This is a genomic window from Aeromonas sp. Y289-2 (assembly GCF_027705925.1).
Lineage (GTDB): Bacteria > Pseudomonadota > Gammaproteobacteria > Enterobacterales > Aeromonadaceae > Aeromonas > Aeromonas veronii.
The window spans coordinates 1-113928 of the sequence record NZ_JAPDCH010000006.1 but is presented as its reverse complement, the minus strand read 5'-3'; the positions used below and the strand labels follow the sequence as shown (position 1 = coordinate 113928).

At 60.1% G+C, this 113928-nt stretch carries 106 protein-coding genes and 1 tRNA gene (1 of these 107 only partly in view); 58 read left to right on the top strand and 49 right to left on the bottom strand.

Going from position 1 to position 113928, the window contains the following annotated elements; all coding sequences use genetic code 11:
- Positions 1-937 carry the 3' portion of a GGDEF domain-containing protein gene (locus tag OKC43_RS11215; RefSeq protein ID WP_019445736.1) on the top strand. Its footprint begins 86 nt before the window's first position, so the window shows 937 of its 1023 coding nt (coding positions 87-1023); its start codon lies beyond the left edge, outside the window; the stop codon is at positions 935-937.
- 130 nt (positions 938-1067) lie between these two features.
- Here the strand turns inward: OKC43_RS11215 and ompA are convergent, their stop codons facing one another.
- Complete coding sequence (gene ompA / locus OKC43_RS11210; protein WP_005335824.1) at positions 1068-2105, bottom strand: porin OmpA; 1038 nt, start codon at positions 2103-2105, stop codon at positions 1068-1070.
- Between the two features lie 265 nt (positions 2106-2370).
- Positions 2371-3408: an SGNH/GDSL hydrolase family protein gene (locus tag OKC43_RS11205; protein ID WP_047434505.1), complete on the bottom strand. Its 1038-nt coding sequence runs from the start codon at positions 3406-3408 to the stop codon at positions 2371-2373.
- A 254-nt stretch (positions 3409-3662) separates the two neighbouring features.
- Here OKC43_RS11205 and OKC43_RS11200 point away from each other — a divergent pair, with 254 nt between their 5' ends.
- Positions 3663-4049, top strand: a complete 387-nt coding sequence (locus OKC43_RS11200) for a YgiW/YdeI family stress tolerance OB fold protein (RefSeq protein WP_005335826.1) — start codon at positions 3663-3665, stop codon at positions 4047-4049.
- An 85-nt stretch (positions 4050-4134) separates the two neighbouring features.
- Here the strand turns inward: OKC43_RS11200 and mltC are convergent, their stop codons facing one another.
- The 3 genes from mltC to mutY all read right to left on the bottom strand — a co-directional run bounded on the left by mltC (position 4135) and on the right by mutY (position 6689).
- Positions 4135-5238: a membrane-bound lytic murein transglycosylase MltC gene (gene mltC / locus OKC43_RS11195; RefSeq protein WP_005354839.1), complete on the bottom strand. Its 1104-nt coding sequence runs from the start codon at positions 5236-5238 to the stop codon at positions 4135-4137.
- A gap of 117 nt (positions 5239-5355) precedes the next feature.
- Positions 5356-5628, bottom strand: coding sequence for an oxidative damage protection protein (locus OKC43_RS11190; protein ID WP_005335828.1), 273 nt, complete (start codon positions 5626-5628; stop codon positions 5356-5358).
- Between the two features lie 8 nt (positions 5629-5636).
- The gene (mutY, locus tag OKC43_RS11185) at positions 5637-6689 is read right to left on the bottom strand and encodes an A/G-specific adenine glycosylase (protein WP_042052456.1); all 1053 of its coding nucleotides are present in this window, start codon (positions 6687-6689) and stop codon (positions 5637-5639) included.
- A 237-nt stretch (positions 6690-6926) separates the two neighbouring features.
- Between mutY and OKC43_RS11180 the strand changes: the two genes are divergently transcribed.
- Positions 6927-8165 carry a multifunctional CCA addition/repair protein gene (locus OKC43_RS11180; RefSeq protein ID WP_236272599.1) on the top strand — a complete coding sequence of 413 codons (1239 nt, stop codon included), beginning with the start codon at positions 6927-6929 and terminating at the stop codon, positions 8163-8165.
- 118 nt (positions 8166-8283) lie between these two features.
- Here the strand turns inward: OKC43_RS11180 and OKC43_RS11175 are convergent, their stop codons facing one another.
- Together OKC43_RS11175 and OKC43_RS11170 are read right to left on the bottom strand one after the other, a co-directional pair.
- Positions 8284-9882, bottom strand: a complete 1599-nt coding sequence (locus tag OKC43_RS11175; protein WP_236272598.1) for a BCCT family transporter — start codon at positions 9880-9882, stop codon at positions 8284-8286.
- A gap of 9 nt (positions 9883-9891) precedes the next feature.
- On the bottom strand, positions 9892-10419 hold the full coding sequence (locus OKC43_RS11170) for a hypothetical protein (protein ID WP_236272618.1): 528 nt from the start codon (positions 10417-10419) through the stop codon (positions 9892-9894).
- A gap of 163 nt (positions 10420-10582) precedes the next feature.
- On the opposite strand from OKC43_RS11170, the gene OKC43_RS11165 reads away from it, so the two are divergent.
- Positions 10583-11062, top strand: coding sequence for a MarR family winged helix-turn-helix transcriptional regulator (locus OKC43_RS11165; RefSeq protein ID WP_013723454.1), 480 nt, complete (start codon positions 10583-10585; stop codon positions 11060-11062).
- 71 nt (positions 11063-11133) lie between these two features.
- Here OKC43_RS11165 and OKC43_RS11160 read toward each other — a convergent pair whose 3' ends face one another.
- Positions 11134-11715, bottom strand: a complete 582-nt coding sequence (locus OKC43_RS11160; protein WP_021231718.1) for a YjaG family protein — start codon at positions 11713-11715, stop codon at positions 11134-11136.
- 162 nt (positions 11716-11877) lie between these two features.
- Between OKC43_RS11160 and OKC43_RS11155 the strand changes: the two genes are divergently transcribed.
- Positions 11878-12822, top strand: coding sequence for a D-2-hydroxyacid dehydrogenase (locus OKC43_RS11155; RefSeq protein ID WP_005363043.1), 945 nt, complete (start codon positions 11878-11880; stop codon positions 12820-12822).
- Between the two features lie 71 nt (positions 12823-12893).
- Here the strand turns inward: OKC43_RS11155 and mepM are convergent, their stop codons facing one another.
- A complete protein-coding gene (mepM, locus tag OKC43_RS11150) occupies positions 12894-14231 on the bottom strand; it encodes a murein DD-endopeptidase MepM (protein ID WP_042081590.1) in 1338 nt (445 codons plus the stop codon).
- A gap of 260 nt (positions 14232-14491) precedes the next feature.
- Here mepM and OKC43_RS11145 point away from each other — a divergent pair, with 260 nt between their 5' ends.
- Both OKC43_RS11145 and OKC43_RS11140 read left to right on the top strand, forming a co-directional pair.
- A complete protein-coding gene (locus tag OKC43_RS11145) occupies positions 14492-15790 on the top strand; it encodes a LapD/MoxY N-terminal periplasmic domain-containing protein (protein WP_042081591.1) in 1299 nt (432 codons plus the stop codon).
- A complete protein-coding gene (locus tag OKC43_RS11140; RefSeq protein WP_042081593.1) occupies positions 15787-16728 on the top strand; it encodes a TAXI family TRAP transporter solute-binding subunit in 942 nt (313 codons plus the stop codon). The genes OKC43_RS11145 and OKC43_RS11140 overlap by 4 nt, the downstream gene beginning before the upstream one ends.
- Here the strand turns inward: OKC43_RS11140 and OKC43_RS11135 are convergent.
- Both OKC43_RS11135 and znuA read right to left on the bottom strand, forming a co-directional pair.
- Positions 16723-17397, bottom strand: a complete 675-nt coding sequence (locus OKC43_RS11135) for a transglutaminase-like cysteine peptidase (protein ID WP_042052461.1) — start codon at positions 17395-17397, stop codon at positions 16723-16725. The two genes, OKC43_RS11140 and OKC43_RS11135, sit on opposite strands and share 6 nt — an antisense overlap.
- A gap of 67 nt (positions 17398-17464) precedes the next feature.
- A complete protein-coding gene (gene znuA / locus OKC43_RS11130) occupies positions 17465-18397 on the bottom strand; it encodes a zinc ABC transporter substrate-binding protein ZnuA (protein WP_042081595.1) in 933 nt (310 codons plus the stop codon).
- Between the two features lie 93 nt (positions 18398-18490).
- Between znuA and znuC the strand changes: the two genes are divergently transcribed.
- Both znuC and znuB read left to right on the top strand, forming a co-directional pair.
- Complete coding sequence (gene znuC, locus OKC43_RS11125) at positions 18491-19267, top strand: zinc ABC transporter ATP-binding protein ZnuC (RefSeq protein WP_005354861.1); 777 nt, start codon at positions 18491-18493, stop codon at positions 19265-19267.
- 21 nt (positions 19268-19288) lie between these two features.
- Positions 19289-20068: a zinc ABC transporter permease subunit ZnuB gene (znuB, locus tag OKC43_RS11120; protein WP_236272597.1), complete on the top strand. Its 780-nt coding sequence runs from the start codon at positions 19289-19291 to the stop codon at positions 20066-20068.
- Between the two features lie 7 nt (positions 20069-20075).
- Here znuB and OKC43_RS11115 read toward each other — a convergent pair whose 3' ends face one another.
- Positions 20076-20966 (bottom strand): LysR substrate-binding domain-containing protein, encoded by an 891-nt coding sequence (locus OKC43_RS11115; RefSeq protein ID WP_236272596.1) that lies wholly within the window; start codon positions 20964-20966, stop codon positions 20076-20078.
- A 91-nt stretch (positions 20967-21057) separates the two neighbouring features.
- On the opposite strand from OKC43_RS11115, the gene OKC43_RS11110 reads away from it, so the two are divergent.
- The gene (locus tag OKC43_RS11110) at positions 21058-21915 is read left to right on the top strand and encodes a DMT family transporter (protein WP_236272595.1); all 858 of its coding nucleotides are present in this window, start codon (positions 21058-21060) and stop codon (positions 21913-21915) included.
- 3 nt (positions 21916-21918) lie between these two features.
- Here the strand turns inward: OKC43_RS11110 and OKC43_RS11105 are convergent, their stop codons facing one another.
- On the bottom strand, positions 21919-22506 hold the full coding sequence (locus OKC43_RS11105) for a uracil-DNA glycosylase family protein (protein ID WP_236272594.1): 588 nt from the start codon (positions 22504-22506) through the stop codon (positions 21919-21921).
- 99 nt (positions 22507-22605) lie between these two features.
- Here OKC43_RS11105 and rarD point away from each other — a divergent pair, with 99 nt between their 5' ends.
- Positions 22606-23496 carry an EamA family transporter RarD gene (rarD, locus tag OKC43_RS11100; protein ID WP_236272593.1) on the top strand — a complete coding sequence of 297 codons (891 nt, stop codon included), beginning with the start codon at positions 22606-22608 and terminating at the stop codon, positions 23494-23496.
- Here rarD and OKC43_RS11095 read toward each other — a convergent pair.
- Positions 23478-24212: a substrate-binding periplasmic protein gene (locus tag OKC43_RS11095; RefSeq protein ID WP_005354874.1), complete on the bottom strand. Its 735-nt coding sequence runs from the start codon at positions 24210-24212 to the stop codon at positions 23478-23480. The genes rarD and OKC43_RS11095 overlap by 19 nt on opposite strands.
- Before the next feature lie 44 nt (positions 24213-24256).
- Between OKC43_RS11095 and OKC43_RS11090 the strand changes: the two genes are divergently transcribed.
- Positions 24257-24601, top strand: a complete 345-nt coding sequence (locus tag OKC43_RS11090) for a GIY-YIG nuclease family protein (RefSeq protein ID WP_149152158.1) — start codon at positions 24257-24259, stop codon at positions 24599-24601.
- 90 nt (positions 24602-24691) lie between these two features.
- Here the strand turns inward: OKC43_RS11090 and pspG are convergent, their stop codons facing one another.
- From pspG to OKC43_RS11070, 4 genes are all read right to left on the bottom strand, one after another.
- Positions 24692-24910, bottom strand: a complete 219-nt coding sequence (gene pspG / locus OKC43_RS11085; protein WP_005335871.1) for an envelope stress response protein PspG — start codon at positions 24908-24910, stop codon at positions 24692-24694.
- 48 nt (positions 24911-24958) lie between these two features.
- A complete protein-coding gene (locus tag OKC43_RS11080; RefSeq protein ID WP_043826074.1) occupies positions 24959-25165 on the bottom strand; it encodes a PspC domain-containing protein in 207 nt (68 codons plus the stop codon).
- 2 nt (positions 25166-25167) lie between these two features.
- On the bottom strand, positions 25168-25830 hold the full coding sequence (pspA, locus tag OKC43_RS11075) for a phage shock protein PspA (protein ID WP_236272592.1): 663 nt from the start codon (positions 25828-25830) through the stop codon (positions 25168-25170).
- Between the two features lie 210 nt (positions 25831-26040).
- A complete protein-coding gene (locus OKC43_RS11070; RefSeq protein ID WP_019446682.1) occupies positions 26041-26769 on the bottom strand; it encodes a 1-acylglycerol-3-phosphate O-acyltransferase in 729 nt (242 codons plus the stop codon).
- A 185-nt stretch (positions 26770-26954) separates the two neighbouring features.
- Between OKC43_RS11070 and OKC43_RS11065 the strand changes: the two genes are divergently transcribed.
- The 4 genes from OKC43_RS11065 to OKC43_RS11050 are packed head-to-tail and all read left to right on the top strand — an operon-like array spanning position 26955 to position 30700.
- Positions 26955-27332, top strand: coding sequence for a hypothetical protein (locus OKC43_RS11065; protein ID WP_236272591.1), 378 nt, complete (start codon positions 26955-26957; stop codon positions 27330-27332).
- Positions 27333-27385: 53 nt separating this feature from the next.
- Positions 27386-29428, top strand: a complete 2043-nt coding sequence (locus OKC43_RS11060; protein ID WP_270659221.1) for a protein-disulfide reductase DsbD family protein — start codon at positions 27386-27388, stop codon at positions 29426-29428.
- A gap of 9 nt (positions 29429-29437) precedes the next feature.
- Positions 29438-30181 (top strand): DsbA family protein, encoded by a 744-nt coding sequence (locus tag OKC43_RS11055; RefSeq protein WP_270659219.1) that lies wholly within the window; start codon positions 29438-29440, stop codon positions 30179-30181.
- Between the two features lie 3 nt (positions 30182-30184).
- A complete protein-coding gene (locus OKC43_RS11050) occupies positions 30185-30700 on the top strand; it encodes a protein disulfide oxidoreductase (protein ID WP_270659217.1) in 516 nt (171 codons plus the stop codon).
- 76 nt (positions 30701-30776) lie between these two features.
- Here OKC43_RS11050 and OKC43_RS11045 read toward each other — a convergent pair whose 3' ends face one another.
- Entirely contained in the window at positions 30777-31601 is an 825-nt protein-coding gene (locus OKC43_RS11045) for a LysR family transcriptional regulator (RefSeq protein ID WP_270659214.1), read from the bottom strand.
- Between the two features lie 130 nt (positions 31602-31731).
- On the opposite strand from OKC43_RS11045, the gene OKC43_RS11040 reads away from it, so the two are divergent.
- The 8 genes from OKC43_RS11040 to OKC43_RS11005 all read left to right on the top strand — a co-directional run bounded on the left by OKC43_RS11040 (position 31732) and on the right by OKC43_RS11005 (position 41600).
- Positions 31732-32610 (top strand): NAD(P)-dependent oxidoreductase, encoded by an 879-nt coding sequence (locus tag OKC43_RS11040; protein WP_270659213.1) that lies wholly within the window; start codon positions 31732-31734, stop codon positions 32608-32610.
- Entirely contained in the window at positions 32607-33359 is a 753-nt protein-coding gene (locus OKC43_RS11035; protein ID WP_270659212.1) for an SDR family NAD(P)-dependent oxidoreductase, read from the top strand. Before OKC43_RS11040 ends, OKC43_RS11035 begins: the two co-directional genes overlap by 4 nt.
- Positions 33360-33653: 294 nt before the next feature.
- Positions 33654-33938 (top strand): cold adaptation protein ActJcold adaptation protein ActJ, encoded by a 285-nt coding sequence (gene atcJ, locus OKC43_RS11030; protein ID WP_005343121.1) that lies wholly within the window; start codon positions 33654-33656, stop codon positions 33936-33938.
- Between the two features lie 23 nt (positions 33939-33961).
- Positions 33962-34504: a cold adaptation protein AtcA gene (gene atcA, locus OKC43_RS11025; protein ID WP_064335393.1), complete on the top strand. Its 543-nt coding sequence runs from the start codon at positions 33962-33964 to the stop codon at positions 34502-34504.
- 12 nt (positions 34505-34516) lie between these two features.
- Positions 34517-35284 (top strand): cold adaptation protein AtcB, encoded by a 768-nt coding sequence (gene atcB, locus OKC43_RS11020; RefSeq protein ID WP_005335887.1) that lies wholly within the window; start codon positions 34517-34519, stop codon positions 35282-35284.
- 11 nt (positions 35285-35295) lie between these two features.
- Positions 35296-36198 (top strand): cold adaptation protein AtcC, encoded by a 903-nt coding sequence (gene atcC / locus OKC43_RS11015; RefSeq protein ID WP_236272584.1) that lies wholly within the window; start codon positions 35296-35298, stop codon positions 36196-36198.
- Between the two features lie 525 nt (positions 36199-36723).
- Entirely contained in the window at positions 36724-38211 is a 1488-nt protein-coding gene (locus OKC43_RS11010) for a peptide MFS transporter (protein WP_236272583.1), read from the top strand.
- Positions 38212-38864: 653 nt separating this feature from the next.
- Positions 38865-41600: an SIR2 family protein gene (locus tag OKC43_RS11005; protein WP_236272582.1), complete on the top strand. Its 2736-nt coding sequence runs from the start codon at positions 38865-38867 to the stop codon at positions 41598-41600.
- A gap of 48 nt (positions 41601-41648) precedes the next feature.
- Here OKC43_RS11005 and parC read toward each other — a convergent pair whose 3' ends face one another.
- The 6 genes from parC to nudF form a co-directional block, all read right to left on the bottom strand.
- Positions 41649-43943 carry a DNA topoisomerase IV subunit A gene (gene parC, locus OKC43_RS11000; protein WP_270659203.1) on the bottom strand — a complete coding sequence of 765 codons (2295 nt, stop codon included), beginning with the start codon at positions 43941-43943 and terminating at the stop codon, positions 41649-41651.
- Between the two features lie 83 nt (positions 43944-44026).
- The gene (gene parE, locus OKC43_RS10995; RefSeq protein WP_005335894.1) at positions 44027-45937 is read right to left on the bottom strand and encodes a DNA topoisomerase IV subunit B; all 1911 of its coding nucleotides are present in this window, start codon (positions 45935-45937) and stop codon (positions 44027-44029) included.
- 132 nt (positions 45938-46069) lie between these two features.
- Positions 46070-46657: a YqiA/YcfP family alpha/beta fold hydrolase gene (locus OKC43_RS10990; RefSeq protein WP_270659200.1), complete on the bottom strand. Its 588-nt coding sequence runs from the start codon at positions 46655-46657 to the stop codon at positions 46070-46072.
- Positions 46658-46669: 12 nt separating this feature from the next.
- Positions 46670-47488 (bottom strand): 3',5'-cyclic-AMP phosphodiesterase, encoded by an 819-nt coding sequence (gene cpdA, locus OKC43_RS10985; protein ID WP_041202814.1) that lies wholly within the window; start codon positions 47486-47488, stop codon positions 46670-46672.
- A 22-nt stretch (positions 47489-47510) separates the two neighbouring features.
- Positions 47511-47915, bottom strand: a complete 405-nt coding sequence (locus tag OKC43_RS10980) for a DUF1249 domain-containing protein (protein WP_202411252.1) — start codon at positions 47913-47915, stop codon at positions 47511-47513.
- 46 nt (positions 47916-47961) lie between these two features.
- The gene (gene nudF, locus OKC43_RS10975; protein WP_270659198.1) at positions 47962-48603 is read right to left on the bottom strand and encodes an ADP-ribose diphosphatase; all 642 of its coding nucleotides are present in this window, start codon (positions 48601-48603) and stop codon (positions 47962-47964) included.
- Between the two features lie 304 nt (positions 48604-48907).
- On the opposite strand from nudF, the gene tolC reads away from it, so the two are divergent.
- Positions 48908-50230, top strand: a complete 1323-nt coding sequence (tolC, locus tag OKC43_RS10970) for an outer membrane channel protein TolC (protein WP_270659196.1) — start codon at positions 48908-48910, stop codon at positions 50228-50230.
- A 116-nt stretch (positions 50231-50346) separates the two neighbouring features.
- Here tolC and hldE read toward each other — a convergent pair whose 3' ends face one another.
- A complete protein-coding gene (gene hldE / locus OKC43_RS10965) occupies positions 50347-51774 on the bottom strand; it encodes a bifunctional D-glycero-beta-D-manno-heptose-7-phosphate kinase/D-glycero-beta-D-manno-heptose 1-phosphate adenylyltransferase HldE (RefSeq protein ID WP_005335903.1) in 1428 nt (475 codons plus the stop codon).
- 204 nt (positions 51775-51978) lie between these two features.
- Here hldE and lpxL point away from each other — a divergent pair, with 204 nt between their 5' ends.
- From lpxL to OKC43_RS10930, 7 genes are all read left to right on the top strand, one after another.
- Positions 51979-52902, top strand: coding sequence for an LpxL/LpxP family Kdo(2)-lipid IV(A) lauroyl/palmitoleoyl acyltransferase (gene lpxL / locus OKC43_RS10960; RefSeq protein ID WP_270659191.1), 924 nt, complete (start codon positions 51979-51981; stop codon positions 52900-52902).
- A gap of 625 nt (positions 52903-53527) precedes the next feature.
- Positions 53528-55450, top strand: coding sequence for a PTS mannitol transporter subunit IICBA (locus tag OKC43_RS10955; protein ID WP_236272708.1), 1923 nt, complete (start codon positions 53528-53530; stop codon positions 55448-55450).
- A 37-nt stretch (positions 55451-55487) separates the two neighbouring features.
- Positions 55488-56633 (top strand): mannitol-1-phosphate 5-dehydrogenase, encoded by a 1146-nt coding sequence (locus OKC43_RS10950; protein WP_236272706.1) that lies wholly within the window; start codon positions 55488-55490, stop codon positions 56631-56633.
- 133 nt (positions 56634-56766) lie between these two features.
- Positions 56767-57288 (top strand): MltR family transcriptional regulator, encoded by a 522-nt coding sequence (locus OKC43_RS10945; RefSeq protein ID WP_005335907.1) that lies wholly within the window; start codon positions 56767-56769, stop codon positions 57286-57288.
- 190 nt (positions 57289-57478) lie between these two features.
- On the top strand, positions 57479-59266 hold the full coding sequence (locus OKC43_RS10940; RefSeq protein ID WP_236272704.1) for a cation:proton antiporter: 1788 nt from the start codon (positions 57479-57481) through the stop codon (positions 59264-59266).
- A complete protein-coding gene (locus OKC43_RS10935; protein ID WP_236272702.1) occupies positions 59263-59835 on the top strand; it encodes a DNA-J related domain-containing protein in 573 nt (190 codons plus the stop codon). Before OKC43_RS10940 ends, OKC43_RS10935 begins: the two co-directional genes overlap by 4 nt.
- 78 nt (positions 59836-59913) lie before the next feature.
- Positions 59914-60162, top strand: a complete 249-nt coding sequence (locus tag OKC43_RS10930; RefSeq protein ID WP_069526933.1) for a hypothetical protein — start codon at positions 59914-59916, stop codon at positions 60160-60162.
- A gap of 61 nt (positions 60163-60223) precedes the next feature.
- Here the strand turns inward: OKC43_RS10930 and OKC43_RS10925 are convergent, their stop codons facing one another.
- Positions 60224-60736 carry a mechanosensitive ion channel domain-containing protein gene (locus OKC43_RS10925; RefSeq protein WP_005335914.1) on the bottom strand — a complete coding sequence of 171 codons (513 nt, stop codon included), beginning with the start codon at positions 60734-60736 and terminating at the stop codon, positions 60224-60226.
- A gap of 13 nt (positions 60737-60749) precedes the next feature.
- On the bottom strand, positions 60750-61715 hold the full coding sequence (gene zntB, locus OKC43_RS10920; RefSeq protein ID WP_162517595.1) for a zinc transporter ZntB: 966 nt from the start codon (positions 61713-61715) through the stop codon (positions 60750-60752).
- 139 nt (positions 61716-61854) lie between these two features.
- Here zntB and OKC43_RS10915 point away from each other — a divergent pair, with 139 nt between their 5' ends.
- Both OKC43_RS10915 and OKC43_RS10910 read left to right on the top strand, forming a co-directional pair.
- Positions 61855-62304 carry a YaiI/YqxD family protein gene (locus OKC43_RS10915; RefSeq protein WP_236272701.1) on the top strand — a complete coding sequence of 150 codons (450 nt, stop codon included), beginning with the start codon at positions 61855-61857 and terminating at the stop codon, positions 62302-62304.
- 125 nt (positions 62305-62429) lie between these two features.
- Positions 62430-62930: a metal-dependent hydrolase gene (locus tag OKC43_RS10910; RefSeq protein ID WP_201953541.1), complete on the top strand. Its 501-nt coding sequence runs from the start codon at positions 62430-62432 to the stop codon at positions 62928-62930.
- 64 nt (positions 62931-62994) lie between these two features.
- Here OKC43_RS10910 and OKC43_RS10905 read toward each other — a convergent pair whose 3' ends face one another.
- On the bottom strand, positions 62995-64200 hold the full coding sequence (locus tag OKC43_RS10905) for a NupC/NupG family nucleoside CNT transporter (protein ID WP_005363118.1): 1206 nt from the start codon (positions 64198-64200) through the stop codon (positions 62995-62997).
- A gap of 543 nt (positions 64201-64743) precedes the next feature.
- Between OKC43_RS10905 and dbpA the strand changes: the two genes are divergently transcribed.
- Together dbpA and OKC43_RS10895 are read left to right on the top strand one after the other, a co-directional pair.
- Complete coding sequence (gene dbpA, locus OKC43_RS10900) at positions 64744-66123, top strand: ATP-dependent RNA helicase DbpA (RefSeq protein ID WP_236272699.1); 1380 nt, start codon at positions 64744-64746, stop codon at positions 66121-66123.
- An 89-nt stretch (positions 66124-66212) separates the two neighbouring features.
- Positions 66213-66503, top strand: a complete 291-nt coding sequence (locus OKC43_RS10895) for a YkgJ family cysteine cluster protein (protein WP_193861052.1) — start codon at positions 66213-66215, stop codon at positions 66501-66503.
- A 26-nt stretch (positions 66504-66529) separates the two neighbouring features.
- Here OKC43_RS10895 and OKC43_RS10890 read toward each other — a convergent pair whose 3' ends face one another.
- Entirely contained in the window at positions 66530-66937 is a 408-nt protein-coding gene (locus OKC43_RS10890) for a hypothetical protein (protein ID WP_005335923.1), read from the bottom strand.
- A 268-nt stretch (positions 66938-67205) separates the two neighbouring features.
- Between OKC43_RS10890 and OKC43_RS10885 the strand changes: the two genes are divergently transcribed.
- On the top strand, positions 67206-68600 hold the full coding sequence (locus OKC43_RS10885; protein ID WP_236272698.1) for a PepSY-associated TM helix domain-containing protein: 1395 nt from the start codon (positions 67206-67208) through the stop codon (positions 68598-68600).
- A gap of 75 nt (positions 68601-68675) precedes the next feature.
- On the opposite strand, the gene OKC43_RS10880 is transcribed toward OKC43_RS10885, so the two are convergent.
- Positions 68676-69581: a 1,4-dihydroxy-2-naphthoate polyprenyltransferase gene (locus OKC43_RS10880; RefSeq protein WP_236272697.1), complete on the bottom strand. Its 906-nt coding sequence runs from the start codon at positions 69579-69581 to the stop codon at positions 68676-68678.
- Between the two features lie 208 nt (positions 69582-69789).
- On the opposite strand from OKC43_RS10880, the gene OKC43_RS10875 reads away from it, so the two are divergent.
- The 8 genes from OKC43_RS10875 to OKC43_RS10840 all read left to right on the top strand — a co-directional run bounded on the left by OKC43_RS10875 (position 69790) and on the right by OKC43_RS10840 (position 81087).
- Positions 69790-71112, top strand: coding sequence for an isochorismate synthase (locus tag OKC43_RS10875; protein WP_216976056.1), 1323 nt, complete (start codon positions 69790-69792; stop codon positions 71110-71112).
- Positions 71113-71144: 32 nt separating this feature from the next.
- On the top strand, positions 71145-72902 hold the full coding sequence (gene menD, locus OKC43_RS10870; RefSeq protein ID WP_236272696.1) for a 2-succinyl-5-enolpyruvyl-6-hydroxy-3-cyclohexene-1-carboxylic-acid synthase: 1758 nt from the start codon (positions 71145-71147) through the stop codon (positions 72900-72902).
- A complete protein-coding gene (gene menH, locus OKC43_RS10865) occupies positions 72862-73659 on the top strand; it encodes a 2-succinyl-6-hydroxy-2,4-cyclohexadiene-1-carboxylate synthase (RefSeq protein WP_236272695.1) in 798 nt (265 codons plus the stop codon). Before menD ends, menH begins: the two co-directional genes overlap by 41 nt.
- A gap of 110 nt (positions 73660-73769) precedes the next feature.
- Positions 73770-74630 (top strand): 1,4-dihydroxy-2-naphthoyl-CoA synthase, encoded by an 861-nt coding sequence (gene menB, locus OKC43_RS10860; protein ID WP_005354934.1) that lies wholly within the window; start codon positions 73770-73772, stop codon positions 74628-74630.
- The gene (gene menC, locus OKC43_RS10855) at positions 74630-75559 is read left to right on the top strand and encodes an o-succinylbenzoate synthase (protein ID WP_236272694.1); all 930 of its coding nucleotides are present in this window, start codon (positions 74630-74632) and stop codon (positions 75557-75559) included. The genes menB and menC overlap by 1 nt, the downstream gene beginning before the upstream one ends.
- On the top strand, positions 75552-76979 hold the full coding sequence (gene menE / locus OKC43_RS10850) for an o-succinylbenzoate--CoA ligase (protein WP_236272693.1): 1428 nt from the start codon (positions 75552-75554) through the stop codon (positions 76977-76979). The genes menC and menE overlap by 8 nt, the downstream gene beginning before the upstream one ends.
- A 219-nt stretch (positions 76980-77198) precedes the next feature.
- A complete protein-coding gene (locus OKC43_RS10845; protein ID WP_236272691.1) occupies positions 77199-79958 on the top strand; it encodes a collagenase in 2760 nt (919 codons plus the stop codon).
- A gap of 187 nt (positions 79959-80145) precedes the next feature.
- On the top strand, positions 80146-81087 hold the full coding sequence (locus OKC43_RS10840) for a SanA/YdcF family protein (protein WP_236272690.1): 942 nt from the start codon (positions 80146-80148) through the stop codon (positions 81085-81087).
- An 83-nt stretch (positions 81088-81170) separates the two neighbouring features.
- Here the strand turns inward: OKC43_RS10840 and OKC43_RS10835 are convergent, their stop codons facing one another.
- The 3 genes from OKC43_RS10835 to OKC43_RS10825 all read right to left on the bottom strand — a co-directional run bounded on the left by OKC43_RS10835 (position 81171) and on the right by OKC43_RS10825 (position 83473).
- Positions 81171-81785, bottom strand: a complete 615-nt coding sequence (locus tag OKC43_RS10835) for a superoxide dismutase (RefSeq protein WP_236272689.1) — start codon at positions 81783-81785, stop codon at positions 81171-81173.
- Between the two features lie 17 nt (positions 81786-81802).
- On the bottom strand, positions 81803-82282 hold the full coding sequence (locus OKC43_RS10830) for a tetratricopeptide repeat protein (protein WP_236272688.1): 480 nt from the start codon (positions 82280-82282) through the stop codon (positions 81803-81805).
- A 174-nt stretch (positions 82283-82456) separates the two neighbouring features.
- Positions 82457-83473 (bottom strand): chemotaxis protein, encoded by a 1017-nt coding sequence (locus tag OKC43_RS10825; protein WP_005335957.1) that lies wholly within the window; start codon positions 83471-83473, stop codon positions 82457-82459.
- A 201-nt stretch (positions 83474-83674) separates the two neighbouring features.
- Between OKC43_RS10825 and OKC43_RS10820 the strand changes: the two genes are divergently transcribed.
- On the top strand, positions 83675-84394 hold the full coding sequence (locus OKC43_RS10820) for an SDR family NAD(P)-dependent oxidoreductase (RefSeq protein ID WP_236272687.1): 720 nt from the start codon (positions 83675-83677) through the stop codon (positions 84392-84394).
- Here OKC43_RS10820 and OKC43_RS10815 read toward each other — a convergent pair.
- Together OKC43_RS10815 and OKC43_RS10810 are read right to left on the bottom strand one after the other, a co-directional pair.
- Entirely contained in the window at positions 84381-86447 is a 2067-nt protein-coding gene (locus tag OKC43_RS10815) for a tRNA(Met) cytidine acetyltransferase TmcA (RefSeq protein WP_236272686.1), read from the bottom strand. The two genes, OKC43_RS10820 and OKC43_RS10815, sit on opposite strands and share 14 nt — an antisense overlap.
- The gene (locus OKC43_RS10810) at positions 86444-86755 is read right to left on the bottom strand and encodes an HlyU family transcriptional regulator (protein WP_005354958.1); all 312 of its coding nucleotides are present in this window, start codon (positions 86753-86755) and stop codon (positions 86444-86446) included. The genes OKC43_RS10815 and OKC43_RS10810 overlap by 4 nt, the downstream gene beginning before the upstream one ends.
- Before the next feature lie 136 nt (positions 86756-86891).
- On the opposite strand from OKC43_RS10810, the gene OKC43_RS10805 reads away from it, so the two are divergent.
- The 3 genes from OKC43_RS10805 (at position 86892) to OKC43_RS10795 (ending at position 88349) form a co-directional block, all read left to right on the top strand.
- A complete protein-coding gene (locus OKC43_RS10805; protein WP_005335965.1) occupies positions 86892-87098 on the top strand; it encodes a bacterioferritin-associated ferredoxin in 207 nt (68 codons plus the stop codon).
- 144 nt (positions 87099-87242) lie between these two features.
- Positions 87243-87719 carry a bacterioferritin gene (bfr, locus tag OKC43_RS10800; RefSeq protein WP_005354959.1) on the top strand — a complete coding sequence of 159 codons (477 nt, stop codon included), beginning with the start codon at positions 87243-87245 and terminating at the stop codon, positions 87717-87719.
- A gap of 171 nt (positions 87720-87890) precedes the next feature.
- On the top strand, positions 87891-88349 hold the full coding sequence (locus tag OKC43_RS10795) for a methylglyoxal synthase (protein ID WP_005354960.1): 459 nt from the start codon (positions 87891-87893) through the stop codon (positions 88347-88349).
- Between the two features lie 89 nt (positions 88350-88438).
- Here the strand turns inward: OKC43_RS10795 and OKC43_RS10790 are convergent, their stop codons facing one another.
- Both OKC43_RS10790 and OKC43_RS10785 read right to left on the bottom strand, forming a co-directional pair.
- Positions 88439-89590, bottom strand: a complete 1152-nt coding sequence (locus OKC43_RS10790) for an iron-containing alcohol dehydrogenase (RefSeq protein ID WP_236272685.1) — start codon at positions 89588-89590, stop codon at positions 88439-88441.
- 143 nt (positions 89591-89733) lie between these two features.
- Positions 89734-90189, bottom strand: a complete 456-nt coding sequence (locus OKC43_RS10785; protein ID WP_236272683.1) for a hypothetical protein — start codon at positions 90187-90189, stop codon at positions 89734-89736.
- A 474-nt stretch (positions 90190-90663) separates the two neighbouring features.
- Here OKC43_RS10785 and OKC43_RS10780 point away from each other — a divergent pair, with 474 nt between their 5' ends.
- Positions 90664-92136, top strand: coding sequence for a C69 family dipeptidase (locus tag OKC43_RS10780; RefSeq protein WP_236272682.1), 1473 nt, complete (start codon positions 90664-90666; stop codon positions 92134-92136).
- Between the two features lie 61 nt (positions 92137-92197).
- On the opposite strand, the gene OKC43_RS10775 is transcribed toward OKC43_RS10780, so the two are convergent.
- Genes OKC43_RS10775 through OKC43_RS10765 form a run of 3 tightly spaced genes read right to left on the bottom strand, consistent with a single transcriptional unit; the run spans position 92198 to position 93799 of the window.
- A complete protein-coding gene (locus OKC43_RS10775; protein ID WP_236272681.1) occupies positions 92198-92944 on the bottom strand; it encodes an SDR family oxidoreductase in 747 nt (248 codons plus the stop codon).
- Positions 92945-93000: 56 nt separating this feature from the next.
- Entirely contained in the window at positions 93001-93246 is a 246-nt protein-coding gene (locus tag OKC43_RS10770) for a DUF3624 family protein (RefSeq protein ID WP_042053656.1), read from the bottom strand.
- A gap of 31 nt (positions 93247-93277) precedes the next feature.
- Positions 93278-93799: a GNAT family N-acetyltransferase gene (locus OKC43_RS10765; RefSeq protein WP_064341596.1), complete on the bottom strand. Its 522-nt coding sequence runs from the start codon at positions 93797-93799 to the stop codon at positions 93278-93280.
- A 186-nt stretch (positions 93800-93985) separates the two neighbouring features.
- Between OKC43_RS10765 and OKC43_RS10760 the strand changes: the two genes are divergently transcribed.
- Positions 93986-95425, top strand: coding sequence for a RimK family protein (locus OKC43_RS10760; protein WP_069526950.1), 1440 nt, complete (start codon positions 93986-93988; stop codon positions 95423-95425).
- Positions 95426-95509: 84 nt separating this feature from the next.
- Here OKC43_RS10760 and OKC43_RS10755 read toward each other — a convergent pair whose 3' ends face one another.
- Both OKC43_RS10755 and OKC43_RS10750 read right to left on the bottom strand, forming a co-directional pair.
- Entirely contained in the window at positions 95510-97138 is a 1629-nt protein-coding gene (locus tag OKC43_RS10755; protein ID WP_236272680.1) for an alpha-amylase family glycosyl hydrolase, read from the bottom strand.
- Between the two features lie 109 nt (positions 97139-97247).
- Positions 97248-99215, bottom strand: a complete 1968-nt coding sequence (locus tag OKC43_RS10750; protein WP_236272679.1) for a TonB-dependent copper receptor — start codon at positions 99213-99215, stop codon at positions 97248-97250.
- Between OKC43_RS10750 and OKC43_RS10745 the strand changes: the two genes are divergently transcribed.
- Positions 99204-99464, top strand: a complete 261-nt coding sequence (locus tag OKC43_RS10745) for a hypothetical protein (RefSeq protein WP_155737343.1) — start codon at positions 99204-99206, stop codon at positions 99462-99464. The two genes, OKC43_RS10750 and OKC43_RS10745, sit on opposite strands and share 12 nt — an antisense overlap.
- Here OKC43_RS10745 and OKC43_RS10740 read toward each other — a convergent pair.
- Complete coding sequence (locus tag OKC43_RS10740; RefSeq protein WP_005335997.1) at positions 99461-99718, bottom strand: DUF2442 domain-containing protein; 258 nt, start codon at positions 99716-99718, stop codon at positions 99461-99463. The genes OKC43_RS10745 and OKC43_RS10740 overlap by 4 nt on opposite strands.
- 259 nt (positions 99719-99977) lie before the next feature.
- Here OKC43_RS10740 and OKC43_RS10735 point away from each other — a divergent pair, with 259 nt between their 5' ends.
- Entirely contained in the window at positions 99978-101942 is a 1965-nt protein-coding gene (locus OKC43_RS10735; RefSeq protein ID WP_236272675.1) for an LTA synthase family protein, read from the top strand.
- Between the two features lie 91 nt (positions 101943-102033).
- Here the strand turns inward: OKC43_RS10735 and OKC43_RS10730 are convergent, their stop codons facing one another.
- Positions 102034-102504, bottom strand: coding sequence for an Lrp/AsnC family transcriptional regulator (locus OKC43_RS10730; RefSeq protein WP_005336001.1), 471 nt, complete (start codon positions 102502-102504; stop codon positions 102034-102036).
- A gap of 143 nt (positions 102505-102647) precedes the next feature.
- Between OKC43_RS10730 and OKC43_RS10725 the strand changes: the two genes are divergently transcribed.
- Positions 102648-103166, top strand: coding sequence for a cyclin-dependent kinase inhibitor 3 family protein (locus OKC43_RS10725; RefSeq protein WP_167574341.1), 519 nt, complete (start codon positions 102648-102650; stop codon positions 103164-103166).
- Here OKC43_RS10725 and metA read toward each other — a convergent pair whose 3' ends face one another.
- The gene (gene metA, locus OKC43_RS10720; protein WP_128834264.1) at positions 103167-104114 is read right to left on the bottom strand and encodes a homoserine O-acetyltransferase MetA; all 948 of its coding nucleotides are present in this window, start codon (positions 104112-104114) and stop codon (positions 103167-103169) included.
- 144 nt (positions 104115-104258) lie between these two features.
- Between metA and OKC43_RS10715 the strand changes: the two genes are divergently transcribed.
- The 4 genes from OKC43_RS10715 to yidA all read left to right on the top strand — a co-directional run bounded on the left by OKC43_RS10715 (position 104259) and on the right by yidA (position 109553).
- A complete protein-coding gene (locus tag OKC43_RS10715; RefSeq protein WP_042081904.1) occupies positions 104259-105497 on the top strand; it encodes an HD-GYP domain-containing protein in 1239 nt (412 codons plus the stop codon).
- A gap of 53 nt (positions 105498-105550) precedes the next feature.
- Positions 105551-106711 carry a competence/damage-inducible protein A gene (locus OKC43_RS10710; RefSeq protein WP_236272674.1) on the top strand — a complete coding sequence of 387 codons (1161 nt, stop codon included), beginning with the start codon at positions 105551-105553 and terminating at the stop codon, positions 106709-106711.
- Between the two features lie 250 nt (positions 106712-106961).
- The gene (locus OKC43_RS10705; RefSeq protein WP_043826156.1) at positions 106962-108629 is read left to right on the top strand and encodes a DUF342 domain-containing protein; all 1668 of its coding nucleotides are present in this window, start codon (positions 106962-106964) and stop codon (positions 108627-108629) included.
- A gap of 114 nt (positions 108630-108743) precedes the next feature.
- Positions 108744-109553 carry a sugar-phosphatase gene (gene yidA, locus OKC43_RS10700; RefSeq protein ID WP_005363212.1) on the top strand — a complete coding sequence of 270 codons (810 nt, stop codon included), beginning with the start codon at positions 108744-108746 and terminating at the stop codon, positions 109551-109553.
- Between the two features lie 111 nt (positions 109554-109664).
- Here yidA and OKC43_RS10695 read toward each other — a convergent pair whose 3' ends face one another.
- From OKC43_RS10695 to OKC43_RS10685, 3 genes are all read right to left on the bottom strand, one after another.
- The gene (locus OKC43_RS10695) at positions 109665-112748 is read right to left on the bottom strand and encodes a transglycosylase domain-containing protein (protein ID WP_236272824.1); all 3084 of its coding nucleotides are present in this window, start codon (positions 112746-112748) and stop codon (positions 109665-109667) included.
- Between the two features lie 208 nt (positions 112749-112956).
- The gene (gene tmaR, locus OKC43_RS10690; protein WP_005336024.1) at positions 112957-113274 is read right to left on the bottom strand and encodes a PTS system regulator TmaR; all 318 of its coding nucleotides are present in this window, start codon (positions 113272-113274) and stop codon (positions 112957-112959) included.
- A gap of 411 nt (positions 113275-113685) precedes the next feature.
- Positions 113686-113762, bottom strand: a tRNA-Asp gene (locus OKC43_RS10685).
- Between the last annotated feature and the right edge of the window lie 166 nt (positions 113763-113928).

Genomic DNA, 113928 nt, shown 5'->3' with positions numbered 1-113928 from the left:
GGATAATTACCACCTGTGGTACAACTATGTCTCGGCCAGCATGCCCGAGCTCAACCAAGCGATTGATCAGGCTGTCAAAATGCAGGGTACCTGCTCGCTCACCACTTGCGAGCGCCTCTATCACCAGTATCTGGCCGCTCAGGACGAGAAGCAGATGGAGGCGATGAAACTGAGCCTCGCCGCCATGGCCAATGAGCTAGGCCACTCCATGCAGGACGCCATCTCCGATACCGGCATGTTTCAGGAGATGCTCGACAAGAGTTTTGACAAGCTCAGCCGCATTGATGACGAGGGCTTCAGCCTGGAAGACACCATGGGGATCCTGCGGGAGCTGGTGCGCGAATCACGGGACGTGCGCATGTCCACCATGCACTTTCGCAACCAGCTCAGCAATGCGGAGAAAGAGATCAAAGAGCTGCGGGCGGCGCTCAACGAGACGCGCAAGCTGGCCAACGAGGATGCCCTCACCAACCTGCTCAACCGCCGCGCCTTCGATCTGGAGCTGGAGGGGTTGATCCGCAGCCAGCACCCCTTCTCGCTGATCCTCGCCGATATCGATCGCTTCAAGAACTTCAACGACGAATATGGGCACCTGCTCGGCGATCAGGTGCTGCGCGCCTTCAGCAAACGGCTGCGCGATGCCTGCAAGGAGGGGGTCACCGCCTATCGGCTGGGTGGGGAGGAGTTCGCCATGCTGGTCCCCCATCGCTCGCTGGCGTTGGCCAGACAGATGGCGGAGAGCATGCGCCGCGCCATCGAGCGGATGTCGATTCTGGATCGCAAATCGGGCCGCCGCATCGACCACATCACAGCCTCGTTTGGCGTGGGTGAGTTTAACGGTCAGGAGAGTGCAGACTGTCTGGTCGAACGTACCGACAAGCTGCTCTACAAGGCCAAGGAGCTGGGGCGCAACCGGGTGATGCCACTCCCTTCCTGATTTGTCCCCTGCCCGACCGCAATACCAATGTAAAAAGCCAGTCAGATCAACTGACTGGCTTTTTGGTCTCTCTTGCTCCGACAGGGGCTGTTCATTCCAGCCCCAGTGGAACTCTGCTCAGTGTGAAGGATTACTCCTGCACCTCGCTGACACCTTCGACTTTCACATCAACACGGCGATCCGGAGCCAGGCAGACGATCAGCTCACGCTTGGACTTGCTGACGCAGCTGTCGCCGGTAACCGGTGAGGATTTACCACGCCCTTCCACATTGATCTTGGCGGCCGGGATCCCTTTACCAACCAGATAGTTGGCAACGGTCTGGGCACGCTGTTCGGAAAGCTTCTGGTTGTAGGCATCGGAACCGATACGGTCGGTGTGACCAATTACGGTTGCCACGCCATCTTTGGGTCGCGCCTCTTCAATCTGGCTATAGAGGCTATCCAGTGCCTGACTGGCCTCTGGCTTAAGGGTCGCCTTGTTGAAGTCAAACAGCACATCGGAGCTCAGGGTGAACTGCTTCTCAACCATCACAGGTGCAGGAGCAGGTTCCGGAGCCGGAGCGGGCGCCACAGGGGCAACCTGACCAAAGCGATAAACCGCTGCCAGCGAGAGCAGGCCGTTATCCATTCTCAGACCGGTATCATCGCGGCTGCCATACGGGGTGGTGTACTGATACTCCAGGCGAGCAGCCCAGTCGAGGTTGAATGCATACTCGGCACCCAGTGCTCCGACCATGACAAAGCGGCTGTCATCTTTGTAGACATCGCTCTTGGTGTCAGCCCAGCCATAACCGCCACCGACACGACCATACAGATCCAGATTATCGGTAACCGGGAAGCCCAGTTTCAGGGTCAGTTGAGCCAGCTGTGCTTTTACTTCATCACTGAAAGCGCCTGCCGCCGTAGTGGCATCGTATTTGTAATTGCCCAGATAGTCGTAACCCAGCTCCAGTCCCAGATTCTTGTTGATCTGATAACCGCCAAACACGCCTGCTCCCAAGGCATCGTTGGTCTCATTGCCAAGGGTCAGGGCATTGCTTTCATCAATGCCGTAGAAGTTGGACCAGCCCAGTTTGGCACCGCCATACCAGGTGTTGTCTTGACCGGCAGCCTGGGCATTGGCCGCCAGCAAGCCGGTAACCAGCAAGGTAATCAATGATTTTTTCATGTTTGAGCCTCTGCAACTTTATGTAGGAGGAGGTTGATTGATATCACCTCGTCTTATAGGTGCAACCACCCAAAAGCGATCGCAGCATATCAACGTTAGCCTATTTTCAAGTCACTGATATCAATTAACAAAAAACACTCTAACGCAACCACGTTACAAAAACAGCAACAAACGTTTGTTATTTGAACTGAATGTGACGCAAAAAGACGCACAGATGAGGGCTGAAAGGGAAAAAAGGCCAGCAACATGCTGGCCCGAAGCGATATCAGTGACGAACAAACTCGTAGTGCTGATCGATAAAGTCAGCAACACGCTGGCTCAGTACCTTGTGCACCGTCTTGGTCGGATGCACCTGATCCCAGAACATATGCTCATCGCAGTTGAGAGTCGCAGCTCGCCCTTTTGCCTGCCCGCTCACCACCGCCTGCGCCAGGATCGGGTTACCGGCAATAGCCACTCTTTCGGAGACACTCAAAGCCGGGGTCGCAGCCACCTCGGCGGCGCTGCCGGAGAACGGCTTCCACGTATAGCCACCACCGTAGCAGGCGTGTTCTGTGTCACTCAGCCCGAACAGCTGGGGATCGCGCATCATCTCGTCAAACTGCTTGTCCACTTCGAACAGCTTCACGATGCCAAGGGGAGCCAGCTCTCGAGTGAGGTTCTGCAACTTCTGGTTGTGGTAGCTGGCCACATGGCGCACCTTCTCCACCACCTTCATGCTGCGGGCTGACGGGGTCTGCCCCAGATCAGGAATGTTGAACAGCAGGATCTGCTGCGCGCCGTTGAGCACCAACCGGTTGGATGCCAGCCGGATGGTATCGATCACCCTATCCGCATCCCGCTCGGTGTTCCAGCCATAGGCCAGATAGTCGTTGGCACCGACCCAGATCACCACCAGATCATCGGGGCGGAACTTGTCCTTTTTCAGGAACTGATCGATCTCATAATCGAGGTTGTTGATCACCTGATATTTGGGATCCCAGGACCAGAAACCGAGCCAGCCGTTCAGGGCGCCCAGATGGTTATAGGCCACCGCCGTTGCACCGCCTTCCGCCTCGTTGGCCACGACCAGACCGGGGAAGCGCTCGTCACCCAACTGCTCCAGCCACACCGGGCCGTTGCTGAAACGCCCGTTGAAGTAGGGTGGGCTGGAGGGGAGATACCCCCGCATCTTCTTGTACATCTTGCCGGTGTCGGAGAGGCTGTCACCAAACATCACGACCCGGGAAAAAGGTTGGCGTCCCTCTGCCGCTTGCGCGGTCAATGCCATTAACCCCAATAAACAAACAAGCCATTTTTTCATATTGTTATGCTCTTCGATTAAGCAGGTGAGACCTGCGGACTTCTCCTCGAGTGGCGACAGGCATGGGAAGAGTCTGCTGCCACTGACTTCTGGTGAAGGCGACAGATTACAGTTCCAGATGAAATCACACATGTTCCGACACCGATGAAATCGCTTGCGCTCACAAAACAGACAATCACACCAGCCTATTTCTTTCACGCTTGTTTCACGCCCCCCCCGGCACAATGCCCCCATACCAACGACAGGAGTATGAAATGAACAAGGCAAGCGCAAGCGTAATCGGACTGTTGACCCTGATGTCTGTCTCCTCTTTTGCCATGGCGGCCTATACCGGCCCGCAAGAGCAGAACAAGGTTTCCGTTGCTCAACTGAAAGATCTGGCCGATGACAGCTGGGCCACCCTGGAAGGGAAACTGGTCAAGCACCTGGGCGGCGAGAACTATCTGTTCCGCGATGCCAGCGGTGAAGTGGAGGTCGAAGTGGATCAGGATGTGTGGCGTGGCACCGAAGTGGGCCCGGATGATCAGATCCGCATCCGTGGTGAAGTGGACCACAGCTGGAACAAGACCGAAGTGGAAGTGAAAACCCTGGAGAAAGTGGGCGCGGCCCCGCAGACCAAGGGCGGCTTTATCGCCAAATAAGGCCACTTCAACGACGAACTGGCCAGACGTTAAAAGGGCGCTTGATATCAAGCGCCCTTTTGCATGGTTAACCCAGCGTCACCGCTTAACCGGCCCGACTGGCAAAGGCTCTCTTGAACCCCTTCTCGGCCTGATTGACCTTGTAGAGGTAACGGCGTGCCTCCTCTTTGGGATGTTGCTCGGTCAACACCTGATAGACCGCCTCGGGGGAGAGCCGGTTGATCCGGCCCGGCGCCGCCTTGCGATCGCTGGAGAAGGTATTGAGCACCCCGCCAGCGCCACCGTTATAGGCGGAGATCACCGCATAGCGACGGGAGCGCGGATCCTGAATATCCGCCAGATAGACGGTCTGCAACAGGTGCAGATAGGCGGTACCGACATCGATGTTGTAGGCCGGGTTGAACAGCTCCTCCCGCGTCGGCTGGCCGTTCTTGCCCTTGACCCGAACATAGACGTCACGACCGGCGGTAGCCGGGATCACCTGCATCAGGCCATAAGCGTTGGCATGGCTCACCGCATAGGGGTTGAAGCTGCTCTCGGTCTTGATCACCGCATAGATCAGGCTCTCCGGCACGCCGTATTTGCGCGACGCTTCCCGGATGATCCCCGCATACTTGTAGCCCCGTCGATCTTCATGGTTGGCCACCATGGGAATATCGACGAAGAAGATGGTGCGAATACCCAGAGTGCGCTTCTTCATCGCCGTGTTGAGCAGGTAATCGGCATACCGCTCGGCGCGCCAGGAGGCGCGGATTGGCTGGCGCTGATTGTCCAGCACCTGACCGTAGAGGAAGGGCTCGCCGCCGGTCAGAATTTCCCGGTCGGAGTAAAGATCCACTTCGGCCGGATCGTCCGGCGTCAGCAGGGTCTCGATGATGGCGCGACGCAGGTGAGCGCGGGGATCTATGCCCGAGACCGTCTCCACCATGATGTGACCGCTGGAGAAGTCGATGTGGGCCCGGCTCTTGTACTGATCCGTGTATTTGACGTAGTCAAACTTGCCCGCAAACAGCGCCTCCCGCCCCCATATCTCGTTCACGTTATGGGAGAGCGCGCTGATCATGTGTTCAAAACCGCGGATGTCCTTGCCGTTGACCAGATCGTCATCCTCACTCCCGCTGGGCTTGGGGGAAGATGAGCAGGCAGAGAGAAACAGCAGGGTGCACAGCAGCCAAAAAATTCGGCCCATAGGATCCTCAAACCGGGCAGCAGAGCTGCCCATCATTCATTTGCTGCGACTTCAGGAGCGGTCACGCCAGTGTGGCGCCATTCCCGCACCTGTTCACACGTACAACAGCCGGAGAGCTTACTGGGCAGGCGGGGTGTAACCTTCGATCTGCACTTCACCTGCATCAAACAGGTAGCTGACCATCTCTTTTTCCAGTAGCTGGCGATGCTCAAGATTCATCATGTTGAGCTTTTTCTCGTTGATCAGCATCACCTGCTTCTTCTGCCACTCGGCCCAGGCTTCCTTGCTGATGTTGTCAAAAATCCGCTTGCCGAGCTCACCGGGATAGAGTTGGAAATCCAGACCCGGGCCCTCTTTTTTCAGGCGTTGGCAAAATACAGTACGGCTCATGTTGACCTCTATGGTTGTAACTCTGGATAGGCGAGCAGACGGGCCGTGGCGGCCGCCAGCCCCACCTCGGCAGGATGGCGTAAGTTATACCAGAGTCGGTTATCTGCTTCCATGAGCCGCAGCGGCTGCGCCTCATCAATGTCAATCAGCAACGGCTGAATATCGAGATGGAAGTGGCTGAAGGTATGGCGAAAACCGGCCAGTTCCCGATAACCGTGATGGCTCAGGCCAAGGGAAGCCAGCAGACCATCCACCTCCGCCAGCGAGGCCACTTGCGGGAAGCAGTAGAGCCCGCCCCAGATCCCCTGTGGCGGCCGCTTCTCCAGCAGCAGCTCATCGCCGTGACGGATCAGCAGCATGATGCCATCGCGAGCCGGAATGCTCTTCTTGGGCTTGCTGTTGGGATAGGCGGTGGGCTTGCCTTGCGACAGCCCCTGGCAATCGGCCCGCACCGGACAGCGATCACAGGCAGGCTTGCTGCGGGTGCAGATCGTCGCCCCGATATCCATCATCGCCTGATTGTATTGCGCCACGCCCAGTTTGGGAGTCAGCCGGATGGCGATCTCCCACAGCTCGTTCTCCACCTGTTTTTGGCCGGGCCAGCCCGGCAGCGCCAGCCAGCGGGTGAGCACCCGCTTCACGTTGCCATCAAGGATGGCGTGGGGCTGACCCAGAGAGAGCGACAACACGGCCCCGGCGGTTGAACGGCCAATCCCTGGCAGCGCCATCACCTCGTCAAAGCGCTCGGGAAAGAGACCGTGGTGGTGATCGCGGATCTGCTGGGCCGCCTTGTGCAGGTTGCGGGCCCGGGCATAGTAGCCAAGCCCGGTCCAGTGGTGCAGCACCTCGTCGACAGGGGCATCGGCCAGCGCCACCACATCGGGGAAGCGCGCCATAAAACGCTGGTAATAGGGGATGACTGTGGCGACCTGGGTCTGCTGCAGCATGATCTCCGAGACCCAGACCCGGTAAGGGGTCTTCTCCTGCTGCCAGGGCAGGGTTTTGCGGCCATGAAGCTCGTACCACTCCAGAACCCGGCTTGCGAAGGTTGATTGATTCACGTTGTTCTCATGTCGTTGATATAAGGGGAACTCTGCGGTTCCTTCGGCTCATCTGGCCTGAGCGGGCATACAGTCACCCCGCAGCACAGCGCCAGCTGTCTGGTGCGGCAGCGTAAGGCCTCGTCACGCCCAAGTCAAAGCCGCGCTGACTGACGCTGCGGGCAGGTGGTGGCCAGGCAGCAAAGCGGTAACAAAGACGATATACTCGGCCCCACGATTGATGACGGGAGAGACGGTTTGCAGACTTATCTGGTTGGGGGCGCAGTGCGGGATCGCCTGCTGGGGTTGCCGCAGGGCGACAGGGATCATCTGGTGGTCGGCGCCACCGTGGAACAGATGCTGGCGCTGGGTTTTACCCAGGTCGGCCGCGACTTTCCCGTGTTTCTTCACCCCAAAACCCAGCAGGAGTATGCCCTCGCCCGTACCGAACGCAAACAGGGTCAGGGCTACACCGGTTTTGTCTGCCACGCAGCCCCCGATGTGACGCTGGAACAGGATCTGCTGCGCCGGGATCTCACCATCAACGCCATCGCCGAAGATGATCAGGGCCAGCTCCACGATCCCTACGGTGGCATCGAGGATTTGGAAAAACGGCTGCTGCGCCACGTCTCCCCCGCCTTTGCCGAAGACCCATTGCGCATCTTGCGGGTCGCCCGCTTCGCCGCCCGCTTCCACGCTCAGGGCTTTACCATAGCGCCGGAGACCCTCGCCCTGATGAGCGAGATGACGGCCGCTGGCGAGCTGGCCCACCTCACGCCAGAGCGAGTCTGGAAGGAGCTAGAGAAGGTGCTGCTGGGACCAACCCCGCAGATCTTTATCGAGGTGCTGCGCCAGTGTGGTGCCCTCAAGGCGCTCTTCCCCGAAATCGACGCTCTGTTCGGCGTCCCCGCCCCGGCCAAGTGGCACCCGGAGATCGACACCGGCATCCACACCCTGATGGTGCTGGAGCAGGCGTGCCGGATCTCCCCGGAATTGACCGTCCGCTTTGCCGCCCTCTGCCACGACCTTGGCAAGGGAGTGACCCCCAAGGAGTTCTGGCCAAGCCATCACGGTCACGGCCAGAAAGGGCTGCCGCTTATTCGCGCTCTGTGCGAGCGGTTCCGGGTACCCAATGAGTGCCGGGATCTGGCGCTGCTGGTGAGCGATCTGCACACCCACATCCATATCGCCTTTGAGCTCAAGCCCGCCACCCTGCTCAAGGTGTTCGACAAGGCGGATGCCTGGCGCCGCCCCGAGCGCTTTGCCCACTTGCTGGATGCCTGTCGCGCCGACTTCCATGGCCGTACCAGTTTCGAGGAGCGGGTCTACGCCGAGCCGGACTATGTGGCCGAAGCGCTGGCTGCCGCCCAGGCGGTGCCGGTGAAAGAAATAGTGGCGGCCGGTTTCAAAGGGGAAGAGATCAAGGCGCAGCTCGCCAAAAAGCGGACTGATGCCATCAGCCGGGTCAAGGATGAGTGGACTTTTATCGAGGAGTAACCTCGGCCCCATAACAGACGGCCGCCCTGATGATGAGCTCCGCAAGGAGAGCATCGCCAGGGCGGCCGTTTTGCATCCAGATTGATATGTGAGGGGGCGCTAACCCCTGCTGGTGCCGTTATGCCGGACCAATTCGCTCCATCAGGCTCATATGGGATGAACCATCGTGGCGCTTGAGGTTCTGACGATACTCGAACTGGCGCTGGCTCTCCTGCTTGAGCCCCAGCATCAGCGAATAGCACATCGCCAACATGATCACCGAGAAGGGTAGCGCGGCTATGATGCTGGCCGCCTGCAAGGCTGCCAAACCGCCGGAGACCAGCAGGATAGCGGCAACCAGCCCCTGCCCCAGACCCCATACGGCACGGTGCAGAACCGGCGGCTCCTGATCACCGATGGAGAGCAGAGTCGTGATGACCAGCGTACCCGAGTCACTGGAGGTGATGAAGTAGGTGCAGATGAGCAGGGTCAGCACAGCCTTGGCGATCCAGCCGAAGGTATCCCAGTGCAGCAGCTCGACCGTCTTGTAGAGCGCCAGCGTCACATCCTGATTGACCGCAGCGACCACGCCGCCACCGCCAAACAGCTCCAGATTCATCGCCGTACCGCCAAACACGGTGAGCCAGAACATGCCGAGCAGCGAGGGTACCAGCAACACACCGAGCACAAACTCGCGGATAGTACGCCCCTTGGAAATGCGAGCGATAAACATGCCGACAAACGGCGCCCAGGCAATCCACCAACCCCAGTAAAACGCCGTCCAGCTCGACTGCCAGGCCGAGGTGCCGTTGGCCTCGGTGTTGGTCCAGAAGCTCAGTTTGACGATGTTCTGCAGGTAATCACCGATGTTCTGTACATAGGCGTTGAGGATATAGGTGGTCGGCCCCAGCACCAGAAAGAGCGCGAGCACGAAGACACTCAGCCAGATATTGAGCTCGGAGAGGAGCTTCACTCCGCGCCCGACCCCGGAAACCGCCGAGAGGGTGGCGATCAGGCTGATACCGCCAATCAGCCAGAGCTGGTTCGCTTGCGATACGTCCATGCCGAACATCTGGTTGAGGCCGGTATTCATCTGGGAGACCCCCAGACCAAGGGAGGTTGCCACCCCGAACACGGTGCCGAACACCGCCAGCACATCGGCCGCATGGCCCCAGAAGCCGTAAATCCGCTCGCCAAGGATGGGGTAAAGCACGGAGCGGATCGCCAGCGGCAACTTGCGACGATAACTGAAAAAGGCCAGCGATAGGCCAACGATCACATAGATGGCCCAGGGGTGCAGGCCCCAATGGAAAAAGGTGAGGCGCATGGCGATCTGGGCCGCTTCCGGGGTCATCCCTTCGGTAATGAACGGATTGCCCTGCAGATGGTTCATCGGCTCGGCGATGCTCCAGAACACCAGACCGATACCCATGCCCGCGCTAAAGAGCATGGAGAACCAGGCGAAGTAGCCGAACTCCGGTACCTGGTCGTCGTCACCCAGCCGGATGCTGCCAAAACGGCTGAACATCAGGTAGACAGCGAAGAACAGGAACAGGGCGACCACCAGAATGTAGTACCACTTGAACCCGGCAATAATCTGATCCTTGGCACCGACAAACCAGGCGGCCGCGGTATCGGGAACAAATACGCCAAACAGCAAAAACAGGGTGATCACGGTGAGGGCCGTCATGGCCATGGTCGGGTTGAGGCCTTTCAATAGCCCTTTGCTTGCTCGCATCCAGCCTCCTTAGTCGTTGTTGAAAAAGTCTTCGCCCACATGAGCACCGGCACCGCCGATGGCGCGATAGACCAGTTTGCCGGCTGCCTGTTCGCGGTGATCCACCAGCGAAACCGAGGGCTGGCCGTTCACGGCATGACGCTTGCCAAGGAAGATGGCCATGGGGACACCCAGATTGGAGACACCGCTGGTGATCCAGAGCCGGTTGAAGTCGTAAGAGCCGCCGATGAACTCCAGCTGGGCCAGGCCGGTATCGAGGCCGGTCAGATAGAAGTTCATGGCACTTTCGTCAGGAAAGAGGTGCACCAGCACATAGGCGTAGCGTAATTCATTCACCAACTCCTTTAGGTTGAAAGTACCTGTCTCACTGCACGAGAGGGGTAACTCACCATCATAGTGGTGCACCTTGAGGTTGTTCGGGTCTTCATCATAGGCAGGCTGATAGCGCACAAAAGCCGAGGTATCCGGCAGTTCATAGCGCACTCTGACCACACGTAACTCGGCCACCAGAGACTTGATATCCAGCTCGTCATTCATCATTTCGCTCCTCAAATGTCAGGGTGAATTCCGTGAAATGCCCGTCAACCTAACACAAAATTAGTTAGAGCAGAAATTATTACAGCAAAAACCATATTGACCTTGAGACGAATTAGGCGGAAAATTTTGCCCCTCTCCATAGCCCTCCAATGACGCACACCCCATGGAAAAACATGATGAAGTGCTGGTCGCCCTGCGCCAGATTATTCGTGCCATCGACATGCACTCCAGGCGTTTGATCAAAGAAGCCGGGCTCACCTCCCCGCAACTCTTGCTGCTCAAAGGGATCGATGAGTTGGGACAGATCTCCATGCGTCAGCTGGCCGATCACACCAACATGAGCCAGGCCACCGCCACCACCATCATGGACCGATTGGAGAGCCGCCAACTGGTGCAGCGCGTTCGCAGCAATACCGACAAGCGCAAGGTTCACGCGACACTGACTGACGCAGGCCGCGCCCTGCTGGCCCAGGCCCCGACCCCGCTGCAAGAGCGCTTCATCCAGCGTTTTCAGGCACTGGAAGCGTGGGAGCAGACCCTGCTGCTCTCTTCCCTGCAACGCATCTCCTCCATGATGAATGCAGACGAAATCGACGCGGCCCCGGTGCTGAGCGTCAGACCCCTCACCGAAGAGCAGGCATAAGCTGCTGAACAATTTCAGGCATAAAAAAAGCTCCCGAACGGGAGCTTTTTTCGATCAGGGGCCGCAGAGAATTACTCTTCCAGGCTGATCCCGATATTGGAGACGCCATCCTGAGAGGCGAATGCTCTGATGGCCAGGATTCGATCGCTGTCGCGCTCATGGGCAACCCGCTTGAGCAGTTCAACCTGGAACTCCAGCTCGGCTTCCATGTACTCGTGCTCGTAGAGCTCCTCTTCGGTCAGATCCCGCTCTTCCAGCAGCTCGATAAAACCGGCCACGGTACCGACTGACGCATGACTGGCATCGTTGGCCTCTTCGCCGACCCGGCAGATCACCGAGTTGTAGGCGCAGCCCAGCGCAACACAGGCATCCAGCGCGGGATAGGCACCGTAGGATTCAAACTTGCGGGGATCCGGAATGTGAGACTCGAACTCTTCGAGAATGGCACCCAGATTGACCCGGGATCCCTTGACGGTGAGGTAGACCCACATCTGATCCAGCGCATGCCGGAAAGCACCAGCATTGCCAAAGCCGGAGGCCTGACAGAACAGGGCATAGTTGGGGTACATGCGCTCTGCCAGCGCCAGGGTGTAGACGGTCTGTTGCCAAGGCTGTAGCTCGGCCAGTCGCTTATAAAACTTGTCACCAAACACTGGAGTCGGATCCTTTGCAAAATGTGGGGCAGATTGTAGCCCACGAGGCGCGCGGCGAAAACGAAAAAGCGCCCTGGTCGGCTATGTTGCGATATGAAGTCAGGTAAGATGGGTCGAGAGCGGCATCTTGTTGCGCCGCAAATTCTGATAAGGAACAAGAGTATGAGCCAACGTACCCTTCTTTTGCTCAGCCAGGATAATGCTCACTACGAACGGCTGCTCAAGGCCGCCAATCTCCCCCATCTGCGCATTCTGCGAGCCGATAACCAGAGCGATGCCGAGAAGCTGATCGGCGAAGCCCATATTCTGATGGCCGAACCGGCCCGTGCCAAACCGCTGCTGCCCAAAGCCAACAAGCTGAGCTGGTTCCAGTCCACCTATGCGGGAGTCGATGTGCTGCTCGACCCTGACAGTCGCCGCGACTACCAGCTCACCAATGTGCGCGGCATCTTCGGCCCGCTGATGAGCGAGTATGTCTTTGGTCATCTGCTCAGCCTGATGCGCCAAATTCCCCTTTATCGGGAACAGCAGAAACAGCGACTGTGGCAAAGCCACCCCTATCAGGGCCTCAAGGGGCGCACCATGCTGATCCTGGGGACCGGCAGCATTGGTCAGCATATTGCCCACACCGGCAAACATTTTGGCATGAAGGTGCTGGGCATCAGCCGCAGCGGTCGGGAGCGAGCCGGGTTTGATCAGGTTTATCAGCTACCTGCGCTCAACAAGATGCTGGCGCAGGCCGATGTCATCGTCAGCGTGCTGCCAGCCACCCGCGATACCCGTCATCTGTTCAATGCCGCCCGCTTCGAACACTGCAAACCGGGCGCCATCCTGTTCAACGTCGGTCGTGGCAGCGCCGTGCACTCGGGCGATCTGCTCACCGCACTGCGTACCGGCAAGCTGGCGATGGCGGTGCTGGATGTGTTCGAGCAGGAGCCGCTGCCTGCCGACAGTCCACTGTGGGGCCAACCCAACCTCATCGTCACCCCCCACAACAGCGCCTACAGCTTCCCGGATGATGTGGCCCAGATCTTTGTGCGCAACTACATCCGCTTTATCGATGGCCAGCCACTGGATGGCAAGATCGACTTCGACAAGGGTTACTGACCCTCACGGCGCATGTAAAAAGGCCCCGCCAATCTGGCGGGGCCTTTCATTTCAGTCTGTGACGACAGGAATCAACCCGCGGCCAGCTCCTTGCGATAGCTCTTCACCTTGGCAAGGAACTGACGACGCTCCTTGCCGCTGAGCGGTTCAGCCATAGGCAGCTTGGCGGTCATGGCATTGACCGGGCGGTTGTTGATCCGCAGCTCGTAGTGCAGGTGAGCACCGGTCGAGCGACCTGTGTTGCCGGAGAGGCCGATCTTGTCGCCCATCTTCACTCGCTGACCGGTTTTGACCAGCAGCTTGCTCAGGTGCAGATAACGGGTGGAGAGAGTACGGCCATGCTTGATGACGATATAGGTGCCCGCCAGCGGGTGGCTGGTTGCCTTCTGGACGACGCCATCGCCGGTCGCCAGCACTGGCGTACCCACCGGCACTGCGAAGTCGGTGCCCTCATGAGGACGAACCATACCGGTTACCGGATGTTTGCGCGCCGGGTTGAAATTGGAGCTGATCCGATAGCGGCTATGGGTCGGGTAGCGGCGGAATCCGCGCTCCAGACTGTTGCCCTGACCGTCGTAATAGTTGCCGTCATCGGAGAGCCAGGCCGACACCGTCTTGCCCTGGCTGGTCACTTCCACCCCCAGCAGCTGGCTGTTGCCAGTGCTTTTGCCTTCCACCGTCTCCTGGCGTACCAGCACTTTGAACTTGTCGCCCTTCTGCAGATCCTTGGCGAAATTCATTCGCCACTGGAACAGGTTGGCAATTTTCTGGATATGGTTGGCCGGAATCCCCGCATTGCGGGCACTGACATAGAAGCTGCCGTTGATCACGCCGTTGTAACGCTGCGGTTGCCACTCGACCTTCTCATTAATCATGGAGGCGGTATAGGCATCGTCGCTGCGTGCCATCACCAGCGTCTGCTTGATGTTCAGGCGGATTTTGAGTTGCTGCAGGATGTTGTCCTGATCGATCAGCAGCTCGATATTCTGGCCCGGCTTGAGGCGCGCCAGATAGTTCTTGTTGTCCGCGTCCAGCACCTTGTAGAGAGTGGTGGTGGAGAGACCGAGATTGTTAAAAATGGCGGTCAGGTTTTCGCCGTTGCGGACCCGGTAATCCTGCCACTGGGGGGTGGTGTCGACCGGGATGTCGTCATCCGGCGCACTCTGATCAACCAGTTCGTGATCGGGGATTTCGTTAAAGTCGGTGTTGTTTTCGTTGGTTGCCGTACCTGCGGTATCAATGGGCAACTCAAGACGCAGCGGCCGCTCGAGGATGTCACCCGGAGCTGGCAATAATGCCACTGCTGACAGGGTCATGGCCGTCAGCATCAGCATGGCGTAAAAGTGTTTGCGGGGAACCGGTGGTTCCCAATTGGCAGCCTGTACTACCAAGGGACGGAGACGTTTCATCCGCTATCCTGTATTTAGATCTAAAGAGTGTGAGTTGCGATGTCAGTTGTGACAAAACCGTATAAAACTGTTTGTTGGACACAAATAGTTACAAAAAGTTCATCACAATCTGCATGAACCTCACATTTTATGCATAACCCGCCCGGATGGGCAGAAATGATCGTCTTTTTTAACCATTTTTTCCTATTTTTAAGAACCGGGTCGGATTCGATACTGAATAGAAACCCAAAATGTTGCGATAACTTTTCCATGGAGTGGATATGTCGTTAGCAAAACTGTTAATCAGAATAATTGTCGTCCTGTTCCTGATCGGCGCAGCGCTGCTGTTTGCACTGGAAGTCACGACAGTCCGCCAATCCATCCTCGACCAGATGTCAGCCAACCTGGAAACCGCCATCACCGCTCTCGGGCTGGTGCTGCAAGGAACCCTGCTCAATGACGACAATGTGCTGGCCGAAACCATCGTCAATGCCATGTTCGACGGCGGCTTCGTCAGCTCGGTCATTCTGGTGGATCCTGATGGCCAGGTGCTGTTTCAGAAGGTATTCCACTCTACCCAGCAAAATGTCCCCGGCTGGCTTCCCTCGGTTATCGGCATGCCGCCCGTCAAAATTGAGCAAGAGTTGACCGATGGCTGGCGCATGCTGGGCACTCTGACCCTTGAGGGGCATAGCGGCTACGCCTATCAGCATCTGTGGAATGCCATCAGTCGCACCGGTCTGGCGCTGCTGGCGGGCCTCGTCGTATTTACCCTGATCATCTCCCTGGTGTGCAAACGCCTGCTGCAGCCCCTGGAGCAGATCAACCTGCAGCTGATCCGTATCCGCAAACACCAGTTCAACAGCACCCTGCCCACTCCCTGGTTGCAAGACCTCAAAGAAGTGGCACTTTCCATCAACCAATTGGTTTCCGAACGCAAACGGGATCTGCTGCAACAACGACTCAAAATCACCCAGCTGGGAAAACAGCTGCCACTGACGCCCCCACAGCCGCTGCAAGGAGTGAGCCCGCTGCCGGAAGGCGGGCAACTGCAAAAATTTGTCTCCACACAAGGGGAGATCGCGCTCTATCAGCGTTTCTTGCCCAGTCAGCCCCTCGGTGCCGACAGCGATCTCGCAACCATCCAGAGCGCCCTGCAACAGTGGCAGCACTCTCATATAGAAGGGATCTTGCTGCCCCTCTCCCTGCTCAATCACCCGCAATGGTCCGAGATCGCCCCTCTGCTAAGCCAGGGCCACGGCAAAACACTGGATTGGCGCTGGGATGTGGTCACCTTTCCCGCCCACGGCCAAGCCACATTGGCTGCGTTGCAGGAACAGGGGTGTGAGCTCGCCTTCAGCGCCATTCCCCTCAATGCGGATACTTTCAATCAACTTGACCCGCTCAATCCCATCTTTATCAGCTGTCAGCTGACCGATGCGCCGCTCTACTGGAATCTGCTCTCCCAAACCATGCATGCCGCCGGTTATACCCTGCTGGCAGAATCGGGAGAGTGTCGCGACATCGACAAACTGCGGACCTGGGGTATCGATGGTTATGCCAAGGAGGCACAATCATGAAAAAGCTCGCCATGCTGTTACCCCTGCTGTGGCAACCCGGCCTGATGGCTGAAACCGTCACTATCACCACCGGGGGTGAGCAGGGGATTTATCACCAGATAACCCAAGAGTTTTGCCGTCTGGCCCATGAGGTCGATGAGCAACTTGCGTGCACATTGCAGAGCTCATCGGGTTCAATAGAAAACCTGAAGCGGCTGAAGAGTGGCGAGACCTCCTACGCCATGGTGCAGTCAGACTGGCTATATCAGGCAAGCCAGGGCTTGGGCCCTTTTGCCACACAGCCGCAACCTGAGCTGCGCGCCCTGTTTGCCACCCATGCCGAGCCCTTCACCATAGTGATCCGTGCCGATGGCGATATCAATTCACTGGAACAGCTCAAGCTCGCCCCCATCGACATGGGGTTGAAGAGCTCGGGAACCCGCCAGACGGCGCTGACCCTGTTCAACATCTTGGGAGCGAAAGAGCAGGATCTCGATCTGAAGAGCATGGCCAACCTGCCGGATGCGCTCTGCAGCAAGCAGATCGACGCATTTGCACTGGTGATGGGACACCCTAACCGGATTGTGCTCGACACCGCCAAACGTTGCGCAGTCAGTTTCCTCCCCATCGATGGGGCCACCCGTGATCAGCTACTCAAGGGGGTCAAATATTACCAACGCAGTCAGGTGCCCGCCCGCATCTACCCCGGCAATCTGAAGGCGACCCCCACCTTTGCCATAGCCGCCACCCTGGTCACCAATGCCACCATGCCGGAAGAGTCTGTCTATCGTCTGACCAAGGCAATGCTGACACAGCAGACCAAGTTCAATGAGCAGACTTATGGCTACGCCAATATGTTTCACCGGGCACGCAATAAAACCGGCCCGGTGCTGAGTGTTGAACAGCATCCGGGCGCGGCGAAATATTTCGAGGAGCTGAAAGCGGCGGGCAAGCTATAACTGACGACGGGGAGAGCGCAGTTGCTCGCTGGAGAAACGGGTCTTCATCGATGTCCACTGCGCCAACCGATCGGCACTCCCCGCCAGCGTCCCTTCCCGCCGTGACTTCATGATCCAGATGCTTTTGGCATCGAAACTGTAAACGGGAATGAGATCGGTACGCTTGCTGCCCGGCAGGATCCGGCTGTTGATGTTGTCGAGCACCAGTGGGTCAGCCTTGGGTGTCGGGAAGTAGAGCGTCACCATGTGGAACTGGTTGTAACGCACCGCCTTGACGTAGGCCAGTCGCAGTTTCTTCTCATCAACCCCCAGCTCCATCAGGGTGTAGTACTTGGAGATGCTGTAATCCTCGCAATCCCCACCCCGGGCACCGATGAACTCCAGCGGATTGGCCCAGTAATCCTCATCTCCCCACAGCTTGGGGTCTTCACTGTAGGTGAGATTGTTGAAGTAGTTGTTCACCAGCTCTATCTTCTGCTGGTCGGTTGTACCCGCTCTGGGGGTGAGCAGGCGAGAGAATGCCTCGGCCCGCTGGATGGCCCGGCCACCATACACTTCCTGCAGCTTGGCCCGCAGATCCGGACTGGCAATATATTCGGAAAGACGCGAAGCCTGCACGCTGGCGCAACATAGCGCCAGAGTACAGGCCGGGATCAACAACCATTTCATACCGGACACTCCATGTCAGATGCTGGAGGTCAGTATAGCCCCTCCGGATGAGAGGCTCAGCCGCTGATCAGCGACATTGGGCAAATGCATCTGCCAGTTGCTGCATGAATTGGGGATAACCATCCGGGCCGAGCGGTACCTGTTCACCCACCTCATCAAGCAACAGCACCTTGGCGCCGGTATTGCGTGCCACCGATTCGATCACAGCCGGTGAGAATTGCGGCTCGGCATAAATGCAGCTCGCCTGCTTCTCTTCCAGTGCCTTGCGGATATCCACCAGGGTCTTGGCGCCCGGGCGACGCTCAGGGCTCACGGTAAAGTGACCCTTTGAACTCATGCCGTAGTGGCGCTCCCAGTAGCCATACGCCTCGTGGAATACAAAGTACCCCTTCTCATTCACCGCCTTCATCTGGCCAGCAATCACCTTGTCTTTGGCATCCACCTTGGTATCAAATGCCGCGAGGTTGGCGTCATAGCGAGCCTGATTGGCCGGATCCAGCTTGCCCAATTCACTTGCGATCGCCTTGGCAATCACCTTGGCCTGCGTCGGGCCAAGCCAGATATGGGGATCGACCCCTTCGTGATGATGTCCTTCATGCCCTTCATCATGGTCACCGTGCTCGTGGGCAGCATGATCGTGATCATCATGGTCATGGGAGTCATGACTATCCTGAGTCGCGTAGTTGAACAGCGGCATTCCCTCAACCTGAGTCAGGGCCAAAGCATGGGGATGATTGGCCAGCGGCTTGGCCATAAACCCTTCCAGCTCGGGGCCAACCCACACCACCAGCCCAGCACTGTTGATGCTGCGAATATCGGACGGGCGCAGGGAGAAATCGTGGGGAGAGGCGCCGGTCGGCAACAATACCTTGGGCTCACTCACCCCGTCAGTGATCGCCGCAGCGATGAAGCCAAGGGGCTTGATGGTGGTCAGTACCTCAATGGCACGAACAGGCAAACTCACCGCCAGCAGGGCAGTGAAAAGCGCAATAATTCTCATTGGTGAATCTCGTCAGGGGGTGAGTATGTGATAATATAACAGCCGCTTTTTGTTATATTATAACTCTCACTGGCTGTAAACCCCGGAGTTGTCATGAGCCAACTGGTAGAGCTGAAAGAGGTCTCTCTCTCGTTTGATGGACGCTCTGTGCTCGACAAGGTCTCCTTTACCCTCAATAAAGGCAAAATCACCACGCTCGTCGGCCCCAACGGGGCGGGCAAGAGCACCCTGAGCAAGCTGGTGCTGGGTCTGCTCACCCCAGATTCGGGCAAGATCACCCGCAGCCGCGATCTGAGAGTCGGCTATGTGCCCCAGCGCCTCTATCTGGATCCCACCCTGCCGCTGACAGTGCGTCGCTTCCTGCAACTGGGCAAAAACAGCCGCCTCTCCATCGAGGAAGCGCTAGCCCGGGTTGGCGCAGAAGGGTTGCTGGAAAACCGGATGCAGAAGCTCTCCGGTGGTGAGATGCAGCGCGTGCTGCTGGCCCGCGCCCTGCTGGTCAAGCCCGAGCTGCTGGTGCTGGACGAGCCGGTGCAAGGGGTCGATATCACCGGCCAGATCGAGCTCTACGCCCTGATCGGTCAGCTCGCCGCCGAGTTCAATTGCGCCGTGCTGATGGTCTCCCACGACCTGCATCTGGTGATGGCCAGCACCCACGAGGTGATCTGCCTCAATCGCCATGTCTGCTGTCATGGCGAGCCGGAAAGCGTGGCGCGCCACCCCGAATTTGCCCGCCTGTTCGGGCGACCGGAGCAGGAGGTGCTGGCGGTCTATACCCACCATCACCACTGCGACGGCGAACACCACCATCATGAACCGCAGGCTCCCGTCATCCGCCTGCCCTCTCGCAACAACGCTCACAGCAAATAGCGCAAGCAACAGGACATTCAAGTGGACAGCTTTCTGTTATACGCCCTCGCGGCCGGTCTCGGCATCGCCCTGCTGGCCGGTCCCCTAGGTAGCTTCGTGGTATGGCGCAAGATGGCCTACTTTGGCGACACCCTCTCCCACGCCTGCCTGTTCGGCATCGCGCTGGGCATCCTGCTGCAGGTCGATCTCACCCTGGCGGTGGTGGTCTGCTGCCTCGCCATGGCGATGCTGCTGGTGATCATGAGTCGCAACCAGCAGGTGGCCACCGATACCCTGCTCGGCATTCTGGCCCACAGCGCCCTGTCCCTCGGTCTGGTTACCTTGAGTTTTATGGATAACGTGCGGGTGGATCTGATGGCCTACCTGTTCGGCGACCTGCTCTCGGTACAACCGATGGATCTGCTCTGGATCTACGGCGGTGGCGCGCTGGTACTGCTCACCCTGTGGCGACTGTGGGATCCCCTGCTCTCCATGACCATCTCGGAAGAGCTGGCATGGGTAGAGGGGATCCGGGTCGATGTGCTGCGCTGCGTATTGATGCTGCTGATCGGGCTGGTGATCGCCGTGGCGATGAAGTTTGTCGGGGCGCTGATCATCACCTCCCTGCTGATCATTCCCGCCGCCACCGCCCGCCGCTTTAGCCAGACGCCGGAGCAGATGGCCGGTTTTGCAGCGCTGATCGGCTGCCTCGCCGTGCTGGGTGGATTGACCCTCTCCTGGTATCAGGACACTCCGGCAGGCCCCTCGGTCGTCGTCTGCGCCACCAGCCTGTTTGTCCTAAGCCAGTTCAAGAAGGCTTGATACCACGCTAGAGCGGCATGCTCTGGCGTGTCTCCATCATCAGCCACTGGCGTAACCGGCTGATGGCGGGCTCATGGGCCCGCGAGCGCTTGCAGGTAAAGTAGAAGGCATCCCCCGTCTCCAGCTGGTGTACCGGTAAGGCCACCAGCTGGGGATCATCGGGACGCAGCATGTAGTCATTCACGAACGCCACCCCCTGCTCCCAGGCCGCCGCCTCCATCGCCAGCAGCACATGGCTGAAATGGTGCATCTGCGCCTCGTCCGGAATCACCAGCCCACCCGCTTTGGCCCAGCGCTGCCAATCCTCCCCCCGCGCCTTGTAAATGGACTGCACCGACAGCAGCGGCAACTGCCAGATTGCCTCGGGCCACTCCCCGCTGATCTGCTGCAACAGACGGCGACTACAGACCGGAAAGAGCCGCTCCTGATAGATAAGGTCGTGGCAGTAGCCCCGCCCGTGGGGTGAGACGGTGATAAAACAGTCGGCCACCCGATCGGAGAGCTCGGGATCCTCCGCCACCATCTCCAGACTCAGATCAAGCTCGGGATAGAGCTGGCGCAATCCGGCCAACCGCGGGATCAACCACTTCACCGCAAACGAGCTGTAGACCGCGAGGCGCAACCGCATCTCGCCGCCCCCGCGCAGCTGCTCGCTGCTCTGGGCAATCTGGCCGAGCCCGGCAGCAATCCCCTCGAAATAGCTCTCCCCCTGCGTCGTCAACGAGAGCAGCCGCCCCTGACGCAGCAGCAACCGCTCACCCAGAAAATCTTCCAGCAGGCGGATCTGGTGGCTGACCGCACTCTGGCTGACGTTCAGTTCAAGGGCGGCGCGGGAGAAGCTGAGCAGCCGGGCCACCACCTCGAAATATTGCACCGCACGCAGGGGAGGAAGCTTCATTATCTAAATATCTCATGAGTGGTCATTTTTTATCATTTTACTGGATATCAACCGGCACGCTACCCTCCGCTCATCTGAAGTGGGAGGTGGTATGAATGCAGTAGGGATCGGCATCCTTTATCTGGTGCTGGGCAATATGGTGGCGGTCTTTTCCGATGCGCTGGTCAAGGTGCTGGAGCCAGATCAGCCCATCTTCCAGTTTGTCTTTTTCCGCCAGCTCTCGGCCGCCATTCTGCTGATGCCGTGGCTGCTCTGGTCATGGCGCCGCAATCCACCGGTGGCCATCAAGTGGCACCTGCTGCGGGCCCATATCTGGGCGGTCGGCGTCTGCCTGATGGTAGTGGCCCTCACCCGCTTGCCGCTCGCTACCGCCAATGCCCTCTTCTATGCCGCCCCCCTGATGATGGTGCCGCTGGCGGTGTGGATGGCGGGGGAAGCGATCTCGCGCCAGAAGGTGCTGACCGCAGTCATCGGATTTATCGGGGTTTTGATCGTGCTGCGCCCGACTGAAGTGAACTGGGCCGCACTGGCGGCGCTCGGGGTGGCGTTGTCGATGGCGCTCAACAATCTGCTGATCAAGCGGATCCCGCTCAAGCAGCCCATCGCCCAGACCCTGTTTTTCACCAACGTGCTGAGCATGCCCTTCATTCTGGCGCTGGCATTATGGGAAGGAGGCGACTGGCAGTGGCAGATGTGGTGGCCCGCTTTCGGCTCCTCGGCGCTGATCATGGTCTATGCGGGATTGTGCGTGGTGGCCTATCGCAAAGCGGAGGCGAGCAAGATCGCCTCGGCGGAGTACACCGGTCTGCTGATGGCGGTGGCCATCGGGGTATGGTTGTTTGACGAGCAGCCGGGCCTGCCGCTGCTGCTGGGCTGTATCTGCATCCTCCTGCCACTTATCGCCATGGCGCGCAGCAAGCCAAAACCGCTGGCCGAGCCAGCGCTCTAATACTCAGGGTCTCCCCAGAAGCGGGGCGACCCTTTGCTGCAGATGGGGGACGATCTCCTCCTCGAACCAGGGATTCTTCCTGAGCCAGAGGGTGTTACGTGGGGAGGGATGCGGCAACGGCAGCCAGCCGGGGCCATAGTCGGCCCAGCTGCGCACCGTGTCGGTGAGCGACCCCTTGGCCGCCCCCCGCAGGTAATGGGCTTGCGCATACTGGCCGATCAGCAGGGTCAGCTCGACATTGGGTAGCAGCATCAATACCTTGTCGTGCCAGTTAGGCGCGCACTCGGGTCTGGGCGGCAGATCACCCGACTTGCCCTTGCCGGGATAGCAGAGACCCATCGGCATGATGGCGATGCGGGATTCGTCGTAGAAGGTGGTTTTATCGACCCCGAGCCACTGGCGCAGCCTGTCACCGGAGGGGTCATCCCACGGGATACCGCTGGCATGCACCCGGGTGCCGGGCGCCTGACCGATGATCAGCAAGCGGGCACTCTCGGCCCCGCGGATCACCGGACGAGGCCCCAGCGGCAGATGAGCCTCACACAGACGGCAGGCCCTGATTTGCTCAAACAACTTATCGATTCGCTGCATGACGTTGATAGTACCAGCATTTCCCTGTTTTCCCTCTTGTGGAAACAGGGCGCGCCCCCTACTATCGCCATGGATGTTTAATTTAATAAACGGACAATAATGAAAAACTGGCTAGGTACCGGCACCGCGACCCTCTCCTTCATCCTGTGGGGGATGCTGCCGCTCTATTATCAATTCATGCCCGAGGTCAACATGTGGGAGCTGATCTCCCACCGGGTGCTCTGGTCTGTGGTTCTGCTGGGTGTCCTGTTTTTGCTGCTTGGCCACCAGATACCTTGGGCACAACTGCGCAGCGAGCCGCGCCAGCTCGGCCTCATTCTGTTGGCGGGCCCCGTCATGTCCATCAGCTGGTGCATGTTCACCTGGTGCCTCACCACCGGGCAGGTGCTGACCACCAGCCTCGCCTTCTTTATGACCCCGCTGTTCAATATCGTATTCGCCGTCATCTTTCTCAAAGAGCGGCTCACCCCGCAAAAGCATCTGGCAGTCGCTCTGGCACTGGCGGGTCTCGCCTACATGCTGTTCTGCTACGGCCAGCTCCCCTGGTTCTCCCTCATCATGGGGGCCAACTTCGCCTGCTATGGCCTTATCAAGAAGAAGATCCACTACGACACCGGCACCAGCCTCTATCTGGAAGCCATGGTGCAACTGCCCGTCGCGCTGATCATCATCGGCACGCTGGCATGGCACGGGGAAGGGGCATTCGTGAACGGGGATCTGGCCGACAAGCTGCTGCTGATGGGCAGTGCGCCCGCTACTCTGCTGCCGGTGGGGCTGTTCTGCTATGCAGTGGCGAGAACCCGGATGAGCACGGTGGGACTGCTGCAATATATCGAGCCCAGCCTCGCCTTCCTGCTCGCCATCTACTGGTTTGGTGAGGCGCCGGACCCCATCAAGGCAGTCGGTTTCACCTTTGTCTGGGCAGGTCTGCTGGTGAGCCTGTTACCGCTGCACCGGCTCAAGCGCCGCCCTCAGGGCGTACCGCGATAGGACTCCAGCACCTTGTGCCAGCGGGGATCTCTGTCCATCTGCTCGGCGATGTCGTTGAGGGTGGCATGCAGCTCGGGACGGGATTTGGGCAGCAGGATATGGCGGGTATAGCTGGATTGGGGGAAGGGTGAGATAAACAGCTTGCCCTGATAGTGCTGTGCGTCGATGAAAAAGCCCAGCGATGAACCACTCACCAGCGTCACATCAATGCGGCCGCGCACCAGCAGCTCGAGGTTGGTCTTCACCTTCTTGGCATCCTGACGTACCAGCTCGCCGCGGCTGGCCGCATCATCGATCCCCTGATAGCGGTAGCCCTCCACCCCACCAAACACCAGCCCCTTGAGGGAGTCAGGCCCGCGATAGGTGACCGGGTTGTCGATGTTCGAGACCAGCTCGTTGGTGTCGCGCATCACCGGAAAGGTCCAGAGATAGCGCTCGCGATGGGGATCCCCCACCCAGGCCGGATTGACCCAGACCACCAGACCATCGAAGTCGGGATCCGCCATCTCCAGCGCCAGCCGGGCGCGATTGACCAGCCAGAGCTCGATTCTGGGTTCACCCCCCAGCTTTTCATTGAGATACTTGACCAGCTCGCGGCTCAGCCCTGCATCCACTCCGGTGTTGAAGGGGGGATGCTGATGGTAATCGTAGAGACGGATCGTCTCCCCCAGAGCCGGGACCGACAACAGTAACCACAACCAAAACCAGACTCTCATCGCACCTCCTTGAGCTGCCTCTGAGTTTGGCACAGAGAATTTGAATGAGAGAACCCGCGACCACCACACCGGCACAGCAACCATCCACCCCTTCCCGCTGGTCTGTCTACATGGTGCGTACTGCCACCGGCCTGCTCTATACCGGGATTAGCACGGATCCGCTGCGCCGTCTGGGCCAGCACCAGAGTGGCAAGGGCGCTCGCGCCCTGCGCGGCAAGGGACCACTGACGCTGGCGTGGCAACAGGAAGTCGGCGAGAAGGGGGCGGCCCTGCGCATCGAATATCGCCTCAAGCAGCAGCCAAAATCCTTCAAGGAGCAGCTGATCCACAGCCCGGCACTCTGGCAGAGCTGGAGCCCCCAGTGGTTACCCGAAACGACCCGACCTTAAGGGGTGCAGGCAAAAAAAGGCCACTCGATGAGTGGCCGGAAAGGGGAAATCAGGGAGCATCACACAACGTCTTGCACAACCTCAGGCGGGTTAGAGGTAGGTATTGGAACGCTTGCTGCGGTTGCTGATCAGCCAGCAAACCGCCAGCACCAGCAGCAACCAGGGGGCCAGCTTGATGATCAGAGCAAGCATGCCGCCCAGTGCCCCAAGCAGCACGAACAGGCCGCTCACCAGCAACATGGCTACCAGGGTAAAACCGGTCAGTGCCATGACCAGCAGCACCACCAGCAAGATGAAAAATTCCAGCATAACTTGCTCCTTATCAGTACCTTGTCTGCCGGCTGATCAACCCTTTGGTCAATCCAGCCAGCGCTTCAATTCATAACGGGGCGGCATCATCAGCACCGCCAGCAGATAGGCGGCCAGTGCCAGCGGCGGCATCAGGATCAGGGCGAGCAGTGCCACCACCCGCACCGTGACTCTGGAGACCCCCAACCGCCTGGCAATACCGGCGCAGACCCCGGTCAGCTTGCGATGCACCAGATCCTTGGGCCAGGGGCTCATGATTACACCTCCGCCTTCTGGCCTTTGAGGCGAGCCAGCTCGCGCTCGATCTCGTCATTGAGCTCCAGCTCGCGGAACTGGGCCTCCAGCGAGGGATTCTGCCCCAAGGTGGCCGCCTCCAGCTGGGCTTCCAGCTGATCGACCCGGCCCTGAAAACCGTCAAAGCGCGCCATCAGCTCATGCATCCGCTGGTTGTCCACCTGGGCGCGGGCACGAATGCGGCTGTGGGCGGTCTGCTCGCGCAGGGTCAGCAGTTTCTGCTTCTCGCGCGCCTCGGTCAGCTTGGCAGCCAGCCGCTCGCTGTCGGCGGTGAGCTGGGCCAGCACCTCGGCCACACGTGCCTTGTCCTGCTCCAGCTGTTCACATTTTTTGACCTCCGCCAGCTTCTCGGTGAGGGCGGCGCGGGCCAGATCCTCACGTCCCTTCTGGATGGCGAGCTCGGCCTTGGCCGACCACTCCAGGATCTGCGCCTGCAACCCCTGCTGGTGACGCTCCAGCTGCTTCTGTTCGGCAATCACGCGGGCGGACTGGGTACGCATCTCGACCTGCACCTGCTCCATCTCTTCGATCATCAGTCGCAGCATCTTCTCCGGCTCTTCACTCTTGTCGAGCAGGCTGTGCAGGTTGGCATTTATCACGTCGGTCAGGCGGCTGAATACGCTCATGGTCTGGCTCCTTGTTGATGGGATGGCTATCTCTTCCCATAGCATTACAAGAGCCGTGCCAAGAAAAATTATTGTTGTTTTACATATAGATGGGAATTTACTGAGGAAATTCAAGAAGGGCTTGTTGGTGAAAATAGCCAACCTGGTGGTGATTTTTACCAACAAAAAAGGGAGCCTCTGGCTCCCTTGTCGATTCTTCTGCGCTATCCATCAGGCGGCGTGGCTGTGGCCCAGCTTGCTGTCCAGTTCGGCCAGCTTGGCCTCCATCCGGGCGCGGCAGGTGTCGGAGAGATCGCGAATGCCGCTGGCACCGTGCTCCTTGCTGCAGACCGGCGCCATCACTTCCACCAGCACTTCGCCGTTGTCCCAGCGATTCAAGTCGACCTGACCGAAGTAGCTGGAGCAGACGATGGGCACCACGGGCACTTCAGCCTGTACCGCAGTGTGGAAAGCGCCCGCCTTGAATGGCAGCAGGCCACGCCCCTGGGAGCGGGTCCCTTCCGGGAACATCCAGATGGAGGTGCCACGGTTCTTGATGCGATCCACCACCTGACCTATGGTGCCGATGGCACGGGAGCGGTTGGAGCGGTCGATCAGCACGTTGCCGGAGAGCCAGAAGATAAGGCCGAACAGCGGCAGCCAGAGCAGGCTCTTCTTGCCTACCGCCACCACGCCGGGCTGCACCGCACCGGTCACGGTGAAGATGTCGAAGTTGCTCTGGTGGTTGCAGACGTAGACCGCCGGGCCGACCGATTTGACCTCGTCGGCCACCGTGACCTTGACTCGCAGCCCGATCAGCGGGCAGACCGCGTGATACATGCGGGCGAAGACATAGACGTTGTTGGGATGGCGCGGACGAACCAGACAGAGCAGCAGGCCGAACAGGAACCAGAAAATGAGCAGCAGACCAAGCAGCAGCACACGGGCAATTTTGAGCATCGAACACCTCGAGTTTTAACTCGGCGCAGTATACTGATCCCCCTTTTAGCGAACAAGCGTTCGCCAAACAGAACCGACCACCCTCCCCGTCGCGCCACCCACAGTACTGCTCATCAATACATCGCCGACTTGCCCCACCCGCCATTGGTCGTTAGGATCGCCCCATCTTGATGGACGGGGCGAACATGATGTTGCAACAACGGGTAGCGAAACATCTCCTGCTGCTGGTCTGCCTGCTGGTGCTCAATTGTGCGGCCCAGCCGCTGGCCCGGCTTGCCCTGCTCGATCACGCCCTCAGCTGTCAGGCACTGCCCGTTCCAGGCTCGGCAACGGATCAAGAGGATGCCAAACCGGCCAGCCCGCAGCCCACCAGCTGCCAGCTCAACGGCAAGTGGCTAAGCGCCGCCACCCTGCTCTGCGTCGAACAGCTCTTCTTTGCCGTGGCCGTGCTGATCGCCCTGCTGGCTCCCCTTTGGCGCTACACACCGCCACTGCCCCCTCTCAGAGTCATCTCGCCGCCCGAGCGGCGTCTGCACCTCACCCTGTGCGTCTGGCGGGAATGAGTTCGGCTGCGTTCTTTCGTTAGCTGTCACTCAATTTTTGCGAGACCAAAAAGATGTCGAATCTCTTCAAGGCGGCCCTGCTACTGGGCGGTCTGCTGTGGCAATCCATGGGATTGGCCAGCGACACGGGCTGGCTCACCAGCCCACAGAATGATCACGCCCGGGTACGGCTGCAGGCCGACCGCAGCACGGCAGATCAGACCCGCATCCTGCTCGATGTCGAGCTGGAGTCGGGCTGGAAGACCTACTGGCACAGTCCGGGAGAAGGGGGGATTGCCCCCCAGATCCTGTGGGATGAGCCGGTCGGTGCCTTTCAGTGGCGCTGGCCGGTGCCACGCCACTTCGAGGTAGCCGGGCTCAGCACCCAGGGTTATCAGGGTGATGCGACCTTCCCTCTGAGCCTCAACTACCCCGCTGGGCAACCGCTCAAGGGAACTCTTCGCCTCTCCACCTGCAGCAATGTCTGCATCCTGACCGACTTCCCCTTCACCCTCGCGGTGGATGGCGCCGCCCCGGCCGACTTCGATTTTGCCTGGGCGAAGGCGATGAGTACCCTGCCCCAGCAATTGCCTGCCGAAACCCGGGTCGAGCTGGGTTATCAGCACAACCAGCTGCAACTGCGCGCCGAGCGGGCAGAGGGCTGGCAATCACCAGCGCTCTTCATCGACGCTCTGGAGGGGGCCGAGTTTGGCAAACCGGCGCTTGAGGTCGAGGGCAACGCCCTGATCGCCCGGGTACCGGTGAGCGACGGCTGGCAGGGAGATGCGCCGGATCTGCGCGGTCAATCCCTCGGCCTGCTGCTCACCAGTGGCGAGCAGGCATGGCAGGGCAAGGGGACGATCGGCGCGCCACTCGCACTGCCCAACCAGAGCCATTCGCTGTTCTGGTTGCTGGGGGCGGCGCTGCTCGGCGGCCTGATCCTCAACCTGATGCCCTGCGTGCTGCCGGTGCTGGCGCTCAAGCTGGGCTCAGTGTTGCAACATCAGGATTGTGAACAGGGAGCGGTGCGCAAGCAGTTCCTCGCCGCCAGCGCCGGGATCATCGCCTCCTTCTGGGTGCTGGCGGCCATGAGCAGCCTGCTACGCGCCACGCAAGGGGCCGTCGGCTGGGGCATCCAGTTCCAGAGCTCCGGTTTTATCGGCTTGATGGTGCTGGTCACCCTGCTGTTTTGCGCCAACCTGCTGGGGCTGTTCGAGATCCGCCTGCCCAGCGCCCTCAGCACCCGCCTCGCCACCAGCGGCGGCAACGGCCTCGGCGGTCACTTCCTGCAGGGGAGCTTCGCCACTCTGCTGGCGACCCCCTGCTCGGCCCCCTTCCTCGGCACTGCGGTGGCCTTTGCGCTGGCCGCCCCCCTTGATCAGCTCTGGCTCATCTTCACAGCGTTGGGGATTGGTATGAGCCTGCCCTGGCTGCTGGTGGCGGCCCTGCCACGGCTCGCCCTCTGGCTGCCGAAACCAGGGCGCTGGATGAACCATCTGCGCATCCTGCTCGGCCTGATGATGCTGGGCTCCAGCCTCTGGCTCACCAGCTTGCTCGACAACCATCTCGGCAGCTATGCCACCGGCTGGTTGATGGTTGCCATGCTGCTGGCACTGCTGGCTGGCATCATCTGGCGTTACGGCATCCGCGGGTTCACGCTGGCGATCGCCCTTACCGCCCTGATTGGCAGCCCCCTGCTGCTGAGTGGCGCCTTTAGCGCGCAGGGCTCGGCCAGCGTTGACAAGGTGGTCTGGCAGCCGCTCTCTGAGCGCGCCATCACTGATGCGCTGGCCCAGAACAAGCGGGTCTTTATCGATGTCACCGCCGACTGGTGCGTTACCTGCAAGGCCAACAAATACAACGTGTTGCTGCGCGATGAGGTGCAACAGGCCCTCTCTGCCCCCGATGTGGTGGCCCTGCGCGGCGACTGGAGCAAACCGAACGACACCATCGCCGCCTTCCTGCGTAAGCGGGGCGCGGCGGCCGTCCCCTTCAACCAGATTTACGGCCCGGAATTGCCGCAAGGGGCCACACTGTCACCCCTGCTCGACAAGGACGATCTGCTGACCACATTGCACAAGGCTGGCCTGCTTCAGGCTGACACCACCCGATTTTAAGGAGCAACCATGAAACCGACTCTGAGCGCCCTGACCCTGCTGGCCTCCCTTTCCGCAGCCCTGCTGGCTCCGGCCCTGCACGCGGGCCCCTTCACCCCGGAGCAAGAGGCACGTATCAAGGAGCTGATCCGCGAGACCCTGATCGCCAACCCCAAGATCCTCGACGAGGCCGCCGAATCCTGGGAGAAGCAGAACGCGGCAGCCCAGGAGGCGCAGCTTGGCAACTTCATCAAGGGCAACAAGGATGTGCTGTTCAACAGCGCCACCAGCCCGCGTCTGGGAGCCAAAAACCCCAAGCTGACGCTGGTGCTGTTCACCGACTACAACTGCCCCTACTGCAAGCAGTTCGATCCCCAGCTGACCAAGCTGCTCAAGGCCTATCCGGACGATCTGGGGCTGGTGATCAAGCTGCTGCCGTTCAAGGGGCAGACCTCCGCCAAGGCGGCCCAATACAGCCTGACCCTGTGGCAACAGGATCCCGCCCGCTTCCTCACCCTGCACGACAAGCTGATGAGCAAGCAGGGGATGCTGACCGAGGCGGACATCAACAAGGCACTGGCCGCCACCGGCAACACCGCGCTCAAACCGGCCGCCAAGGCGACCGAAGAGCTGCGCAACAGCCTGCGCATCGGCACCATTCTGGGGGTACAGGGCACTCCGGCGACCCTGATTGGCAACCAGCTGGTGCCGGGCGCCATCCCCTATGAGGAGCTGGAGCAGCTGGTGAAGGCCGAACTGGTCAAGCAGGGGTAAGGGATGACCACCAATCCTCAACCCCGCTGGCGCCGCTGGGGCAAGGAGGCGCTCTGGCTGCTGCTGATGGCGCTGATCATCTCGACCCTGCTGGATCTGTGGCGCAGCCCAACCCTGCCAGAGGGGGCGATGAGCGCCCCCGTCACTCTGCAGGATGGCACCAGTACGGATCTCGCCACCCTGAGCCAGGGCAAGCCGCTGCTGGTCTACTACTGGGCCAGCTGGTGCGGGGTGTGCCGTTTCACCACCCCGGCGGTACAGCAGCTCTGGCAAGAGGGGGAAAACGTGCTGACGGTGGCGCTGCGCTCCGGCAATTCGGAGCAGTTAGCCAAGGGGATGAGCAAGAAGAGGCTCACCTTCCCGACCCACAACGACGAGTCGGGAGCGCTGGCCGCCAAGTGGCAGGTAGGGGTCACCCCGACGTTCCTCGTCATCAGGGATGGGACGCTTGTGAGCAGCACCACCGGCTGGAGCTCGAAGTGGGGCTTGCAGCTGCGGCTCTGGTGGGCGTCGCGCTAGCCACGCAACAACATTGCCTTCAACAGGGCCATCCCACCGGATGGCCCTTTTTTATGCCGACATTTTTATCCCGACATCAGACGGGGAGCTGCATCCCGCGCACCTGAGCCAGCAGGGCGGTCACCGCCGCCGAGCGCAACGCATCCGGGGCGTAGCAGAGCCCCACCCGCCGCTTGAAGGAAGAGGCCGCCAGCTCGGCGACTGTACAACCGGGCAGACAGAGGGAACGGGGCAACCAGCCGATCCCCGCCCTGGCGGCCACCATAGTCGCCGCCAGTCGCAGCGACCCCGCCCGCCGTGGATAGAGGGGCGCCTGATTGCCGAGAATGGCGATAAGCCGCAGGTGGGATTCGTGGCGCGGGCAAGTGACCCAGGGCTCGTCCGCCAGCTCAGCCGGCGTTAGCGCCCCCTTGCCCGCCAGCGGATGATCCGGCGGCAGCACCAGCACAAACTCCTCCTCCAGCAGGGGGATAAAGAGCTCGTCACCGCAACGCAGGGATTCACAGCCCAGCCGCACATCGCCACAACAGCCCTCCTCCAGAGTCAGCAGGATCTCCTCGTGGGCGAGTACCCCGTTGACCAGCGTCCCCACCACGCCATCGCCAAGGTCTGCCTCAATCCCCACCGTCAGCTCGAGGCAGGGGGAGGTTTCACGAAACTCGCGGGCGAGGGAGTCGGTGTCGGCGATCAGCCGCTTGGCACGGGGATAGAGCCGGTGCGCCGCTTCGGTCCCCTCCACCCCGCGCGCCTGCCGCACAAACAGGGTCACCCCCAGCTCATCCTCCAGCGTTTTGATGGTGGTGGAGAGGGTGGGCTGGGTAATGAAGAGGCGGGTGGCCGCCGCCGTGATGTTGCGCTCCTCGAAGACAGCCACAAACGCACGCAGGGTTCGCACATCCATAGATTTCACCTATACCATATAGTCATAAAAGCCATTTTTCACGGCGACACTGGGCAAATATAGTGGCTTACCTGCCACAAGGCATCCCAATTCCCTATATCAGCGTCTATCAACACCGTCAGGAGCCATCATGCACCATCTCTCTGTCATTGGCCTCGGGGCCATGGGCTCCGCCCTCGCCACCACCTTGCTCAAGGCGGGCCATCCGGTCACCGTCTGGAATCGCAGCACCGCCAAGGCGGCCCCGCTGCAGGCACTGGGTGCAACACTCGCCCCCTCGGTTGGCGCGGCCATAGCTGCAAGCGATATCACCCTTGTCTGCGTCGATAACTACGCCGTCAGCCAGCAGTTGCTGGATGAGGCGAGCGATGCGGTGGCGGGCAAGCTGCTGGTGCAGCTCTCCACCGGCAGCCCGCAGGGGGCCAGAGCGCTGGAGAGCTGGAGTCACGCCCGCGGCGCCCGCTATCTCGATGGCGCCATCCTCTGCTTCCCGGATCAGATCGGCACCACTGATGCCAGCATCATCTGCTCCGGTGCCAGCACCGCCTTTAGCGACGCCGAGCCGGTGCTGCGCCTGCTCGCCCCCACCCTCGACCATGTGGCCGAGGCGGTGGGCGCCGCCGCGGCGCAAGATTGTGCCGTCGCCGCCTACTTTGCCGGTGGTCTGCTCGGTGCTCTGCACGGCGCGCTGATCTGCGAGGCGGAAGGGTTGCCGGTGGCCAAGGTGTGCGCCCAGTTCAGCGAGCTCTCGCCCATTCTCGGTGGCGATGTGGCCCATCTGGGCAAGACGCTGGCGAGCGGCGATTTCGATCACCCCTACGCCAGCCTGAAAACCTGGAGCGCCGCCATCAGCCGCCTCGCCGGTCATGCCACCGATGCCGGGATAGACAGCCGCTTCCCGCGCTTTGCCGCCGATCTGTTTGAGGAAGGGGTGGCGCAAGGGTTTGGTCAGCAGGAGGTGTCGGCCCTGATCAAGGTGCTGCGGGCACGCAATGGAGCGGCACAATGAACGAGCTGACCAACCAACCCCAAATTGCACTGGTCACCGGCGCCGCTGGCGGGATTGGCCGCCAGCTCTGCATCGGGCTGGCCGAGGCGGGTTATCGGGTGATCGCAACCGATCTGGCCCCTCACGCTTTCGACCATCCTGAGATCCACTTTCACCCCCTCGATCTGCGGGACGAGCAGGCCATCGTGCGGCTCTTTGCCGAGGTGCGCGCACAACATGGCGGCATCCACCTGCTGATCAACAACGGCGCCATCAGCAAGTTCCACACCCGCTTCGAAGAGCTGAGCGCAGCCCAGTTCGATCAGGTGATGACGGTCAATGTGCGCGGTGCCATGCTCTGCGCCCGCGCCTTTGTGCAGGCCAACCGCGGGTTGTCCTATGGCCGCATCATCAATATTGCCTCCACCCGCTGGCAGCAGAACGAACCGGGTTGGGATGCCTACGGCGCCTCCAAGGGGGCACTGGTCGCCCTCACCCAGTCCCTCGCCAACTCGCTGGCCGACCATCCCATCACGGTCAATGCCATCAGTCCGGGCTGGATCCAGGCGGAGGATTACCACACCCTGACCGAGGCGGATCATCGCCAGCACCCGAGCGGCCGGGCCGGGCGCCCCGACGACATCACACGGGCCTGCCTCTTTCTGGCGGATCCTCGCAACGACTTTATCAACGGTGCCAATCTGGTGGTCGATGGCGGGATGAGCAAGAAGATGATCTACCACACCTCCGCCTCCTTCTGGGAGGAGTAACCCCTTGCGGCGGCAGCCCGATTTGCGCTGCCGCCGCCATCTCACCCCACACTCGCCCCTGACCATTTTTTCATCGCCTTCCCGTGCCCGCCCCTTGCACTGGCCAGACCGACTGGCAACAATAGACGCTCAACTGACACCTCTTCATCTCGCCCGTTAATTGATCGCCCAACTCATCGCGTTGGCGGGCTGTTTCCGTTAAAATGACGGGTTTTTGCCGTGCCTGGTTTACCAATCCCCACCATCAGGCACTCGCAGCGTGAATCCTATGATGCCAGTGATGCAGGATCTGCCATGAACAACTACTTTCGGGTGCTGGGCGTCAAGTCCAACGCCAGCGAAAACGACATCAAGAAAGCCTATCGTCGGCTGTCGAACCAGTACCACCCCGACAAGCTGCACGGGGCCAGTGAAGAAGAGAAAGAGCAGGCAGCCATCAAGCTGCACCAGGTAAAGCAGGCCTATGAAGTGCTGTCCGATCCGAAACAGCGGGCCGCCTTTATCAAGGATTTCAACAACGTCATCGTGACCGACCCCGCCTCCGCCATGCAGGAGATGTGGGATCAGTTCTACCCCTGAAACAGCAGGCAGAAAGAGCAACTATGCAAAAGAGATGGGACCAGGCGCGGCTCAAGTCGCTGCAAAGCGATGCCAGCGAAAACATCGAATCCTACCGGGATCAGGACGACCCCAAGGGGCTGGAACAGTTCACCGACCAGATGAAGAGCCTGCTGCTGGCCGATATGAGCATGCTGGAGTTTATGCCCGAGTATCTGCCGCTGGCCCTCTATGGCCGGGTGCAGTTCCCGGCCAAGGCCAAGTCGCAGTGGAACAAGTGGCTCGCCAGCGGCGAGCAGCCCTCCTGGGACGAGTTCAAGGTGAGCGTCGGCTTCAACAACGCCGCCCTGCCGCTGGTCAAGGCGGTGCGGGCCCAGAGCGAAGATCAGCTGATGGAAGCCTGCGCCGTGCTGTTCCTGCTCGACAACCCGCTGCCGCGCGGTAGCCACCGCAGCGATGACGACTATGAGCTGCGCGACGAAGAAGATGAAGACGGGGAAGATGCCGACGCCGACTACCACGGCGGCAGTGACCGCTATGGTGATGACGACGGCGATCAGGATATGTACGACGAAGTCCGTTTCTAATTGGGGCAAGGCATGAGCAACAGTCTGATAGAAATTACCGCCATCGAGATCAAAGAGCTGGCCGTTATCGAGCCGAAGCAGGCCAGCGAGAAGTTCGAGCTGATCGCCAAGACCATGTCTGACGACCAGCTGGCAGAAGTGATTGAAAACATTGATATCGTTACCCTGACCCAGATTAACGGCCAGCACGATATCTCCTTCCCCTCCATCATCTCCGAGCTGATGACGCCGGAGCGGATCCGCGACATCGTCTGCCAGCAGCCGCTCTATTGGGAAGAGGCGATCAAGAACAACGCCGACGAGCTGCAACAGCACACCTTCGACTTCCTCAACTACCTGATCCGCACCCAGGATAGCGAAGCCAAGCAGCGCGAGATCCTCGAGTGCGTGGCCGAAGATCCGGCCGGTCTCTTCTACCTCGCCATCCCCTTTATCGAGTTCTATCGCGGCGATCGCTATGAAGAGGACGAAGGCTATCGCGACGTGCTGCACGCCGAAGAGGAAGATCTCGAAGAGTCCCTGCGCTACAGCGAGCGTCAGCAGAGCGAGGATGTCCACGACTACGCGCTGGATGACCCGCGCAGCCTCTTGATGCTCATTCGCGAGCTGGCCCCCGAGGTGGAGAAAGCCATCAAGGCGCTGCTGCGCAACGAGCACTCCACCTGGGACGGCATCATCAACAAGTTTGCCGCCGAACTGGTGATGCAGGCCAAAGAGAAGAACAAGGTCGAGGAAGACGAGTACGGCGACGTCGACGACATGTTCAGCTTTCTGGATTAAGGAGCCCATTCATGCAGTTAGTCATTCGCGATGCCAACCAGGGCCCCTTTCTGACCCAGGTGCTGCGCTTTGGCCGCGACAACGAACTCTTGAGTCAGCAGCAGCTCGCCGCCATCAAGGGCAAGGCGGTGCTGATGAGCCTCAAATTCGCCGACAAGTACTACAACAAGTACAAGATGCACCTGCTGGAGCAGGCGGCCCACGACGTCATCGGCGTGGTGAGCCTCGGCCTGCAGGAGCTCTCGGCGCGGGATCCGGCCAAGGCGCTGGCGCTGCTGCAGGCGCCGGAAGGCCCCATCAAGCCGTTCCAGAAGGGCTGGTCGATGCTCATTACCGTCAGCCCCAAGCAGGCTGGCAACAGCCTCTACGGTGACGTGGATGCCCGCCTGCTGGACAAGATCTCGAGCCCGCCCGATGTGGAGGAGTGGCAAGGGTGGCAGGAGTACGAGAAGGCGCTGACCGAGCACAACAAGAGCCGCCTGATGGAACTCATCGACCAGCACTTCTTCGCCTGCGAGAGCGACCACCCCACCATGGAGGACAAGCTGGCCGAGGCCCTGCTCTACCGCATTCTCTGCGGCAAGGGCAGTGGCGCCGCCCCGCTCAAGGTGAAGCAGGATCTCAAGCGCAAACTGGCGCGGGAGATTGAGCTCGATGAGGGCTGGTATGACACCGACTACCTCGCCGCCCAGCTCGCCCTGATGCTGAACGCGCTGCCTGCCGACATGGCCGCCGCCCTGCGGCAGGAGTTGAGCCCGGGCTTTGTGCCGAACCTGCTGCACACCCTCGGCTTTGTGCGCCAGTACCAGCTGCTGCAAAAAGAGAACGCCTCACCGGAGAAGCTCGACAACATGGAGATGCGCGCCGGTCTCAAGCACCCGCTGCTCGGCTGGCCGCTCTACCACGACTTTTAAGGCCGCTTTCGCCGCCCATCAGTCGCACCACAACGCCCGGCCCGCCGGGCGTTGTTCTATCCTCCCCTCACTCTCTCCCAAGCAGAGAGGGAACACACGCAAGTCACCCTGAGGCAACCCCTTCTCCTCCCGATATTTATTCACTCAATGCCCAAGGATGAATAAACAACCTGCAATACAACAACTTGGCGCCAGCTGCGTTTCGGGACAACAAAGCGGGACACAGATCCCGCTATAGCGCCATAATCGGCACAAAATAGCCGACTGAATCACATCAACCATGCCGCAATCGCGTGGTAAGCCGAGCTACAACCACGGCTCAATCGCGCATAAAAAGGCGGAATAGATCAATAAAAAGCAATTAATCGCGCCGGATTAAATTTCAGGTATGGCTATTTGCACCGCTTGGCCGCTAAATGACAGACCGGCCTTCAGACCAGCATGGAAGCGCACAAGGCTAGCCGGCAGCAGACCGGTACGCTCTCAGGACGAGTAATGACTTTCTTCTCTCACAGGAGACAGACCGTGAGCGCTTCGAATCAACACCCCACCATTCCCCCCGGCTCCGGGGCGCTGTTCTTTATCCAGACCTTCTCGACCCTGGGGTTTGCCGTGCTCTACTCCACCCTGGTGCTCTACGCCACCAAGCGGCTCGGCTTCAGTGAATCCCAGGCCAACGCCATGATGGGGGTCTTCGGGGCCTTCAACTATGGCCTGCACCTGTTTGGCGGTTATCTCGGCGGGCGCTACCTCAGCAACCGCAACCTGTTCGTGATGGGGATGGTGTTGCAGGTGATCGGCTGCTACTTCATCGCCGAGATGGGGATCACCGGCCTCTACTGGGGGCTCGCCATGTTCCTCACCGGCAGCGGCCTCAACGTTACCTGCCTCAACATGATGCTGACCCAGCGCTTCGCCCCGGATGATCACCGCCGCGAGAGCGCCTTCCTGTGGAACTACGCCGGGATGAATCTGGGCTTCTTTATCGGCTTCACGGTAGCGGGCTACTTCCAGCTCACCGAGGATTACCGCACCCTGTTCCTGTTTGCGACGCTGGGCAATATCATCGCTATCATCGCTACCTTCGCCTGCTGGCCGATTCTGGCGGATATCAGCACCCCGTTGCGCCATGTCAAAGGGAGCGGCTTCTACCGCCGCATGCTGGCAGGTATCGCCATTCTGGCCATGCTGGTGCCGGCGCTGCGTCTGCTGCTGACCCACGCCAGCTTCAGCGGCAGTTTCGTGCTGATCCTGGGGGCCGTGGTGCTGGTGCTGCTCTGTGTGATGACCGCCCGCCATCCGGACGCCGCCGAGCGCAGCCGCATGGTGGCCTACCTGATCCTCGCCCTCGGCTCCCTCATCTTCTGGTCACTCTATCAGCTGGCGCCCATGGGGCTGATGCTCTTCTCCGAGCACAACATCAACCTCAACGTGTTCGGGCTGCGGGTCGCCCCCCAGTGGATCCAGAACATCAACACCCTCGTCATCGTTATCGGTGGCCCGCTGATGGCGCTGCTGTTCAAGCGACTACGCGAACAGGGGTGGAATATCGACATCCCCTCCCAGTTTGCCGCCTCCCTGTTCTGCATGGGATTGGGGATGCTGGTACTGCCGATCGGCATCCATCTGGCGGGGGCCGACGGGCTGGTCGCCTTCAAGTGGATCGCCATCAGCTATGTGCTGCAGAGTTTTGGCGAGCTGCTGATCTCCCCCATCGGTTACGCCATGATTGGCAAGCTGGCCCCCGCCAGCCTGCAAGGCTTGATGATGGGTTGCTGGATGATGGTGACTGGCGTCGCCTCGGTACTGGCAGGCTATGTCTCCGGCGCCATGCCGCAGAATATCGGCAGCACCCCGGTCGCCACCAACCCGGGTTACAGCTCGGTGTTCAATATGCTGGGCTGGGGCTCGCTGGCGGGCGGCTTGGTGTTGCTACTGCTGGTGCCCCGCCTGCGCCAGCTGATCGCCTCGAAAATCACCCCGCAACCGGCGGCGACAGCTATCCCTGTCTGACCGGGCTCGGGCCAGCCATTTCAGTGGCCCCTGCCAGCGCGAACGGTTGAATCCGCGACACAGCTGATAATGCAAGGGGCCCCGCCATCATGGATGGCGGGGTCCTCTTTTTTGGCGGGATGTGTGGCTCTTTTCAGGTTGGCAACCTGGTGCCTGTTGCGGCGTTTGCCCCTATCGTCAGCTTTCCCTCACCCTAACCCTCTCCCAAGGGGAGAGGGAACCAGCGCCTGCCAACCTGTAGCCATAGCTGTCACCCTTAGCTATCACGCTATACCACGGTCACTATCAATGGCTGCGATCTCTGCTCCCTTCTCCCACTCTTTGCCATAGATAAGGGGAGAAAGGTCGGTGAGGAGGGGGAGCAAACCACCGACAAGCAGCAGAGCGTGAAATCAAGCAGGAACGCGTAGGGTCGATTAGCGAAGCGTAATCGTCCGCACCGCAATCTCGGGGGCGATGGACATAGAGAAGAGATCTGCTGGAGCACCAGCAGAATTGGGGTAACTGTTTTCGCGAGCGTCTGATTACGATTTGCTGCAGAGATATGGCCCTCTCACGTGCGGATATGGACCTATACGATTTCGTTTTATAAATGAGTTAATTATCTATAGAATCTCTATAAATTTCACTGATCTGCCAACAATAAGGTCATCATGGAAGCGATAAATAAAGAGAACATAAAAACAATTCGAAGAGCAATAGACAACAATAAACTTGTTATTTTCGTAGGCTCTGCAGTTTCTTATGACTCAAAACTACCATCATGGAAGAAATTAATTGACTCCATGAAGGCTGCTCTAGATAAACCTCGAACAGATGATTATTTGAAAATTGCGGAACATTACCATTTACAGTATGGAAGGAATACATACTACAATAAAATTAATGAATTTTTCCCAAAGGAAAGCACACCAAACAAGTTACATGATCTAATTATTTCATTAAGGCCTCAGCATATAGTAACTACAAATTGGGATGACCTTCTAGAAAAAACTATACATACAAAAAACGAACTGTATTTTAAAGTTGCCAATGATCATGAGCTTGCATCATCACCAAGCTCCAAGTTATTAATAAAAATGCATGGCGACTTATCTCTTAGAAACATTGTATTTAAGGAGTCCGATTACCATGCATATTCTGACAATTTTCCACTAATTGAAAACTTTATAAAAAGTTTATTCTCAACTCATGTCGTTTTATTTATAGGATATAGCATTAGTGATTACAACTTAAACCAAATATTAACTTGGGTTAGAAATAGAACCACTGACGCACCACCAGCATTTACTCTACTTACTGAAAGTTCTTTGTCCTTATCTGAAGATAATTACCTTAAAGAGAAAGGAATTTACCCATTATTGAATGACAATACATTTAACACTCTTTCTTATCATGACTTATCTAGAAAAAGCTCTGGAGTCGCGAGAGTATTAGAGGAAATTGCGAATCCGAGTACTACAGTAGCTATTTACGACATTCTATCAGAGGCTTCTTCATATACTTCTGATTGGAGCAATATATATCCGACCAATTTAATCAGACTGCTGAGAGATAAATTAGACTCTACAGAGATCAATAAAATATATTATGATGCCAGCAATGACTCCATTGAATACCAAGTGGATGATGGGGTTTATTATTCTAGATCTGATGTACGAGAAATAAGAAAGAGTATAATAAAACTACTCAGAACAGTATCGGTTTCTGAGGTCAGGCTGCATATCGACAGAAGAAACAGAAAATTCTACAGAATAAAAAACCCACATAAAATAAATTTTATTGATGAGTATACAACCTTCGACTTCATGAAGATAAGTCAGCGCAGCTCATCTATTAACTTCAACCTTAGTTTGGATGAAACTTATGATTTAGCCTTTGATTACTATTTTCTCAAGAAGTTAGAGTTATCAAGAGATACATTTTCTCACCTTGCTAATTTGTTTTTTTCAAAATCATATTTTGTTAAATCATTGCTCGCTTCATACAATAAAAAACATCTATGCTTTGGTGAAATTCCACTTGAGAGCGCAATGTCATTCTATGATATATCTATGGGCGAGCAACTATCTAAAAACGATAATATATCAGAGATGATAGACCGCTTTCCTAAGCAGGTTTTATATCAGCAAAAAGCACTGCTTAATGGTTTGGATGCAAATAACTCTTTCATATTGGAAAGATTTAAAACAATCTCTCATAAAAGTAGAGAGTTAGATGATGAAATACACCAAATTAATAATGGCAGTATGGTTTTCAGCAATAAATCCATTGCTTTATATAATTACTCGTATTGTACCGTACTCTTTGTCATAAAAAACAAATTAGCTATTCTTTACTCATCAGACTTTAAATACATAGCAAGAACCACTTTTGAATTCATATCCAAGCGGATGGTTCTAGATAATAAAACATTTGTCGATCAGTTTTTATCCTATACAGCTATTATTTCATTTAACAGAAATGAACTATCAGACTTCTTGTCATCACTATTGAAAGATAAGCAATCATTAGATGCAGATGATGAAACTACTGAGTATCTATTGACGATATTAAAGAATTGTATACATGCAATAAAAACAAGTGACAACAGCTCGATAATTAATTACTCCATCAAGGTATGGAACAATACTCTTGCTCTGCTATCTTTTATTTCTCATAATAACGACATGATGTCGAAAATAACTTCCATATTATCTGAAATATTTGAAACCACAAGATGGACAGAGCTAACAGAGTCAACAAATAAATTTCTTGTCTTTCAAATTAACAAATATGAGTTTAACTTCACACCTGAAACCCTGGAAGCAATCCTTAACAAGCAAATTGATAAACTCTCTAATTTAGACTGGCATCCACTAAGAGAAGACGGCTTACTATTTTCTAATCTCCTTTATATTTTGAATAAAAATAATCAAGTTAATGAGATCATTAGCAACAATAAAAAGTTATACGCATTTATCAATAATATTATGACGTATGACATTTTCCCTCGCCTAGCAATTATAGAAAGGTTTGTTTTTTCTATTTACACTCTATCATCTGGTAAACTTCATGATAATGTAGCCCACCTTTTGAAGACCACTTATGTTGAGCTTAAGGGTATAACCATTGATGAGAAAACAATAATCTATGGACTTAATCTTATTCTTGCAAAAGTTCATGACTACGATGAGCTTGAGTATATTATGGAACATTTAAAGGGTCTCGCTCAAACTCATATTGACAACAGAAGTTTTAGCACTCATTACTCTTTTATTAAAAAGCAACTATCAAGCATTGAAATTGAGCACTTAAATAAATACCGAGATGTCGTTGAGATGGTAAATAAACTTAGCGATCAAATTGAAAGTGACCCATTTATATCTAGGAAAAAGCCAACCACATAATAAATTAATTATGCAAAAAGGGAGCGACTAATCGCTCCCTTTTAATTATTACCCTTCCTGATTTTCCCCGGCTACCGGTTCGGCACCGGCGGCGGGTTCAATTTCGATGCGATCAACCCGCTGCAAACCGCGGGGCAGCTTGGCACCGCGGCGGCCGCGCTCGCCACGGTAGTAGTCGAGATCGGACGGTTTGAGGGTCAGCTTGCGCTTGCCGGCAAACAGGGTGACCGACTGGCCCTGCGGGATCACGGCAGCCATCACCACAAACTCCTCCCGCGCCTTGACGCGAGCAGACGGAATGCTGATGAGCTTGTTGCCCTTGCCCTTGCCGAGCACCGGCAGGGTGTTGAGCGGGAACAGCAGCATGCGCCCTTCGTTGGAGATGGCCATGCAGAGATCGGTCTCTGGCGAGCCGATCTTCTGGGGTGCCATCACCTGACCCCCTTCCGGCACGGTGAGCAGCGCCTTGCCGTTCTTGTTCTTGCCGATCAGGTCGTCATAGGTGCAGACAAAGCCGTAACCGGCGTCGCTGGCGATCAGATACGGCTCACCCTCGTTGCCCATCACCAGATGACGCACCTCTTCCCCTGCCCCCAGTGCAAAGCGGCCGGTGAGCGGCTCGCCCTGACTGCGCGCGGATGGCAAGGTGTGAGATTCAAGGGCGTAGGTGCGGCCCAGCGTGGAGAGGAACACCGCCTGCTGGTTGCTGCGGCCACAGGCGTGGGCCAGATAGCTGTCCCCCGCCTTGTAGGAGAGCCCCGCCACATCCACGTCGTGACCCTTGGCGGCACGCACCCACCCCTTGTCGGAGAGGATGACGGTGACCGGTTCGCTGGGAATAAGCTCTTTCTCGGTCAGCGCCACGGCGGTGGCACGCTCCACCAGCGGGGTGCGGCGATCGTCGCCGTACTTCTCGGCATCGGCCAGCAGCTCTTTCTTGAGCAGGGTGTTGAGGCGACGCTCGGAGCCCAGAATGAGCTCCAGCTTGTCGCGCTCTTCGGCCAGTTCGTTCTGTTCGGCGCGCAGCTTGAACTCTTCGAGCTTGGCCAGATGGCGCAGTTTCAGCTCGAGGATCGCTTCGGCCTGGGTCTCGGTAATGTTGAAACGCTCCACCATCACCTTGCCCGGCTCATCCTCGGTGCGGATGATCTCGATCACCTCGTCGATGTTGAGGTAGGCGATCAGCAAGCCTTCGAGGATATGCAGGCGAGCCAGCACCTTGTCGAGGCGGAACTGCAGACGGCGACGCACGGTCTCGCGGCGGAACTGGATCCACTCGCTGAGGATGGTCTTGAGGCACTTCACCTGCGGCCGGTTGTCGAGGCCGAGGATGTTGAGGTTGACCCGGTAGTTCTTCTCCAGATCCGTGGTGGCGAACAGGTGGGCCATCAGCCCCTCTACATCCACCCGGTTGGAGCGCGGCACGATCACCAGACGGGTCGGGTTCTCGTGGTCCGATTCATCGCGCAGATCGGTGACCATCGGCAGCTTTTTCGCCACCATCTGGGCGGCGATCTGCTCCATGATCTTGGCGCCGGAGGCCTGATGGGGCAGCGCGGTGATGACGATGTCGCCATCCTCCTCGCTCCAGACCGCCCGCTGCTTGATGGAGCCCTTGCCGGTCTCGTAGATTTTGCGGATATCGTCGCGCGGGGTGATGATCTCGGCGTTGGTCGGGTAGTCCGGCCCCTGAATGTGCTGCATCAATGCATCCAGCCCAGCATTGGGGTTGTCGAGCAGCTCGGCACAGGCGTAGGCCACTTCCCGCGCGTTGTGGGGCGGGATGTCGGTCGCCATCCCCACCGCGATACCGGTCACCCCGTTGAGCAGGATGTGCGGCAGACGGGCAGGCAGCACCACCGGCTCCTTCATGGTGCCGTCGAAGTTCGGCGTCCACTCCACAGTGCCTTGGCCCAATTCAGAGAGCAGCAGCTCGGAGAAGCGCGACAAGCGCGCTTCGGTATAACGCATGGCGGCGAAGGATTTGGGATCGTCCGGCGCACCCCAGTTACCCTGACCGTCCACCAGCGGGTAACGGTAGGAGAAGGGCTGGGCCATCAGCACCATGGCTTCATAACAGGCGATGTCGCCGTGGGGGTGGTACTTACCCAGCACATCACCCACGGTACGGGCGGATTTCTTGTGCTTGGAGAGCGCCGACAGACCCAGCTCGCTCATGGCGTAGATGATACGCCGCTGCACCGGTTTGAGGCCGTCGCCGATATGCGGCAAGGCCCGATCCATGATGACGTACATGGAGTAGTTCAAGTAAGCCTGTTCGGTAAAGGTGCGCATTGGCTGGCGCTCTACCCCGTCCAGACTGAGCTCGATAGCATCACTCATGTGATTTTCTCTTTCGGTTCGGGAGCCGCCACAGGGCGACTCCGGCTAAATGCTTGCCGGCCCCGACAGGGCCGGCCGACGGCTTAGATGATGGCGAGGTTGCCCTTCTCTTCAAGCCACTCACGGCGATCGCTCGCCCGCTTCTTGGCCAGCAGCATGTCCATCAGCTGCAGGGTCTCGTCAGCCGCATCCCCTTCGCTCTCTCCTGCCGGTTCCATGGTGAGCTGCACCAGACGGCGGGTGTTGGGATCCATGGTGGTTTCCCGCAGCTGTTTCGGGTTCATCTCACCCAGACCCTTGAATCGGGTCACCATCACCTTGCCCTTTTTCTTCTCGGCTTCGACCCGTTGCAGCACGCCGTTCTTCTCGTCCTCGTCGAGGGCGTAGTAGACCTCTTTACCGATATCGATCCGGTAAAGCGGCGGCATGGCGACATAGACGTGGCCCTTCTCCACCAGCGTGCGGAAGTGCTTCACAAACAGGGCGCAGAGCAGAGTGGCGATGTGCAGACCGTCCGAGTCCGCATCCGCGAGGATGCACACCTTGCCGTAGCGCAGGCCGCTGAGATCCTCGGAGTCGGGGTCGAGCCCGATAGCGACCGAGATATCGTGAACTTCTTGCGAGGCGAGCACCTGACCGGCCTCCACCTCCCAGGTGTTCAGGATCTTGCCGCGCAGCGGCATGATGGCCTGAAACTCGCGATCCCGCGCCTGCTTGGCACTGCCGCCCGCAGAGTCACCCTCCACCAGGAACAATTCGCCCTGCATGGGGTCGGCGCAGTTACAGTCGGTCAGCTTGCCGGGCAGCGCCGGGCCCTGGGTAATCTTCTTGCGCACCACTGTCTTGGCGGCACGCATCCGGCGCTGGGCGCTGGAGATACAGATCTCGGCGATCTGCTCCGCCAGCTCGGTGTTGCTGTTCAGGTAGAGGCTGAAGGCATCCTTCACCACGCCGGAGACAAACGCCGAGCTCTGGCGGGAGGAGAGGCGCTCCTTGGTCTGACCGGCGAACTGCGGATCCTGCATCTTGATGGAGAGGATGTAGGCGCAGCGATCCCAGATATCTTCCGGGGTCAGCTTGACCCCGCGCGGCAGCAGGTTGCGGAACTCGCAGAACTCGCGCATGGCGTCGAGCAGCCCCTGACGCAGACCGTTGACGTGAGTACCACCCTGCGCGGTGGGAATGAGGTTCACATAGGATTCGGCGAGGCATTCGCCCCCTTCCGGCAACCAGCAGAGCGCCCAGTCCACCGCCGACTGTTCGGAGCTGAACGAGCCGATAAAAGGCTGCTCCGGCAGGCAGGTGAACTGCTTGACCGCATCGACCAGATAATCCTTGAGGCCATCTTCGTAGCACCACTCCAGCTTGATGCCGGTGTTCTTGTCGAGGAACTTGATGGTGAGGCCAGGGCAGAGTACGGCCTTGGCTTTGAGCAGGTGCTCCAGCTTGGTGACCGAGAATTTGGGCGAATCGAAGTAGCTCGCCTGCGGCCAGAAGCGCACCCGGGTGCCGGTGTTGCGACGGCCGCAGGTGCCGGTGATGGTCAGCTCCTGTACCTTCTCGCCGCGCTCGAAGGCGATGTCATAGACCTGACCGTCGCGACGCACCGTCACCTCGACCCGATCGGAAAGGGCATTCACCACCGAAATACCCACCCCGTGCAGACCGCCGGAGAACTGGTAGTTCTTGTTGGAGAATTTGCCGCCCGCGTGCAGCTTGCAGAGGATCAGCTCCACCCCGCTGACCCCCTCTTCCGGGTGGATATCGACCGGCATGCCGCGGCCGTCGTCGATCACTTCGAGAGACTGGTCTTCATGCAGGATCACCTCCAGATTGCGGGCGTGACCTGCCAGCGCTTCATCGACGCTGTTGTCGATGACCTCCTGGCCGAGGTGATTGGGCCGGGTGGTGTCGGTATACATGCCGGGGCGGCGACGCACCGGTTCAAGGCCATTGAGGACCTCAATGGCATCCGCATTGTATTGAGTAGACATGGAGGGCCTTGCGAATTGACGTTTGGAGGGAATCTTAACTGCTAGGCGGGGGTAGAACAAACTCCCCGCACCGAAAGCTTGATCTGGAGAAGAACAAGCAGGGCGAGACCGTCCTTATTGACTCAAACCTGACTATAACCCGAGGAAACGGATGATCTGGGCGGGGTAACGCTCGAACGCGACAAAGGCGTGGTTGCCGCCACACTCCAGCGAGAGGCGGGCAAAGCGGTATTCATCCAGCGCCTTGCGATAGTCGAGCACCTCATCCCCCTGCTGTTGCAGCACCCAGAGTCGCTCCGGCGCCGCCACCGGTACCGCCAGTGCCCGCAGCTCGTCCATATGTTGAGGCAGCAGTACATACTGCTCCCCGGTATAGGGATTGGTCTGGGGGCCGAGGTAGTCACAGAGCAGCTCGTGCGGGCGCACCGCCGGATTGATCAGTGCCGCGCGGCAACCGTACTGCTCGCTCACCCGGGTCGCCATAAAGCCACCGAGGGAGCTGCCCACGGCGCCGAGTTTGAATTCACTACCATAACGACCCTGCAGATAGGCGATGGTCTGCTCGATAGCCGCCCAGGCCGCCGCTGGCGTATTGGGCTGGGCCGGAATGATCACTTCGATGTCGGGCCGGTTGGCGGCCACCCAGGCAGCCATCTGCTGGGCCTTGGCGGAACCGGGTGAGGAATTGAAACCGTGCAGATAAAGGAGAACCGACCTCATGAAATGCTCTCCTCAATAACCGGTGGCGTTGGGGTCGGGCACAAACTGCCCCACCGGCAGGCGCCACACCTCACTGGCCACCCGCCCATCCGGATAGAGGGTGAGATAGCGCCAGCCCGGTCCGGATTCATCCAGCGCGAAGCCATCAGAGAGCGGTTTGAACTGAATGCAGGTGGAGGGGCTGGCAATCAGCCGCACCCCGCGGTGCACCTCGTCAAACTCCTGATGGACGTGGCCAAACAGGATGGTCTTCTGCTGCGGATGACGAGCCAGCACGGCGAACAGGTCATCGGCATTCTTGAGATTGTGCTGATCCAGCCAGGCGCAACCCACCGGCACCGCCTGATGGTGCAGGGTGATAAGAGCGTGGCGATCAGGATATTGGCGCAGGGCGCGGTCGAGGGCGGCCAGCTGGTGATCGCCAATCATGCCGTGGGGTTTGCCGCGCACCTGGGTGTCGAGCAGGATCACCTGCCAGTGGTCGCCCACCAGCTGCTTGGATTCGCTGATCCCGGCGGCATGGAGATATTCGGTCATCAGCGGGCTGTCATCGTGATTGCCAGGCAGCCAGTAGATGGGGCGGCCAAGGGGCGCCATCATGGAGGCGAAACGCTGATAGGATTCCGGGCTGTGATCCTGCGACAGATCGCCGGTCGCCAGAATCACCTCGTAGGGGTGTTCATTGGCCTGCACCTGTTCCAGCACGGCGGCCAGACTCTCTGCGGTGCGCACAGCCAACAGCCGCCCTTCGGCACTCGCGAAGAGGTGGGTGTCGGTAATTTGCAACAGGCGCACACTGCCGTCCTGCGCCTGGGGGAGCTCTGTTTCCAAAATCACGCTTCTTTTTATTTGTTCAACTGGAGATATTGATCGGGCTGGTACCATGTCTGAGACAAAATTTTAGCCATTCGGCCAGAAACAGATTTACCTGCTCCTTTTCGTCCCGCTGGTGCATCTTTTTATTGGGATAATCATAACGTGGTTGCAAACGGGAAATCTGTTGCGCTGCACACACTTCCGCCATCCGCACATCATGATACAAACGAATCTCTATCTGAGCTTGTAAATATTCGGGCAATTCGGGGTTGTGCTGGCTCAGGATCACCTGATTGGTGAAGCGACTCTCGCCAATGATGGTGAGCTGGAACTGCAGATCGTTGCCGACCCGATAGCGGCGCTCGGCTCCCACCTCCCCATCTGGCGGCAGCAGTTTCATCAACGCCATGTAATTGACCTCGCAGGTACGCTGCAAGGACATCAGATCAGGCACATAGCGCCTGCTCTGTTGCAGGGTCAGCGCCACCTCAGCGAGCCGCCAGCCAGCGGGCACGCAGCTCGCCGTGGTTGAGGGCCAGCCACTGCAGGGCGATGACCGAGGCCGCATTGTCGATGCGTCCCTCTTTGAGCCAGGCGTAGGCCTGTTCGCGGCTCACCACGTGCACCCGGATATCCTCGCCTTCATCCGCCAGCCCGTGCAGCCCCTCGGCCTTGCTGGCATCCACCTCGCCCACAAAGACCTCGATCCGCTCGGTGCTGCCGCCCGGGCTCACCAGATAGCTGATGGCATGCTCGCAGCGGGCCACCTCGATACCGGCCTCTTCCACCGCTTCGCGACGCACCACCGCCTCGGCGGTCTCACCTTCGTCGATAATGCCGGCCACCAGCTCCAGCAGCCAGGGGGTCGGGCTGGTCTCCATGGCGCCGATGCGGAACTGCTCCACCAGCACTATCTGGTCGCGCTCCGGATCGTAGGGAAGCAGCGCGGCAGCATGGCCCCGCTCGAACAGCTCGCGCACGATGGGCTGATTCCAGCCACCAGCAAATAACCGATGCTGCAAACGATAGACATTCACCTTGAAGAAGCCGTTATATACAGCTGATTTTTCAATGATTTTCACATCATCGGCGGCGTAATGCCGATCTTGCGGCAAGGGTTGCTGCGACATCCGGGGCTCCCGTCAGCTTGACTTGTATCAGTTTGACCATAAAATCCGAGGAACATGAATGAACGTTCATTCACTCGGCGTGCCATGGTAATGAGGGGTGGATTTTAGCAGCCACAGACCATTTGGCTAGGCGCGCGGGGAGAAAACTGCGTCCGGTTCTTGACGTTCCCGTCACCGGACCTGAGACTCTTAGCATTAAATTTTGCTTATAGTAGAGTGATTAAGCTGCAATCAAGCTTGGTCGGTGACAATATTTGCCTCTCCAGCAACCAGTTTGGGTTACTACATAAGGTTAAAACGATCTATGAAAAGAACACTTTTGTCAGTCATGGTGTTGCTGGGCGTCAGTGCCGGTGCCCATGCCGAAAACCTGCTCGACATCTACCAGCAAGCCCAGATCAAAGACCCGCAGTTGCTGCAGTCCAAAGCCGTTCGCGATAAAGCCTTCGAGCAGATCAATGAATCCCGTGCAGCCCTGCTGCCCCAGATCAATCTGGGTGCTGACCTGAAGTACCTGCAAAACGAAAACGATACCCAGACCAACAACAGAGCCTCCGGTTCACTTTCACTGGATCAATCCATCTATCGTCGCAGTAACTGGGTCAATCTGGATATCTCCGAGAAGAGTGCAACCCAGAATGACGTAGCCTACAACCTCGAAATCCAGAACCTGATGGTGCGCACCGCCAAAGCCTACTTTGATGTGCTCAAGGCGATGGATACCCTGGAGTTCGTCCGTGCCAACAAGGTTGCGGTAGAACGTCAGCTGGAGCAAACCCAGCAGCGTTTCGAAGTGGGCCTGACCGCCATCACCGACGTCCATGAAGCGGAAGCCTCCCGTGACCAAGCGCTGGCTGACGAGATCAATGCCGAGAACGAGCTGGACAACAGCTATGAGACCCTGCGCGAGCTGACCGGTATCGATCACCGCAATCTGGACGTGCTGAACACCGATCGTTTCAGCCCGCAGAAGACCGCTTTCGGCTCCGACAAGTGGCTGGAGCTGGCGCTGGACAAAAACCTGCAACTGCACAGTGCCCGCATCAGTAAGGACATTGCCAAGGAGCAGATCGATCTGGCCAAAACCGGTCATGAGCCGACGCTGGATCTGGATGCCGGACTGCAGACCAGCAATACCGATTACAAGCTTGATAGCATTCAGAGCGGTGGCAATGACAATCAGGCCAATATCGGCCTGACCTTCAAGCTGCCGATTTACAGTGGTGGCGCCACCAGCTCCAAGGTGAAGCAGGCTCAGTACGACTACGTGGCGGCCAGCGAACTGCTGGAGAAGAACTTCCGCTCGGTGCAGAGCACAGTGCGCTCCTCCTACAACAACGTGAACGCCAGCATCGGCTCGGTACGTGCCTACAGCCAGTCTGTGGTTTCCGCCGACAGCGCCCTGAAGGCGACCGAAGCCGGTTACGAAGTGGGTACCCGTACCATCGTCGACGTACTGGACTCAACCAAAAAGCTATATAGCGCCAAGCAAAAGCTCTCCGAAGCCCGTTACAACTATATCCTCAATATCCTGAGCCTGAAGCAGGCTGCCGGTGTGCTGGAAGCGCAGGATCTGGTGGAAGTGAACCAGGGTCTGATGCCTGCCACGGCAAAAGCCAAAGGCTGATAGCCGCTATCGTGCATGAAAAAGGCGACCGCAAGGTCGCCTTTTTGTTATCCGTATTTCGGTCGGCTTGCAGCCGCCGATAGTGAGCCCCGCCAGATTGCGGGGCCAGCAGAACGTTAGCCGCGCTCGCGGATCGTCTTGATGATGTCGGTGGTGGAGCAGCCATCCTCGAAGTTGAGAACGCGCACCTCACCGCCATTGGCAGTCACTTCGGCGTAACCGGCGATATCTTCCGGCTTGTAGTCACCGCCCTTCACCAGCAGATCGGGCAGGATCTCGGCGATCAGGCGCTGCGGGGTATCTTCACCAAACGGCACTACCCAGTCCACCGCGCCCAGCGCAGCCAGCACCGCCATGCGGCGCTCGGTCGGGTTGACCGGACGACCCGGCCCTTTCAGACGGCGAACCGACTCGTCGGTATTGACCGCCACGATCAGACGATCCCCCAGCTTGCCGGCGTTGGCCAGATAGGAGACGTGACCGGCATGCAGGATGTCGAAGCAACCGTTGGTCATCACCACCTTCTCGCCACGCAGACGGGCGGCACGAACCGCCACTTTCAGCTGGGCTTCAGACATGACGCCGAAGCCGGTCTCCTGCTCGGTATAGAGGGCGTTGGCCAGCTCGACCGGACTCACGGTAGAGGTACCCAGCTTGCCGACCACGATACCGGCAGCGGTATTGGCCAGTGCGCAGGCTTCGTCCAGGCTCTTGCCTGCCGCCAGCGAGGTGGCCAGAGTGGAGATGACGGTATCACCGGCACCGGTCACATCATAAACCTCGTGGGCCTGAGCCGGCAGATGCAGCTCCGGCTGACCTTCGCGGATCAGGGTCATGCCGTTCTCGGAACGGGTGACCAGCAGGGCATCCAGCTCGAAACGCTTGACCAGATCCAGCCCCTTGGCGACCAGCTCCTCTTCGCTCTTCACCTTGCCTACCACAGCCTCGAACTCGGACATGTTGGGGGTCAGCAGAGTGGCACCGCGATACTTCTCGAAGTCGGTCCCCTTGGGGTCGACCAGCACCGGAATACCCGCGGCTCGGGCGCGCTGGATCATGCCGGGCACGTCGTTGAGAGCCCCCTTGCCGTAGTCGGAGAGGATCATCACGTCGCTATTAGGCAGCGCCTGCTCGACCTTGCTCATCAGCAGGGTGGCATCGACGGAGTGGAAGGGCTCTTCAAAGTCCAGACGCAGCAGCTGCTGGTTGCGTGACAGCACCCGCAGCTTGGTGATAGTCGGGAAGTCGGCCAGACGAACGAAATCACAGGCAACCTTGACGCCAGCCATCTGGCCAGCCAAAGCATCGGCAGCCTCGTCCTGACCGGTCAGGCCAAGCAGCACAGCGTGAGCGCCAAGGGCGGCGGAGTTGAGGGCCACGTTGGCCGCGCCACCGGGACGCTCCTCAATGTGTTCAACCTTGACCACGGGCACCGGCGCCTCGGGGGAGATCCGACCGGTAGGGCCATGCCAGTAACGGTCCAACATGACATCGCCAACGACCAGAACGCGGGCTTTTTCAAAATCGGGCAGGGTGATCTTCATCTGTATCGACTCTCAAAACCTGAAAAATCAGCGGGCGATTTTATCACACTCTTTTATCCGGTGTAGAAAAAGCCGACCGCGGTTGCCGCCGCTGTCACGCTAACCGGACGCAGGCTACCCCTCTGACCAGCACACAGCCATTCGCCCCCGCCCCCCCTTTTCGGCTAGAATCCCCCGATTGTGTTTGCGAACAAGAGATTAGCCATGGCCCACGACAACGCTCCTCGCCTGGAGCCCCGCCTGTTTCATCCCCGTTACTGGGCCAGCTGGTTCGGCCTCGGCCTGCTCTGGCTGCTGACCCTGCTGCCGTGGCGCAGCCAGATGTGGCTGGGTCGTCAGCTCGGTCAGCTTGCCGCCAAAGTGCTCAAGTCACGGGTGAAGATTGCCCGTCGCAATCTGGAGCTGGCGATGCCGGAGCTGACTCTGGCCGAGCGCGAGAAGCTGCTCAAGCAAAACTTCGAGAGCGTGGGCTGCGCCGTATTCGAGGTGGGTATCGCCTGGTTCTGGCCGGACTGGCGGATGCGCAACCTGATGAAGGTGGAAGGGGAAGAGCATGTCATTGCCGCCATGGAAAAAGGTCAGGGCATGCTGCTGCTCTCCTGCCACTTCCTGACGCTGGAACTCAACGCCCGCTGTTTCGGTCTGGTACGGCCAGGGGTCGGCGTCTATCGCCCCAACACCAACCCGGTGCTGGAGTATGCCCAGTATCACGGTCGCTGCGCCTCCAACAAATATCTGGTAGACCGGATGGACGTGAAGGGGATGATCAAGGCGCTGCGCAACGGTGACGCCCTCTGGTACGCGCCGGATCACGACTATGGCTCCCACGCCAGCGTGTTCGTGCCCTACTTCGCGGTGGAGCAGGCGGCCACCATCACCGGCACCGCCACTCTGGCGCGGGTGAAGAACACCGTCACCCTGCCCTGCTACAACATCCGCACCAGCGAGGGTTACACCCTCCATATCGGGGCGCCCCTCGCCGACTACCCGAGTGGGGATGACATGGTCGATGCGGCTCGCGCCAACCGCGAGATTGAAGCCGCGGTGCGCAAGGCGCCGGAGCAGTACATGTGGCTCCATCGCCGCTTCAAGACCCGCCCCTCCCCCGAGGATGCAAGCTTCTACTAAGCCGCAGCCCCGACAGGGCTCAGATCGCAAAAACCGACAAACCGCCTGCTGGCGGTTTGTTTTTATCTGCAATCTGGCCTGCGCGGAAAACAAGCGCCCCGAACACTGCCGCTCGATAGCATCCTGCATGTTGGCGCCCATTCCCATCAATCAGCCGCAAAAGAGCCCTCATCACCAACCGTAAAAACTGAAAGCGGGTTACAAATTTATTGATTCATTGATAATCAATGGAGTGTTGCGATAGATCCATCGTCAATACCCGCTGATGAGTAATTGAGTGATTTGTCCCATTCGAATACAAAAACTAAATTTGTGATGCTAATCACTTTTTCGCGAAGGAGCGGCAAAGCTGAACTGGTGATCTAAATCACAAAAAATGGTCATTCAAAACAGAAAAGATCGAAATGTAGTCGAATTACAGCTCTCGAACGTGATCAGGATCACTGGTTTGGGAGGGGGTATCGCTGGGTATCTGAGAGCTGGATCACAAGACACCCCGTTTTCAGCCTAATTTGATATCAAGCTGGTAGATTGAAGTTGCTTAGACGACCGGGATGGAGGTTCGGCAAAACCGGCCATCCCGACTACCACTTTTAATCAAACAGGCTTAAAACGGGGTCCCGACATGTTATCACCGGATACCAAAGTCAAGATACAGAATTTTGGACGCTTCCTGTCCAATATGGTCATGCCCAACATAGGCGCCTTTATCGCCTGGGGCTTTATTACCGCCCTCTTCATCCCCACCGGCTGGCTGCCCAATGAAACCTTGGCCAAGCTGGTCGGCCCCATGATCACCTACCTGCTGCCGCTGCTGATTGGCTACACCGGCGGCAAACTGATGGGCGGTGAGCGCGGCGGCGTGGTCGGTGCCATCACCACCATGGGTGTCATCGTGGGAACCGATATCCCCATGTTCATGGGTGCCATGATGGTCGGCCCGCTCGGTGGCTGGGCCATCAAGCGCTTCGACAAGGCGATGGACGGTCGCGTCAAGAGCGGCTTCGAGATGCTGGTCAACAACTTCTCCGCTGGCCTTATCGGCATGCTGCTGGCCATCCTTGCCTTCTTCGTGATTGGCCCCTTCGTCAAGGTGCTCTCCGGCCTGCTGGCCGGTGGCGTCGGCTTCCTGGTGGAAAACCACATGCTGCCGCTCACCTCCATCTTCGTCGAACCGGCCAAGATCCTGTTCCTCAACAACGCCATCAACCACGGCATCTTCTCGCCGCTGGGGATTCAGCAGGCGACCGAGCACGGCAGCTCCATCTTCTTCCTGATTGAAGCGAACCCGGGCCCGGGCATGGGTGTGCTGCTGGCCTACATGGTGTTCGGTCGTGGTGCGGCCAAGCAGTCCGCGGCTGGCGCCTCCATCATTCACTTCTTCGGCGGCATCCACGAGATCTACTTCCCGTACGTGCTGATGAATCCGCGCCTCATTCTGGCGGTGATCGCCGGTGGCATGACCGGGGTCTTTACCCTGACCCTGTTCAACGCTGGTCTGGTCTCCCCCGCGTCGCCGGGCTCCATCTTCGCCGTGCTGTTGATGACGCCGAAAGCTTCCCTGATCGGGGTCGCCCTCTCCATCATCAGCGCCACTCTGGTCTCCTTCCTGGTCGCCGCCGTATTCGTTCGCGCCCAGCAGCCGGAAGCGGACGAGGCCGATGCCCTCGGTGAAGCCACTCGCAAGATGAAAGCCATGAAGGGAGGCAAACCCGAAACCGCATCGGCCAAGAAGCCGGGCGGCGAACTGATGGCGGTACGCAATATCGTGGTCGCCTGCGATGCGGGCATGGGCTCCAGCGCCATGGGCGCCGGCATGCTGCGCAAGCGGGTGCAGGCCGCAGGGCTCGATATCAGCGTCACCAACCGCGCCATCGATCAGCTCGATGATCAGGTGGACTGGGTCATCACTCACAAGGATCTAACCGAGCGGGCCCGTCGCCATGCGCCGAACGCTCACCATATCTCGCTCACCAACTTCCTCGACAACAGCCTCTATCAGGAGCTGGTACAGAGCCTGAGCAGCGCCGCCAACGATGATGTAGCCAACCCGCAACTGTTGGTGGCCGCCAACGACGACAGCTACGAACCGCAAGCGGCCGAGGTCTTTACCCTGAGCCGTCATGACGTGCATCTGGGACTGAAAGCGGACAACAAGGAGGCCGCCATCCTGACCGCAGGCCGACTGCTGGCCGAGCGCGGCTACGTGGCGCCCGACTACGTCAACGCCATGCTGGAGCGGGAACAGCTGGTCTCCACCTACCTCGGCGAGTCCATCGCCGTGCCGCACGGCACCATCGCCGCCAAGGAGTTTGTGAAGCGTACCGGCATCGTCATCTGCCAGTACCCGGCCGGGGTCGCCTTTGGCGAGGCTGCCGATGAGGTAGCACGGCTGGTGATCGGTATCGCCGCCCGCAACGACGAACATATGCAGGTGATAACCCGCCTGACCAATGCACTGGATGAACCCGGTCTCATCGACCGGCTGGCCAGCACCACGGATCCCCAGGCCTTCCTGGATCTGCTGGGTGCCGAACAGGCTGCGTAATCATCTTTCATCGTCTTTGGTTCAAGAGGTTAATATCATGAAAACATTGCATTTTGGTGCTGGTAACATCGGTCGCGGTTTTATCGGCAAAGTGCTGGCGGATGCCAGCCATCAGGTCACCTTCGCCGACGTCAACGACACCCTGATCGACCAGCTCAACCACCGTCAGGAGTACAAGGTCCATGTGGTGGGTGCGGATCAGAAGCTGGACGTGGTGCGCAACGTGGCGGCGGTCAGTTCCGCCGGTCACGAGGTGATCGCCCGTATCATCACCGCCGATCTGGTCACCACGGCAGTGGGCCCCAACATTCTGGACAAGATTGCCAGCACTCTGGCCAAGGGGCTGCAAGCCCGCTTCGATGCCGGCAACTTGACTCCGCTCAACGTCATCGCCTGTGAAAACATGGTGCGCGGCACCAGCCACCTCAAGCGGGAGGTACTCAAGTACCTGCCGGTCGCGTATCATGCCACGCTCGAATCCTATATCGGCTTCGTCGACTCGGCGGTGGATCGCATCGTGCCGCCCGCCGCGGCTGCCAACGATGATCCGCTGGAAGTGACGGTCGAGAGCTTCAGCGAGTGGATCGTCGACCAGACCCAGTTCAAGGGAGAGCTGCCACAGGTGGCGGGCATGGAACCCACCGACAACCTGATGGCCTTCGTCGAGCGCAAGCTGTTCACCCTCAACACCGGCCACATCGTCACCGCCTATCTCGGCAAACTGCGGGGCTACCGCACAGTGCGCGAGGCGATCGAAGATCCGGTGATCCGCAGCAAGGTGCGCCGCGCCATGGAGGAGAGCGGTGCCGTACTGGTGAAACGCTACGGCTTCGACCCGCGTCTGCACGCCGCCTACATCGAGAAGATCCTGGCCCGCTTCGCCAACCCCTATCTGGTGGACGAGATTGACCGGGTCGGTCGTCAGCCGCTGCGCAAGCTGGCGGCGGGGGATCGACTGGTGAAACCGCTGCTCGGCACCCTGGAGTACGGCCTGCCGAGCGATCAGTTGCAGGAGGGGATCGCCGCGGCGCTCCATTATCGCAATGCCGATGATCCGCAGGCAGTCGAGCTGCAACAGCTGCTGGCGGAGCTGGGCCCGGCCAAAGCGCTGGCCCGCGTCACCGGACTGGATGAAGAGAGCGAAGTGGTTCGCGCCATCGTCGCCCGTTACGAAACCCTGTAATAACCCTGCTTGCGGCGCATTCAGCCACCACTGATAGCGCGCCAAGCGCTTGAATGGCAAGGGAATGTGCCCCATATGATAAAAACCGGGAGAGAGGCCCACTCTCTCCCTGTCAGCTGGACCCAATGCACTTATGACCACACACCAGGAAGATGAAGTACTGGAACGACTGAACGAGCAGGATGGCCCCCGCGGCTTCTTTCTCGAAGCCGTGACCATCCTGGAAGAGGCGGTCGACTCCCTGATGCGACGCGCGTTCCGTCAGGAGGAGTATGCCGTCAAATACGCCATCGAACCCCTGCTCAACCAGAGCGGCCCCCTCGGCCAGCTGGAGGTGCGCCTCAAGCTCATCTTCGCCCTCGGCCTCATCTCCCTCGAGCGCTATCAGGATATCGAAGCCTATATCAAGATCCGCGACTTTCTGGTGCGCGACCCCAAGGATTACCGCTTCAGCGACAAGCCGATCCGCGATCTGCTCGACCGCCTGCACGGGGTCAATCAGGGCGGCATGATGAAGCTGGAGCCCCCCGCCAGCGAAGAGGATTGGGCCTTCTACCAGATGCAGCTCAACCGGCTCGATCAGATGGTGCGCTCCGCACTGGTACTGGCGCTGGCCGACTGTGTCGGCGAGCTCCACAAGGAGAGCCCCATCTAATCCGGCCCCAAGGCCACACCATCACCACGGTTGGCGTCTGGCTGGCGCCCTTCACATCACCGCCAGCCACCATGACGCCGACTGTCGCACATCTCCCCATCCCGGCCATGACGCCCGCACCTTCGGGTGTCAATCTGACCAACTTAGCCACTACACTAGCTCCATACTCACTGCCTGAATCGAGGTCTGCATGATTGCCCTCTCTCTGGCCGGGATCGCCCTGGTCTCCGTGCTGGCCCAATGGCTTGCCTGGTCGCTGCGGGTACCCGCCATCCTGTTTCTGCTGCTCACCGGCCTGACTCTGGGCCCGGTCAGCGGCCTGCTCGACCCCGATGCCCTGCTCGGGGATCTGCTGTTTCCGCTGGTCTCCCTGTCGGTGGCCATCATCCTGTTCGAGGGGGCACTGACCCTCCATCTGGCCGAGCTCAAGGGGATCGGCAAGGTGGTGCGCAATCTCTGCTCCACCGGCATGCTGGTCAGTTTCGCCGTCATCGGCAGCGCCGGTTACTTCCTGCTGGGGCTGGACTGGCGGGTTGCCACCATGCTCGGCGCTGTGCTGGTGGTAACGGGCCCGACGGTGATCGCCCCCATGCTCAACGTGATCCGCCCCACCCGGGAGGTGGACCGCATCCTGCGCTGGGAGGGGATCGTCATCGACCCCATCGGCGCCCTGTTTGCGGTGCTGGTGTTCGAGGCGGTGCGCCTCGGCAGTCAGGGGGATCTCATCAGCCATACCCTGCTGGCGCTGGGCAAGACAGTGCTGGTCGGTTCCCTGATCGGGGTGGTGGCAGGCTGGCTCACCACCCTGCTCATTCGCAAGGACTGGCTACCGGTCAGCCTGCACAAATTCGGCGTGCTGGCGCTGGTGCTGGTCACCTTCAGCCTCTCCAACTGGCTGAGCCACGAATCGGGCCTGCTGGCGGTGACCGTGTTCGGCATCTGGCTCGCCAATCAGGAGGGGCTGGATCTGGAGGAGGTGCTGGCGTTCAAGGAGGATCTCGCGGTCATCCTTATATCCAGCCTGTTTATCCTGCTGGCGGCCCGCCTCGATCTGGCACAGCTCTGGCAGCTCGGCCCCATGGTGCTGGCGCTGCTGTGCGTGGTGCAGTTTGTGGCGCGCCCGCTCTGTATTCTGGTCTCGACCTGGGGCTCGGATCTCTCCTGGCGAGCTCGCGCCCTGCTGAGCTGGATCGCCCCGCGCGGCATAGTCGCGGCGGCAGTCAGCGCCTCGTTCGCCATCAGCCTGCATCAGGCCGAGATCCCCGACGCCGACAAGCTGGTGCCGCTGGTATTTGCGGTGATCATCTCCACCGTGGTGTTGCAGAGCCTCACCTCGGCACCGCTGGCCAGCCTGCTCAAGATGCGCCAGAGCGCCCCCAACACCTGGCTCATCATAGGGGCCAACTCGGTGGCGCGGGCCATAGGCCGGGCGCTGGCGGATCAGGGGGTGCCGGTACAGCTCTGCGATCCCGCCTGGGAGTTCTGCAAACAGGCGCGGATGAGCAACCTCCCCTGCTATTTCGGCAACCCCCAGTCGGAACATGCCGAGCTGCACCTGCCGCTTACCAGCATCAGTACCGTGCTGGCACTCTCCCCCAACCGCCACAACAACGCCCTCGGGGTGCTGTACTTCGCCCACCTCTACGGCGAGGAGCAGGTCTACTCCCTGCGCTCCAGCGAGCAGCACGGCAAGGCCAACCGGGAGAGCGCCACCTTTCGCGCTCGCCAGAACCTGTTCGGCCCCGACATCAACTATGCCAAGCTGAGCGGCCTGCTGAGCCGGGATGGCCAGATCAAGGCGACCCGCCTGAGCGAGGCGTTCGACTGGGCCCAGTATCAGACCGCCAATCCCGGCGCCATCCCGCTCTTCATCATGGATGGCAAGGGCAAGCCCCAGATCGTCACCGGCCCCGTCACCCCGCAGGCGGGTGAGCTGCTGATCGCCCTGCAACCGCCCAGAGAGCAGGGTGCCGAATGAGCGAAGCCAGCCACAATCCGCTGGTCGCCCCTCTGCTGGTGCTGCTGCAACAGGCGGCGGGCAGTTACAAGGTGCATGAGCTGATGGCCGCTCTGCGCCAGCAGGGAGCAATCCCCCGACTGGCTGACGATGAGCAGCTGCAGCTGTTTCGGGTCAACTTCCTGATCATGAACGCCCTCTACCAGTTGCAGGCCGAGCTTTATGAAGAGGGTTGGTGGCTGGTGATCAGCACCCTGGATATCCGGCTCGAACCGCTGGCCGGGAACCAGGAGGCCAACCACGGCTTTGCCCTTGGCGAAAATCTGCGTAGCTACTATCTCGACTGGCAGGTGTTCTGGCAGACCGACCGTGCCGAAGTGGAGGCCCTGCTCAACCGCTTCTGGCGCGCTTATGACGGTGAGGGACACAAAGCTGAGGCGCTGGCCCTGTTCGAGTTGAATGAAGGGGCGAGTCAGGAGGCGATCCGCCGCCGCTGGCGGGAGCTGGCACTGCAGCACCATCCGGATCGGGGCGGCAACGCCGAGACCTTTATCCGCATCCGCTGGGCATGGGAGGTTCTGCGGGGATGATCCCGTTGCCGCACCACTGTTGCCGCACATAAAGGGCAGGCATAGACTGAAGCTGGATATTCCCCACAGGAGAGCATCATGACAGTCAGTGAACTTCGTAAGCTCTATCAGCAACAGATCCTGCACGAGGCCGAAATCCTCCACGACGTGGCCATTCCCGGCTGGCTCATCGAATTCAGAGGCAAGGATGGCGCCCTCTACGAGCTGACCGACACCCTCGGCTGCCCGGTCAGTTTCGGCACCGTCGAGCAGGCCCGCGAACATCTGCATCAGGTGGCCGACTGCCCGGTTCAGGTGGAGCACCTCTACCGCTTCTTCGAACGCTAGCGCCAACCACCGCACAGTAAAAAGGCTCCCGAGGGAGCCTTTTTGTTATTCCGGTTGCTTTCTATTCCGGTTGCAGTGGTTCCACCACCTTGCCCTCCAGCTTTCTGACCGGCTTTTGCAGGATCAGGTTGGCCGGATAGGTGACCAGATCGCCGTTGTCATCACGCACCCGCACATAGAAGAGGCCGATCTCGGTGATGACGCCGGTGACCGAATCATCTTTGTCGAGGATGCGGATCCGGTCGCCAATCTTGTAGGGGAAAGCGAAGAAGATGGTGATGCTGGCGGTGATGTTAGAGAGGATCGACCACTGGGCCACCATGGCGACCCCCAGTACCGCAAAGAAGGAGGAGGCGAGCACCACCAGTCGGGAGAAGTCGAGCCCCCATACCCCGGCCAGCACCAGCAAGGTGGCGCAACCGAGCAGGAAGTGGAACACATGGGCCACGTAGAGCACCCGGTTCTCGCTCACCTGCCTGCTCTGACCGAGCGCCAGCAGGCTCTTGTGAATCAGCCGCCGGATCAGGGTATGACCCAGCAACAGCAGCAGGGTCAGGCCAATTGATTGCCACATGGGTTATCCCTCCTTACCACCAGCGCCGATGTTTGAGCCAGATAGCCAGCCCGCTTGCCAGCGCCACCAGCGAACCACAGAAGACCCAGAAGGCGGTCGGATTCTCGGCCCCGGGGATACCGCCGAGGTTGATGCCAAACAGGCCAGTCAGGAAACTGGCGGGCAAAAAGAGCAGCGCCATCACCGACATCTGGTAGGCGCGGCGGTTGGTCGCCTCCGCCATCAGATTGTTGATCTCGTCTGCCAGCACGGCGGTGCGTGCCACTCCGGCATCGAGGTCATCGAGCCAGCGCCGCAGCCGATCGGCGATATCGAGCAGACGACGGCGGTCATCCTCATCCAGCCAGCTGATCTTCTCGTTGGCCAGCCGCGCCACCAGATCCCGCTGGGGGGAGAGGTAGCGGCGGATCATGATGAGCTGCTTGCGGATCAGCGCCAGTCGGCCATTAGCGGGCATGTCGCGCATCAGCACCATCTCCTCCAGATCGAGGATCTTGTCGTGCAGCTCCTCGACAAACTCCCCCGCCCGGTCGGTCAGGGCATCGCAGATCTCCACCAGCCAGTCGGCCGGGGTATCGGCGCCGCCCCCCAGCTTGAGCTGGTTGAAGACATCCTGTTCGGAGAGCAGCGGACGACGACGGCTGCTGATGATGAGATCCGGGGTGATGAAGATGCGCAGCGCCACCATCTCTTCGGGCCTGTGATCCTTGTTGTGGTTAATGCCGCGCAGGATCAGCAGCACCGTCTCCCCCATCCGCACCAGCTTGGGACGATTGCTCTGGCCGAGCAGCGACTCCCTGGCCGCCTCGCTGAGCAAGGGGGTCTGCAACAGCCAGCGCGCCGAATCGGGATTGCCGTAATCCATATGCAGCCAGCCGGGATGTCCCGCCGGGACTTCGCTTCCCGCCGTCAGCGGCGCCATGCCACCCTTGCCATCAAGGGTCAGGGCATAAATCACTTCACCGGGCACCCGATCCATCTCGTCTCCTTCTCGTTTCATATGCTGGCCCCAGCTTACACCAAAGGCGGGGCCGACTCAGCCCCGCGCCGGGAAGGGAGGCTTGTGTTAACATGCCCGCTCTCGTTTTCCATCCGCTTTAACTACAGGAAACCATGCCATGCCCATCTGGGTTGATGCCGATGCCTGCCCCATTCCGGTCAAGGAGATCCTCTACCGCGCCGCCCACCGCGCCCAGGTCGTCACCACCATGGTGGCCAATCAGGGGTTACGGGTGCCCCCCTCGCCTTTCATCAAAACCCAGCAGGTGGAGAAGGGATTCGATGTGGCAGATCATGTCATCGCCCAGCAGGTTCAACCCGGCGATCTGGTGATCACCGGCGACATCCCTCTCGCCTCCTGGGTGATCGATGCCGGTGGCGAGGCGCTCAATCCCCGCGGCGAGATCTACACCCGCGAGACCATCAAGGCGCGGCTCGGCATGCGCAACTTTATGGAAGAGCTGCGCTCGGCTGGCGTGCAGACCGGCGGCCCGGCCCCCTTCAATGCTGCCGACAAACAGCGCTTCGCCAACGCCCTCGACAAGTGGCTGGTCAAAGGCAAGCTGTAAAGAGACCCTAAAGGCGCCCAACATGGGCGCTTTTTCGCCGTAACATCCTGATTTTTAAAATAAGAGCTGACCACAACTATCAGGCTGGTAAGATGCGCCGCCATCTTGTCCACGCCGTAATCATCATGACCGCCCAAGGGCACCTGCTCTTCTCCGTTACCTGCACCCTGATCGCCCATAAACTGCAGCTAACTCCGGCACTGGCCGATGCCAGCCTGTGGCAGACCATCCCTGCCGCGCTGTCCAGCGCCCTGTTGCCCGACCTCGACCACCCCAAATCGGTGCTGGGGCAGCGCCTGCCGTGGATCTCGAAACCTCTGTCGCGGCTGTTCGGCCATCGCGGCTTCACCCACAGTCTGCTGGCGGTCGCCGCTGCCGTCTGGGGGCTGAACCAGAGCCTGCCGCCGGACACCCTGCCCATGGGAGTCAAGGATGCACTTATCGTCGGCTACCTCAGCCATCTGCTGGGGGACTGGCTCACCCCGGCAGGCATTCCGCTCTTCTGGCCCATCAAGCGCCGTTACCGCCTGCCGGGCTGGCCGCTGCGCAGCGGCGGCGCCATCGAAACCGGCTTTTGCACCCTCACTCTGCTGGTCGCCGGCTGGTGGTGCGGCTGGCGGCTATGAGCCAGAAACAAAAAAGCCCCTGACAAAGTCAGGGGCCCAAGCAGTAGCGGATGCCACTAGAGGATCAGATCATGATGCCTGCGATAACAGCAGAGAGCAGGCTGACCAGGGTGGAACCGTAGACCAGCTTCAGACCGAAGCGGGAAACCATGTTGCCCTTCTCTTCGTTCAGCGCTTTTACCGCACCGGCGATGATGCCGATGGAGCTGAAGTTGGCGAAAGAGACCATGAAGATGGAGAGGATGCCGACGGTGCGCGGAGAGAGCTCGGCAGCCACCTTGCCCAGATCCATCATCGCCACGAACTCGTTGGTTACCAGCTTGGTCGCCATGATGGAGCCCGCTTGCAGCGCTTCACCACTCGGGATACCCAGGATCCAGGCGATCGGGTAGAAGAGGTAACCCATGACGAACTGGAAGTTCACGCCAAATGCCATCTCGAACAGGTAGTTGATGAGGGCGATCAGGGCGATAAAGCCCACCAGCATGGCACCCACGATCACGGCAACGGTGAAACCGGCCATGATGTACTCGCCCAGCATCTCGAAGAAGTTCTCTTTCTTCGGCGTGTGGTGCTCGTCACCTTCGGCAATGGCCTTGATGTCGGTCACGGAGTTATCCGGCTCGTAGGGGTTAATCAGCGAGAGCACCACGAAGGTACTGAACATGTTGAGCACCAGCGCGGCAACCACGTAGCGCGGCTCGATCAGCTGCATGTAGGCACCGACGATGGACATGGAGACGGTAGACATCGCCGTCGCCGCCAGGGTGTACATCTGCTTCTCGTTCAGGTGCGGCAGGATGTTCTTGAGGGCAATGAAGTTCTCGGACTGACCGACGATCATCGAGCTGATGGCGTTGAAAGACTCCAGCTTGCCCATGCCATTGATCTTGGCCAGCACGGTACCGATACCGCGGATCACCAGCGGCAGCAGGCGGATGTACTGCAGAATACCGATCAGCACGGAGATGAAGACGATGGGCATCAGCACCATCAGGAAGAAGGAGAAGGCCCCTTCGTTGACCAGACCACCGAACACGAAGTCGGTACCCTGTTTGGCAAACTCCATCAGCTTGGTGAAGCCGGCGGCAAAGCCCCCCACCACCGCCAGACCCACTTCGGAGTTCAGCATGAACCAGGCCAGCGCCAGTTCGACCACCAGCAGTTGGCCGATATAACGCAGCTTGATCTGTTTCCAGTTGTGGCGGTTAGCCAGCAGAGAGAGAGCGAGGACCATCACCAGTCCGAGCACAAAGTGAACGTATTCCATACCTGTAGCACCTGAGTAAATTGTAATTTTTGACCGGCGCCATCATAGACATTTGCACATTTAAAAATCAGATAGCCATCACAATCCCGCGCAATATTATGGAGGCAGGATAATACAAACGTTTTTAAATTAATTGTGCAATGAACTGATATTAATCGCGCAACATGGAAAATATAAATTCCTTTAAAAACATCATGTTGAGCAAGGTTTGCGCCGTTTTCATGTTCTTTGAAAATATTTCATCAGCATTTTCGCAACATTTCCTGTGGCGCAGTAACTGCTCGTGAAATATTTTCCAGTCATTATATTAAAATAATGAAAATAGAAAACGTTTATCCGCGATAAATAATTAGATGAGTGTTTGAAAAATAGTCCTTATTGCTATGTCGGTGATCGCCCGCGATCGATTTGGCAACAAATGAACCTTTCATGGCCCCTCGTGACCAGCCGTTCAAAAATCCGCCACATCCGGTGCCACATTCTGGTATGATGCGCGGCCTTAGCGCTCGCGCATCCCCGTTTTCTCCGAAATAGAGTCCTTTTGTGAACAACAGCGAATTTAGCAGCCTCAATCTCTCCCCCGCCCTGCAAGAGAACCTCACCAGCCTGGGTTACCTGCAGATGACCCCGATCCAGGCCCAGAGCCTGCCCCTGGTGCTCGATGGCAAAGACCTGATCGCCAAGGCAAAAACCGGCAGCGGCAAGACCGCCGCCTTCGGCCTCGGCCTGCTGGCCAAGCTCAACGTCAACCGCCTCGAAGTGCAGGCGCTGGTGCTCTGCCCGACCCGCGAACTGGCGGATCAGGTGGCCACCGAGATCCGTCGTCTGGCGCGCGCCCTGCCCAACGTCAAGCTGGTCACCCTGTGCGGCGGCACCCCGACCGCACCGCAGTCCGCCACCCTGAGCTTTGGTGCCCACATCGCCGTCGGCACCCCGGGTCGTATTCTCAAGCATCTGGAGCAAGGCACGCTGGAGCTCTCCGGCCTCAAGACGCTGGTGCTGGATGAAGCGGATCGCATGCTGGACATGGGCTTTGGCGAAGATATCAACCGGGTCATCAGCTATGCCCCCCAGCAGCGCCAGACCCTGCTCTTCTCCGCGACCTATCCGGAAGGGATCGCCCAGATGAGCCGCGGCGTGCAGCGCAATCCGGTCGAGGTGAGCGTGGAGTCCCTGCACGAGGGGAGCGCCATCGAACAGAAGCTCTATGAAGTGCCTGCCGGTCAGCGCCTCGACGCCCTCACCTGGCTGCTGAGTCACTACCAGCCAAGCTCCTGCGTGGTGTTCTGCAACACCAAGCGCGCCTGTAACGACGTGGCCGACCATCTGGCCGCCAAGGGCTTCTCGGCGCTGGCGCTGAATGGCGATCTGGAACAGCGCGAGCGGGATCAGGTGCTGGTGCGCTTTGCCAACGGCAGCGCCACCATTCTGGTGGCCACCGACGTGGCGGCCCGTGGTCTCGACATCAAGGAGCTGGGCGCCGTCATCAACTACGAGCTGACCTATGATCCGGAAGTGCACGTGCACCGCATCGGTCGTACCGGTCGTGCCGGCCAACAGGGTCTGGCCCTGAGTCTCTATCAGCCGAACGAGGCCCAGCGCGTCAACTTTATCGAAGAGTACCAGCAGGCTCCGATGCCGCTGGGTGATCTCGACAGCATCGGCCGCGACATCAAGCCGATCGCCCCGCAGATGGTGACCCTCTCCATCGATGCAGGCCGCAAGACCAAGGTACGGGCCGGTGACATTCTGGGCGCCCTGACCGGAGAAGGCGGCATTGCCGGTGCCGATGTGGGCAAGATCCAGATCTCCGAGCAGTACTCCTACGTCGCCGTGAAGCGCAGCGTGGCGAGCACCGCCCTCAAGCGGTTGCAGGAAGGCAAGATCAAGGGTCGCAGCTACCGCGCCCGCAAACTGGGCTAAGGTTCTTTGCAAGCCGTTAGCCAAACCACAGGCGCCTGACAGGCGCCTGTTTCATATCTCCGATGCCGCCATGCGGCAAGACAGGCACCATGACCCAAGCAATCCAAACCGATGTGAGCTGCCAGAACTGCGAAGCCTGCTGCTGCCGCCTCGAAGTGATGCTCTTTACCGATACCGGCGTGCCGGACCGTTATGTACTGGAACGGGATGGCGAGATACCGGTCATGCGCCGGCTGGACGACGGCTGGTGCGCCGCCCTCGACCGCAACACCATGATGTGCCGTATCTACGAGGTGCGGCCGCTGATCTGCCGTGAATTCGAAATGGGTGAGCCCGACTGCGTTGACGAGCGGGACAAGTGGTTTATCACGCTGGATTGAGCCAAGGCCAGTCAGGATACGGGTGGTCAAGCGCTCGCAGGTTCACAGGGAGCGGTGTTGAGCTGCTCCCCCAGCCACTGGATGGCCGCAGCCTCCTGCTCAAAGTAACGTACCGCCCGAAAGGGCAATCCCTTGAAGATGTTATCCGCCAGATAGCGCTTGAAGCCCCCCACGAAGACCACCGCCAGAAACTGACAGCCACTCTCGGCACACCAGCCAAACTGGCGACGAAAACGGGCCAGCACCTCGGGCCCGGCCGCTTCAAACTCGGTCGCGACCTCGACAATCCCCCAGGGGCCATCCATCAATCCGGCCAGTTCGTGACGAAAACGCGCCTCATAGGCCATGGCACCAGCCAGATTGAAAGGGCCACTCGGGCGGCAGATCAGCATCTGGCCCCTGCGCTCCATGTCAAATTGCCCATGTGGCTGCATGACTGCTCCCATTCCGTTATCACCACCATCGCCTGCAAATTGTTACCACAAGGTAATAATTTATAAGGAAAAGTCCAGCAGCAAACAGGCTTTTCCCAAAGCGTGCTCATCCTATCCAGCAAACCGTCGGCACCTTATGTTACCGGCATCCCGCACTGAATCGATCTCGAGATGTGTGATTGCAGTTAACGAAACGTTACTGCTATTATCCGCGCCGCCACAAACATTCCACCAACCGAAAGGTTTAGCGCCCCAACAAGGATGTGCAATGAAAAACAGGGACTCGAGTCATTACCAACGGATCTGGCGCTGGCACTTCTACGCCGGTCTCTTTGTCGCCCCTTTCCTGATCCTGCTGTCACTGACCGGGATCGTCTATCTGTTCAAACCCCAGCTCGACAACCTGATGTACCCCGAGCTGATGAAGGTCGCCCCCGCCAGCCAGACCCTGAGTGCCGACCAGCTGCTGGCCAAGGCGATGATGACCATGCCCGATGCCAGCCTGCGTAAATACCTGCCGCCTGTCGCACCCGATCAGAGCGCCCAGTTCATCGTCAATCAGGGGGATCGCGAACTGACCCTGTTCCTCGATCCCGCCAGCGGCGCCCTGCTTGGCACCATGGACAACAAGTGGAATCTGCAAGCGGTGGCTCGCTCCCTGCACGCCGACCTGCTGCTCGGCACCACGGGGGACAGGCTGATCGAACTGGCGGCAGGCTGGGGGCTGGTACTGCTGCTGAGCGGCCTCTACCTCTGGTGGCCACGCAAGGGGCCCGGGGTAGGCGGCATCCTCTGGCCCAGAGTGAGCCAGCGCGGCCGCCTCTGGTGGCGCGATCTGCACGCCGTTATCGGCTTCTGGGGCGCAGGTTTCCTGTTGCTGCTGCTCTTGAGTGGCATGACCTGGACCGGTTTCTGGGGCGATCAGTTCGCCGCGGTCTGGAACCGCTTCCCGGCCGCCATGTGGAACGAGGTGCCCAAATCGGCACCGCTGGCCCGCACCCTGAATCAGGCCCATGAGCAGACCGTCCCCTGGGCGGTGGAGAATACCCCCATGCCCAGCTCGCAGCCTGTTGATGAGGGGCACGATCACGGTGCCATGAACCATGGCGAGCACGAGGGAGTGGTGATGGCACGCCAGCGCATTGCGCTGCAACAGGTGGTCGAGATCGCCCATGAGCGCGGAGTCCAACCGGGTTACAGCATCACCCCGCCGGTCGGCGACACCGGCGTCTACACCATCGCCCTGTTTGCCGACGATCCACGCAACGATGCCACCCTGCATATCGATCAATACAGCGGCAAGGTGCTGGCCGATGTGCGCTGGCAGGATTACGGCCCGGTCGCCAAGACGGTGGAGAGTGGCGTCATGCTGCACATGGGCAAGCTCTACGGCTGGCCCCACCAGCTCGCCATGCTGCTTATCTGCCTGATGGTGCTGGCCAGCGCCATGAGTGGTCTGTGGATCTGGTGGTGCCGTCGTCCGCAGGGCCGTCTCGCCGCACCGCCGCTGCCTGCCAAACTCCCGTCAATGCGCGGTGCCATCGCCCTGCTGATCCTGCTGGGGATCGCCATCCCGCTGGTGGGCACCTCCATGGTCGCCATCTGGCTGCTGGATACCCTGATTTTCTCCCGCCGCACGCTCAAAGTGGCTCGAGCCAGCTAAACCGGCCAAAACCAAAAAGGGCTCCCATCTCGGGAGCCCTTTTTATTGTTCGCCTTGGCGAGCTGCGACCAGCTGTCAGGAGAGCGCCACCCCGATGGAGAGCAGCAGGCTGAACAGAAACGCGCTGATGGCGGTCTTCTTGAGGGAACCGGTCAGCACCTCGCCATCGTAGCTTTCGCGAAGAGTCTTGGCCGCATCGCTGAGGGGCTTCATGGCGGGCAAGAAGATCCACGGCCAGAAGCTGGCGGGCTGGATCAGGATAAAGGCGATGGTTGCCAGCAACGCCGCCCCCAACAGTACCCAGTGATAAGCGATGGCGCGGTTGCGGCCAAGGCGCACTGCCAGGGTGATCTTGCCGCTGGCGGCGTCGGTCTCGATATCGCGCACATTGTTGATATTGAGCACGGCGGTGGCCAGCAGACCACAAGCGGTGGCAGGCAGCAGCAGATCCCACTCCAGCGTCTTGGTGAAGAGGTAGTAGGAGCCGAGCACCCCCAGCAGACCGAAGAAGAGGAACACCGAGATATCGCCAAACCCGCGATAGCCGTAGGGAGTCTTGCCGACCGTGTAGGTCACCGCCGCGACAATCGCTGCGCCACCCAGCACCACAAACGCCAAAATCTGCAGCCACTGGCCACCGAAGGCACAGCCCAGCAGCAGCAGGCCACTGGCCACCGCCGCCAGTGCTGTCAGCCCCATCGCCACGCACATCTGCTTTTTGGTGATAAGGCCGGAGACCACTGCCCGCTGCGGGCCGATCCGCTCACCGTTGTCAGCGCCGGAGACCGCATCGCCGTAATCGTTGGCCAGATTGGAGAGGATCTGCAGCAGGATGGCGGTCAGCAGGGAGAGCGCCATGATGGTGCCATCGAAGGCGCCACGACTGGCAGCCAGCCCCGAGCCCAGCAGGATGGAAGAGCAGGCGAGCGGCAGTGTTCGCAAACGCGCCGCCAGCAACCAAACAGAGAAGGTATTTGTCATTTTGTGATGGCCAAACAATCGGATATTGATCGTGTTAAGGGTTATCGAACCGGATTTGGGTATACTTGGCCCCGGAGAGTGAAGCTCCCGCGGGCGATTTACATGGACGAATGGGCAGATAATATATAGGAAATCATCGCCCTTTGGCATAAACCTACGGCATCCAGCTACCGGATCGCTCGTTACTACCCGGCTCAGACAAGAATCCATGTTGGCTCAGACCCATATCAAGCAACAACTGGACGCCCTGCGTCACAGCAACGTCAGCGGCTTCGTACGGTTGCGAGTGGCGATCGAAATCCGCTCCTTTCTGGGCTGGCTCGCGGCGCAAACCCTCTATCCCCGCATCTACTGGCAGGCCCGTGGAGAGGCTCGTCCCGAGTATGTCGCGCTGGGCGCCATCCATGAACTGACCGAACCGCACGCCATCAAGCAGGTGTGCACTAACACAGCCAACCAGCATCATGACGACAGCCCTCGCTACTATGGCGGACTGGCGTTCGATCCGGCCCAGTCCGGCTGGCAAGGGTTTGGCCCCTGCCGTTTCGTGCTGCCCCGCATCGAGCTGGTGCGCCGTGGCGAGTGCGTCAGTCTCTGCCTCAACCTCTGGCTGGATGAAAACAATCTCGAGGCCGAACTGCAGGCGGCCGACGCCGCCCTCGATGCCCTGCGCCCGGAAGCCCCGCTGCCCGCCCTGCAAAAGCAGCCTTGGCAGCGACAGGATTGCCCCGGCCACGCCCAGTGGCAGACACTGGTGGAGCGCGTCACCGCCCCCGATTTTCAGGCGCACACTCCCAAGGTGGTGCTATCGCGGGAGAGCGTGCTGACCAGTCCGAACCATGATGCGGATATCAATCCCTGGGCCATGCTCGACCAGTGGGCCCGCCACGCCCAGGACTGCTTCCACTTCGGTTTTCAATTCTCCCCCGAGCAGGCCTTTATCGCCTGTTCTCCCGAGCGGCTCTACCGCCGGGAAGATCGCCACCTCTTTACCGAGGCGCTGGCGGGCACCATTCGCCGCTCCGGTGATGAAGAGGTCGATGCCCAACTTGCCGCCGAGCTGCTGGCCGACAGCAAGAACCGGCTGGAGAACCGGCTGGTACACGCCGACATCCTGAGCCGACTGGCGCCACTGACCCACGATGCCACCCTGACCGAGCCGCGCATTCTGAAACTGCGGCTGCTGCAACACCTCAAGTGCGATATCGAAGCCGAGCTCAAGCCCGGGGTCTGCGACTGGCAGCTGCTCGACGCCCTCCACCCGACTCCCGCTGTGGGCGGCGCTCCGCGCGAGGCAGCGCTCGCCTTTATCCGCGAGTTCGAACCCTACGATCGGGGCTGGTACGCCGGAGCCTGCGGCATGCTGAGTCGGGAGACGTCCGAGTTCTCGGTCGCCATTCGCAGCGCCCGCATTCAGCCGGGCAGCGTCACCCTGTTTGCCGGTGCCGGCATTGTCGCCGGTTCCGAGCCTGTCGCCGAGTGGGCCGAACTCGACAACAAGATCGCCAATGTGCTCTCCCTGCTGGGATAGTCATTCACCCTTTTCACGCTACGAGAGCCCCTATGCCCACCCGTAAAGAGCCTGCCAGCGAAGAGTTTGCCTGCACACCGTTTTCGAGCCAGCACGCCACCTTCAATCACGTCTGGTCCTCCCTCTTGCTGGAGGAGCTCTTTCGCCTCGGGGTGCGCGACATCGCGCTGGCCCCCGGCTCCCGCTCTGCGCCGCTGACCATGGCCGCCGCGGCCCATTCGGGCTTTCGTCGTCACCTGCACTTTGACGAGCGCGGTCTCGGCTTTATGGCGCTGGGGCTGGCCAAGGGGAGCAACCGGCCGGTGGCGGTGATCATGACCTCGGGTACCGCGGTAGCCAACCTCTGGCCCGCGGTGGCTGAGGCCCAGCTCACCGGCGTGCCACTGATTATTCTCTCCGCCGATCGCCCTCACGAGCTTATCGACAACGGCGCCAATCAGGCGATCGACCAGCAGGGGATCTTCGGCCGCTACCCCGTCTATCAGCAGAACCTGCCGAGCCCCACCCCGACCATTCCGGCGGCGTTTGTGCTGAGCTCGGTGGACCAAGCCTTGGCCAAACAGGCGCTCACCCCCGGGGTGGTGCACTTCAACTGCATGTACCCCGAGCCCCTCTACCCGGGCGAGCACTATCAGGATTTCTCCGACTATCTGGCCCCTCTCGGCGACTGGCTCGGCTCGCACAAGCCATGGAGCCCGTGGCAACAGAGCGCGGCAAGCTGCCCCCCTCAGGCGGAGTGGGAAACCTTTCGCCAACAGCGCGGCATTATTGTCGCCGGCAGGATCACTGACCCCGAACAGGCACAGGTGGTCGCCGAACTGGCAGAGCAACTTGGCTGGCCGTTGCTGGCGGATCTGCAGAGCCAGATCCGCTTCGATTGCCGTAACCTCATCCACATGGATATGGCGCTCAACGACCTTGAATTCGTCGCCGAGCTGGGCCGCGCCGAGGTGCTGCTGCAATTTGGCGCGCGGCTTGTCTCCAAGCGGCTCGGCCAGTTCATAAAACACCATTCATGGCAGGATTACTGGCTGGTGGATCCGCAACCGGCGCGGCTCGATCCCGACTACCGGCTGCGCAACCGGCTGCTCTGCAGTGCCAGCGCCTTTGCTGCGGCCCATCCGGTCACCACACAAGCCCCTTGGCACACATTGGCCGAGCTGCAACATAACGCCAGCCAGCAGATCGCCGCTGCCTGCGAGCACTTCTCCGAGCTTGGGGTCTGCCATCGCCTCAACCGCCTGATCGAAGGCCAACTGTTTGTCGGCAACAGCATGCCAGCCCGACTGATGGATATGCTCGGCGAAACGGGCAAGGGGCCGAGCCGGGTGATGACCAACCGTGGCGCCTCCGGCATCGATGGCCTGATCGCCACCGCCTACGGGTTTGCCCAATCAATCGAGCAGGACAGTGATGAGCCCACCACCCTGCTGCTTGGCGATCTCAGCGCCCTGCACGATCTCAATAGCCTAGCCCTGCTCAGCAAGGCGAGCCGACCGCTGGTGGTGATCCTGCTCAACAACGATGGCGGCAGCATCTTTCGTATGTTGCCGGTGCCCACCGAAGGGGAGCTGCTGGAGAGCTACTACCGGCTGCCCCACGGTCTCAGCTTTGAACATGCCGCAGCCATGTTTGGTCTCGCCTATCGGGCGCCGACCACCCTGCTCGAGTTCGAACGCGATTACAGCGCCGCCCTCAAACATGGCGTTACCTTGATCGAGATCCGGGTACCGAGCGAGCAGGTGGCCGATGATCTCAAGGCGCTGGGGGCCGCCATCCGTGGTAAATAAAGATGCCAATGTGCCGCTGGTGCTGCTGCACGGCCTGCTGGGGGATAGCGGCGACTGGCAACCGGTGATCGACCGGCTGCCCGCCATCCGCTGCATCGCCCTCGATCTGCCGGGTCACGGCCAGTATCGCGATCTCAACGTCAGCGACTTTGAGCAGAGCCACCAGTGGCTGGTCGCCGAGCTGACCAGCCGCAACATTGAACGCTATCTGCTGGCGGGTTATTCGCTGGGTGGGCGACTGGCCCTCTATCACGCCAGCCGCGAGCCCGCCGGGCTGCGGGGGCTGCTGCTGGAGAACTGCCACCCGGGGCTACCGGCCAGTGAACGGGCCGCCCGCATCCAGCACGATGAACGGTGGGCGCAGCGCTTTGAGCGTGAGCCCCTGGCTGATGTGCTGGCAGACTGGTACCGGCAAGGGGTGTTTGCCGATCTTGACGATGCGGCCCGGGCCCGCCAGATCGCCCGCCGCCTTGGCAACGACGGTCAGGGCATCGCCACCATGCTGCGCGCCACTTCGCTAGGCAAGCAGCCGGATCTCGCCCCCTGGCTCATGGCGAGCCAGCTGCCGGTCACCTGGGTGAGTGGCAAGCGGGATCACAAATTCCATCAGCTGGCTTGCCAGCTGGCGAACCAGGATCGCAGAATCAACCACTTGGTGCTGGATGGCGGCCATAATCTGCACGCCCATCAGCCTGATAACTTTGCCCGACTCCTCGCGGAGTGGGTCAACCAACAAGAAGAGACGAGTCATGATTGAAGCAATGACGGAAGCTGAACTGTATGCACCTGTTCAACATGCCAGGATTGCTCAACTCAGAGTTCAACTCGGTGCTCAACTGCACTCTCCCAGATCAGAAGGAAAAAACCATGATTGAAGCAATGACGGAAGCGGAACTGTACGCTCCGGTTGAGTGGCAGGATTGCTCCGCCGGTTACGAGGACATCCTCTATCACAAGTCCAACGATGGCATTGCCAAGATCACCATCAACCGTCCCCAGGTGCGCAACGCCTTCCGCCCCCGCACCGTCAAAGAGATGCTGCAGGCGCTGGCCGATGCCCGTTATGACGATCAGATCGGCACCATCATCCTGACCGGTTTTGGCGAGAAAGCCTTCTGTGCAGGTGGCGACCAGAAGATCCGTGGCGACTACGGTGGATACCGTGATGACGAGGGGACTCACCACCTCAACGTGCTCGACTTCCAGCGCGACATCCGCACCTGCCCGAAACCTGTGGTTGCCATGGTGGCCGGTTACGCGGTCGGTGGCGGTCATGTGCTGCACATGATGTGTGACCTGACCATCGCCGCTGACAACGCCCAGTTTGGCCAGACCGGCCCGAAAGTGGGCTCCTTCGACGGCGGTTGGGGTGCTTCCTACATGGCTCGTATCGTCGGCCAGAAGAAGGCCCGCGAAATCTGGTTCCTTTGCCGCATGTACGATGCCCAGCAAGCCCTCGACATGGGTCTGGTCAACACCGTCGTGCCGCTGGCGGAACTGGAGCGTGAAACCGTGCGCTGGTGCCGTGAAATGCTGCAAAACAGCCCGATGGCGCTGCGTTGCCTGAAAGCCGCCCTCAACGCTGACTGTGATGGGCAGGCGGGCTTGCAGGAGCTGGCGGGCAATGCCACCATGCTCTTCTACATGACCGAAGAGGGTCAGGAAGGCCGCAACGCCTTCAACGAAAAGCGTCGCCCCGACTTCTCCAAATACAAGCGGAACCCCTGATGACACTAGCCCTGTATCGCTATCAACTGCCTTTTACCCAGCCACTGACCTTTCACGGCAAGGTGGAGGTGGCGCGAGAGGGGCTGTTGGTGCGCATCAACGACGGCTGGGGGGAAATCGCCCCCCTGCCCGGCTTCTCGAAAGAGAGCCTGCAACAGGCAGAGGCAGAAGCCCTTGCCACGCTGGCGGCCCTGGCCGCCGGCGATACCCCGACCCCCGTGCTGCCGTCGGTGCAATTTGGCCTCGACTGCGCACGCCGGACATGGCCGGAGCAGCGCAACCCGCTGCCGGAACCCTATCCCCTCATTCAAGGCTCCCCCCAGGAGCTGCTGCGCAACTGGAAAGAGTGGCTGCACCGCACGCCTGGCAAGGCCAAGCTGAAGGTGGCGCGCTACCCGATGCGTGACGAGCTGGCGCTGATCCGCCTGCTGTGCGACCGCCTCCCCTCCCTCAAGCTGGTGCTGGATGCCAACCAGGGCTGGACTCGCGAGGAGGCGTGGACCTTCTGCGGCCACCTCGACCCGAATCGCATCGAGTATCTGGAAGACCCTTGCGCCGACTTTGCCGACATCGCCTTTGTCGCCAACCGCACCGGCATGCCGGTGGCGCTGGACGAACTGCTGGCACAAGGCAAGCCGTGGGAACCGATCCCGCAACTGCGCGCGCTGGTGCTCAAGCCTACCCTGCTCGGTTCACTCGCCAACTGCGAAGCCCTGATCGCCCGCGCCCGCGAACTGCGGCTCAAGGTGATCATCTCCTCCTGCTTCGAATCGGATCTGGGCCTGAACCAGCTCTTTCATCTGGCGAGCGAATGGGCTCCCGAACAGGCGCCGGGTCTGGATACCCGCCGCTGGATGGCGGGCAACCTGCTGGGGGAAGATGGCAAACCGGACCTGAGCCGACTGGAGCAACTGTATTACCGTGATTGAACCCACACGTTCACCCAAACAGACACCTTGCCCGGTACGCCACCGGGCAATCACAGCCCCGAACCGCATTGCCATCCACGCCGCCTCGCCCCTCAGTTACCGCCAGCTCGATGCCCGCCTCAACAGCCTGTGCCAACAGCTGAAACAAGCCGGAGTGCGCCGTGGCGAACATCTGGCTGCGGTGGTGCGCGGTGCGCTGGAAGATGTGCTGCTGGCGTGGGCCTGCGTACGCAGCGGCGTGGTGTTCTGCCCGTTCAACCCCGCCTTTCCTCTCGAAAAGCAGAGCGAGCTGGCGGTGCAACTCGATGCCGATGCCTTCTGGTCGGCAGGGGAGATCCCGGCAGGCAACTGGCAGCCCTTGCCGCTCGACTTCACGCGCGAACTGCCAGCAAGAGAGGAAGCGTGGCCGCTGGAATCGACCCAACTCAACAATATGATCCTCACCTCCGGCTCCAGCGGTACGCCGAAAGCGGTGGTGCACCGACTCTGCAACCACCTTGCCTCGGCGCGCGGCTCTGCCACCCTCATTCCCCTTGATGAGGCCTGCGGCTGGCTGCTCTCCCTGCCGCTGTTCCATGTGGGCGGCTACGCCATCCTGTTTCGGGTCTTTCTGGCGGGTGCAACTCTGGTACTGGATCAACGTGAACGCTCCCTCAAGGAGCGGCTGGAGTGCCAGCCCATCACTCACCTCTCGTTGGTGCCAACCCAGCTCTGGCGCCTGCTGGCAGAGGGCTTTGACCCCACCCGCACCCGCCTGCGCGAGCTGCTGCTCGGTGGCGCCGCCATCCCACAGCCGCTGGTGAGCCGCCTCTGCGCCATGGGGCTCGAACCCAAGGTGAGTTATGGTCTCTCCGAGATGGGGAGCCAGGTCTGCACCGCTATCCCCGGCGATGCAGGCATAGTTGGCAAACCGCTACCGGGACGGGAGGTGTGCATCCGGGAGCAGGAGATCTGCGTGCGCGGCGCCACCCTGTTTGCCGGTTACTACCGAGATGGCGAGCTGGAACTGCCCCTCGATGACGAAGGCTGGTTTCATACCCGCGACAAGGGGAGGTTCACTGCGGCAGGGGAACTGCTGGTAGAGGGACGGCTCGATAACCTCTTTATCTCGGGCGGGGAGAATATCCAGCCAGAAACCATAGAGCAGCGACTGGTGGATCATCCCGCCGTCGCCCAGGCGCTGGTGGTGCCGGTGCCGAGCGACGAGTGGGGGCAACGCCCCGCCGCCTTTATCGACTGGCACGGCGAGCCGGTTCCCGACTCCGAACTGGCTGCCTGGATCCGCAGCACCCTGCCCGGCTTTATGGTCCCCGACCACTGGCTCCCCTGGCCCGATCTTGGCGGCAATCTCAAACCCTCCCGCCAACAGCTGGGCAAGGTAGCCCGACAACAGACCACTCGGGCACGACAAGCTGAATGAGATCGGACTCACATTTTACCGATCTTCTTTGAAAACAAAAAAAGAAACATGTGAGTCCTTACTGCGGCGCCAACCCACGATAATTCGATCAGACTCAAAAAGCTACCATCTTATTGATTTATCTGATTTTTAATTGGCAATTGATATCCCTTTGGAACTGTTTAAATTGCCTTGCGATTACTCGCAAGACAATACACAAACAAGAACAAAGGGATAAAAATGAACCGTTCAGGTACCGGGTGGCTGCGGCTGGCAGGCCCCCTGCTTTTGGCGACATCCTCGGCGCAAGCCAACTACTCCCCCAATGACTGGCGACAGTATCAGCTGACTAGCGAATCGAGCCGGCAACTGGCCGCGCGCATCACCGAGATCACCTACGAGCTCAAGGCGCGCAGCAGCAACGCCCCCTATCAGCAGCTCAGGGTCTACCGTCGCTTCGACTGGCAGAGCAGCGCTCTCGCGGCCCTTGCCGAACAGCAGTGTGGCGAGCCGCAGCTCAAGGTAGATGCGGGCTGGCAGATCCGCTTCATGCGCTGTGAAGATCGGGTTCCGGCGGGCAAGCTCATTCCCGCCAGCAGTTATGACTTTGGTTATGGCCTCAAGCAGGGTCGCTGGGAGCAGCTGGCGGGCACGCCGACCGCCCAGCGGCAGGATCGTCTGCCGCTGCCGCAAGCCATCATCCTGGGTCAGAGCGAAAGGGAGCTGGATCGCTGCGAACTCAACGCGCAGGGCCGCTGCACCGAGTCGGAGTGGCACTATCAGCCGCAGGATTGGCAGCAGTTGCAGGTACTTGAAGAGACCCCGAGTGAGCGGGATGGCCGGTTGGAGCAGATCTTCTTCCGCCTGCAACCGGTGGCAGGCAGTCAGGCGGCCGCTCAGGTCAGCGAGATCCACGTCTGGCGCCGCTATCAGTGGCAGCTGGATCAGCTCACGCCTCAGCAGGAGTGTGATGAGCCGCAGGAGCGCAAGGAGGGGAGCAACACAATCCGCTATCGCATCTGCCGTCAGGTGATCCCCGCAGGCAGCGAGGTTCAGGTAACGCTGCAAGATAGCGGCTACCAATACCCGGTCGCTGGCGGCGAGTGGCAGCCCCTGCCAGAGAGCAAAGAGTGGCAGGAGAGTCGGGTGCTCAATCGCCCCATCGTGCTGGCCAGCAAGGAGGAACAGCTGGAGTGCCGCCGCGCCAACGGTCGTCTCTGCTCCGAGCCCGAGCAGCCCGATGTGGATCTGCTCGACAGCGATGCCGCCAAACTGGTAGCCGACGTGAGCGGCCAGAACAGTCCTGCCTGGCAGGCGGATTACGGCCACGATGACGCCAAGCTGATGGCGGTGGTGCGCGGCATGCGTGCTCTGCTGGCGGCCAACCAGCCGACCCATCCGGCAATGGACAAGCTGCTCTACTATGTGCGCGCCCACAACTACCACGGCGGCGTTGGCAAAGAGAGTGATCAGGCCGCCCGGGCTCTAGCCGGGGTAATGATTGATCTGCTCAACCACCCATTGCTGCTGGGAGCTGAACCACAGGAGCAGGCTGGCACAGTGCTGGAAGCCTGGAGCGTAGCGGCGCAAGGACAACTTGGGCAAGCCGCCTTCCGCCAGAATGCCGCCCCCATGCTGGCCCAGCTCAACCAGACGCTCGCCTATGCGGTGCAACATGCGGCACAGATCAATGGCCACAAACCCTGGGCCGATGGCCTGTTCGAGCTGCTCAATCTGGTCGATCAGAGCGCCTCTTACGGTCAGCAGGCAGACTTCAGCGCAGCTGTGCTGCAACAGGAGGCGGCATTGCGCCAGAGCCTGCTGCAACTGGGCCTGAGCGAACTGGCCCTCTGGAAACAGCGCGATGGCTCACGGGATCTGTTTATCTTCAACAACATCCTCGATGCCCATAGCCGTCTCTACCAGATGATGCGCTACCTCCATCACACCAGCCCGGATAAGGCGATTGCCTATCGCCAACAGCTGGATCGCGATGTCATCGCCATCATGCGCCAGCAGGGGCTGATCCCGGGTGGACAGCATCCGGCTGCCATGCTGGAAGAGGTCTCTCTGACCCTCTCCAGCTACTACCTCACCTACACGGATCGCACCAGCGAAGCCTGTGTCAGCGGCGAGTTCGCCGGGCTTTGTACCCCGATCCGCATGGAAGATATTCTGCCGTTCGAGCACACCTGCTCACCCACCCTGCGTCTGCGCGCCCAGGATCTGACTCAGGCTCAGGCCGAAGGGATCTGCCGCGAGCTGGGTGATGAAGAGCAGCGCTTCCACCAGCAGATGGAGACTGGCTGGCAACCGGTGGCCGATGATCACAACGAGGCGCTGGAGCTGGTGATCTTCAACTCCTCCGCCGACTGGGGCCGCTACGGCAGCGCGCTGTTTGGCGTCTCTACCGACAATGGCGGCATCTATATCGAGGGGGATCCGGCTCGCCCCGGCAATCAGGCCCGCTTCTTCGCCTATGAGGCGGAGTGGAAACGCCCCGCCTTCCAGGTGTGGAACCTGCGCCACGAGTACGTTCACTATCTGGATGGTCGCTTCAACCAGTACGGCAGCTTCGGCCACTATCCGCTCAACCGCACCACCTGGTGGGCAGAGGGAATTGCAGAGTACATTGCCCACGGCCAGTGCTTTGCCCGAGGTCTGGATAACGTGGCAAACCGCCCCGCCAACCTGCGTCCGACACTGGCGGCGATCCTCCACCTTGACTACGACCAGGGTGGCGAGATGGTCTACTCCTGGTCCTATACCGTGCACCGTTTCCTCAACGATACCGGTCGCGGCGCCAGCTGGCTGGCGCTGGCACAGGCGCTGCGCAATCCGGATCGACAGCAGGCGATGAGCGACTTCGAAGGGGAGCTGGACCGCCTGATCGCCAACGACAGCGACGCCTATCAGGCGTGGCTCGCCCGGGATCTGCTGCCCTGGTGGCAAGCAAACAAGGAGTCAGACGCCTGCAAGGGCAATGACTCCGCCCACTGATAAACCTTCACCGACCAGAGGGGCTGCCACCGCAGCCCCTCGCTTTATCCTCCCGCGCTCCCGGCCTCTGCTGCGACAACCTCTGCCCGAATGAGGTGCCCGCCCGTTATCAAGCCTGACGCCAGCGGCCGAGTTGTAATAGAATGCCGATAGCCACTCCCAACTTCAGACCCTGACCGCACCGCGCATGAAGAAGTTTGCCAAGATCCTCCTCGCCTGCCTCGTTTTGCTGCTGGCCCTGATTGCCATGCTGCTGGGCTACAGCGAGTGGATCGTCTCGGATGCCCGTCACTACACCTACGATCAGGTAGACAAGGTGCCCTACAACCGAGTTGCGGTGGTGCTGGGGACCTCCAAATATCTCTCCGGTGGCGGCCCCAACCACTACTTCAAATACCGCATCAAGGCGGCGGCCGAGCTCTACAACAATGCCAAGGTGGACTTCATCATCGTCTCCGGTGACAACGCTACCGTGCAGTACAACGAGCCACGCCAGATGCGCCGCGCCCTGATCAAGGCGGGCATCCCCGCCTCCGCCATCTATATGGATTTCGCCGGATTCCGCACCCTCGACTCAGTGGTTCGCGCCAAGGAGGTGTTCGGCCAGGAGCGCTTTACCGTGGTCTCCCAGGGCTTTCATAACGAGCGGGCCATTTTCATCGCCCGCCATTTTGGTATCGATGCGGTCGGCTTCAATGCCGAGGATCCCAGCGCCTATCAGGGGATCCGCACCCGGGTGCGGGAAGTCTTTGCCCGCCTGATGGGGTTGCTCGACCTCTATGTACTGGACAAGGGGCCCAAGTTCCTCGGCGCTCCTGTGCCCATCGGTCTGCCTGTGCCTTGCCAGTCACTGAGCACCATCGGCAGCCTGCAACCCTGCCTCAAACAGCCCAAACCGGCGGTGGATGAGGCCAAGCCAGCGGCAGTATCTGCCGCGGTTGCCACCGAGTCGGCTACTCCATCAGCCTCGGCCGCGACTGAACAAGTCACTCCTGCTTTATCCGCAGCGGCAGCCACTGAGCCGGTCACTCCCGCCAAATCCGCTGCAGAAACCGCCGCCGAGATGCCCAGCGCGGCCTTGCCCACATTGCCGATGACCCCTTCAGCCGTCAGCACAGCCGCACCATAAACAGATGACCCGCCAACTGGCGGGTCCTGTTATTGCAGCGCAGGTTGTGGCGGTGAGCCTGCCCCCCCATACCCAGCGACAGGTCAGCCTCGCGCCGCCTGATAACGGCGGGCCACTTCGGCCCAATCCACCACCTGATAGAAGGCTGCGATATAGTCAGGACGCTTGTTCTGGTACTTGAGATAGTAGGCGTGCTCCCACACATCCAGCCCCAGGATCGGGGTATGGCCATGCATCAGGGGACTATCCTGATTGGCACTGCTCTCCACCTGCAATCTGCCCGCCTTGTCCACCACCAGCCAGGCCCAGCCGCTACCAAAGCGGCTCAGGGCAGCCTGAGTGAAGGCCTGCTTGAAGGCATCGAATCCCCCCAATTCCCGCTCGATGGCCAAAGCCAGTTCACCACCCGGCTCACCGCCCCCCTGCGGGCTCATCACCAGCCAGAACAGGGAGTGGTTGGCATGGCCGCCGCCATGGTTGCGGACCGCCCCCTGCAAGGTGGCGGGCAAAGTATCGAAGCGGCGCAGCAGAGCCTCTACCGGCATTGCGGCCAGCTCGGGCGCCGTTTCCAGTGCGGCGTTGAGGTTGTTGATATAGGTCTGGTGATGACGGCTATGGTGGATCTCCATGGTCAGTGCATCGATATGGGGTTCCAGTGCGTCGTAGGCATAGTTGAGGGCTGGCAGGGTATGGCTCATGATGACCTCTGTTCGGATTAATGGAGCCGGGATGAGGGCTCGCTCTGACACAGGCAGTGACCGAGCGAGCGCATGATCCCGGCGTGGCTGCCGTGGCGCTGTACGAACGTCAGCAACTCGGCACGGGTTGTGCGGGTATGGCGCAAAGCCGCCTCTCGCAGGCGAGAGGAGCAAGCGGGGGAGTGACAGGTCGCCAGCAAGCAGTCGTGCACATAGCAGAGCAGGTCGGCGGCGCGATCGGGCAGTGTCATGGCCACCAGCAGATCCGCCAGATTGTGGTGAGCCATAACCAGCGCAGCCACCGCCTCATCGGCGTCATGCCACTGCACCAATTGCTGACGAGCCAGCCAGAGCGCCTGCTGATAATGAGCCAGCGCCTGATGATACTCGCCGCAGTCAAACAGCCGGTTGCCCTCTCTGGTCTGCTGTTTCCAGTGACTCATGCTGCTGCCGCCTTCGGTCGACTCGACCCACCCCTTCACCCAGGTTGCTGTCATATGCTTCACACCAACAAATGATAATAATTATCATTACACAAATAATATCCGGGAGGCAAGGGGCGTCGGGATCGCAGCAAACAGCCAAAACAGCGCGGCCACCCCTTGGCGAGGAGTGGCCGCTTGAGGCTCCGGTCAGTGGATTCGACAGGCTAATTGGAAGTTAACGGCAGGTCAGATGTTGTTGGCTGGCGAAGGCGGGGCGATCCCCAGCAGCATATGGTCCATCATCCCCACCATGCGCCCTATCTCGGGCTTGGTGATGGTATCGTTGGCCCCCAGTTGTAGCGCTTTCTGGCGGTTGTCATCGCTCATCAGGGAGGAGAACATCACTATGGGCATCTCCTTGTAGGAGGGGGTATCCCGCAGTCGCTTGAGCAGGTGCATGCCATCCATGCGCGGCATCTCCACATCGGTGATCACCGCGTTGACAAAGCCGGTCACCGGCATTCTCTCCTCCTGGGCCAGGCGATCGAAATCCGTCATCATCTCCAGTCCCTCGCCCCCATCCTTGGCCGTAATCACGTTGTAGCCAGCGGTGCGCAGGGTGGTTTCGATCATCTTGCGGATAAAGGCCGAGTCGTCCACCACCAGAATTGTTTTGCCCTGGCGCAGCGCCATCATGCGATCGTCGATGAGCACCTTGCGATCCTGGGTGACGTCGTATTTCTCCATGCTGAGCTCGGGGTTGATATCAGCGATGATCTTCTCGAAATCGAGGATCATGATGAGGTTGCCATCGCGCCTGACCACGGCCACCACGCAGTCGTTCTCCCCCGCCTCCAGAAACTGGCTGGGTGACTCCACATCCTCCCAGGAGACCCGGTGGATCCTGCTGACACTGTCGATCAGAAAACCGTTGGCCATCTTGTTGAAGTCGGTGACAATCACCACCTTGTGGCTGGGGTCAGGGTTGGTTTTGATGCCGAGCCAGCCCGCCAGATCCACCAGCGGGATGAGCCGATCCCGCAGGGAGAAGACCCCCACCATATGACGCTGGGCGTTGGGGTAATCTGTGGTCTCCGGCACCCGGATCACCTCGCGTACCTTGGCGACGTTGATCCCGTAATAAGCGGTTTTTTCACGGCCGTCCGGTAGCTGCTTCTTGAGGTGAAACTCGATGATCTCAAGCTCGTTGGTGCCACTTTCGGTCAGGATAGATTTACGCTCTTCCCCATCTTTGGACATCATGGTGACTCTCATTCTGGTTGCGCGGGCAGCAGACCGCTGCGGTTTTCCCTCAGTATAGGAATGGAATTCACCCAACGGCTCGGATCTCGGCAAGATTGCAGCGTTAACCGCTTGATCCCGCTGGCTGGCACGATCGTATCTGCCAATCAGGACAACATTGGCAGATGGAGAAATCCATCATGTACTCACAAGGAGCCTGAGATGAGTGAAGGTATCGTCGTGATTGGCGCTTCTGGCGGGATCGGGGCGGCTCTGGTGACACACTGGTTGGCGGTGGGTGTCGGGCCAGTGCTTGCCATCAGTCGTCAGCCCGCACCAGCAGGGGCCTCTTCGCCGGCCCTGCACTGGCTATGTTGTGACTACAGCGATGAGCAGATGACAGAAGTGGTGGCCCGCATCGCGGAGTTGGCGCCGAAACCGCACAGGGTGGTGATCTGCAACGGCATCCTGCATCAGGGGGAGATTCAGCCAGAGAAGCGACTCGAAGCAATAAATCTCGATGCCATGACCCGCGTCTACCAGACCAATGCCTTGCTGCCGCTGCGCTGGATCAGCCAGTTGTTACCGCTGTTTGGCCGCGAGCCTTGCACTCTGGCCGTTCTCAGCGCTCGGGTCGGCAGCATTGGCGACAACCGAGCGGGCGGCTGGTATGGCTATCGCGCATCCAAGGCCGCCCTCAACATGCTGCTCAAGTGTGCCGCCATCGAGCTGGCCCGGCGGGCCCCAGGCGTCAAATTGCTGGCTTTCCACCCCGGCACAGTGGATACCCAACTCTCTCGCCCGTTTCACGCCAATGTACCGCCAGGAAATGTGCAGAGTCCCGAGCTGGTAGCCGACCATCTGATTAACCAGATGAACCGGCTGCAACCGGATGGCGAACTTAGCTTTCTCGACTGGCAGGGCAAACCTATCGAGTGGTAGAGGAACTCAAGAGACGCGCCAGCAGCGCCCGCAACCTCTTGATCACGGCGGGCTTGCCCGCCAGTTGCAACCTCGCAGCCAGTCTTCCCCAGTCGGCATATTGCCAGATGGCTGCGATCAGCAGATAACGCTCGTCAGGAGTCAGCGAAGCCAGCACAGCCAGATGGCGTGCCAGCCACAGCTGCAAGCTGGATTGGCTCAGTTCGAACGGCTTGTGATGCAGGGCAAAGCACTCAACCTCATCGCGCTCGAACTCGCCAAGCTCAGCCGCGGTGACGGTGCTGCCTTGCAGACATTGCCATACTAGCTCGGGCTCCAATCCTTTCAACTCACCCGCCAGCAGGGTCGGCAGCTGGCGTACAAAACGCTGCTGCCATTGATTCAACTCGATCTCATGCTCGGGTTTCAGCGCTTTGAGCAGCAGGGCTGCGTGGCAGCCGCTGGCGGCATCCCGCTGCAGGCCGATGCGCAGCACCGTCAATCCAGCCTTGCGCCAGAAAGGGAGCAGGTCGGCGCTGGCCGAAAAGGCAGAACCGAGGTAATCGATCCCCGCCTGACGATAATGTTCTTCAAGCCTGCCAAGCAGTAGCGATCCCAGTCCGTGCCGGTGCAGCTCGGGATGGATGGCGATACGCATCACCCGGGCGTAGCTGCGCCCCCCCGCCGTTTTAAAACCGGCGTGGGCCAGCAGCGACTGGGGCAGCAGATGGCCGCGCGGACGGCGGCGACCGGCCCAGATCGCCTCGGCCAGCTCGGGCTCTATCTCCCCTTCCCGCGCCACCAGCGCTACTCCCAGCAGGCTCGCATCCTGCTCCAGCAGATGGATGTCGAGATCCGGGCTCTCCAGCAGGGATCTGAGATCACTCGGCGTTGTCTGGTAGTGAGCCAGCACCAGCAGGCCAAAGAGCTGGTTGAGCAGCGCCTCGTCGCTCGCCAGCGCCTCTTGACTGACCAGACGCCAGCTCGGGCTGGTAGGCGGCAAGAGCGTTGCCACTTCGGCATCAAGCCCCAGCAGGCGGAAAATCAGCGGCTCCAGCGGATCGCGCTTACTCCAGCGAATAGGCTCAGAGAGGTGGATCTCCTGCCACTCCGGGGTCTGGCTATCGAGCACCCGCTTGAAGCGCAGGTGAAAACCGCGCCCCGTCCCCTCGTAACCGTGCTCGGTGGTGGCAAACACGATGCGGCTGTGGCGGGCCAGCATGGCCTCGAGCAGCGGGGTCGGAATGGCAGCCGCTTCATCCACCAGCAGCAGATCGGGATTCATCGCCTCGTGCACCAGCCGATCCGGCGAGCAGTAGCTCAGCCCTGCCAGCTGGTCAGGAGTAGTATCTAGCCCGCGAGCGGCGTGGGCAAACAGGGTCGCTACCGTTGCCTGCGAGGGGGCCGTCACCACTATGTTCAGCGCGGGCTGCTGGCGCAGCAGCTCGGCGGCAGCCAGCCCCAGCAGCGCACTCTTGCCACGACCGCGGTCGGCGCTCAGCACCAGCGGACGGCGGCGATGGCCCTGCAACACCTTGTGGATAGCGGGCAGTGCCCGTGTCTGATCGCAGCTCAGCCTGCGCTCCGGCCCAATCGGTTGCCACGGCTGCGAGCAAACCGGCGGATCCAGAGAGAGGGCAGGATCACCTTCCAGCAACCGCACCAGCCGGGCGATAAAGCCGTGCCCGGCCCGACCCGCCTCCTCCGGCTGGGCCACCAGCCGGATCCGGTCGGGATCCGGCCATGAAGGCCACTGCGCTCTGGGCGGCGTCAGCAACAACAGCAAGCCACCGGCGCGCAGAGTGCCCGCCAGCGCCCCGAAGGCGTCGGGATGAAAGCCGCTGAAGGCGTTGAATACCAGCGTGTCGCACTCCTGACCGAGCCGCTGCAGCGCCTTGGCGGCGGGTTGCGGGGCATAACTCTCGGGCCCGGCACCCAGCCAGAAGACTGTCTCGCCGAGCAGGGATTGGGCGCGGGCAATGCAGTCGGTCTCCTCCCCCTCCAGCCAGATAAGACGCCGCTCACCGGCGCGGGCCAGCACCTCGCGCAACAGGGTGACCTCTTGCTGTGTCATGAAGCTTGGCTGTCAGCCGGTTTGCGGGGCTCGAACATGCGATCTCCCATCTGATCGATAAAGGTGTGAGCCTTTTGCACCATGAAACGCTCGGCATCAGCCGGATTGGCAAACAGATCGGAGCGGATGAAACGGTGAGTTTGCAGCACGCCGTCCAGCTCCTTGGTGATCCGCCCTGCCAGTCGGTACTGGCCACCTTCGGCCATGGGTTCCGGATAGATGAGATAGCCGGCATATTCAGTGGGAGTGACTTCCGGCGCCTTGGTCGGCTCGCCCCCGAACAGGGCGCTGAACAGTTTCTTGAGCATGGTGATCTCCTCTGGTTGCCAGCATTGTCCCCAAGGGGTTGCACAGTGGCAAGCAGGGGATCTTATTACCAATGGTTATTTGCACTACGAACCATTCTCATTTAGATTTCATCTCATTCCACAAGAGGTGACCATCATGTACGTCTGTTTGTGCCGCGGCATCACAGATACCCAGATCCGCAAAGCGGTGCAGTCAGGTAAAAGCGAATTCCGCCAGCTCAAGCAGTCGCTCGAGGTGGGCGCCCAATGTGGCAAATGCGTGCGCATGACCATGGAGATCATCGCTGCCGAACTCGACAAGATGGAGCAGGAGCAACCCGTGCTCTACTACGAAGTGGCCTGATCCGGATACCTCTTTTCTGATGCGACCCGCCAACAGGGTCACCCCTTTTCTCAGGCGAGCTGGCTCGCCAGACCTCTTGTTGTCACTTTTCTGGACTAAGCTCTAACGATCGGAGCCTCAGGCACGAACCAAGGAGCACTGTCGATGAAAGGAGATCCCAAGATCATTGCCCACCTCAACAAGGTGCTGGCCAATGAGCTGATTGCCATCAACCAATACTTCCTGCACGCCCGCATCTACGATGACTGGGGCCTCAAGGCGCTCGGGCACAAGGAGTATCACGAGTCCATCGATGAGATGAAACACGCCGACGAGCTGGTCAAACGCGTGCTGTTTCTCGAAGGGCTGCCCAATTTGCAGGATCTGGGCAAGCTGCGTATCGGTGAAACGGTAGAAGAGATGTTGCGCTGCGACCTGTCGCTGGAGATGGATGCCATCCCCGACCTCAAGGTAGCCATCGCCTACGCCGAGTCGGTGCAGGACTACATCAGCCGCGACCTGTTCCAGGAGATCCTGGAGGATGAGGAGGAGCATGTGGACTGGCTGGAGACCCAGCTAGACCTTATCGATCGCATCGGGCTGGAGAACTATCAGCAGTCGCAACTGCACCACGGCTCCTGAGCCCGCAGGCCAGCAAGCAAAGAGACCCGCCAGCGCGGGTCTCTTCATTTGAGCAGCCATGACCCGAAAACTTTTCGACAGGATCACAGTTAATACGCCCGACACAGCATCTGTCATGGCTTTCGATTAGGATACGGCTCTCTTCCAATAACAATGCTACGGACGATTTCCATGGAACAGATTGCACGCGAGATGGCGCCCCACAAACGGGTGGCTCTGGTGGCTCACGACAACATGAAGACCCCTCTGCTGAACTGGGTGATGCGCCGCAAGGAGGAGCTCAAGCTCCACCATCTTTACGCCACCGGCACCACCGGCACCATGCTCGGCAAGCAGGCGCAACTGCCCATCACCTGCCTCTTCTCCGGCCCCATGGGGGGCGACCAGCAGCTCGGCGCCCTGATCGCCGAAGGGAAGATCGACGTGCTGATCTTCTTCTGGGATCCCCTCAATGCGGTGCCGCACGATCCGGACGTGAAGGCGCTGCTGCGGCTGGCAGCGGTCTGGAACATCCCGGTCGCCACCAACGAGGCGACCGCCGATTTCATTATGGACAGCCCCCATATGCGGCAAGCATTCAGCGTGCAGATCCCGGATTACGCCGGTTATCTCAAGGCGCGTACCGAGTGATCGGCTAACCCGTCATGCAAGAGGGCCGCAACAAGCGGCCCTCTTTAATTGGGAAAATGAATCAGCCAGGGAAACAAACCGGCGCCGGCTTATAGCGCGCGGGCGAGAATGCGCGCCACCCGATCCGGGTCGATATCCTGCTGCTCCCCAAGTGCGGTGCGCCCCACCCGCTTGAGGTTGGAGCAGACCGCCGGAATGCAACTTTCGCTGAGGCCATAGTCGGCCAGCCGGGTACCCAATCCCATCTTCTGAAAGAACTGCTCGGTGCGGATGATCACCTCCTCGATGCGCAGGGCCTTGTCCTCGCGGGTCGAATGCCACACCCGTTCGGCAAACTGGGCCAGCTTGTCCTGCTTCTGGCTCGCCCGCTCACGCAGCAGTGAGGGGAGCACCACCGCCAAGCTCTGGCCGTGATCCAGCCCATAGAGCGCCGTCAGCTGATGGCCGATGGCGTGAGAGGCCCAATCCTGCGGCACTCCGCAACCGATAAGGCCGTTGAGCGCCAGACTGGCGGCCCACATCAGATTGGCCCGTACCTGATAGTTGGTCGGCTCCGCCAGCGCCCTGGGGCCGTTCTCCACCAGCACCTGCAGCAAACCTTCCGCCAGCCGATCCTGTACCTCGCCTCCCACCGGAAAGGTGAGGTACTGCTCGGCAATATGGACGAAGGCATCCACCACTCCATTGCCGGTCTGGCGAGGTGGCAGACTGTAGGTGGTCGCCGGATCGAGCACCGCAAATTGCGGTTGCACCAGCGGGCTTCTGAAGGAGATCTTCACATCCCCCCGGCTCACCACCGAGGTGGGATTGCTCTCGGAGCCGGTGGCTGGCAGGGTCAGCACACAGCCCATCGGCAGCGCCTTGTGCACACTCGCCTGCTTGCCGCAGATATCCCAGGGCTCATCCCCCTCGTAGCAGGCGGCGGCTGCAACAAACTTGGTGCCATCGACTACCGAGCCGCCACCGACCGCCAGCAGGAAGTCGATGCGCTCACGCTTCACCAGCGCCACCGCCTCCATCAACAGCTCGTACCTGGGGTTGGCGCCGATGCCGGAGAACTCCTGCCACGTCACCCCTTCCAGGGCCCGGGTCAGCTGCTCATAGACGCCGTTTTGCTTGATGCTGCCTCCGCCATAGAGCACCAGCAGCCGGCTGCCGGGCGGGATCAGTTCGGGCAGGCTGGCGATCTGCCCCTCGCCGAAACAGATACGGGTCGGATTGGCATATTGGAAGTTGTACACGGCGGACTCCTCGACTGGCTCAATGCGCGGACATTGTGCGCCTGTGGGGAGGTGAGGTCAAAAGAGGTGGCAGAAGCTTGCCCATCGGCGGTCGACACTGGCCCATCGGTGCCGACCGGGTAGATCTCAGAACAGCGGCAGGATCAGGCAGTTTTGGCCTCATCTTTGGATGAGCTCTTCTTGCCGGTCAGGCGATCCATCGCCTCCTTGAGCATCGCCTCTCGCTGCTCGTTGAGCGGCTTGCTCTGCTCCGCCCGCTCTTCCGGCGTCAGCTTCTTGTTGTCGGCGATGGTCTTGAGCTTCTCTTCGAGCTCGTTGAACTTCTTGCGATCGAAACCGAGCGCCTTGTCCACCAGCTGCTGCACTACGCCCCCCTTGTCGGATCTCATATCCAGCGCCGGTGGCAACTTGTTGTTCTTGGCCAGATGTTCGTAGGTCAGCACCTGCTGGGCCTGGCCGGTCATGCGCTGGGTGGAGAGGCTGACCATCTCCTCCCAGCCACCACCCTGACCGCCGCTACTGGCACTGTTGAGGGTAGCGAGGGCACGGTTGTTGGATGCGCTCTGGGCAAGCTGCTGGCTGTAAGGTTTGATATCCATGGGGGCTCCAATTCGGTGCGCATCTGCGGCAATGGGCACAGGCTGATCCGGTCACATGGGGCGTCATGCCCCACCATTATCAATTAAACCAGCAAGTTACAGGCCAACTTGTCAGATGGTGCAAGATCCCGCGCTATGGCGGATCTCACCACGTCCCCCACGCAAGGCTGGCGTCAGAATCATGACTCATCTGCTGCCGGTTCTCGCTGTTTTGGCACATTTTGCCGTCCACGTGCCACGATGCCAGAGAAAAGTCAGGAACCACAGATCGATCACAAAATAAACAACCACTCAGGAATACAATTTTGGCACACATCACAACCAGCCAGCCGTGTCATGGATGATCTGTTCGTCAAACCAATAACAGGCAGACCAATCTGCCGTGCTCACTCCGCTGCCAGTTCGGAGTTGCAGCCTCCCCACACCTCATCCCCTCGTCTGACTCTCACTCACCGCAACCCTTCGGGTAAACCTATGAAAAAACACACCTTGAGTCTTCTCTCCGCCACCCTGCTCACCCTGGTTGGCACCAGTGCCGACGCCTGTACCGGCCTTATTGTCGGCAAGGGAGCCAGCTTGGACGGCAGCGTAATGATCGCCAGAAACGAGGATTTTGGCGTCAACAACTGGAACAAGTACCTCGCCTTCCGGCCCGCGCAGCAGAACGAGGGCAAAGTCTGGAAACTGGGCAACGGGCTGGAAGTGCCGATGCCCAAAGCGTTTTTCGCCTACTCCGCCATCCACGACTGGGATGCCACCACCAGCGACCCGGCAGGCAAATATTATGAAGAGCGCGGCATCAACGAGTTCAACGTCGCCATCTCGGCCACCACCAGTGCCGAGGTCAACGACAAGGCCCAGAAAGCCGATCCGCTGATCGAGAAGGGAGTGATTGAAGCCATCATCCCCACCCTGATCCTGCCGCAGGCCAGGACGGCCAAAGAGGGGGTCGAGCTGCTTGGCCGCTATGTGGAGCAATATGGCGCCGGTGAGGGCAACAGCCTCTATCTGGCGGATGTGAACGAGGCCTGGCTGATGGAGATTGGCTCCGGCCACCACTGGATCGCGGTGCGGGTGCCGGACGACAGCTACGCCATGGTGGCCAACGGCCTGCGCATTCACGGCGTCAATCTCGACAGCGTCGATGTGCTGCACTCGCCCAAGTTGCTGGAGTTCGTGCGCGAGCACAAACTGCTGGATAACGTCGACCCGAAAGATTTCAACTTCGCCAAGGCGTTCGGGGTGATTGCCGATCCCTACAACGTGGATCGAGAGTGGCTCGGCCAAAAAATGCTGACCGCCTCCCACAAACAGGCGACCCGGCAGGCGCAATATCCGCTCTTTATGAAGCCGGATGTCCCCATCGCCGTGCCGGACGTGGCCAGGCTGCTGAGCGCTACCTATGAGGGCACGCCGCTCGCGGGCAAGGCGGAGCGGCCGATCCGGGTCGATCGCCAGCTGGAATCCCACGTCATCCAGCTGCGCAAGGAGATGCCCAAAGAGCTGCAGGGGCTCATCTGGCAGAGCTACGGCGTGCTGGCCGAATCCGTGATGGTGCCGCTCTACAACACCCTGGAGTCCTATCCCCTGCCCTACCGCACCGGCAGCGACAGCTACTCCGATGATTCCGCCTACTGGCAGTTCCGCAGCCTGACCGCGCTGGCCAGCGCCGATCCGGACAAGTACCTGCCGCTGCTGCGAAACGTCTGGAGCAAGCAGAGCGCCAAGCTCTACAAGGAGGTCGCCGTGCTCGACAAGAGCCTGAAGCAGGCCTACGCCAGCGACAAGGCTACCGCCATAGGGCTGGCCGCCGACTACTCCTATGGCCAGTTGGAGCAGACCTATCAGATGGCCAAAACGCTGCGCTACAAGCTGATGACGGATCTCACCAAGCGCAGCGAGAAGAAGTATTCGCCGGAGGAGTTCAAGAAGATCATGAGCCTGTAATCGGCTCGCCAACGCAAAGAGGCTCCCAAGGGAGCCTCTTTTGTTTCAGCCAATCCAGCGATCAGCGACGGCTGATATTGAGCGGGCCGAAGCTCTGCGCCACCGGCATGATCTCGATGCTGTTGATGTTGACGTGGGGCGGTTGCTGGCTCACCCAGAGCACGGTATTGGCGATATCTTCCGGCTGGATCGCCTCCACCCCCTGATAGACGGAAGCCGCCTTGGCATCGTCACCGTGGAAGCGCACGTTGGAGAACTCGGTGCCGCCGCACAGGCCCGGTTCCACGTTGGTGACGCGGATGGCGGTGCCAGCCAGATCGGCGCGCAGGTTGAGGCTGAACTGCTTCACGAATGCCTTGGTGGCGCCGTAGACGTTGCCGCCCGGATAGGGGTAAGTGCCCGCGATGGAGCCGATGTTGATGACATGGCCGCGATTGCGCGCCACCATGCCCGGCAGCAGCAAGCGGGTGAGCAGGGTCAGGCCGCTGATGTTGGTGGCAATCATCTGCTCCCAATCATCCAGATCCGCCTTGTGGGCCGGCTCCAGCCCCAGCGCCAGACCGGCATTGTTGACCAGCAGATCCACCTCGCTCCACTCGGCTGGCAGAGCAGCGATGGCAGCGCGGGTGGCCGCCTTGTCCTGCAAGTCGAACGCCAGCGGCAGGAACTGCGCGCCCAGCTCGTCAGCCAGCGCGGCCAGCCGCTCGGCGCGGCGACCGGTACCGATCACCTTGTAGCCTGCCTGCACCAGCTGGCGGCTGATGGCTTCACCAAAACCGGACGAGGCGCCCGTTACCATTGCAATCATCTGAACCTCCATATCTACACCGATATTGTTATTTATCTGTTTGAATCTATTAAGATTCACTCATCGCTCAATTCACGTCCGGTCGCCTTGCGCCAGACAAATACCACCAGATGGAGCAGCAACAGGCCCGAGCCACCCAGCGCAAACAGCAGGCCGGTGAGGGCGTTGACCGAGGTGTCGGCACCACACCACCACCAGACCAGCCAGCCACTCAGACCAATGATGAAGGTCTGGATGGCGCAGACCGGACAGCGCCCCAGCTTGGCCCTGATAGCGGTGGCAAGACAGTTGTCGCAGCTCATCCTGCTCCTCGATTCTGCTCGTGCAACATGATCAGTTGGCCTGTGAAGATGGCTTGCGCGCCTGAAAGCGAGCCACTCTGCGCCGCTCACGCTCCTCGTCGCTCACCAGCGGCAGCACCAGCCGGTGGGCATGCTGGTCGCGGCCATAGTAGTCCGCCAGCCGCTGCTGGGGACGAAATCCCAATCCCTGATAGAGCGCCAGCGCCTCTTCGTTGGCGTCCCCCACTTCGAGGCGAATCGCCCCCCAGCCAGCGGCCTTGCCCTCGCGGATCACCTGCTCCAGCAGGCGCCGCGCCCAGCCCAGACGGCGCACCGTCCAGCGGATGGCCAGCGCCTGAATGACCAGCCGATCCCAGCCTCTGTGCTCCAGCAGGCAGAGATAGCCCATCAGCTGATGTTTCTCGTCCAGCAGCAACAGGGTGCGCCCCTTGGCGTGGGCCAGCAGATAGTGCCAGCGGCTGCGGCCAAAGGCGACTTCGGGAGGAAAACAGTAGCGTTCCAGATTAACGATGGCGCCCAGATCATCGGTTCGGGCCGCACGTACGGTCAACACGGGGAGTCCTTGTTCGGTTATTTATCCTCAGCACCAAAAATGCGACTTGTATCACAAGTTACCAAGGCGTCATATTAGGCACTGTAACCTCTTGTTTCCCCTCGCGCCATTGTCGTGCTTGTCGGTGCATCGAAGCCCACTGGGGAGCCTGCCTGTTCAGGCAGTCTGATCTGTGGAGCCGAAAATATGAGTACCTATGTCATCGTCGAAGAGCTGGGCGACTGGCCTTGCCATGCCGATTATCTGCTGACCGCCCGCACCTATCTGCAACATGGCGTGCCGACCACCGGCGGCCGACCCCGCATCATCAACCTCTGCCGCAATCTGGAACACCTGAGCGCAGGCTACTACTGCTCGCTGCTGGCCCAGGCCCGCGGCCACCACTGCCTGCCGGGTCTGCAAGCCATCAGCCGACTGCAACCCCAGCAGCCACCGGCCAAGCTGTGGCGCAAGGCGCAGGGATGGCTGGCCCAGCAGAGCGAGGATCGGATTCGAGTGCGCGCCATCTTCGGCCAGTGTGAACAGAGCGAGCTCGCGGGGCTGGCTCGCTACTACTATGGCCTGAGCCAGCTACCGCTGCAGGAGCTGACCCTCAAGCGCGGCCGCCACGGCTGGTCCGTGCGCCAGCAGCAGAGCCTGTCACCGCTGGAGCTGAGCCCAAGCGAGAAAGAGTTGATGCTGCACCACGCTCAGGCACTGGTGGGGACCGGTGATGAGGAGCAGGCGGCGCCGCTCTACCAGCTCGCCATTCTGGTCGACCCCGATGATGGCCGTGCCAGCAGTGACGGGCTGGCGCTGGAGCGCTTTATCCGGGCTGCCGCCGCCCAGGGCATTCGGGCCGAGATCCTGCCACCGTCGGCCATCGAACGGCTGCCGGAGTTCGACACCCTCTGGCTGCGTGCCGAAACCGCGGTCGGCCACTACACCTTCGAATTTGCCCATCGCGCCGAACAGCTCAAGATGCCGGTGATCGACAGCTCCCGCGCCATCCTCGCCTGCAGCAACAAACTCTATCTCTACGAGCTGATGGTGCGCAGCGGCGTGCCCATGCCGCCCACCATGGTGGTCACCCGCCGCGGCCGCCACCATGTGGACGAGCTGGTACAGCGGCTCGGCCTGCCGCTGATGGTGAAGGTGCCCGACGGGGCGCAGGGGCGCGATCTCGCCTTGGCCAGCGACGAGCAGCAGCTGGCCCGGCTGCTGGACGAGGGGCTGGGCCGCTCCGCCCTGCTGCTGGTGCAGAGCCGGATCCCCGCCGAGTTTGACTGGCGCATCGGCTTTCTCGACGGCTCGCCGCTGTTCGCCTGTCGCCGCTACCGGCCCGAACCCGGCAACCGCATCCGCCGCCGCAAGCACCCTCTCGACATGAGCCGCATCGAGGCGCTGCCGCTTAACGAGGTGCCGGAGCGGGTACTGCAGACCGCTCGCCGCGCCGTGCATCAGCTCGGCAATGGCCTCTATGGCCTCGACTTGCGCCAGCAGGGGCGCGACTGCGTGCTGCTGGAGATCGTCGACAACCCCTGGATCCGCGGCGATATCGAAGACAAGGAGGCGCAAGATCTCTACGAGCGACTGGCCCGCGCCTTTCGCCAGCGGCTGGAAAACCGGGGCCAGACCACCGCATAACCCCGCCATGACTTTGTCGCCCACTATGACAGAGAGGGCCCCGCGACGGGGCCCTCTCTCATATCAAAGCGTGCTGCGGCTGACTTATTGCAGACGCAGGAAACGCCCGCTCAAGGGCGGAAGCTCCACCGTCACGCTGCTGCCGCCGATGGCCAGACTCTCGCCGCTTTGCAGATCCACCAGCGCGCTGCCGCTGCGCAGTTTGCCCGTCGGCAGGTTGTAGCTGAGCGCCGTGGTGGAGAGGTTGAGCAGGTAGACTATCTGCTCCCCCGCCGTCTGCTTGATGTCACCATAGAGACTGCCCTCGGCCACCAGTTTGACTCGCTCTCCCTGATAGAGAGCGGGGTGCGCGGCACGCATCTCCAGTAGCTGGGCGAGCCACTCTTTCAGCTCGGCTTGTTCGCTACTTGGCACAAAGCCGGTGACAGCGGGCACCTTGCCGTCGCTGCGGGCCACATGGTCGTCGCACAAGCCCTGCGCCGCACAGTCACCGCCGACCTTGGCAGCAAAGCCCGGCACCTCGTCGCCAAACTCCTCGCCATAGTAGAAGGTGATGGGGCCGGAGCGGGCAGCGAGGAAGCTGAAGGCCGCCTTGTGGCGCTGCCAGTACTCGGTCGACTTGAAGTTGCCACGCTCCAGCAGATCACCAAAACGCACCAGATCGTGGTTGCCCAGCATCAGGTTTGGCATGGCGTGATTCGGGTAGTTCTCCACCTTGTTCCAGCTGGCATCGAGCACGCTGGCCCCCTGCCCGCCCTTGCCGGACTCCTCCACCGCCAGCGCCTGCACGATGCCGTAGCGTAGCGGGAAGTCGAACGCAGATGAAAGTGCCGGATTGTCGCTGCTGCCATAAGCCTGAGCGCGAATATCGTCAGCCCCCTTCCACACCTCGCCCACCATGTAGCCGAGGGTGCCCCACTGCTGCCCTGCCGCTTTGCGCGCTGCGCTGGCCTGCTCCACCTCGCTGCGAATGGCGCGCCAATCATCCAGCCCAAGCTGATAGGCCTGATCGAGGCGCCAGCCGTCGATACCGTACTGCTCGACCCAGTAGCGGGCCACCTCCTTGAAGTAGGCGAGGCTTTCCGGCTTGCTGTAATCCACCAGCTGGCCGGGATAACCCGCACCGCCGCTGGTGAGGGCGGGCAGACGCCCCTCTGGCGAGGGCTTGCTCACCCCCACCTTGTTGACGTGGCCAAACACCCCGTCGAGGAAGACATAGAGGCCGCGCTGATGCGCTGCATCCACCAGCTGTTTGAGCTTGGCATTGCTGCCAAAGTTGGGATCCACGGTAAAAAAGTCGCAGGCGAAGTAGCCGGTGGCATCGAGCTTGTTATCGCCGCCGTGCCCCGCGCAGGAGTCGAACACCGGGGTGAGCCAGATAGCGTTGACGTTGAGACTCTTGATGTGGTCGAGACTGTCGATGATCCCCTGCAGATCGCCGTTGTGCTGGGAGGGGCCATAGCCGACGCCGTAGTTGGCACTGCCGTCACCATCGGCAAACGACTCCACCATTACCTGATAGATGCGCAGGTTGCAGGCGGGTTGATCGTCGCCATAGCAGGCACGACTGGCCGTGGCGACCGGAGGGTGGGTGACCGGCGGATTGACGACGGGGGGAGAACTCTCCCCACCTGAACTCCCGCTGCCGCCGCAAGCCGCAAGTAACAGGGCGGCCCCGAGCAGGCCGCCATAGCGTAACGTTCCCTGTTTCATTGTTATGTTCCCGCTGTGAGAGCAGGCGTCTGATACGCCTGTTTTTCACCATGATAGCGATGCTCACACAGCAGTGTCTGTGACTGAAAACGTTATCTGACTCAACTGGTTAGAGCACCCCTGCCGAGGCAAAGCGGTAGTTGAGCGAGAGCCAGTAGGAACGGCCCGGCTCGGGGATGCGACCGCTCTGCTCATAGCCCAGCCCGGCCTGACTGCTGTGCACCGACTTGGAGAGGTGCTCGTAGTAGAAGGTGTCGAACAGGTTGTCCACCCCAGCCGAGAGCTGCCACCCCTTGGCAAACTGCCAGGCGCCGCTCAGGTTCATGGTGAAGAAGCCCGGGGTCTCGCCCTGATCCTGACCGGCGACCGTGCCGGACCAGAGATCTACCCGATCCTGCGCCGCCACCGCGCGTCCCAGCAGGGTGAAACTCAGCGCTTCGTCCGGCTGCCAGCCCAGCGCCAGTTTGCCATCGAGTGGTGGCATCTGGGCCAGCGGTTTGTTGTCGCTCTGGTTTTCGCCGTAGACCACCGCCAGACCACCATCGAGACGCCACTGCTCGGCAAACTGCCAGCGCCCCTCCAGCTCGCCACCCCGGGTCTGGGCATCGATATTGCGCACCTTGTTCGACTTGCTGTTGTAGAGCAGGTAGTCCTTGATGTCGGCGCTAAAGAGGGAGAGGGTCAGGTCCAGCTCGCGACTGCGCAAAGCCAGCCCCGCATCCCACTGGCGACTGCGCTCCGGGTTGAGGGTGAACGGGGTACTGTCCTTGCTGCGCTCCCAGTAGTCCGGCGCCCGCTCTGCCTGCCCCCAGGCCAGATAGCTGGACCAGCGGGGTGACCACTGATATTCGTAGCGGCCAAACCCGCTGTTAAGACTCAGGGTATCGCTGTAGAGGGTCTGTTCACCAGCGCCATAGCGGGTGGTCTCTACCCTATCCTGACGGTAACCGCCCTTGTAGCTGTGAGCCCCCTGCTGACGACCCAGTTCGGCGAAGCCGCCCTGCTGCTCGAAACGCAGGGTACGCTGGCGATCCTTGGTGGCATAGTCGACCCCACTCCGACTGCGGTGCTGATCCCGGTTGCTGTCGAGCCCGGCGGTCAGCAGCCAGTCTGCTGGCAAGGCGATGTCGTTGGCCCAGCGACCGCCGGTATTGCGGCGATCCGGGTTGGAGAGCATCTTCATGCCGCTGTTTTGCCGCAGGCTGAAGTTGTCCATAATGTGGTCGATGTAGTTGTCCCACAGGGTCAGCTCGCTGCGCTGCCAGTGAGTGGTGATCTGCTCTTGCTTGAGCTTCAGCCCGAAGGATTCGCGATCAAACATGGGGCCATCCATGGTGCGATCCGCATAGGCGGCACGGGCATTGCTGCGCTCGGCGGTGAGCTCCAGCCAGGTGTGCTCCCCCGGCGTCCAGCCCAGCTGGGCGGTGCCGTTCTCGCGGCGATAGAAAGATCGCACCTTGTTACCGTGACCATCGCGGTAATCGTCGCTGTCGGAGTGGGTGAACTGACCGCGCAGATAGCCATCAGTCGAACCCGCCGTCATATCCACCATCTGGTCATCGCGGCCGAAGCTGCCAAAGAGGGCCGAGGCATCGGCCTTGAGGCCCGGTGCGGTGAACTCGGGTCTGTCCCGCTCGAACAGCACGGTTCCCGCCAGAGTGGCACCCTGCTCGAGGGATTGCGGCCCCTTCAGCACCCGGATCCGGTCAAAGGATTGGGGGAACACATAGGCGGTGGGCGGGTCCATCCGGCCGCCACAACCACCGGCCAGCATGCCGCCATCCATCTGCACGTTGAGGCGGGACATCCCCATCCCCCGCAGTACAGGGTCGCCACCGAGCCCCCCTTTGCGCACCATGCTCATCCCGGTGACATTCTTCAGATAACCGGCGCCGTCGGCAGCGGGCATGGGGGAACCGGGCTTCTTGGGATCCAGCGTCACTTCAAGTGTGCTGGCCGGGCGAGTTGCCACCACCACCATGGGATCCAGCTGTTGCACCGGTTCCTGACCGGCAGCGCCGTGACAGGCGAGCCCACCAACCAGCAGGGCAAGGGGTGTGCGCATATGACAAGCCATACATTTTCCTTATGTATTTGTTTGTTTTGTTATTTTCATTCAACCAACCAAACCTTTCAGCAAGGGAAAGGTTTGCCGTCAGGCCGCAAAAAAGGCCTGCGGCGCGAAAGCGGCAAGCCTATGTCAGGTGAAGCGAAGGCAAGTTGGCAAAATGTTGCGCAGGTTTTACCCAAGTTGGCTCAGAAAGGCAAACGGGCAAACATTCCAGCAACAGGAATCTGGCGTTGGCTCACAAAAAATGGGGATTAGCTGAAGGCTTCCCGCTCATCGATGGGAGAGATGAGGTGATAGACCTCATGGGCTGACAAGGTACATCCAACGGGCCACTCCAGCTGGTGGTGACGGTTGATGAAGACCCGGGCGCAGTGACGCTCGCTCTCCAGCTTTGCAAACAGCGGCTGGGTTCGCCAGGGGGTCAGATCCAGCACCCCCGTGGTGCCATCCGATAACACCAGAAACAGGCGCCATCCCCGCACATACTCGACATCGATAAAGACCGGCATCCCTTCGGCTCCGATTGAGATAATTCGCGGCAATTATAAACACCAGCGCTCCATCCATACACGCTGTGGCTCACATTTTACCCAGCAGATTATGCTGTGCTCATTAGTGGCGCGACATCACATTTTTAGATGATAAATGTGTTAATGCCGACTTTTAACAAACTTGAATGCAACCTTAACCAATTCGATCTGTCATAACCTCACAACAACTAAAAAAACGTCTGTGGACAGACGTTTACAGTCTCATTCAGGAACAAACATGACAGATCTAAAACAGCGACTCGGCCCGTTTTGGCCCTTCGCCGTCTTCTGCGCGCTCGCGCTTTTCTCTCTCTCTTTCAGCCGAATCGCCCTCGGTCTCTGGCAACTGGAACGGGTGGATGCCATGGCCGGCTGGCAGGAGATGCTGCTGCAAGGGATCCGGGTCGACTTTGCGACCCTCTGCTGGGTCTGGGGTGTCCCCGCCATGCTCACTCTGCTGCTGGCAGGCCCCCATGCCATCGGCCGAGGCTGGCTGCAACTGATGCGCGTCTGGCTGACCGTCGGACTCTGGCTGATGCTGTTCCTCGAGATCTCCACCCCCTCGTTCGTCACCGAGTATGGCGTGCGCCCCAACCGCCTCTATGTGGAGTACCTCATCTATCCGAAAGAGGTGTTCGCCATGCTGTGGGCGGGGCGCAAAGCCGAGCTGCTGCTGGCGGTACTCTTCAGTGGCGCCGTGCTGACCGGCGGTTGGTGGCTGAGCGGCCGTCTGGTACGTGGCCTCAGCTTCCCCCGCTGGTATCTGCGTCCGGCCTTCGCCCTGCTCATTCTGGCCATAGGTTTTCTCGGTGCCCGCTCCAGTCTCGGCCACCGCGCCCTGAACCCGGCCATGGTCGCCTTTGCCGAGGATCCGCTGGTCAACTCGCTCACCGTCAACTCCGCCTACTCCCTCTTCTTTGCCATCAAACAGATGGGCGCCGAGGAGGATGCCGGCCAGTTTTACGGTGAGATGACCCCTCAGAAGGTGCTCGAGGTCATGCGCAAGGAGAGTGGCCGTCCGGCCAGTGATTTCAACTCCGATCTGCTGCCCAGCCAGACCTTCAACCAGGCGAGCTTCCGGGGTAAACCGAAGAATCTGGTGATCCTGCTGCAGGAGAGTCTGGGTGCCCAGTTTGTCGGTTCCCTCGGCGGTCTGCCGCTCACCCCCAACATCGATGCTCTGTCGCAGCAGGGCTGGGCCTTCGAGCAGCTCTACGCCACCGGCACCCGCTCGGTGCGCGGTATCGAGGCGGTACTGACCGGCTTCACGCCAACTCCGGCACAGGCGGTGGTCAAACTCGGCAAGAGCCAGACCAACTTCTTCACCATCGCGGATCTGCTGAAACAGCGGGGTTACGACACCAGCTTTATTTACGGCGGCGAGAGTCACTTCGACAACATGCGCAGCTTCTTCCTCGGCAACGGCTTCACCACCATCGTCGAGCAGAAGGATTTCACCAACCCGGTCTTCAAGGGATCATGGGGCGCCTCCGACGAGGATCTGATGGCCAAGGCCGACGAAACCTTCAAGGCGCTGCACAAGGAGGGCAAACCCTTCTTCAGTCTGGTGTTCAGCTCCAGCAACCACGATCCGTTCGAATTCCCGGACAACCGCATCGAACTGTTCGAGCAGCCCAAGCAGACCCGCAACAACGCGGCCAAGTATGCGGATTACGCCATCGGCGAGTTCTTCAAGAGGGCGAAACAGTCCGAATACTGGCAGGACACCCTGTTCCTGGTCATCGCCGACCATGATAGCCGGGTCGGTGGCGCCAGTCTGGTGCCCATTCCCCGCTTCCATATCCCCGGCGTCATTGTGGGTGACGGCATTGCACCGAGGAAGGATCCGCGCATCGTCAGCCAGATCGACATGGCGCCGACCCTGCTCTCCCTGATGGGGATCAGTGCCGACTACCCCATGCTCGGCAAAGATCTCACCCGTATGCCCGCCGACTGGCCGGGGCGCGCCATCATGCAGTACGACAAGAACTTCGCCCTGATGCGCGGCAAGGATGTGGTGATCCTGCAACCGGAGCGCGCGGCAGAGGGCTATGTCTACGATGATGCCAGCGAGAAGCTGACCCTGGCGGCGCAGCCGGACGCCTTGAAGGAGGATGCCCTCGGTCTGGCCCTGTGGGGCAGCATGGCCTATCAGAAGAGTCTCTATCAGACGGCCAAGGATGAACGCACCGCCGCCAATTGAGCCGCCCGTGCTGATTCAGCCGATAGCAGAATGGAAAAAACCGCCAGCTGGCGGTTTTTTCCATCTATCCATACCGTCGGCCCACAGGCCGTTATGGTTGGGGAAAGCAGGGAAGGGAGCGGCTGAACTTGTGCTCGAACACCAGCGAGGTTTCGAGGTGCACCACCTCTTCGCGGGAGGTGAAGTGATCGAAGACGAAGTTGCGCAGGTGCTCGGTATCGGAGACACACAGGTGCACCAGAAAATCATCCTTGCCCCCCATGTGGAACAGACTGATCACTTCGGGTAGCGCCAGAATGGCATCGCGGAAGGCATCGATGATCTGACGGCTGTGGCGGGCCAGCTGCAGGGAGACCATGGCCTGAATGTGGCCACCGAGGGCCTGATAATCTACTTCACAGTGCGCTCCCTTGAGCACGCCATCCTGCTGCAGCTTGCGCACCCGCTCCAGACAGGTGGAGGGGGCAACACCGACCAGCGCGGCCAGATCCTTGTTGGTCATGCCCGCATCCCGAAACAGATGGGCCAGGATATCCAAATCCAGTTGATCCAGGTTTCTCATCTTAACTCCTTGAACCGCTCAATTTTTTAGACTCTGCCCGTAAACCGGGGCAAACACAACGGCCATTGACATCCCCCCTGCCCCGCCTATCCTTGGCGCCATTCACCGGCCGCAACCCTGCGGCCACCACGCGAGGATCCGCCATGCACCCGTATCACCCCTTCTGGAGCCTTGAGGTTCCCCGTGTCGACGGTCAGCTGCTGCTGACCCCCTGCCCCGGCACCCAGCAGGTGCCGCTGACCCTGGCGCTCGATCAACTGCGGTTGGCCGGTGCCCACGGAGTGGTGACCCTGATGACAAGCGCTGAGTTGATCCGACTCGAACTGGCGCAGCTCGGCCAGCAGGTCGAACACGAAGGGATGCGCTGGTTCCATCTGCCCATCGAGGATGATCTGGCCCCCGATGCCGACTTCGAGGCGGCCTGGCAACAGGTGCTGCCGCAACTGCGCGAGCTGCTGGGGGATGGCAAACATCTGGTCATCCACTGCAAAGGGGGAAGCGGTCGTACCGGTCTGGTCGCCGCCGCGCTGCTGATGACCCTCGGCCAGCCACAGCAAGAGGCGATGGCCGCCATCAAGGCCCACAGACCCAAGGCGTTTACCCTAGCCTGCCACCGCCAGTGGCTCGACCAGCTGGCCGAGCGGCTGGCGCAGGGCGACTGACTACTTGCCTCCCTGGTCATAGGTAAAGACCTTGCCGATATCTTCCACCCGATAGCTGGTGAGCTGATAAACGTAGTAGTTGAGCCAGTTGGCAAACAGCAGATGACCGTGGCTGCGCCAGCTGGCGCGCGGGGTCTTGCCCGGATCGTTATTCGGGTAGTAGTTGACCGGAATGGCCGGGTCGAGCCCTGCCGCCAGATCCCGCTGATACTCCCCGTCCAGCGTCAGGGCATCGTACTCCGGGTGGCCGGTGACAAACACCTGACGACAATCCTTGGTCGCCGCCAGATAGACTCCCGCCTCTTCTGACTCGGCAAAAATCTGCAAGTCGGTCTGGGCACGGATCAGATCGCCATCAAACGCCGCGTAACGGGAGTGCGGGGCGACGAACTCGTCATCGAAACCGCGCAGCAGCGGCTCGTGCTCATCGAGGCGATGGTGGCGATAAACCCCGGAGAGCTTCTCGCCGTGGGTCTGCTTCTCCATGCCATAGAGCGCCTTGAGCGCCGCCTGCACCGCCCAGCAGAGGAACAGGGTGGAGGTCACATGCTGATGGGACCACTCGATGATCTCGACGATGCGCGGCCAGTAGACCACCTCCTCGAACTCCACCAGCCCGAGCGGCGCCCCTGTGATGATCATGCCGTCGTAGTTGTTGCCACGCACCTGATCGAAGTCGTGATAGAAGTTCTCCAGATGCGCCTGCGGCGTGTTCTTTGACTCCCTGTCATCGATGCGCAGCAGATCCACATCCACCTGCAGCGGCGAGTTGGAGAGCATCCGCATCAGCTGGATCTCGGTCTCAATCTTCTTTGGCATCAGGTTGAGGATGAGCACCCGCAGCGGGCGGATGTTCTGGGTGACGGCCCGGGATTCCGTCATCACGAAGATGTTCTCCTGCCCCAGCACTTCGGCGGCGGGTAACTGATCCGGGATCTTGATCGGCATGCTTACTCCCTGTACTGCATCAGTAAATATGTCTGGACATCCAGAAGCCTATAATAAAGCTCCTGCCCTGTCATCAGATACCTTTTGTATTCACCCCCGCCTTTGACTAGCATACGGCTCAGTGTGTCTCCTGCTTCCAAGATAATGACCGGTATCAAGATTTCCGTAGATCGACTGCAAGTCGGCAACTATGTATCCCTGCCACTGGGGTGGCGCGAACACCCGTTCCTGTTTTCCAGCTTCAAGATCAAAAGTGAAGAAGAGATCGAGCTGATCCGCCGTCTCGGCCTGAAACTGGTCACCATCATTCCCGACAAGAGCGACGTTCCGCCCAAGCCCCTCAATCAGGTACAGCCTCAGCAACAAGAGAGCGCAGACGCCGCCCAGCGTCAGGCCCAGATGCAGCAGGAGAAGGATCGCCGCATCGAACAGTTGCAACTCTATCGCCGCAATCTGCAGCAGTGCGAGAAACAGTTCCAGCAGTCGCTGGCGCAGGTGCGCAGCGTGATGAGCAAGATCCAGTCCCGCCCCCTCAATGCCATCGGCGAGGCGCAGGAGCTGGTCAACGCCATGACAGAACAGCTGCTCTCGGTGGACGAGATGGTGCTCCATCTGGTCTCCGACAGCGAGGATGGCAACAACCTCTACTTCCACTCCCTCAATGTGAGCGTGCTCAGCATGCTGCTGGCCAAGGAGTGCTGCATGACGGCCGACGAGATCCGCCGGGTCGGCATGGGGGCGCTGTTCCACGATATCGGCAAGTTGAAGATCCCGAGCCAGATCCTGCGCAAGACCGAGCCGCTGACCAAGCCGGAGCAGAACCTGATGGCCCAGCACCCGCGCTACGGGCTGGATCTGCTCAATCTGGCCAAGGATTTCCCGGCCGAGGCGAAGGGGATCGTGCTCCATCACCACGAATATCTCGATGGCAGCGGGCCGGAAGGGCTCAAGGGTGGCCAGCTCGATCCGCTGACCCAGATGGTGTCGCTGATCAACGAGTACGATAACCTCTGCCACATGCAGGCCAAGGTGCCCTACTCGGCCCTGAGCGGCCTCTACAAGCAGCGCAAGGCGCAGTTCAATCCGGAGTACCTCAGCATGCTGATCCGGTTGATGGGGATCTACCCCCCCGGCAGCGTGGTGCAGCTCTCCAACGGTCAGGTGGGGCTGGTGATGTCGGTCAACGCTTCTCGCCTGCTCTACCCCTCGGTGCTGGTCTACGATCCGCGCATTCCCCGTCAGGAAGCGGCCATCATCGACCTGCAGCAAGCCGAACTGTCGATCGCCAAGGTGATCCACCCCAAACGGCTGCCGCCCGCCGTGTTCGAGTACCTCAATCCGCGTACCCGGATCAGCTACTACTTCGAGCACAACAAAGCCTGATTGTGTTGGCCCGAGGCCAACCGTTGCCACTCGTTTAATCCAAGGAGCCTGCCATGCGTATCGAGATCATCAGTACCGGAGACGAAATAGTGACGGGTCTGGTGGTGGATACCAACGCAGCCTGGCTCAGCGCTCTGCTGCTGGAACAGGGGTGGCAGGTGCGCCGTCGTCTGACGGTGGGGGACAACCTCGCTGACCTGAAAACGGTGCTGCAAGAGAGTGCCAGCCGCGCCGAGGTGGTGCTGGTGTGTGGCGGACTCGGGCCCACTGCCGACGACCTGACCGCTCAGGCCGCCGCCGAGGCCTTTGACCAGCCGCTCACCCTGTTTCCGGACTGGCTCGCCACCATCGAAGCGCGTTACGCCAGCCGCGGCCGTACTATGCCAACCAGCAATGCCAAGCAGGCCTTGCTGCCGCAGGATTGCGAGATCCTCGACAATCCGGTCGGTACCGCCTGCGGCTTTGTGGTCACCCACCCGGCCAGCCACGGCCTGAGCCGGCTCTTCTTCACTCCGGGCGTCCCCTTCGAATTCAAACAGATGGTGCGCGAGCAAATTCTGCCGCGCCTCAAACAACTGGCCGGGGCACAGATCGATACCGAGCTGCGTCGCTTTTACACCTTCGGCATCTCGGAATCAGCCCTCAGCGATATGCTGGATGCCGAACCCTGGCCCATGGGTATCGAGCTGGGTTACCGCTCCTCCATGCCCCTTATCGAGCTGAAACTGATCGGCCACGGCGCCAGTGCCGCTGATATGGAGAGTGCCGAGCGCCGACTGCTGGATACGATCCGCCCCTGGCTGGTTGGCAGCGGAGATACGGAACCGGCGCAGCAGATCCTGGCGCTGCTGCAAGGCAAACCGCTGGCTCTGCTGGAGGGGGAGAGTGGCGGTGCGCTGCTGGCGCTTTGTCACGGCCATCCCCGGCTGGAGGCCAACTTCAGCACGCAACTGGCCGATGAGCTGGCGCAACTGCCGACCGCCGATGCGGGCCTGCAACTGACCATAGGGCGAGAGGGCACAGAGGGGGTGCCACTGCTGCTCAGCGCCGATGGCATGCACATCGGTCAGACGGTCAAGGTCAGCCACCCCGACCCGGAGAGCCGCCGCAAGATCCTCGCCTTTGCCGCCCTCGACATGCTGCGCCGCCATATGCTGGGTGAGCCGGTACTCGGCGATTACCTCACCCTGGCCAGAACAGCCCAGCGCAGCTGATAACTACCGCCCCTGCCAGCGACCCTATGTTGCTGGCGCTGCGATCCGCCTTTTCACGCCATTGCCAAACAGCGCCCATATTTATCCGGCCGCCATCACCGATTTAACTTCAATTCATTGACCATTCAGAGGAAATATCTGAATACTGCCCACTCTCAGGGTTGGTGACTCGCTTTATTAATCATTGAGAGATTAAATGACAGTAGAGGAGCGAGCCGATCGTTCCGTTCTCATCCAGCAAGGAGATGCGGTGTTAAGCAAAGAGTGGTTGCTGCTATCAAGCGATATGGAACTGGTCTGCCTGCGGATTGCCGCCGGTCTCACCAAACCTGTCACGGAACAGGATGTGCAGGCTCTGCTGCTCGCTTCCAACTGTCGCCGCTATCAGCCGCTGCCCGAGGGGATCAAACAGGCTATCAGCCTACTCAATACCCTGCTCACCAACCCTGCCGCCCCCGTCCCCGCCAACCCCATCCCTGTCGGCAAGCGTCAGGATGCCCGACTCGCCGTAATAGTGGAGAAGGATCGCATGAGCGCCATCGCCCAGATCACTGCCGACTGGGGGGGCAAGTATGTGACGCTGGAACAGCTGAAAGAGGCGATCGCCATCAGCGAAATCAAACAGGGGGTGAGTGAGCAACTGCTCACCGCTGCCATCCAGTCGGCCAAGGAGGCCGCCCCCGGCAGTCAGCTCAAGCTGGTGATTGCCAACGGCCAGCCTGCCGTCAATGGTCAGGACACTCGCTATGAGCGGCTGGTGGAGACACCGGCCGAACGGATCCTCAAACCGCAGGAGCTGGGTCATGGCAAGGTCGACCTGCGGGATCTCGGCTCCATCGTCACCGTCAAGGCAGGCGCTCCGCTGATGCGCCGTCATCCGGCCACCGTCGGGGTGCCCGGTTTTACCGTGACCGGTCAGGATCTGCCCGCCAAAGATGGCAAAGACAGTCCGATGAGCGCTGGCGAGGGCACCTTCATCTCCCCCGACGATCCCGACCTGCTGATTGCCGGTCGGGCTGGCCTGCCCTGTCAGGAGAAAGCAGGCATGAAGGTGGACGAGGTGCTCAGCGTCAAACAAGTGGATGCCCGCCACGGCCACATTGATTTTGAAGGGGGCTTAATCGTCAGCGGCGACGTCAACCCGGGCATGAAGATCAAGGTCAGCGGTGACATCGTCATCGGCGGCTTTATCGAAGGGGGCTGGATCGAAGCCGGGGGCAGCATCACGGTACGCCACGGCATCATTGGCCGCCGCAACGAGCAGGGGGAGTACCTTTGCCAACTCAATGCGCAGGGGGAGATCCACGCCAGCTACGCCCAGTATGCCCAGCTGGAAGCGGGGGGGGATATCCAGATCCAGAGCCAGCTCAGCCACTGCTACTCCCGCAGCGGACAAGATATCAAGGTGGGTGACAGTAACATGCGCAAAGGCACTCTGCTGGGGGGAACCAGCATTGCCAATCGCCTGATCATGGCCCCCAGCCTGGGGGCCGAGGCCGCCAACCATACCCGACTGCAGATCCTTGGCGGCTACTTTACCCACAAGGAGCAGGAACACCAGCTCAAGCTGCGCCAGCAGGCGTGTCAGGCCCAGCTGGAGAAAATCAAGGAGCTGGTCATGAAGTTGCTGCAACTGCCCGGCGACAAGCGCAATCCGGATACCCTGCGCAAGCTCAAACCGATCCGGGACCATCAGCTGGCCGAACTGGCCCAGCTCGATGAGCAGCTCACCGCCAACCAGGAGGAGCTGCGAAACTTGATGGCTCAGATGGAGGTCATTGCCACCCAGCACCTCTACTCCGGCATCGAGGTCGAGATGGCCAGCTTCAAACGCAAGGTTACCATCACCCGAGGCCCTACCCGTCTGACCATCCATGATGAAACCCTCGAGATGACCCCTTACGAGGGGCACAAATAGATCAACCGGCACGGCCCCATCGCTGAACCGGCCGTGATCCCGCCGTAGATTTTCGCTACACTCGCCACTTCCTTGGCCCCACCGGGCGGGCCACCCAGACTCAGGTAGTGAGAGATGTACAAGCTGATCGCATTGGATATGGATGGCACCCTGCTCAACCCGCAGGGCCAGATTACTCCCCGCACCCACGCCGCCATCAGTGCCGCGCGCGCCAAAGGGGTAACCGTTGTGCTGGCCTCCGGCCGCCCGCTGGAAGGGATGAGCCGCTATCTGGAAGAGCTCGGCCTCACCACAGAGCATGACTATGTCATCTGCTACAACGGCGCTCTGGTGCAACAGGTGGCTGATCAGCGTATCATCCGCAGCCAGCTGCTGACCGGCAGTGACGCCAGCGCCGTCGCCAAACTGGCTGACGAGCTGGAGGTGAACGTCCACGGTTTCTCGGTCACCCAGGGCCTCATCAGTCCCCGTGTCAGCACCTACACCGAGCACGAATCCCGCCTGATCGGCATGCCGATCAATCTGATCGACTTCGCCACCCTGCCTGCCGACGAGCAGATCATGAAGGTGATGATGATCGACGAGCCGCCCCAGCTCTCCCGCGCCATCGAGCGACTGCCTGCAGAGCTCTATGAGCGCTATACCGTGGTACAGAGTGCCCCCTTCTTCCTCGAGTTCATGAACAAGCAGAGCAACAAGGGAACCGGCGTGGCCGCACTGGCCGAGCACCTGGGTCTGACCGCCGATCAGGTGATCTGCGTCGGGGATGCGGGCAACGACCGCCACATGATCGAATACGCAGGCCTCGGGGTTGCGATGGGCAATGCCACCGACGAGATCAAGGCTCTCGCCCAGCACACCACCGCCCGCAACGATGAAGATGGTGTAGCTCAGGTGATCGAGCAGTTCGTACTGAACGCCTGATCGCAATCGAACGCCACTGCGCCCGATAAGGAAATAAAAACGGGGAGGCTGTCAGCCTCCCCGTTTTTTCTCTGGTTAGTTATCTGCGTGATGAGCGGTAATTCGCTCGCATCACTGGTTCGCCAGACACCGGGTATGGGAGCCCGGTTGCAGGTAAGGCGTCAGCAGAGGAGCCATCCCCTTGAGCACCTGCACCGGCAGTGCCGAGGTGAAACGGAACTTGTCAGACTGGCTACCCGGTACATAGGCGGTCAGGGTACCGAAGTGATCCTCACCCAGATAGAAAACGAAGGTCGCGGTGCGGTTGCGCGCCAGCGAGCTGGTCACGTTGCCATAACGACCCACTGTTTCAATCCGGTTATCCCCGGTCCCGGTCTTGCCCCCCATCTGCAGCACAGTGCCATCCGGCAGGGTAAAGGCCCCGGCGATACGTCTTGCCGTGCCCCCTTCAACCACCTTGGAGAGTGCACTGCGCAGGGCGGCCGCCACCTCTGCTGGCATCACCCGGGTACCCTCGGTGTGCTGCGGCTCAAACTCGGTCTCGAAGGGCGTCCCCTTGGCGAACGAGAGATGCTCGATACGCAAGGTTGGCGAGCGGACACCGCCATTCTGGATAATCCCCATCAGCTCGGCCAGTGCAGCCGGGCGATCACCGGAGCTACCCAAGGCGGTCGCCAGCGAAGGCACCAGATGGTCGAACGGGTAACCGAGCTTGGCCCAGCGCTGATGGATATCGAGGAAAGCTTCCACCTCCAGCATGGTGCGGATCCGGCTGTCACGGGCACTGCGATGACGGGTCTTGAACAGCCAGCTGTAAACCTCTTGCCGCTCGTCACGACTGGCCGCCACCGCGTCGGCAAAGGTCGCCTTGTCGAACTCCTTGAGATAGGCCAGCAGCCACAGCTCCAGCGGGTGCACCCGGGCGATGTAGCCCTGATCCGGCAGTGAATACTTGCCCGGGCCATAGCTCACATAGAGCTGATTGACCCGCTTGGCGCTCAACTTCTCCCGCGGCAACCGCTCCGCCAAGAAGGCAGCAAATGCGGCTTCGCTGGCTTCCGGCATCAGGTAGCGGTGAACCGCCGCCAGACGTACCGCACTCGGCTTGAGACCGTCGAGGAAGGTATCGAGTTGCTCCTCGGGGGTCTTGCCGCGATATTTGCGCCAGAAGCGCAGCAGATAGGTCTGCCCTTCTTTGTCGGCAAATTTGGCCAGATACTCCTGACGACGGGGATCCTTGTCATCCTTGAGCAGCTGGGCACGGTTGCCCTCCTTGTAGAGGCTGTAGCGCACGATATCGCGCATCAGCCGTACAAAAGGCAAGTTAATAGACTCACGCAGAGAGTCACGCAACGTCGGAATGCGATTGTTATCCTCGCGGCGGAAGTTGTTGAAGGTGTGCATGCCACCACCGGTAAAGAACCCTTCGTTGGGGCTGGCGGAGTATTTGCGATCCAGCGCCGCTTCCAGCATCACAGGCAGGCTCTTGTCCTGAGCCATCATCAAATAAGAGATGGCCCAACGGCTGAGGTTGTCCTGAGAGACGGCAGCCAGCTTGCGCAGATTCTCGACCGGCATCCCGGCATAGTTGTCGTGCAGCTCGGCCACGATCTCCAGATAGGTGGTCAGTACCCGCAACTTGGCGGTTGAGCCCAACTCCAGCTTGGAACCTTCGTTGATATCGAACGGCTGATCGGTGTTGTCGGTCTGCACCCGCACCTTGAATCCTTCCGGCGACTTCTCGAACAGGGTGAAGCTGTAGCGCACATCGCCCGTCTTCTCCGGCGAGAGCAGGCGCTCACCAAACAGCCCTACCTGGGCGGCAAACGTCGGGTCGGCCAGCTGTTGCAGATAACGGGAGATTTCGTTCTGCAGCGGCATGTTGAGGCTGGTATCGGCGGTCAGATCCATCCGGTCGAGGTCATAGAGCTGCACCCCGAGCTGGCGGCTCAGGCGAGTACGGGCAACCTGCAACCCCTTGTTATTGTTCACCCGAGTGATAGCAGGGGACTGCAGGAAATCACGAAACGTAATCTTGGCCTTGAGCGCCGCCTCCATCAGAGGTGGCGTGATCATCCCCTCCTGCACAAACAGGCGCAGGTAGCTGTCGGTCAGGGTAGCCAATGCCTCTCGCCCCTGAGCCAGATAGTAAGAGGGACGGCGGTGCGCAATCATCAGCGAGACCACCTGACGCAGGGCAAGCCCCTGTTCGGCCAGCGGCGCATTCTGGTTGCGGGCAGGATCCAGCAGACGGTTTACGTCATCGACATTGGCACCAAACCAGACCCAGAGACCATCTCCCAGACCATGCACCTCACCATATCCCGGCGCAGCCGAGAGCGGTACCGAGTTGAGGTAGGCCCAAGCGACCAGTTTGCGCGCTTCGAGGGTTTCCGGCCCGAGACGATAGGCCCGCACGCTGGCAGAGGCCATCTGACGGATCTTCTCGGTCGGCGACAGGGTCAGCCCGTCCGGCGAGTGGCGATACTTCTCCACCTGGGTCGCCAGGGTACTGCCACCGGCAGATTGATCCTGCATATCGAGCGCCTTGCCCACTTGAGAGAGCGCGGCCTTGGCAAAACGGGGCCAGTCGACCGCCGGGTTGGCCAACGGCTCTTCGTTGCTCAGCAAGTCGCGGTTCTCGATAAACAGCAGCGACTGGATGACAAGAGGCGGAATGGAATCAAAATCCGGATAGTGATGGGTCGGATACTTGAATTGATAGAAGGGCTCGGCGCGGCAATCGTGCAGTGTCAAACCGGCCTGCACCTTCTCGGTATAGGGCACGAAGAAGCCACGACTGGCATAGTCATAGAGCCCGTCGGAGAAATGCACCTGCTTGCTGACTTCATAGCCCCGCTGAAGCAAACGCTCCTGCATCATCGGCAGTTGCACATAGCCGAGCCGCTTGTCGAACGGGCCATCCTCAGGGAAAGCGATCTGCTTGCTCTGACCAGGCTCGACCTGATACGTGAGCTTGGCGGCATAGCGGGAGATCTCCTGAGATTGCAGCTTCGAGGTTTTCATCTCATAGCCAACCAGAGCGATCACCGCCCCCAGGCACAATAAAAAGAGAAAACAGAACAGCCAACGCCACCAGGGACGGCGCTTGCGCTTTGGGTTCCCGTCCGAGGTCTGGACAGATGAATCTTGAGATGCCACTTGTGTCAAATCCGTCTGTTCTGATGCGCCCATATCAGCCCCACCATGGTTGCGCAATTTATTGTGTTTCACTCAAGCTTAGTCTTTTCAAGTCAATGGCTTGAAACTATTGACCGCTTTGTGGTGATGGTAACAGGGCAATTCTAAAAAGGGGAGCCGATTGTTGCAGGAGTGGCAGAGATCCGAGCTGATAACAAAACACCGGCCAGTGGCCGGTGTCTCTTAAGCGAAAGCTGAGCGCTTATTTGTGAGAGCTCATGCCCTTCAGTTTGGTGCTCAGCTCTTTACGCTCTTTGGAGAGCTCGGCGTTCTTGATGATGTGGTCATCCACGCGCTCTTCATAGTCGGCACGCATGTTGGCGATGATCGCCTGTACATCATCAATACTCATGCCCGGCTTGATGTAGTCGCTCAGGTTGTCGAGCAGCAGTACGCGCTTCTGGTTGTCACGGATCTTCTTCTCGTTATCCGCAATTTCACGCTTGAGTTTGTTCTGGCGACGGGACATACGCACATATTCCAGTACATCGCTGAAGGTGGACTTGTTTACTTGTTCCATATCGATACCACTGACTTAAGGTTGATAAAAACTGGCCAAGTTACACCTGGAACCCGGCAAACCCAGCGCGGGACAGGCAAACTCAAGATGCCCTTACTCTACCGAGTTATAAGCGAGATACAACCCTAATCGCGCGCCATGAACAGAGTTTGGCCAAAAGTAAACCAGTTAATATGGCCAGTAATCCATCAGATAAGAGCTTGATATGGATATAAAATGGAGGAGATGACAGGCTTTTTAGTTCTCTTCCTGCAGATAAATGCTAACACTGGCTGTTTAACACGCTAAAAACATCAAAGCCCGGTCATGAGACTGGGCTTTGTGTTGGTTCTGGTGTGCAAACCTGTGGGTCACTTGATAAAAACGCCCATAGCAAAAAGGCCTTCCCATCAGGGAAGGCCTTCAAATTAGTGGCGGAGCGGACGGGACTCGAACCCGCGACCCCCGGCGTGACAGGCCGGTATTCTAACCGACTGAACTACCGCTCCGCATTCGGTTAGCTTTCGCTAAATCTTTTGCTGCTTCTTCTGAGGTGTCATCCTCGCAGCCAGTGATGTGATTCTTCACATCGCTGTTTAATTGGGTGCCTGGCAGTGTCCTACTCTCGCATGGCGAATGCCACACTACCATCGGCGCTACCGCGTTTCACTTCTG

Coding starts and splice junctions, on each gene's coding strand:
- ompA (WP_005335824.1), bottom strand. CDS start 2,105: ATGAAAAAATCATTGATTACCTTGCTGGTTACCGGCTTGCTGGCGGCC.
- OKC43_RS11205 (WP_047434505.1), bottom strand. CDS start 3,408: ATGAAAAAATGGCTTGTTTGTTTATTGGGGTTAATGGCATTGACCGCG.
- OKC43_RS11200 (WP_005335826.1), top strand. CDS start 3,663: ATGAACAAGGCAAGCGCAAGCGTAATCGGACTGTTGACCCTGATGTCT.
- mltC (WP_005354839.1), bottom strand. CDS start 5,238: ATGGGCCGAATTTTTTGGCTGCTGTGCACCCTGCTGTTTCTCTCTGCC.
- OKC43_RS11190 (WP_005335828.1), bottom strand. CDS start 5,628: ATGAGCCGTACTGTATTTTGCCAACGCCTGAAAAAAGAGGGCCCGGGT.
- OKC43_RS11175 (WP_236272598.1), bottom strand. CDS start 9,882: ATGCGAGCAAGCAAAGGGCTATTGAAAGGCCTCAACCCGACCATGGCC.
- OKC43_RS11170 (WP_236272618.1), bottom strand. CDS start 10,419: ATGAATGACGAGCTGGATATCAAGTCTCTGGTGGCCGAGTTACGTGTG.
- OKC43_RS11165 (WP_013723454.1), top strand. CDS start 10,583: ATGGAAAAACATGATGAAGTGCTGGTCGCCCTGCGCCAGATTATTCGT.
- OKC43_RS11155 (WP_005363043.1), top strand. CDS start 11,878: ATGAGCCAACGTACCCTTCTTTTGCTCAGCCAGGATAATGCTCACTAC.
- mepM (WP_042081590.1), bottom strand. CDS start 14,231: ATGAAACGTCTCCGTCCCTTGGTAGTACAGGCTGCCAATTGGGAACCA.
- OKC43_RS11145 (WP_042081591.1), top strand. CDS start 14,492: ATGTCGTTAGCAAAACTGTTAATCAGAATAATTGTCGTCCTGTTCCTG.
- OKC43_RS11140 (WP_042081593.1), top strand. CDS start 15,787: ATGAAAAAGCTCGCCATGCTGTTACCCCTGCTGTGGCAACCCGGCCTG.
- OKC43_RS11135 (WP_042052461.1), bottom strand. CDS start 17,397: ATGAAATGGTTGTTGATCCCGGCCTGTACTCTGGCGCTATGTTGCGCC.
- znuA (WP_042081595.1), bottom strand. CDS start 18,397: ATGAGAATTATTGCGCTTTTCACTGCCCTGCTGGCGGTGAGTTTGCCT.
- znuC (WP_005354861.1), top strand. CDS start 18,491: ATGAGCCAACTGGTAGAGCTGAAAGAGGTCTCTCTCTCGTTTGATGGA.
- OKC43_RS11115 (WP_236272596.1), bottom strand. CDS start 20,966: ATGAAGCTTCCTCCCCTGCGTGCGGTGCAATATTTCGAGGTGGTGGCC.
- OKC43_RS11110 (WP_236272595.1), top strand. CDS start 21,058: ATGAATGCAGTAGGGATCGGCATCCTTTATCTGGTGCTGGGCAATATG.
- OKC43_RS11105 (WP_236272594.1), bottom strand. CDS start 22,506: ATGCAGCGAATCGATAAGTTGTTTGAGCAAATCAGGGCCTGCCGTCTG.
- rarD (WP_236272593.1), top strand. CDS start 22,606: ATGAAAAACTGGCTAGGTACCGGCACCGCGACCCTCTCCTTCATCCTG.
- OKC43_RS11095 (WP_005354874.1), bottom strand. CDS start 24,212: ATGAGAGTCTGGTTTTGGTTGTGGTTACTGTTGTCGGTCCCGGCTCTG.
- OKC43_RS11090 (WP_149152158.1), top strand. CDS start 24,257: ATGAGAGAACCCGCGACCACCACACCGGCACAGCAACCATCCACCCCT.
- pspG (WP_005335871.1), bottom strand. CDS start 24,910: ATGCTGGAATTTTTCATCTTGCTGGTGGTGCTGCTGGTCATGGCACTG.
- OKC43_RS11080 (WP_043826074.1), bottom strand. CDS start 25,165: ATGAGCCCCTGGCCCAAGGATCTGGTGCATCGCAAGCTGACCGGGGTC.
- pspA (WP_236272592.1), bottom strand. CDS start 25,830: ATGAGCGTATTCAGCCGCCTGACCGACGTGATAAATGCCAACCTGCAC.
- OKC43_RS11070 (WP_019446682.1), bottom strand. CDS start 26,769: ATGCTCAAAATTGCCCGTGTGCTGCTGCTTGGTCTGCTGCTCATTTTC.
- OKC43_RS11065 (WP_236272591.1), top strand. CDS start 26,955: ATGATGTTGCAACAACGGGTAGCGAAACATCTCCTGCTGCTGGTCTGC.
- OKC43_RS11060 (WP_270659221.1), top strand. CDS start 27,386: ATGTCGAATCTCTTCAAGGCGGCCCTGCTACTGGGCGGTCTGCTGTGG.
- OKC43_RS11055 (WP_270659219.1), top strand. CDS start 29,438: ATGAAACCGACTCTGAGCGCCCTGACCCTGCTGGCCTCCCTTTCCGCA.
- OKC43_RS11050 (WP_270659217.1), top strand. CDS start 30,185: ATGACCACCAATCCTCAACCCCGCTGGCGCCGCTGGGGCAAGGAGGCG.
- OKC43_RS11045 (WP_270659214.1), bottom strand. CDS start 31,601: ATGGATGTGCGAACCCTGCGTGCGTTTGTGGCTGTCTTCGAGGAGCGC.
- OKC43_RS11040 (WP_270659213.1), top strand. CDS start 31,732: ATGCACCATCTCTCTGTCATTGGCCTCGGGGCCATGGGCTCCGCCCTC.
- OKC43_RS11035 (WP_270659212.1), top strand. CDS start 32,607: ATGAACGAGCTGACCAACCAACCCCAAATTGCACTGGTCACCGGCGCC.
- atcJ (WP_005343121.1), top strand. CDS start 33,654: ATGAACAACTACTTTCGGGTGCTGGGCGTCAAGTCCAACGCCAGCGAA.
- atcA (WP_064335393.1), top strand. CDS start 33,962: ATGCAAAAGAGATGGGACCAGGCGCGGCTCAAGTCGCTGCAAAGCGAT.
- atcB (WP_005335887.1), top strand. CDS start 34,517: ATGAGCAACAGTCTGATAGAAATTACCGCCATCGAGATCAAAGAGCTG.
- atcC (WP_236272584.1), top strand. CDS start 35,296: ATGCAGTTAGTCATTCGCGATGCCAACCAGGGCCCCTTTCTGACCCAG.
- OKC43_RS11005 (WP_236272582.1), top strand. CDS start 38,865: ATGGAAGCGATAAATAAAGAGAACATAAAAACAATTCGAAGAGCAATA.
- parC (WP_270659203.1), bottom strand. CDS start 43,943: ATGAGTGATGCTATCGAGCTCAGTCTGGACGGGGTAGAGCGCCAGCCA.
- parE (WP_005335894.1), bottom strand. CDS start 45,937: ATGTCTACTCAATACAATGCGGATGCCATTGAGGTCCTCAATGGCCTT.
- OKC43_RS10990 (WP_270659200.1), bottom strand. CDS start 46,657: ATGAGGTCGGTTCTCCTTTATCTGCACGGTTTCAATTCCTCACCCGGT.
- OKC43_RS10980 (WP_202411252.1), bottom strand. CDS start 47,915: ATGTCCTTGCAGCGTACCTGCGAGGTCAATTACATGGCGTTGATGAAA.
- nudF (WP_270659198.1), bottom strand. CDS start 48,603: ATGTCGCAGCAACCCTTGCCGCAAGATCGGCATTACGCCGCCGATGAT.
- tolC (WP_270659196.1), top strand. CDS start 48,908: ATGAAAAGAACACTTTTGTCAGTCATGGTGTTGCTGGGCGTCAGTGCC.
- hldE (WP_005335903.1), bottom strand. CDS start 51,774: ATGAAGATCACCCTGCCCGATTTTGAAAAAGCCCGCGTTCTGGTCGTT.
- lpxL (WP_270659191.1), top strand. CDS start 51,979: ATGGCCCACGACAACGCTCCTCGCCTGGAGCCCCGCCTGTTTCATCCC.
- OKC43_RS10955 (WP_236272708.1), top strand. CDS start 53,528: ATGTTATCACCGGATACCAAAGTCAAGATACAGAATTTTGGACGCTTC.
- OKC43_RS10950 (WP_236272706.1), top strand. CDS start 55,488: ATGAAAACATTGCATTTTGGTGCTGGTAACATCGGTCGCGGTTTTATC.
- OKC43_RS10945 (WP_005335907.1), top strand. CDS start 56,767: ATGACCACACACCAGGAAGATGAAGTACTGGAACGACTGAACGAGCAG.
- OKC43_RS10940 (WP_236272704.1), top strand. CDS start 57,479: ATGATTGCCCTCTCTCTGGCCGGGATCGCCCTGGTCTCCGTGCTGGCC.
- OKC43_RS10935 (WP_236272702.1), top strand. CDS start 59,263: ATGAGCGAAGCCAGCCACAATCCGCTGGTCGCCCCTCTGCTGGTGCTG.
- OKC43_RS10930 (WP_069526933.1), top strand. CDS start 59,914: ATGACAGTCAGTGAACTTCGTAAGCTCTATCAGCAACAGATCCTGCAC.
- OKC43_RS10925 (WP_005335914.1), bottom strand. CDS start 60,736: ATGTGGCAATCAATTGGCCTGACCCTGCTGCTGTTGCTGGGTCATACC.
- zntB (WP_162517595.1), bottom strand. CDS start 61,715: ATGGATCGGGTGCCCGGTGAAGTGATTTATGCCCTGACCCTTGATGGC.
- OKC43_RS10915 (WP_236272701.1), top strand. CDS start 61,855: ATGCCCATCTGGGTTGATGCCGATGCCTGCCCCATTCCGGTCAAGGAG.
- OKC43_RS10910 (WP_201953541.1), top strand. CDS start 62,430: ATGACCGCCCAAGGGCACCTGCTCTTCTCCGTTACCTGCACCCTGATC.
- OKC43_RS10905 (WP_005363118.1), bottom strand. CDS start 64,200: ATGGAATACGTTCACTTTGTGCTCGGACTGGTGATGGTCCTCGCTCTC.
- OKC43_RS10895 (WP_193861052.1), top strand. CDS start 66,213: ATGACCCAAGCAATCCAAACCGATGTGAGCTGCCAGAACTGCGAAGCC.
- OKC43_RS10890 (WP_005335923.1), bottom strand. CDS start 66,937: ATGCAGCCACATGGGCAATTTGACATGGAGCGCAGGGGCCAGATGCTG.
- OKC43_RS10885 (WP_236272698.1), top strand. CDS start 67,206: ATGAAAAACAGGGACTCGAGTCATTACCAACGGATCTGGCGCTGGCAC.
- OKC43_RS10880 (WP_236272697.1), bottom strand. CDS start 69,581: ATGACAAATACCTTCTCTGTTTGGTTGCTGGCGGCGCGTTTGCGAACA.
- OKC43_RS10875 (WP_216976056.1), top strand. CDS start 69,790: ATGTTGGCTCAGACCCATATCAAGCAACAACTGGACGCCCTGCGTCAC.
- menD (WP_236272696.1), top strand. CDS start 71,145: ATGCCCACCCGTAAAGAGCCTGCCAGCGAAGAGTTTGCCTGCACACCG.
- menH (WP_236272695.1), top strand. CDS start 72,862: ATGATCTCAAGGCGCTGGGGGCCGCCATCCGTGGTAAATAAAGATGCC.
- menB (WP_005354934.1), top strand. CDS start 73,770: ATGATTGAAGCAATGACGGAAGCGGAACTGTACGCTCCGGTTGAGTGG.
- menC (WP_236272694.1), top strand. CDS start 74,630: ATGACACTAGCCCTGTATCGCTATCAACTGCCTTTTACCCAGCCACTG.
- OKC43_RS10845 (WP_236272691.1), top strand. CDS start 77,199: ATGAACCGTTCAGGTACCGGGTGGCTGCGGCTGGCAGGCCCCCTGCTT.
- OKC43_RS10840 (WP_236272690.1), top strand. CDS start 80,146: ATGAAGAAGTTTGCCAAGATCCTCCTCGCCTGCCTCGTTTTGCTGCTG.
- OKC43_RS10835 (WP_236272689.1), bottom strand. CDS start 81,785: ATGAGCCATACCCTGCCAGCCCTCAACTATGCCTACGACGCACTGGAA.
- OKC43_RS10830 (WP_236272688.1), bottom strand. CDS start 82,282: ATGACAGCAACCTGGGTGAAGGGGTGGGTCGAGTCGACCGAAGGCGGC.
- OKC43_RS10825 (WP_005335957.1), bottom strand. CDS start 83,473: ATGATGTCCAAAGATGGGGAAGAGCGTAAATCTATCCTGACCGAAAGT.
- OKC43_RS10820 (WP_236272687.1), top strand. CDS start 83,675: ATGAGTGAAGGTATCGTCGTGATTGGCGCTTCTGGCGGGATCGGGGCG.
- OKC43_RS10815 (WP_236272686.1), bottom strand. CDS start 86,447: ATGACACAGCAAGAGGTCACCCTGTTGCGCGAGGTGCTGGCCCGCGCC.
- OKC43_RS10810 (WP_005354958.1), bottom strand. CDS start 86,755: ATGCTCAAGAAACTGTTCAGCGCCCTGTTCGGGGGCGAGCCGACCAAG.
- OKC43_RS10805 (WP_005335965.1), top strand. CDS start 86,892: ATGTACGTCTGTTTGTGCCGCGGCATCACAGATACCCAGATCCGCAAA.
- bfr (WP_005354959.1), top strand. CDS start 87,243: ATGAAAGGAGATCCCAAGATCATTGCCCACCTCAACAAGGTGCTGGCC.
- OKC43_RS10795 (WP_005354960.1), top strand. CDS start 87,891: ATGGAACAGATTGCACGCGAGATGGCGCCCCACAAACGGGTGGCTCTG.
- OKC43_RS10785 (WP_236272683.1), bottom strand. CDS start 90,189: ATGGATATCAAACCTTACAGCCAGCAGCTTGCCCAGAGCGCATCCAAC.
- OKC43_RS10780 (WP_236272682.1), top strand. CDS start 90,664: ATGAAAAAACACACCTTGAGTCTTCTCTCCGCCACCCTGCTCACCCTG.
- OKC43_RS10775 (WP_236272681.1), bottom strand. CDS start 92,944: ATGATTGCAATGGTAACGGGCGCCTCGTCCGGTTTTGGTGAAGCCATC.
- OKC43_RS10770 (WP_042053656.1), bottom strand. CDS start 93,246: ATGAGCTGCGACAACTGTCTTGCCACCGCTATCAGGGCCAAGCTGGGG.
- OKC43_RS10760 (WP_069526950.1), top strand. CDS start 93,986: ATGAGTACCTATGTCATCGTCGAAGAGCTGGGCGACTGGCCTTGCCAT.
- OKC43_RS10755 (WP_236272680.1), bottom strand. CDS start 97,138: ATGAAACAGGGAACGTTACGCTATGGCGGCCTGCTCGGGGCCGCCCTG.
- OKC43_RS10745 (WP_155737343.1), top strand. CDS start 99,204: ATGACAAGCCATACATTTTCCTTATGTATTTGTTTGTTTTGTTATTTT.
- OKC43_RS10750 (WP_236272679.1), bottom strand. CDS start 99,215: ATGGCTTGTCATATGCGCACACCCCTTGCCCTGCTGGTTGGTGGGCTC.
- OKC43_RS10740 (WP_005335997.1), bottom strand. CDS start 99,718: ATGCCGGTCTTTATCGATGTCGAGTATGTGCGGGGATGGCGCCTGTTT.
- OKC43_RS10735 (WP_236272675.1), top strand. CDS start 99,978: ATGACAGATCTAAAACAGCGACTCGGCCCGTTTTGGCCCTTCGCCGTC.
- OKC43_RS10730 (WP_005336001.1), bottom strand. CDS start 102,504: ATGAGAAACCTGGATCAACTGGATTTGGATATCCTGGCCCATCTGTTT.
- OKC43_RS10725 (WP_167574341.1), top strand. CDS start 102,648: ATGCACCCGTATCACCCCTTCTGGAGCCTTGAGGTTCCCCGTGTCGAC.
- metA (WP_128834264.1), bottom strand. CDS start 104,114: ATGCCGATCAAGATCCCGGATCAGTTACCCGCCGCCGAAGTGCTGGGG.
- OKC43_RS10715 (WP_042081904.1), top strand. CDS start 104,259: ATGACCGGTATCAAGATTTCCGTAGATCGACTGCAAGTCGGCAACTAT.
- OKC43_RS10710 (WP_236272674.1), top strand. CDS start 105,551: ATGCGTATCGAGATCATCAGTACCGGAGACGAAATAGTGACGGGTCTG.
- yidA (WP_005363212.1), top strand. CDS start 108,744: ATGTACAAGCTGATCGCATTGGATATGGATGGCACCCTGCTCAACCCG.
- OKC43_RS10695 (WP_236272824.1), bottom strand. CDS start 112,748: ATGGGCGCATCAGAACAGACGGATTTGACACAAGTGGCATCTCAAGAT.
- tmaR (WP_005336024.1), bottom strand. CDS start 113,274: ATGGAACAAGTAAACAAGTCCACCTTCAGCGATGTACTGGAATATGTG.